This is a genomic window from Dysgonomonas sp. 37-18 (assembly GCF_001899125.1).
Taxonomy (GTDB): Bacteria; Bacteroidota; Bacteroidia; order Bacteroidales; family Dysgonomonadaceae; genus Dysgonomonas.
This window is the reverse complement of the sequence record NZ_MKVC01000003.1, coordinates 1-115,343: the sequence shown is the minus strand read 5'-3', so window position 1 is coordinate 115,343 and position 115,343 is coordinate 1. Positions and strand designations below refer to the sequence as shown.

87 protein-coding genes, 1 tRNA gene and 1 pseudogene (1 of these 89 running past the window's edge) are annotated in these 115,343 nt (G+C 37.4%); 43 read left to right on the top strand and 46 right to left on the bottom strand.

Annotated features, from left to right (window positions below):
* Positions 1–229 carry the 3' portion of a glycine--tRNA ligase gene (locus tag BGO84_RS00605; RefSeq protein WP_291026677.1) on the top strand. The gene continues 1,310 nt to the left of window position 1, outside the view, so the window shows 229 of its 1,539 coding nt (coding positions 1,311–1,539); the start codon falls outside the window, past its left edge; its stop codon occupies positions 227–229.
* A 28-nt stretch (positions 230–257) separates the two neighbouring features.
* Positions 258–836 (top strand): FKBP-type peptidyl-prolyl cis-trans isomerase, encoded by a 579-nt coding sequence (locus tag BGO84_RS00600; protein ID WP_291026675.1) that lies wholly within the window; start codon positions 258–260, stop codon positions 834–836.
* A gap of 50 nt (positions 837–886) precedes the next feature.
* Here BGO84_RS00600 and BGO84_RS00595 read toward each other — a convergent pair whose 3' ends face one another.
* The 9 genes and pseudogenes from BGO84_RS00595 to BGO84_RS00555 all read right to left on the bottom strand — a co-directional run bounded on the left by BGO84_RS00595 (position 887) and on the right by BGO84_RS00555 (position 12,436).
* Positions 887–2,098, bottom strand: coding sequence for a cofactor-independent phosphoglycerate mutase (locus BGO84_RS00595; RefSeq protein ID WP_291026673.1), 1,212 nt, complete (start codon positions 2,096–2,098; stop codon positions 887–889).
* Between the two features lie 82 nt (positions 2,099–2,180).
* Positions 2,181–4,622, bottom strand: a complete 2,442-nt coding sequence (gene thrA / locus BGO84_RS00590; RefSeq protein ID WP_291026671.1) for a bifunctional aspartate kinase/homoserine dehydrogenase I — start codon at positions 4,620–4,622, stop codon at positions 2,181–2,183.
* A gap of 22 nt (positions 4,623–4,644) precedes the next feature.
* Positions 4,645–6,162: a S41 family peptidase gene (locus tag BGO84_RS00585; protein ID WP_291026669.1), complete on the bottom strand. Its 1,518-nt coding sequence runs from the start codon at positions 6,160–6,162 to the stop codon at positions 4,645–4,647.
* Positions 6,163–6,171: 9 nt separating this feature from the next.
* Positions 6,172–7,689 carry a S41 family peptidase gene (locus BGO84_RS00580; protein ID WP_291026666.1) on the bottom strand — a complete coding sequence of 506 codons (1,518 nt, stop codon included), beginning with the start codon at positions 7,687–7,689 and terminating at the stop codon, positions 6,172–6,174.
* Positions 7,690–7,769: 80 nt separating this feature from the next.
* On the bottom strand, positions 7,770–8,378 hold the full coding sequence (locus tag BGO84_RS00575; RefSeq protein ID WP_135105388.1) for an L-threonylcarbamoyladenylate synthase: 609 nt from the start codon (positions 8,376–8,378) through the stop codon (positions 7,770–7,772).
* Positions 8,379–8,521: 143 nt separating this feature from the next.
* Positions 8,522–9,304, bottom strand: a pseudogene (locus BGO84_RS00570) (SDR family oxidoreductase); the annotation flags it as partial.
* Between the two features lie 138 nt (positions 9,305–9,442).
* On the bottom strand, positions 9,443–10,123 hold the full coding sequence (locus tag BGO84_RS00565; protein ID WP_291026663.1) for a porin family protein: 681 nt from the start codon (positions 10,121–10,123) through the stop codon (positions 9,443–9,445).
* Between the two features lie 52 nt (positions 10,124–10,175).
* Entirely contained in the window at positions 10,176–10,568 is a 393-nt protein-coding gene (locus tag BGO84_RS00560; protein WP_291026661.1) for a Dabb family protein, read from the bottom strand.
* Between the two features lie 56 nt (positions 10,569–10,624).
* Positions 10,625–12,436: a YgiQ family radical SAM protein gene (locus tag BGO84_RS00555; RefSeq protein ID WP_291026658.1), complete on the bottom strand. Its 1,812-nt coding sequence runs from the start codon at positions 12,434–12,436 to the stop codon at positions 10,625–10,627.
* Positions 12,437–12,687: 251 nt separating this feature from the next.
* Here BGO84_RS00555 and BGO84_RS00550 point away from each other — a divergent pair, with 251 nt between their 5' ends.
* On the top strand, positions 12,688–15,000 hold the full coding sequence (locus tag BGO84_RS00550; protein ID WP_291026655.1) for a BamA/TamA family outer membrane protein: 2,313 nt from the start codon (positions 12,688–12,690) through the stop codon (positions 14,998–15,000).
* Between the two features lie 69 nt (positions 15,001–15,069).
* On the opposite strand, the gene BGO84_RS00545 is transcribed toward BGO84_RS00550, so the two are convergent.
* The 9 genes from BGO84_RS00545 to BGO84_RS00505 all read right to left on the bottom strand — a co-directional run bounded on the left by BGO84_RS00545 (position 15,070) and on the right by BGO84_RS00505 (position 24,904).
* Positions 15,070–16,110 (bottom strand): linear amide C-N hydrolase, encoded by a 1,041-nt coding sequence (locus BGO84_RS00545; RefSeq protein WP_291026652.1) that lies wholly within the window; start codon positions 16,108–16,110, stop codon positions 15,070–15,072.
* 137 nt (positions 16,111–16,247) lie between these two features.
* Positions 16,248–17,585 carry a dihydroorotase gene (locus BGO84_RS00540; RefSeq protein ID WP_291026649.1) on the bottom strand — a complete coding sequence of 446 codons (1,338 nt, stop codon included), beginning with the start codon at positions 17,583–17,585 and terminating at the stop codon, positions 16,248–16,250.
* 336 nt (positions 17,586–17,921) lie between these two features.
* Entirely contained in the window at positions 17,922–19,745 is a 1,824-nt protein-coding gene (locus tag BGO84_RS00535) for an AAA family ATPase (RefSeq protein WP_291026646.1), read from the bottom strand.
* A gap of 231 nt (positions 19,746–19,976) precedes the next feature.
* A complete protein-coding gene (locus BGO84_RS00530; RefSeq protein WP_006800744.1) occupies positions 19,977–20,198 on the bottom strand; it encodes a DUF2795 domain-containing protein in 222 nt (73 codons plus the stop codon).
* Between the two features lie 66 nt (positions 20,199–20,264).
* On the bottom strand, positions 20,265–20,825 hold the full coding sequence (locus BGO84_RS00525) for a cob(I)yrinic acid a,c-diamide adenosyltransferase (protein WP_006841663.1): 561 nt from the start codon (positions 20,823–20,825) through the stop codon (positions 20,265–20,267).
* 11 nt (positions 20,826–20,836) lie between these two features.
* The gene (locus BGO84_RS00520; RefSeq protein ID WP_291026643.1) at positions 20,837–21,517 is read right to left on the bottom strand and encodes a class I SAM-dependent methyltransferase; all 681 of its coding nucleotides are present in this window, start codon (positions 21,515–21,517) and stop codon (positions 20,837–20,839) included.
* A gap of 1 nt (position 21,518) precedes the next feature.
* Positions 21,519–22,244 carry a porin family protein gene (locus tag BGO84_RS00515; RefSeq protein WP_283685524.1) on the bottom strand — a complete coding sequence of 242 codons (726 nt, stop codon included), beginning with the start codon at positions 22,242–22,244 and terminating at the stop codon, positions 21,519–21,521.
* A complete protein-coding gene (locus tag BGO84_RS00510; RefSeq protein WP_291026640.1) occupies positions 22,245–23,996 on the bottom strand; it encodes a LysM peptidoglycan-binding domain-containing protein in 1,752 nt (583 codons plus the stop codon). It lies immediately after the preceding gene.
* 176 nt (positions 23,997–24,172) lie between these two features.
* The gene (locus tag BGO84_RS00505) at positions 24,173–24,904 is read right to left on the bottom strand and encodes a lysophospholipid acyltransferase family protein (protein ID WP_291026638.1); all 732 of its coding nucleotides are present in this window, start codon (positions 24,902–24,904) and stop codon (positions 24,173–24,175) included.
* Between the two features lie 142 nt (positions 24,905–25,046).
* On the opposite strand from BGO84_RS00505, the gene uvrB reads away from it, so the two are divergent.
* From uvrB to BGO84_RS00490, 3 genes are all read left to right on the top strand, one after another.
* A complete protein-coding gene (gene uvrB, locus BGO84_RS00500; protein WP_291026635.1) occupies positions 25,047–27,068 on the top strand; it encodes an excinuclease ABC subunit UvrB in 2,022 nt (673 codons plus the stop codon).
* Between the two features lie 362 nt (positions 27,069–27,430).
* Positions 27,431–27,667, top strand: a complete 237-nt coding sequence (locus BGO84_RS00495; RefSeq protein ID WP_291026632.1) for a hypothetical protein — start codon at positions 27,431–27,433, stop codon at positions 27,665–27,667.
* 64 nt (positions 27,668–27,731) lie between these two features.
* Complete coding sequence (locus tag BGO84_RS00490; RefSeq protein ID WP_291026629.1) at positions 27,732–28,379, top strand: NAD(P)H-binding protein; 648 nt, start codon at positions 27,732–27,734, stop codon at positions 28,377–28,379.
* Positions 28,380–28,507: 128 nt separating this feature from the next.
* On the opposite strand, the gene BGO84_RS00485 is transcribed toward BGO84_RS00490, so the two are convergent.
* The 5 genes from BGO84_RS00485 to miaA all read right to left on the bottom strand — a co-directional run bounded on the left by BGO84_RS00485 (position 28,508) and on the right by miaA (position 35,789).
* Positions 28,508–29,497 carry a PhoH family protein gene (locus BGO84_RS00485; RefSeq protein ID WP_291026626.1) on the bottom strand — a complete coding sequence of 330 codons (990 nt, stop codon included), beginning with the start codon at positions 29,495–29,497 and terminating at the stop codon, positions 28,508–28,510.
* Positions 29,498–29,750: 253 nt separating this feature from the next.
* Positions 29,751–31,244 (bottom strand): glycoside hydrolase family 125 protein, encoded by a 1,494-nt coding sequence (locus BGO84_RS00480; protein WP_291026623.1) that lies wholly within the window; start codon positions 31,242–31,244, stop codon positions 29,751–29,753.
* A 38-nt stretch (positions 31,245–31,282) separates the two neighbouring features.
* Entirely contained in the window at positions 31,283–32,281 is a 999-nt protein-coding gene (locus BGO84_RS00475) for a glycosyltransferase (protein ID WP_291026620.1), read from the bottom strand.
* 3 nt (positions 32,282–32,284) lie between these two features.
* A complete protein-coding gene (locus BGO84_RS00470; RefSeq protein WP_291026617.1) occupies positions 32,285–34,597 on the bottom strand; it encodes a GH92 family glycosyl hydrolase in 2,313 nt (770 codons plus the stop codon).
* Positions 34,598–34,865: 268 nt separating this feature from the next.
* Positions 34,866–35,789, bottom strand: a complete 924-nt coding sequence (miaA, locus tag BGO84_RS00465) for a tRNA (adenosine(37)-N6)-dimethylallyltransferase MiaA (RefSeq protein ID WP_291026615.1) — start codon at positions 35,787–35,789, stop codon at positions 34,866–34,868.
* 314 nt (positions 35,790–36,103) lie between these two features.
* Between miaA and rsfS the strand changes: the two genes are divergently transcribed.
* The 4 genes from rsfS (at position 36,104) to BGO84_RS00445 (ending at position 40,236) form a co-directional block, all read left to right on the top strand.
* Positions 36,104–36,463, top strand: a complete 360-nt coding sequence (gene rsfS, locus BGO84_RS00460) for a ribosome silencing factor (RefSeq protein WP_135105411.1) — start codon at positions 36,104–36,106, stop codon at positions 36,461–36,463.
* 82 nt (positions 36,464–36,545) lie between these two features.
* Positions 36,546–38,567: an ATP-dependent zinc metalloprotease FtsH gene (gene ftsH / locus BGO84_RS00455; protein WP_135105412.1), complete on the top strand. Its 2,022-nt coding sequence runs from the start codon at positions 36,546–36,548 to the stop codon at positions 38,565–38,567.
* Between the two features lie 319 nt (positions 38,568–38,886).
* A complete protein-coding gene (locus BGO84_RS00450) occupies positions 38,887–39,729 on the top strand; it encodes a phosphatidate cytidylyltransferase (protein ID WP_291026612.1) in 843 nt (280 codons plus the stop codon).
* Between the two features lie 174 nt (positions 39,730–39,903).
* On the top strand, positions 39,904–40,236 hold the full coding sequence (locus BGO84_RS00445) for a DUF1801 domain-containing protein (RefSeq protein ID WP_291026827.1): 333 nt from the start codon (positions 39,904–39,906) through the stop codon (positions 40,234–40,236).
* A 4-nt stretch (positions 40,237–40,240) separates the two neighbouring features.
* Here the strand turns inward: BGO84_RS00445 and BGO84_RS00440 are convergent, their stop codons facing one another.
* The 3 genes from BGO84_RS00440 to BGO84_RS00430 are packed head-to-tail and all read right to left on the bottom strand — an operon-like array spanning position 40,241 to position 43,304.
* The gene (locus tag BGO84_RS00440; protein ID WP_291026610.1) at positions 40,241–41,704 is read right to left on the bottom strand and encodes a hypothetical protein; all 1,464 of its coding nucleotides are present in this window, start codon (positions 41,702–41,704) and stop codon (positions 40,241–40,243) included.
* 54 nt (positions 41,705–41,758) lie between these two features.
* The gene (locus tag BGO84_RS00435; RefSeq protein ID WP_291026608.1) at positions 41,759–42,226 is read right to left on the bottom strand and encodes a CYTH domain-containing protein; all 468 of its coding nucleotides are present in this window, start codon (positions 42,224–42,226) and stop codon (positions 41,759–41,761) included.
* A gap of 1 nt (position 42,227) precedes the next feature.
* Complete coding sequence (locus tag BGO84_RS00430; RefSeq protein WP_291026605.1) at positions 42,228–43,304, bottom strand: DUF4831 family protein; 1,077 nt, start codon at positions 43,302–43,304, stop codon at positions 42,228–42,230.
* Positions 43,305–43,748: 444 nt separating this feature from the next.
* On the opposite strand from BGO84_RS00430, the gene BGO84_RS00425 reads away from it, so the two are divergent.
* The 11 genes from BGO84_RS00425 (at position 43,749) to BGO84_RS00375 (ending at position 54,936) form a co-directional block, all read left to right on the top strand.
* Positions 43,749–44,279: a sigma-70 family RNA polymerase sigma factor gene (locus tag BGO84_RS00425; protein WP_006841683.1), complete on the top strand. Its 531-nt coding sequence runs from the start codon at positions 43,749–43,751 to the stop codon at positions 44,277–44,279.
* A 15-nt stretch (positions 44,280–44,294) separates the two neighbouring features.
* On the top strand, positions 44,295–44,840 hold the full coding sequence (locus BGO84_RS00420; protein ID WP_291026602.1) for a hypothetical protein: 546 nt from the start codon (positions 44,295–44,297) through the stop codon (positions 44,838–44,840).
* A gap of 12 nt (positions 44,841–44,852) precedes the next feature.
* A complete protein-coding gene (locus tag BGO84_RS00415) occupies positions 44,853–46,157 on the top strand; it encodes a DUF4097 family beta strand repeat-containing protein (RefSeq protein WP_291026600.1) in 1,305 nt (434 codons plus the stop codon).
* A gap of 13 nt (positions 46,158–46,170) precedes the next feature.
* Positions 46,171–46,863 (top strand): DUF2807 domain-containing protein, encoded by a 693-nt coding sequence (locus BGO84_RS00410; protein WP_291026598.1) that lies wholly within the window; start codon positions 46,171–46,173, stop codon positions 46,861–46,863.
* A gap of 147 nt (positions 46,864–47,010) precedes the next feature.
* On the top strand, positions 47,011–48,525 hold the full coding sequence (gene gltX, locus BGO84_RS00405) for a glutamate--tRNA ligase (RefSeq protein WP_291026596.1): 1,515 nt from the start codon (positions 47,011–47,013) through the stop codon (positions 48,523–48,525).
* A 7-nt stretch (positions 48,526–48,532) separates the two neighbouring features.
* On the top strand, positions 48,533–49,774 hold the full coding sequence (locus tag BGO84_RS00400; protein ID WP_291026594.1) for a glycosyltransferase N-terminal domain-containing protein: 1,242 nt from the start codon (positions 48,533–48,535) through the stop codon (positions 49,772–49,774).
* Between the two features lie 76 nt (positions 49,775–49,850).
* Positions 49,851–51,947 carry an HDIG domain-containing metalloprotein gene (locus BGO84_RS00395; protein WP_283685509.1) on the top strand — a complete coding sequence of 699 codons (2,097 nt, stop codon included), beginning with the start codon at positions 49,851–49,853 and terminating at the stop codon, positions 51,945–51,947.
* A gap of 41 nt (positions 51,948–51,988) precedes the next feature.
* Positions 51,989–53,176, top strand: a complete 1,188-nt coding sequence (locus tag BGO84_RS00390; protein WP_283685508.1) for a C1 family peptidase — start codon at positions 51,989–51,991, stop codon at positions 53,174–53,176.
* A gap of 420 nt (positions 53,177–53,596) precedes the next feature.
* A complete protein-coding gene (locus BGO84_RS00385; protein ID WP_228093879.1) occupies positions 53,597–53,968 on the top strand; it encodes a DUF6249 domain-containing protein in 372 nt (123 codons plus the stop codon).
* 2 nt (positions 53,969–53,970) lie between these two features.
* Complete coding sequence (locus tag BGO84_RS00380) at positions 53,971–54,528, top strand: sigma-70 family RNA polymerase sigma factor (RefSeq protein ID WP_135105427.1); 558 nt, start codon at positions 53,971–53,973, stop codon at positions 54,526–54,528.
* 12 nt (positions 54,529–54,540) lie between these two features.
* Positions 54,541–54,936, top strand: coding sequence for a hypothetical protein (locus BGO84_RS00375; RefSeq protein ID WP_291026592.1), 396 nt, complete (start codon positions 54,541–54,543; stop codon positions 54,934–54,936).
* Positions 54,937–55,035: 99 nt separating this feature from the next.
* Here BGO84_RS00375 and BGO84_RS00370 read toward each other — a convergent pair whose 3' ends face one another.
* From BGO84_RS00370 to BGO84_RS00355, 4 genes are read right to left on the bottom strand one after another with little or no spacing between them, the layout of a single operon-like run.
* Positions 55,036–56,211 carry a Xaa-Pro peptidase family protein gene (locus BGO84_RS00370; protein ID WP_291026589.1) on the bottom strand — a complete coding sequence of 392 codons (1,176 nt, stop codon included), beginning with the start codon at positions 56,209–56,211 and terminating at the stop codon, positions 55,036–55,038.
* Positions 56,201–56,794 carry a nicotinate (nicotinamide) nucleotide adenylyltransferase gene (nadD, locus tag BGO84_RS00365; RefSeq protein WP_291026586.1) on the bottom strand — a complete coding sequence of 198 codons (594 nt, stop codon included), beginning with the start codon at positions 56,792–56,794 and terminating at the stop codon, positions 56,201–56,203. Before nadD ends, BGO84_RS00370 begins: the two co-directional genes overlap by 11 nt.
* Positions 56,791–57,354 (bottom strand): guanylate kinase, encoded by a 564-nt coding sequence (gene gmk / locus BGO84_RS00360; protein ID WP_291026583.1) that lies wholly within the window; start codon positions 57,352–57,354, stop codon positions 56,791–56,793. Before gmk ends, nadD begins: the two co-directional genes overlap by 4 nt.
* A 15-nt stretch (positions 57,355–57,369) precedes the next feature.
* Complete coding sequence (locus BGO84_RS00355; RefSeq protein ID WP_135105432.1) at positions 57,370–58,242, bottom strand: YicC/YloC family endoribonuclease; 873 nt, start codon at positions 58,240–58,242, stop codon at positions 57,370–57,372.
* 134 nt (positions 58,243–58,376) lie between these two features.
* Here BGO84_RS00355 and BGO84_RS00350 point away from each other — a divergent pair, with 134 nt between their 5' ends.
* The 3 genes from BGO84_RS00350 to BGO84_RS00340 are packed head-to-tail and all read left to right on the top strand — an operon-like array spanning position 58,377 to position 63,788.
* Entirely contained in the window at positions 58,377–58,736 is a 360-nt protein-coding gene (locus tag BGO84_RS00350; protein ID WP_291026581.1) for an arsenate reductase family protein, read from the top strand.
* Positions 58,737–58,746: 10 nt separating this feature from the next.
* Positions 58,747–59,238 (top strand): GNAT family N-acetyltransferase, encoded by a 492-nt coding sequence (locus tag BGO84_RS00345; RefSeq protein ID WP_291026579.1) that lies wholly within the window; start codon positions 58,747–58,749, stop codon positions 59,236–59,238.
* Positions 59,239–59,249: 11 nt separating this feature from the next.
* Positions 59,250–63,788: a translocation/assembly module TamB domain-containing protein gene (locus tag BGO84_RS00340; RefSeq protein ID WP_291026577.1), complete on the top strand. Its 4,539-nt coding sequence runs from the start codon at positions 59,250–59,252 to the stop codon at positions 63,786–63,788.
* Positions 63,789–63,830: 42 nt separating this feature from the next.
* On the opposite strand, the gene uvrA is transcribed toward BGO84_RS00340, so the two are convergent.
* The 3 genes from uvrA to BGO84_RS00325 form a co-directional block, all read right to left on the bottom strand.
* Positions 63,831–66,623 (bottom strand): excinuclease ABC subunit UvrA, encoded by a 2,793-nt coding sequence (uvrA, locus tag BGO84_RS00335; protein ID WP_291026574.1) that lies wholly within the window; start codon positions 66,621–66,623, stop codon positions 63,831–63,833.
* 130 nt (positions 66,624–66,753) lie between these two features.
* A complete protein-coding gene (locus tag BGO84_RS00330; RefSeq protein WP_291026572.1) occupies positions 66,754–67,242 on the bottom strand; it encodes a hypothetical protein in 489 nt (162 codons plus the stop codon).
* Positions 67,243–67,446: 204 nt separating this feature from the next.
* A complete protein-coding gene (locus tag BGO84_RS00325) occupies positions 67,447–68,037 on the bottom strand; it encodes a bifunctional nuclease family protein (RefSeq protein ID WP_006841702.1) in 591 nt (196 codons plus the stop codon).
* A 220-nt stretch (positions 68,038–68,257) separates the two neighbouring features.
* Here BGO84_RS00325 and BGO84_RS00320 point away from each other — a divergent pair, with 220 nt between their 5' ends.
* On the top strand, positions 68,258–70,051 hold the full coding sequence (locus BGO84_RS00320) for a helix-turn-helix domain-containing protein (protein WP_291026570.1): 1,794 nt from the start codon (positions 68,258–68,260) through the stop codon (positions 70,049–70,051).
* A gap of 501 nt (positions 70,052–70,552) precedes the next feature.
* Here the strand turns inward: BGO84_RS00320 and BGO84_RS00315 are convergent.
* The 7 genes from BGO84_RS00315 to BGO84_RS00285 all read right to left on the bottom strand — a co-directional run bounded on the left by BGO84_RS00315 (position 70,553) and on the right by BGO84_RS00285 (position 83,792).
* Entirely contained in the window at positions 70,553–72,739 is a 2,187-nt protein-coding gene (locus BGO84_RS00315) for a glycoside hydrolase family 3 C-terminal domain-containing protein (RefSeq protein WP_291026824.1), read from the bottom strand.
* A 135-nt stretch (positions 72,740–72,874) separates the two neighbouring features.
* Entirely contained in the window at positions 72,875–74,329 is a 1,455-nt protein-coding gene (locus BGO84_RS00310) for a glycoside hydrolase family 30 beta sandwich domain-containing protein (protein ID WP_291026568.1), read from the bottom strand.
* Positions 74,330–74,403: 74 nt separating this feature from the next.
* Positions 74,404–75,852 (bottom strand): glycoside hydrolase family 30 beta sandwich domain-containing protein, encoded by a 1,449-nt coding sequence (locus tag BGO84_RS00305; protein WP_291026566.1) that lies wholly within the window; start codon positions 75,850–75,852, stop codon positions 74,404–74,406.
* Positions 75,853–75,923: 71 nt separating this feature from the next.
* Positions 75,924–77,291 carry a DUF5016 domain-containing protein gene (locus tag BGO84_RS00300; RefSeq protein ID WP_291026564.1) on the bottom strand — a complete coding sequence of 456 codons (1,368 nt, stop codon included), beginning with the start codon at positions 77,289–77,291 and terminating at the stop codon, positions 75,924–75,926.
* A 24-nt stretch (positions 77,292–77,315) separates the two neighbouring features.
* Positions 77,316–78,836 (bottom strand): RagB/SusD family nutrient uptake outer membrane protein, encoded by a 1,521-nt coding sequence (locus BGO84_RS00295; RefSeq protein WP_135105442.1) that lies wholly within the window; start codon positions 78,834–78,836, stop codon positions 77,316–77,318.
* A gap of 12 nt (positions 78,837–78,848) precedes the next feature.
* Positions 78,849–81,839, bottom strand: a complete 2,991-nt coding sequence (locus BGO84_RS00290; RefSeq protein WP_291026562.1) for a TonB-dependent receptor — start codon at positions 81,837–81,839, stop codon at positions 78,849–78,851.
* Between the two features lie 306 nt (positions 81,840–82,145).
* On the bottom strand, positions 82,146–83,792 hold the full coding sequence (locus BGO84_RS00285) for a DUF6377 domain-containing protein (RefSeq protein ID WP_291026560.1): 1,647 nt from the start codon (positions 83,790–83,792) through the stop codon (positions 82,146–82,148).
* Between the two features lie 323 nt (positions 83,793–84,115).
* Here BGO84_RS00285 and BGO84_RS00280 point away from each other — a divergent pair, with 323 nt between their 5' ends.
* Complete coding sequence (locus BGO84_RS00280; protein ID WP_291026558.1) at positions 84,116–87,334, top strand: VIT domain-containing protein; 3,219 nt, start codon at positions 84,116–84,118, stop codon at positions 87,332–87,334.
* A 293-nt stretch (positions 87,335–87,627) separates the two neighbouring features.
* The gene (locus BGO84_RS00275) at positions 87,628–88,905 is read left to right on the top strand and encodes an alpha-L-fucosidase (protein WP_291026556.1); all 1,278 of its coding nucleotides are present in this window, start codon (positions 87,628–87,630) and stop codon (positions 88,903–88,905) included.
* A 576-nt stretch (positions 88,906–89,481) separates the two neighbouring features.
* On the opposite strand, the gene BGO84_RS00270 is transcribed toward BGO84_RS00275, so the two are convergent.
* A complete protein-coding gene (locus tag BGO84_RS00270) occupies positions 89,482–93,060 on the bottom strand; it encodes a glycoside hydrolase family 2 TIM barrel-domain containing protein (protein WP_291026553.1) in 3,579 nt (1,192 codons plus the stop codon).
* Positions 93,061–93,341: 281 nt separating this feature from the next.
* Here BGO84_RS00270 and BGO84_RS00265 point away from each other — a divergent pair, with 281 nt between their 5' ends.
* The 3 genes from BGO84_RS00265 (at position 93,342) to BGO84_RS00255 (ending at position 96,680) form a co-directional block, all read left to right on the top strand.
* Positions 93,342–94,055: a hypothetical protein gene (locus BGO84_RS00265; RefSeq protein ID WP_291026551.1), complete on the top strand. Its 714-nt coding sequence runs from the start codon at positions 93,342–93,344 to the stop codon at positions 94,053–94,055.
* Positions 94,056–94,311: 256 nt separating this feature from the next.
* Positions 94,312–95,175: an AraC family transcriptional regulator gene (locus tag BGO84_RS00260; protein ID WP_135105449.1), complete on the top strand. Its 864-nt coding sequence runs from the start codon at positions 94,312–94,314 to the stop codon at positions 95,173–95,175.
* 197 nt (positions 95,176–95,372) lie between these two features.
* Positions 95,373–96,680: an alpha-L-fucosidase gene (locus tag BGO84_RS00255; protein ID WP_291026549.1), complete on the top strand. Its 1,308-nt coding sequence runs from the start codon at positions 95,373–95,375 to the stop codon at positions 96,678–96,680.
* A gap of 80 nt (positions 96,681–96,760) precedes the next feature.
* On the opposite strand, the gene BGO84_RS00250 is transcribed toward BGO84_RS00255, so the two are convergent.
* A complete protein-coding gene (locus tag BGO84_RS00250) occupies positions 96,761–97,822 on the bottom strand; it encodes a tyrosine-protein phosphatase (protein ID WP_135105451.1) in 1,062 nt (353 codons plus the stop codon).
* A 228-nt stretch (positions 97,823–98,050) separates the two neighbouring features.
* On the opposite strand from BGO84_RS00250, the gene BGO84_RS00245 reads away from it, so the two are divergent.
* From BGO84_RS00245 to BGO84_RS00225, 5 genes are all read left to right on the top strand, one after another.
* Positions 98,051–99,007 (top strand): tyrosine-protein phosphatase, encoded by a 957-nt coding sequence (locus BGO84_RS00245; protein WP_291026547.1) that lies wholly within the window; start codon positions 98,051–98,053, stop codon positions 99,005–99,007.
* Positions 99,008–99,297: 290 nt separating this feature from the next.
* Complete coding sequence (locus BGO84_RS00240; RefSeq protein ID WP_006841719.1) at positions 99,298–99,702, top strand: DUF5856 family protein; 405 nt, start codon at positions 99,298–99,300, stop codon at positions 99,700–99,702.
* A gap of 153 nt (positions 99,703–99,855) precedes the next feature.
* Positions 99,856–100,713 (top strand): N-acetylmuramoyl-L-alanine amidase-like domain-containing protein, encoded by an 858-nt coding sequence (locus BGO84_RS00235; RefSeq protein ID WP_291026546.1) that lies wholly within the window; start codon positions 99,856–99,858, stop codon positions 100,711–100,713.
* Between the two features lie 4 nt (positions 100,714–100,717).
* Positions 100,718–101,617, top strand: a complete 900-nt coding sequence (locus BGO84_RS00230; protein ID WP_291026543.1) for a CPBP family intramembrane glutamic endopeptidase — start codon at positions 100,718–100,720, stop codon at positions 101,615–101,617.
* 49 nt (positions 101,618–101,666) lie between these two features.
* Entirely contained in the window at positions 101,667–103,076 is a 1,410-nt protein-coding gene (locus BGO84_RS00225) for an undecaprenyl-phosphate glucose phosphotransferase (RefSeq protein WP_291026540.1), read from the top strand.
* Positions 103,077–103,083: 7 nt separating this feature from the next.
* On the opposite strand, the gene mltG is transcribed toward BGO84_RS00225, so the two are convergent.
* Complete coding sequence (gene mltG, locus BGO84_RS00220; protein WP_291026537.1) at positions 103,084–104,097, bottom strand: endolytic transglycosylase MltG; 1,014 nt, start codon at positions 104,095–104,097, stop codon at positions 103,084–103,086.
* 22 nt (positions 104,098–104,119) lie between these two features.
* Positions 104,120–105,343: an S-adenosylmethionine:tRNA ribosyltransferase-isomerase gene (locus BGO84_RS00215; RefSeq protein WP_291026536.1), complete on the bottom strand. Its 1,224-nt coding sequence runs from the start codon at positions 105,341–105,343 to the stop codon at positions 104,120–104,122.
* An 87-nt stretch (positions 105,344–105,430) separates the two neighbouring features.
* Here BGO84_RS00215 and BGO84_RS00210 point away from each other — a divergent pair, with 87 nt between their 5' ends.
* From BGO84_RS00210 to BGO84_RS00200, 3 genes are read left to right on the top strand one after another with little or no spacing between them, the layout of a single operon-like run.
* The gene (locus BGO84_RS00210) at positions 105,431–106,477 is read left to right on the top strand and encodes a DUF2027 domain-containing protein (protein ID WP_291026534.1); all 1,047 of its coding nucleotides are present in this window, start codon (positions 105,431–105,433) and stop codon (positions 106,475–106,477) included.
* A gap of 33 nt (positions 106,478–106,510) precedes the next feature.
* Complete coding sequence (locus tag BGO84_RS00205; protein ID WP_006841726.1) at positions 106,511–107,095, top strand: LEA type 2 family protein; 585 nt, start codon at positions 106,511–106,513, stop codon at positions 107,093–107,095.
* Positions 107,096–107,141: 46 nt separating this feature from the next.
* Positions 107,142–107,417, top strand: a complete 276-nt coding sequence (locus BGO84_RS00200) for a GNAT family N-acetyltransferase (protein ID WP_006841727.1) — start codon at positions 107,142–107,144, stop codon at positions 107,415–107,417.
* A 79-nt stretch (positions 107,418–107,496) separates the two neighbouring features.
* Here the strand turns inward: BGO84_RS00200 and galE are convergent, their stop codons facing one another.
* Both galE and BGO84_RS00190 read right to left on the bottom strand, forming a co-directional pair.
* Positions 107,497–108,531, bottom strand: a complete 1,035-nt coding sequence (galE, locus tag BGO84_RS00195; RefSeq protein ID WP_291026531.1) for a UDP-glucose 4-epimerase GalE — start codon at positions 108,529–108,531, stop codon at positions 107,497–107,499.
* A gap of 108 nt (positions 108,532–108,639) precedes the next feature.
* On the bottom strand, positions 108,640–109,701 hold the full coding sequence (locus tag BGO84_RS00190; RefSeq protein ID WP_291026529.1) for an LD-carboxypeptidase: 1,062 nt from the start codon (positions 109,699–109,701) through the stop codon (positions 108,640–108,642).
* A gap of 276 nt (positions 109,702–109,977) precedes the next feature.
* Between BGO84_RS00190 and BGO84_RS00185 the strand changes: the two genes are divergently transcribed.
* From BGO84_RS00185 to BGO84_RS00165, 5 genes are all read left to right on the top strand, one after another.
* Positions 109,978–110,232 carry a hypothetical protein gene (locus BGO84_RS00185; protein ID WP_291026527.1) on the top strand — a complete coding sequence of 85 codons (255 nt, stop codon included), beginning with the start codon at positions 109,978–109,980 and terminating at the stop codon, positions 110,230–110,232.
* A gap of 29 nt (positions 110,233–110,261) precedes the next feature.
* A complete protein-coding gene (locus BGO84_RS00180) occupies positions 110,262–111,956 on the top strand; it encodes a glutamine--tRNA ligase/YqeY domain fusion protein (protein ID WP_291026524.1) in 1,695 nt (564 codons plus the stop codon).
* 156 nt (positions 111,957–112,112) lie between these two features.
* Positions 112,113–113,291 carry a hypothetical protein gene (locus BGO84_RS00175; RefSeq protein ID WP_291026522.1) on the top strand — a complete coding sequence of 393 codons (1,179 nt, stop codon included), beginning with the start codon at positions 112,113–112,115 and terminating at the stop codon, positions 113,289–113,291.
* A 70-nt stretch (positions 113,292–113,361) separates the two neighbouring features.
* Positions 113,362–114,780, top strand: a complete 1,419-nt coding sequence (locus tag BGO84_RS00170) for a tetratricopeptide repeat protein (RefSeq protein WP_283685480.1) — start codon at positions 113,362–113,364, stop codon at positions 114,778–114,780.
* Positions 114,781–114,947: 167 nt separating this feature from the next.
* Positions 114,948–115,020: transfer RNA gene (locus tag BGO84_RS00165), tRNA-Lys, on the top strand.
* Positions 115,021–115,343: the final 323 nt, after the last annotated feature.

Genomic DNA, 115,343 nt, shown 5'->3' with positions numbered 1-115,343 from the left:
CTTTAAATGTCAATACGATGAGAAGGACAGTATCGGCAAGCGTTACCGCCGTCAGGATGCGATAGGAACTCCTTACTGTGTTACTGTAGATCACCAGTCATTGCAGGATAATACTGTAACAATCCGCTATCGTGATACAATGCAGCAGGAGCGTGTGGCTATAGACAAATTATCGGATATTATTGCTGATAAAGTAAGTATGAAGAATTTATTGAAAACAATTGGCTAAACCCGATTGTAACCCATATAATGAATATATGAATAGAAGAATTTTAATATTAGCTGTTTTATTTGGTGTTCTCATCTCTTTCGGCTCATGCGTGAATGATGACGATGACAGCACTGTAAGTCAAGAATGGAAAACATATAATGAACAGCAGGTAAGAAATGCCTCTTCTTCAGGATATACAGCCCGCCCTTCGCAAAGTGGTAATGGGAGTGTATATTGGAAATCGATAACTGATTTCGTTTCCGGGGATGAGCCTTCAATAGATCGATTTCCGATCTTTACCGATAGTGTTTCTGTAAGATATGAAGGTTGGTTTTTCCGCTTGGATGATACTAAATATACATTTGATAGTACCGAAGGTGACAAAAATGGTATGGTGCTTAGGACTAGAGTGAATGGTGGATTAATTGATGGATTTGCTACCATGCTTCAGAATATGAAAATAGATGAACAAGCCGAGGTTTGCATTCCTTACCTACTTGGTTATGGAACTGTGGGATCGTATAGTAGTGGAGTACAAATAATACCCGGATATACAACACTTTGGTTCAAGATTAAGCTTCTGAATATCTATGATGAGAAGAAAAAAGAATGGGTGAAGAAATAAGGCTATAGAGAAAATAATAAAAAAGGAGAAGGTTCAACCTTCTCCTTTTTTCATTTATTGCTAAATAATGTTTCCATAAATTCTTTCCCTCGTATCAATCCGTACGCTCCCTTCGGAGATTCGAACTCATCGTAAACTTGTACACTATCCGCTTCTCCGTTCGAGCGGTATATAACGAACGGTATAGGCTTGTTTGTATGAGTTTTTATAGCACATGGGGTAGGGTGGTCAGGTAGAATAGCAATTGTTAAAGGTTCGTCCCAGTCTTTTGTCGCTTCATATATTGTTTTTACAACACGATTGTCAAGATATTCGATTGTTTTGGTTTTCAGCTCGTAGTCGCCTTCATGTCCTGCTTCGTCACTAGCTTCTATGTGTAGATATACGAAATCGTCTTTTTTAAGGGCTTCTATCGCAGCTTGAGCCTTTCCTTCATAGTTGGTGTCGTACAACCCCGTTGCTCCTTCTACGTGTATTAATTTAAGCCCTGCGTATACACCAATGCCCATGATTAAGTCTACAGCAGAAATTACCGAGCCACTTTTGATTCCGAATAGTTCTTGTAATGTTTGCATCTGCGGGCGGTAACCCGGAGACCATGGCCAAATACTATTTGCAGGATCTTTACCCTCTGCAATGCGTTTCTTGTTCACAGGATGGTCTTTGAGCAGTTCCTGAGATTTTATAATGAGCTGATTCAGATAATCGGCTGTTTCTTGTGCTTCCGCTGTTTCCCCTTTTATTAAAACCTCCTTGTATGGTGTTCCTGTAACATCGTGGGGAGCAGTACAATCGAGATTCTTATTTCCGCCTTTTAGTTTTAAAAGGTGGCGGTATGAAACTCCCGGATAGAAGCTTACTTTCCCATCGTTTAGTTCTTTATCTAAGAAAAGAATCAATTCTTTGGCTTCTTCACTTGAAATATGTCCCGCTGAATGATTCTTTATTTTACCATCTTCTATACAGATCAGATTGCATCGCATAGCCATCTCTCCGGGAAGTATATCCACTCCCATACTTGCTGCCTCTAGCGAACCTCTTCCTTCAAATACTTTGGGAACATCATATCCCAGTACCGATAAGTTTGCAATCTCGCTACCGGGTTTGAAGCCCGCAGGGATTGTATCCAGTTCTCCACTTTTCCCCTTAGCCGCGAGCATATCTATATATGGTTTTTTTGCAGCTTGTAATGGAGTTTTACCTCCGAGTTGGGCAATAGGCTCATCAGCAGCACCGTCTGCTAAAATTATAATTGTTTTCATTTAGGATCTCCTTTACTTCCCCTATTGTCGTAATGGGGGAGTTAGTTATGTTATAAGTTTAAATAAAATCTTGCTATTTGAGTTACCTCACATTTGCAATACTGATAATATCAGAGAATACGCCTGCTGCCGTGACACTCGCTCCTGCTCCATACCCTTTTATTATCATCGGATACTCGTTGTATCTTTCTGTCGTTATCTGAATTATGTTGTTGCTACCTTCCAAATCGTAGAATGGGTGGTTTTGACCAACTTCCTGGAGTCCGACTTCACAGTGTCCGTTCTCGTATTTGGCAACAAATCGTAAATGCTTGTGTTCGTTTTCGAGCTTTTTGCGCCTTTCTTCAAACTCGGCATCCTGATTTCTGATCGTACCCCAGAATTCTTCTATTGTACCATCAAAATACTCTTGGGGTATGAATAGGTTCTTCTTAACTTCTGTTTGTTCTACTCGATAACCTGCTTCTCGGGTTAGAATAACGAGTTTTCTTATAACATCCATACCGCTGAGATCGATACGAGGGTCTGGTTCGGAAAAACCACACTCCTTAGCCATATAGATCGCCTTGCTGAAAGGTATATCGGCACTGATCGTGTTGAATATATAATTGAGTGTTCCCGAAAGTACAGCTTCTATTTTCACTATTTTATCTCCTGAGTTTACAAGAGAGTTCATTGTATTGATTACAGGAAGCCCTGCACCGACATTTGTCTCAAATAAGAACTTAATGTTTCTTTCTCGCGCTGTATTCTTTAGCTTTATATAATTATCATAAGCCGAAGATGCAGCCACTTTGTTGGCTGTAACCACAGAAATACTATGTGAAAGAAGATCTCCGTATATCTGGGCAACGGTTTCGCTGGCAGTACAGTCTACAAATACTGCGTTGAATATATTCATGTTGAGGATTTCGTCTCTCAGAATTTCCGGAGAGCTTGGTATTCCTTTTTCGTCCAGTTCTTCTTTGTATCTGTTCAGGTTAATCCCTTCACGACAAAATAAAGCTTTCTTTCCTCGGGCGATACCTACAACGTTCAGCTTGAGGCTGTATTGCTCTATCAGCTTCGGTTGTTGTTGCCTGATTTGTTCAATCAAATTTCCTCCAACTGTACCAATGCCGACAATAAAGAGATTGAGTACCTTATAGTCGGACAAGAAAAACGAGTCGTGAATAGAGTTTAATGCCTTCCTAAGATATTTGTTTTTTATAACAAAAGATATATTTACCTCCGATGCACCCTGAGCACAAGCGATGACGCTAATACCGCTCTTGCCTAATGTTTCGAATAGTCGGCCGGCAATTCCCGGAGTATATTTCATGTTTTCGCCAACAATAGCTACTGTAGCAAGGTCTGTCTCCAGTTGTACACGGTTGATACTTCCCAATGCTATTTCTTTTGCAAACTCTTCTTCGAGAACATGTACTGCCAGTTCTGAGTCTGCAGTGCGTACCCCAATAGACGTGCTATTCTCGGATGATGCCTGAGATACTAAGAAAACACTGATGCCATTATTTGCCAAAGCCCTGAATATTCGGTAGTTTACACCGATAATACCTACCATTCCGAGTCCAAGAACTGTTATCAGGCATGTGTCGGATATGGATGATATACCTTTTATCATCGCCTTTCCTTTCTTTATATCCCCGTCGTGAGAGATATAAGTACCGGGAGCTTCGGGCTTAAAAGTATTTTTTATGCGAATAGGTATATTCTTGTGATAGACAGGGAAAATCGTTGGTGGATAGATTATTTTTGCTCCGAAATTACAAAGTTCTGTTGCTTCGGTAAATGTTAGGTTCTCTATGACATGAGCGCCATTGATTACCTTCGGGTCGGCAGACATAAAACCATCTACATCAGACCATATCTCTAATATATTGGCATCGAGTGCTGATGCAAATATGGCAGCTGTATAATCTGACCCTCCACGACCCAAATTGGTGATCTCTCCTGTTGTTTTGCATGTGGAAATGTATCCTGCAACAAGAATCCTTTTGGATGAGTTCTCGAAAGCATCTCTTATCAATTTGCTTGACAATTCGATATCGGGTATATGTTTTCCGAAAGAGGAATCTGTTTTTATTAACTGTGTGACATCCAGAAAATCAAGATCGGAGAATGCAACGCTTATTATCAGCGACGACAAGCGTTCGCCATAGCTTACTATCTTATCCGATGTTTTTGCCGAAAGGTCGTTTATAAGAAATACTCCTTTGAATATATTACTCAACTCTTCCAATAGTTTATTCACATCCCCTTGTAACGATGGGCGAGCCTCTTCCGGAATATCCAGCTTACTGACTACTGTAATATGGTGCTCGATAATTTCGCGAAACTCCCGTTCGTAAGAATAATCGCCGGCTGCAGCCAGATTGGATATGAGCAACAATTTATCTGTGATTCCTTTAAAAGCAGAGACAACCACAACTATCGGTTCTTCTATTGTCCCTATTATCTTTTTTACATTCGCTATATTAGTAGCGGAACCTACGGATGTTCCGCCAAACTTCATTACTTTCATTCGCTATGATATATTCTTTAATTTATTGTTCTAATGACTTTAGCTTTTTAATGTCTTCTTTTTCAAGATACATGTGACCTCCTTTGTTTTTACGGTCGAGCGATGATTTTCCCATAGGAACAAATTCTTGCAATAAAGCACTCTTCGTTTTTAGGAATACTGATCCTGTTAATTTACTTATTGCTGTATTTAATAAAGTTTCATCTTTGTCGCCCAAGTCCTTTAATCCGGTTATTATCATGCCAAAGTCATCCGCTTCAAGTTCTGGATCAGGAGTGAAGCCATTTTCATAATTTGAGGATTCACTCTCGTTGGTGAAGTAAAGCTTATTGTGTGACTGGAAAGTAATAGGCCATAAAACATATGTATTTCTACTGTCATTGTTTTTGTACATAGCCCACATCCCTACATTTTTGCCTCTAGTCGTTTCACCAATGATATATACATTCTTTGAAGCCTCTTTCATATATGGATTTAAAGAATTTATAGTGAGCTCACTTGCCGATGCAGTATACCTTGTAACCAGAAAACAGATATTATCTAATTGATCTCCCAATTTAGGAATAGTATAAAGTTTATTATCATCATTGTTAATAATATTATCTTCAAAATATTCGTACATCCAACTTTGCTTTATCGGACTATTATTTGGCAATTTATTTAATGCTTTTTGTAGATCGTTATTGTATGTCTTTACTTCAAAGATATTATCTGTATTTCTGTTGGGAACTAATGCACTTGTAAGAAATTGAGCACTTCTCACAAGTCCGCCTCCATTATACCGTAAGTCTACGATAAGGTCGCGTATACCTTCTTGTTTGAATCTGGTGAGTTTTTTTGCCAATTCAACATCATAAGGCAGAGTCGCTAATGGCCCGCTGTCGTAAGAGGTGTAAACGATGTAGCCTATTTTACGGTCTCCTACTGTGTATATGCTATCTAAAAAGATTGGTGAATCGTTATAGTCAGTTGTCACATCTATGGTATTCTCAACTAATTTATCTTCAAAAAAAGCGGTGCTATTTATAGCATACTTCAATTTGTAGCTACTTTTATTTTGTTGTAAAATCGAAAACCAGTTATCTTCGTTTATAGATTTTCCATCTACTGACGTTATAATATATCCTCTTTTCAATTTTTGTAACTCTGCATTTGTTCCTTTTTTTACATAAGTAACAATATTTACAATACCCTTATCTGAGTTAACAGGTACATATTCAAAGCCAATATAGCCCGAAGCACTTGTGGATTTTGGAATATTTACATGTGTACCTTCCATGTATGAGAATCTATCGCTAATATAAAGTAACTCATCAAAGAAATCGTAAGGGTCTATTGTGAAATTTAACTTGTCTTTTGCAGGAAGTTTATCGTTCCACAGATAAAATGAATCCATCTGTGTATACATCCATTTATTTACATACTCTTGATCTGTCTCTTCTGTTGGGTTAGGACTTATAGGGTCATCATTTTTATCTTCGCAAGCAATAAAAATAGATGTTGCAGCAATTGCTGTAAATAAGTAATATTTTTTTTTCATGATCTTTATTTAATAAGCTAAAGCTCGCTTTATCATCAATTTTTTTATTAAAAAGTTTTTCTGAACCATCCTGTAATCACTTTCAGGTCTGAGTAATTTTCCTAAACTTGGAGGTGTTTGTAACCTCTTTGTAAAAGTAGATTTAGATTTTCCTGTGGCATCAGAAATGGCATAGGCGAGGAGAGGCTCGTCTTTATCTCCTAATGGCTTCAATCCATCGGCAAGGATATTTGAAAATTCATATATTTTAGTTCCTTGTATTTGATCTCCCGGAGTAAAGCCTGCTGCGTAGTCTGATTGTTTATCCTCGTTAAAAGACTTGAAAACAATTGGTTGCATTCCCCATTTATTATTCTTATTATTTTCATCAGTTAAGGTAAATGAGCCTACATTCTTTCCTGACGTTGTTTCTCCTATCAGAAATATCTTATCTTTCATAAATGGACGTAGACCGTTAATAACAAGTTCGCTAGAAGATGCAGTATTTTCTCCTACCAGTACATATAGTTTAGTTATTTTATTTCCATAATTAGGAATTGATCCCATATTGGTAACCTTCCCTTTATCATCTGTTTTTTTAATATTGTCTTCGAAGTATTCATTAATGAACAAATCATACTCTTGGTCACTGAATTCTTTTTTTACATAATCATTTAATACATTATTAAACTCTTTATAGTTGAATTTTTTTTGAGTATCTCTATTGGGAATGAGAGCACTGGCAAGATTTGTCGCGCAAGATGTGTATCCTCCCAGATTGTAACGTAAATCTAAAACCAAATATGTTACATTTTCAGCATTATACTTTGTGAAAATGTCAGCAAGCTGTTTATCGTAAATATATGAATCGTCGCCATTGTCCATTATAAACTGGTTATAGATAACATAGCCTATTTTTTTACTGCCTTCTGTAAATACTTTTTCTAGATATATAGGATTTTCATTATATTTTGCCGTTGGTTCTATTGTTATCGAACCTGAAAAGTTTAATCCTTCCAGCTTGTAAGAAGATTTATTCTTATACAATAGTTCAGACCAATTTTTAGTATTGAGTACTATACCATCTACTTTATTGATTACATCTCCACGCTTCAGCCCTGAGCTTTCAGCTTTAGTCCCTTTTTTTATATATGTTACTATAAAGATGACATTAGAGCCTTCTTGTGTAAGTAATTTAGGTATATAGTCGAATCCGATTTCGTTCGATGACACTCCGCTTAAGGCATTCATCAGGTCTACATAACTTGATTGTATCCACGAAAAGCGGTCTCCATCGTATGTTGTACTATTAAATGGATATAAAAGATTATCAAAAAAGTCGTATGGGTTGACCGTGAAATCTACAAATCTTTTGGCAGGCATTTTATCTCGCCAATAATAGTAAAGGTTCATATCTTCATATATCCACTCATTTACAGTTGAATTCTTTATTTCTGTAGCTTTTCTGCCATTGTCGTCATCATCGCACGCTATAAAAAATGGAGTAAAGAAAACTATTGCTAATAAAAATATGCTTTTTGCTTTCATAAATGACAAAATAGTTAGCCTTGGGTGGATTTTTGTCCTCGAAAGGCAGAATTTTACAAATGTATGTATTTAATGGTTTCTTACAAAATTAATTCACCTTTCCCCTGACGAATTATTTCCGGCTCATCACCTGTACAATCTACAACTGTAGAGCCTTCTATACCCCCAAATCCGCCATCGATAACGATATCTATCTTGTCTTGATATTTCTCGTAGATGAGTTCGGGGTCGGTCGTATATTCAACCACTTCATCTTCGTCTTTCACCGAAGTGGTAAGTATCGGGTTTCCTAGGTTACGGACAAGCTCTCTTATTATGTTATTATCAGGAATACGTATCCCCACCGTTTTTTTGTTTTTATATATCTTCGGCAGAGATGATGTTGTATTAAGTATAAACGTAAAAGGTCCCGGTAAATTTTTCTTCATCAGTTTAAAAATAGCATTATCTACTTTTGCATATTCGCTGATGTTGCTCAAATCATAGCAAATGATGGAAAGATTACTCTTTGCCGGATTTATATCCTTCATCTTGCATATCTCTTCCACCGCGCGTACATTGAGCGCATCACAGCCGATAGCATAAACTGTGTCTGTAGGGTAAATAATTAGTCCGCCATCTTGCAAAACAGATACAACCCTGTCAATTTCTTTCTGATTGGGGTTTTGTTCGTATAATTTTATAAGCATGTCATCCTTTATATTTTTTATTAAAATCAAAAGTAATGATTAATATGAAAAAACGGCCCATAAATAATTATTTATGGGCCGCTCGTCTATTTTATTGTTTTATCTGCTTATTTCTTCTCGATATAATCTTCAACAATTGCCTGAGTTAGACCCATATTAGAAAATCCTCCGTCGTGGAACAAGTTTTGCATCGTTACCATACGCGTCAAATCAGAGAACATCACAATACAGTAGTCGGCACAAGATTCTGCACTGGCATTTCCGAGAGGAGACATTTTTTCTGCAAAGTCGAAAAATGCATCCATTCCGCCAATACCTTGTCCGGCAGTAGTTAAAGTAGGCGATTGTGAAATTGTATTCACACGTACCTTCTTATCACGACCATATATATAACCAAAGCTGCGACCGAATGACTCAAGCAATGCTTTTGCGTCTGCCATATCGTTGTATCCGGTAAATGTACGTTGTGCAGCAATGTGAGTAAGAGCTACAACGGAACCACCTTCTGCAATTGCATCCAGTTTTTTCGCTACCTGCATCATTTTGTGGAAAGAGATAGCTGAAATATCCAATGTTTTATCTAAAAATCCATAATCAAGGTCATCGTACTGTCTTCCTTTACGGAGGTTGAGCGACATACCAATTGAGTGAAGTACAAAATCAATTTTTCCGCCAAGGGCTTCCATAGACTGAACAAAGACTTGCTCAAGATCTTCTACGCTAGTTGCATCAGCAGCAATAACCTTAGCATTCAGCTTTTCGCTCAAAGCCTTGGTCTCACCCATTCTTACAGCTATAGGAGTGTTTGACAATGTTATGATTGCACCTTGTTCTACAGCTTTCTCAGCTACTTTCCAAGCAATAGACTTCTCGTTTAATGCGCCGAAGACAATTCCTCTTTTGCCTTTTAATAAATTGTTACTCATGTTTATATCTATTTATTGATTATTAGCTACTTATAAAAATACGACGATAGCTTATAATAGTTTATCGCACAAAAATAGTAAAAATGTGCAATAATGAAATGCTATTTCATTTATTTTGTTTGATTATTTATCGTATCATCAGAATTTATAGCCTAATGTAAGGGTTGCATTACGATTGCGATACTTCATTCCATCATAGGCTGCAACGTTAAGCAATCCGTGCTCATATCCTAAACCTACGACGATTTTTCCAAATTCAGCACTTATATTCAATCCCAATCCCAAATCAAACCTTTTCAGCTGTTCGATAGCGTCTTTGGCATTTCCAAAGGTATCAAATTCTCGTTCGGTACTACCATCACCAAATACAGCTTTGTGTAATTTCTTTTTCGTTTTTCCACCTATTCCATATGCCATATAAGGTCCTGCTCCTATAACAACACCAAAGTTTTCGGAAACATTTACTTTATATGCAGCATATAAAGGCATTTGTATATATAGCTCATTGAAAGTATGAGTTGTTCCTCTACCATCACCTCCAATCGTTCTTCCTGCATCGAAATCTTCTATTTTAGACCCTTTGGCTGTGAAAGACAAGCCTGACTGGATCAACCACTCTTGGGTAAGAGCATAATCTACTGTTGCTCCCACTTGGTATCCTATCTTTAATTTGGGATCAGCGTCTTTATTATCAATAGTAGCGTTAGACATATTAACCCCGGCCTTTATTCCGAATGTAAAAGGAGTTGTTTGTGCCAAGACATTTAAACCTGATAATAGAACCAATGTAAAGAAAAATAGTCTGTAATGTACTTTCATAATCTGATGTTAGTTAAGTGAAATATTTAATTTAAAATGTTTTGCATTCGATTCAATAATTCTCCAGATCGATTTCCATAAAGTCTGAAACCTCTGTTTCCCACCTTTCTTTTACAAATTTTACATGCTCAGGATTATCGTTATATGTTTTATATGCAGTAGAGTCGGCAAATTCCATATAAAAACAGAAGTTGAAATTCGTCTTTTTACTGACCTGACGGAATACCTGGAAATTTTTTACTTCGGGTATAGCTGTTAATATCTCTTTGCCTTCTTCCAGAAATTGAGCAGTTTTAGGATCATCCAACTCGTGTTTAAGATTAAAAACAACTACGTGTCTGATATTCGTATTCGTGCTTTCAGCTTCTTTCTTTTCTTGTTTACTCTTATCGGAGCAAGCATACAGAGGAAGGAATAGTAAAATGAGCAGAATTAAGTTTTTCATAAGCGAAGTGTTTAATAATTTAAGATATTACTAAAGTAAATAATTCTATGTAGGTCTTAATACAACCTTTTTAAAAGATCTTCTCTTTTCAATCTCTTTAATTCTTTTATGATTTGCGGACGGTAACCTTTATCATACCAAAAGAAGAATTGACGTTGTGCCAATTTTTGTTCTTTTGTCCGTGCTGTATATACTTTTTCCAGCGTATATGGATGATAGCCTGTATAGTATATCTCTGTAGCCACAGTCATAGGAGATGGGGTGAAATCTTGTATCTGTTCCAGTTTGAACCCCAAAGGCTTCGTTGCAACAGCCAGCTCAGCCATATCTATCTCTGTACACCCGGGGTGTGAAGATATAAAATAAGGAATGAGTTGTTGCTTGAGTCCCGACTCTTTATTTATTTTCTCAAATATTTTCTGAAAAGTATAAAATTGCTCGAAGCTCGGCTTGCGCATATAGCTGAGCACTTTGTCGGATGTATGTTCCGGAGCAACTTTAAGACGTCCTGATACGTGATTTACAATTAGTTCTTTGGTGTACTCTTCAGATATCTTATTCAGCCTATCATCTTCATTCCGGTGCAGAAGCATATCGTAACGTACCCCGCTACCAATAAATGATTTCTTTATCTTAGGTATTTTATCTACAGCCTTGTATATTTCCAAGAGGTGAGAATGGTCTACATTCAAATTCTTACATATTTTGGGATGAATACATGAGGGGCGTTTACATTTTGCACAAATATTTTCATCTTTCCCTTTCATCTTATACATATTGGCAGAAGGGCCTCCAAGGTCACTTAGGTAGCCTTTGAAATCGGGCATGTCTGTTATTTCCTTTACCTCTTTCAGTATAGATTCTTTAGATCGTGAAGCGATAAATTTACCCTGATGCGCTGATATGGTGCAAAATGCACAGCCTCCAAAACATCCACGGTGCATATTGACCGAAAATTTTATCATCTCGAAAGCCGGAATTGTCTTTCCTTTGTATTTGGGATGGGGCAGACGTGTATATGGAAGATCAAACGATGCGTCCACCTCTTTTTCCGACATCGGAGGGTAGGGTGGGTTGATAATGACAGACTGCTCACCACATTTTTGAATGATGCGGGAAGCATTTATCATATTTGATTGTTCTTCTACAATTTTGAAGTTTTTTGCTTGATTCAGCTTTTCTGACAAGCATTCTTCGTGCGAAAAAAGATAAATATCCTTTTCCTTTCCATCCGGCGTTTTGTCCGACAGATAAGCGGTTTGAGGAATATCTTTGAGATCTTTTATCGATTTGCCGCTCTTTAGTTCCCCAATTATAGCTCTCAGAGGTAGTTCTCCCATTCCATATACCAACAGGTCGGCTTTGGAATCTACTAATATTGACTTATGAAGTTTATCGTCCCAATAGTCATAATGTGTTACCCGGCGTAGTGATGCTTCTATCCCTCCTAGAAGGACAGGGATATCGGGGAAAATCTCTTTTAGAATATTGGTGTATACAATCGAAGGTCTATCTGGTCGCATGTCAGCTCTGCCATCAGGTGTATAAGCATCATCAGACCGTAGCCGTTTGTTTGCAGTATAATGATTGATCATCGAATCCATTGCTCCGGCCGTTACTCCGAAGAAAAGGCGAGGCTTACCCAATTTTTTAAAATCACGCAAATCGTCCCGCCAGTTAGGTTGGGGTACGATTGCCACTTTTAGCCCCTCAGCTTCTAGAATGCGACCGATCACAGCAGCTCCAAAAGAGGGGTGATCTATATATGCATCTCCCGAGAAAAGGATAACGTCAAGTTCATCCCATCCTCTGAGGTCAATCTCTTTTTTTGTTGTAGGTAACCAGTCAGTAAGACGATATTCTTTCATAATCAGATGCAAAGGTATTGTTTTTTTGTAGTTGAGGTATTTTTAGGAATGATTCTTAACATTTTATTTATTCATCGTTATATCCAAAACCGCTCCATTTTCTTTTTCTTGAAGAAAGGAAAATTGTCATCAAAAGAACACGATTCTTTCAGCTTTTATTATACATAACATGGTCACAATAAATGAAACTTAGTATTTTAATGTTATCTATTTATTAAACATTATATCTTTGTTGTATGTTAATATTTGTAATGAAAAAAGTTTTATCCATATCATTTATCCTTGTTTTGATTCTTACGGCATGTTCTACTACCAAAAACATTCCGGACGGAAGTTATTTGTTGGATGATTTTACCATAAAGCATGATACAAAAAATGCAACCTCAGACTTGGAAGATTTTGTTCGCCAACAACCAAACACAACATTACCCCTTCTGGGAAAGGTGACCCTAAAAATCTACAATATAGCCGGAAGTGATTCTTCATGGATAAATAGGAATATCCGTAAACTAGGAGCACCTCCTGTAATATATAGCTCGGGACAAACCTGGCAATCGAGAAACCAACTTCTTAAACAGTTGAATAACCAAGGGTATTTGAATGCCGAGGCAGATACTATATTGAAGATAAAAGGGAAGAAAATATCTGTAACGTACGACCTTAAAGGAGGTAAACCCTATACTGTGCGTGACTATAAATATACGCTTAGCGATACCACTATGACTCGCATTTTGACACGTATCCCAATGAAACCTTACATAACGTCTGGGGATATGTTTGATATGGAGCTCCTTGAGGAAGAAAGGCAAAGAGTGAATAGTATAATGCGAAATGTGGGTTACTATAACTTTTCGAAAGAATATCTCTATTTCAAAGTGGATTCTACACTCAACTCACATCAGGTAGATTTATTTCTGGATGTATATCCTGCAAAAGATAGTTTGCCTTACCCCCGTTATAAAATAAACAATGTAACGATAATATCCGGCTTGAATTCAACTGCTGATGCAAGAGGGCAAAATGATGGGTTGGTGAGTGCAAACAGGTGGTTCTTTAGGAATGCAGATACTGTGGACTATAAAGGAATAAAAATTATCAGGGGACGAAATAATTTTTTACGAAGTTCTACCATTGTTCGAAATAATTATCTGCGTAAAGGAAGCTATTTCTCAGATATGGCTCTTAATGGTACATACGAGGCATATACCAAAATGGGAGCGATAAAGCAGGCAAATATATCTGTAGCCCCATCGGCTGAAGATAGCACTCATTTGCTGGATGCAACGATAGTCTTGCTGCCGGCTAATGCCCATTGGTTTAAGGCTGGACTTGATGGTACTAATTCGGCAGGAGATATTGGTATTGCTCCAAGTATAACATATCAGCATCAGAATCTTTTTAATGGAGGAGAGCAATTCAATATAAAGCTGAAAGGGGCCTATGAATTTATTGCCGGAAAGGAGAAGAATGACTTGTTGAATCAAAACTTCTATGAGTATGGGATAGAAACCGGACTTACCTTTCCGATGTTCTTATTCCCTTGGCTGAAAAAAAGTTGGAGAGAACAACCTTCCGCTTCTACCAGAGTCTCTGTTGGTCTTACCAATCAGCATCGTAAGGAATATACACGTCAGTTCTTCAATACTTCATTGAATTACGGTTGGTCTACATACAATAATAGATTGCGTCACACGCTTGATCTCTTTGATATTAACTTCATGCGGATGCCAAGTATGTCTGACGATTTTAAAAAATACCTTGATGATGACAAGAATGCCTTGCTACGAGAGAGCTATCGAGATCAGCTCGTTTCGCGCATGGCATATAGCATTACGCTGGTGAATGCACGACGATTGAATGCACTTTATCCGACATATGCTATCCGAAGTTCTATTGAATTTGCGGGAGGGTTGCCTCGACTTGTTACCACTCTGAATGGAGCAAAAGTTGATCAGGAAACAGGGCAGAAAAAGATATTGGGTGTTGCCTATGCCGAATATATAAAAGGTAGTGTAGAATATTCCCGAACTTTTTATTTCTCAAAAATACATTCATTGGCTTATCGTGTCGGGCTCGGTTTAGCTCACCCTTATGGTAATTCGGATGTTTTGCCTTTCGAAAGGAGATTTTTTGCCGGAGGAGCAAACAGTATCAGGGGGTGGAGTACCCGATCTCTTGGTCCGGGATCTTATAGACGTGCCGAAAAAACAGAAAGTGATTTTGTAAACCAGACAGGCGATATGAAGCTGGAATTTAGTATAGAGAATCGGTATAAGCTGACACCTCTTTTCGAATTTGCTCAGTTTATTGATGCCGGCAATGTTTGGACTTTAAAGAATTATGAAACTCAACCCGGAGGACAATTTCAGTTCAAGAACTTTTATAAAGAAATTGGCGTTTCGTACGGATTGGGTATTCGCTTAGATTTGAGTTTTCTGTTATTGCGCTTCGATGCAGGTATGAAAGCTTATGATCCGGGGCTTCTACAATCTGAACGATTTGTATTGTTCAAGCCGCGATTAAACCGTATGGCATGGCATTTTGGTATAGGATATCCATTCTAAGTAATATGTATAAAACAACAAAGCCAATCATAACGGATTGGCTTTGTTGTTTATATCCAGTCTTATCGGTTAATTGTCTATACCTTGAAATTTGAAAGGCTTGGCATCTATAAAGTCTTTGATTGTGTTTCCTGAATAGGAATTTCCGTTTACCAAATCCAGCATCTTTACCGGAGCTTTTTCCGAAAAATTTATGTCTTTGAAATCAACCCAAACGACATTCGGGTATAGAGTAGATTCGAAATAATACACTTTGTTCTTCTGATCCGAAACTGTTCTCCACCTTGTAGAAGAAATATTCGGCTCATTCGGTGTTGTTATACCATAGGGAACAGAAGCGTTGCGAATAACACTAAACACACTGGCTACAGCGATGCGGGTATCGTCTGTTTGAGGAATGGTGTTGATATAATAAGATGCTCTTACAAAACGGTCTGCTGCACGGTTTGTGCCGGGAAGGAATGTTAGTCCTCCAATATTTTTCCAATAATCGTTTAATGCCAATTGCTGATCGAAAACAGGCGAATTGGTCATTACCTGATATGATCTGTCGTGGTGTATTTTCAATTCTCCGTTGATATACTCAAATATAGCATTATCGCCTGTGGCATCCGATATAGATAAGTGTAAAGTAGCCATACGGGAACCATCATGCATCATGTCGGATATGACTTCGAAATCTCTCTTCTCCATTGCTGTAACGGCTTCGCTTACTGTCTCAAAGTTGTCGAGCATATATTGTACCCAAGCGGCGATTGACAATGCAGGCTTCTTGCCGTCCCAATTCGGATACGAAGATTCAGCTAACCAAAGAAGATTGGCTACCAATCCTTTCTCATTCATCCCATCGGTACTACAGATATCATAGGCAGAGGCTATAACACTGCCATACTTTGAAGTCCATTTCATAGGGTTTTTGCCCACTTCGCCACTACGTTCCATTCCTCTTGGGAATATCCAAAGGTTGCTACGGCTGTCCTCTTTCCAGTCCATAGACCGGGCTGTGAGGATCGTGTTGTTTGGGCCTTGATAAACAACTCGTGTACAAGCATCTATTCTGCCAAACTGAAGCGCAAGAATGAAGCTAAGAACAATACCAAACTTTTTCATAATTAGATTGAAGTTTATGAGTGAATTACTCTCTATTTAACAATTTAACTTAAATGAAAGTTTCGCATTATCCCTATTTTATCCTAGTGATCTTATGCTTTCTCTTTTTTGAACGATTTTTTTTGAGTGAATAGAGGTTATCGATCAAACTTCAACATTTCGCCTCTTACTTCGTTTACGACTCCGTTTTCGAATGCAATTTTTCCGTTCAAGAATGTTTTTTCTATCGTGGTAGACATTGTTTCACCCTCTAGTGGAGCCCATTTGCATTTATACAGAATATTATCTTTAGTAATCGTATATGGTTTATTGGGGTTTACGAGTACAAGGTCTGCAAAGTATCCTTTGCGGATGTATCCTCGTTTATGTATTTGGAACATTACAGCAGGAGCGTGGCACATCTTATTTACAACCTGCTCTTTTGATATTTTGCCTTTTTTAGATAGTTCCAGCATCATCTGCAATGAGTGTTGAACCAATGGTCCTCCCGATGCTGCTTTCGAAGCTCCTCCTACTTTTTCTTCTATCAAATGCGGAGCGTGATCTGTTGCTATCACATCAAGCTTTCCTTTTATCAGGCCTTGCATAAGAGCTCCTCTGTCTTGCCGTGTCTTTACCGAAGGGTTCCACTTTATGCGCGTGCCGTATTTTGAATAGTCTTCGTCCGAAAACCAAAGGTGATGTACACACACTTCTCCGGTTATTTTTTTCTCTGTAAGCGGTTTAATGTCAAACAAGCTGATTTCTTTCTCGGTGGAAAGGTGAAGGATGTGCAGGCGGGTCTGATACTTATCGGCTAGTTCGACAGCTTCGGCAGAAGAGCGGTAGCATGCCTCTGCGCTACGTATAAGCGGGTGGTACTGAATTGGTATATCTCCACCGAATTCTGCTTTATATTTTGCCAGATTTTCTCTGATGATCTCTTCTTTTTCGCAGTGTGTAGCAATGAGCATGTCTATTTCGGCAAAAATAGCTTGCAATACTTTTTTGTCATCTACAAGCATGTTGCCGGTTGACGATCCCATAAAGACTTTTACACCACATACTTCTTTTTGATTTACCTTCTTTAGCTCGGCGAGGTTGTCGTTTGTAGCACCCATATAGAAGGAGTAGTTTGCGTAGGATTTTTGTGCGCCTATCTCAAACTTTTGTTCCAGTAATTCTATGGTTGTCGTTTGCGGATTTGTGTTAGGCATTTCCATAAATGACGTTACTCCACCTGCTATCGCAGCACGGCTTTCGCTCGCAATATCTCCCTTGTGAGTTAGTCCCGGCTCACGAAAGTGTACCTGATCGTCTATTACTCCCGGAAGCAACCATAAATCTTTGGCATCTATTACTGTTGCTTTGTTGAGAATTGTTTCAGGAACTTCTTCCGATCTATATATTTCAGATATAATGTCTTTTTCTATCAATACGGAGCCTACAAATGAAGTTCCTTCGTTGATAATGGTGGCTTTATGTATTAGTATCATATTGGAGATATTTCTTGCAAAGATAAGAAAAAGGAATATTATTGAAAGGAAGTTGCAAATTACTATCAGTGAAATCAATCGTAATAGAATTTAGGTTATGTGATAGTGGTAATGGGTGTGTGTATTTTATTAGCTATTGTGGTTTTTCATAGTTTGGAATATAGTATTTTGTAACTTGCGGAGCTTAATATTTATCTTCGTTAAAAAATTTATTAATATTATTTTATAATTTGCTGTTTATAAGTAATATCGGTGCTTAATGTTAAACTTTAGAGTTGTTTTTAGTGATACTTATAACATTTTGAAAAATTTGATAAACACCTGGTATTTTAATGATTAATTAGATATAAGGTCTATTTTATTACAAACTGCATTATATATTTCCAAAAATTCATCATTGCCATTACTGCTCATTGAAATTAGTAATTCATCATATGACAGTTTCGTAAAATGAGATATTGCATTCTTTCGTCCGCCTGCATCACTATATTTTTTCTTAATGTCTTCATAATCATAATTATCAAAAGTAAACGATATCCCTATATTCGTAAAGTAATTATACGGAATATAGTTTTCAATCTCTCTTTTTCTCAATACTTGAAAATCTATATTTTCTTTTAATTTATAATCCTGAATTAAGCGTATTGCATTTCGTGAATTTATCTCTTCAACATTCATTCTATCACTATCTATTACAACATAGAATGGACGCCCTAACTTGTTGAAAATATCTAAATTTACCCAATGTTTGATACTATCTTTCCCCCCTAAGGGTAACAAGTGGATATCCAATTCATAGAATGTTTTACTTATTTTCTCATTAGCTTTATAAAGTTTTGCCAAGTGCTCAAAGGCTTCAATATCATCAGGTCCTTCGACTAAAAAGAATAATTTAATATTATTATATATTCTTATAATTTCATCATCAGCTTTTATGCCCAAATCTTCAATAATTTCTCTAATATTAATTTCATTACTTTGCAAAACCATATACTCATTATCATTTTTTTTAATGTAGATGATAGAATTTATCTCTGTTTCTGAAACAATAATAGGAGAGTGAGTTGTTGAAAATATCTGATAACCAACTTCTACCATATTTTTTAACTTTTCAAATAATTGTTTTTGAACTTGCGGATGTAAAAATGTTTCAGGTTCTTCAAAACCAAATATTATATTTTTATCTCCTTTTGTTTCTTCTGCTAACATTTCAAAATATGACATCATTGTGATTCTACGGAAGCCATCACCTCTTGAAGACAAGGGAATATTTATATTTTCTTTTTCACTTTTAAATGTTGTTGATATGAGTTTGGACCAATCAAAGTCAACATTTGCTGTTATATGTTCTTCATCAGGAACTATAGAATTAATCAATGTTGTGATTTTAGACAACGATTCTTCTATTTTGTTTCTTATAGATTCTTCCAAATCGTTTGTGTTAATTTCTACTTTTAATAGATTTAAGGCTTTCTCTCTAAAATATTTTTGTATTGAACTATCACTCTCAGATAATGATGTATCTGCCTTAAAGTATTCAAATGATGGTAATAAGTATTTTATAACATCTAAAACGATCTTTTGGCGTGTTGTTCCTGTTGTTGCCAATGGGGTATATTCATAATTATATTTTAGATAATTTGCCTGATAAAATTCTCTTAGTTTTCTTCTTTTTTCAACATTATTATATTCTTGATTGTTTCCTTTGATTGTTTCAATTCCTAGAGTTTTGCACAATTTTATTAAATAAGTCTCTGTCAAAAACAAGAAATCATTGTCAGCATATGACTTTCTTTTAATAAACCATTCTGCTCTCGGTCTATCGTTAGCAACATTCCAAACTTTCTTAATTACTAATTGACCTCTCTCATTTAAAAGTTCTTCCTCTATAAAAGTTGTTGGTATTGCTTCATCTATTTTTATTGAGAGAAAGGGATTAATCTCAAAAGTTAATTCTATCATAATACTTGTTGAATCTACATACACATTCTTATCTTCATTTGACGGACTTTTGTCATTTAAGAAAATATCTAATGCCTTTAAGACTGTAGATTTTCCAACATCATTTTTACCAACAATACAATTAAAATCATTTGTTGTAATTTCAACCTTATCTTTTATGCCTTTAAAATTCTCAATAGAAATTTGTACTATTTTCATTCTAGTGTTATTAATAAAACAAAAATAGATAAATTATTTAATTATAAGATAATGACCTTTAGTTATTTATATGTACTCTATTTTTAGTATTTGGAGCTGGCAAGGTTATAGGTTTTTGATATCTCTCCGTAGGAGCTAACTTGAACGATACAAAAAAAGAGATTAAAGTAATTACAAATTACCCTAATCTCTTTCTTATTTGTTTTTATAGCCTTTTACAACGTGTGGAGCTTAATACTCATCCTCGTTAAAAAAGAAATCTTCTTTGCTTGGATAATCAGGCCAGATGTCTTCGATGGTATCAAAGATTTCATCTTCATCCTCAATTTCCTGTAGATTTTCTATTACTTCAAGAGGTGCACCCGAACGTTGGGCATAGTCAATCAACTCCTCTTTTGTTGCAGGCCATGGTGCATCTTCTAGTTTAGATGCCAATTCTAGTGTCCAGTACATAATATTTTTATTTATTTATTTTTTGCCAGTTTGCTTATATTTTCCGCAAAAATATAACAATATTTCTTATATCAAAGCCTGATTCCAAAATATTTCATTTCCTTTCTTATTGCTCTCTTTTCTAGCGAGTAAGAAAAAGTAGTCGGAGAGCCTGTTTATGAACATTAAGACCAGATCGTCTACCGGATATTCTTCTTTCACTTTGTATACGCAACGCTCAGCACGTCGGCAAACGGTACGGCAGATATGTGCCCGCGCAGCCGATTCGCTTCCTCCCGGTAAGACAAATTGCCTCAATTGAGGTAGCTCGCTATCCATCCTGTCCATTTCATTCTCGAGGGTGGCTATATCTTTGTCTGTAATGATGCTGGCTGCTTTGGGTGGCATGGCCTCTGTCTCCGTTGCCAGATAAGAACCTACAGTAAACAACTTATGCTGAATAAAAGATAATATTTTTAGGTCGTGCTCATCTTCTATCTTTTCTGTAAGAAACCCGACAAACGAATTGAGCTCATCTGTTGTACCATACGCATCAAGCCTCACATGAGCTTTTATCACACGTTTGCCTCCTACAAGGGAAGTTGTTCCTTTGTCTCCGGTTTTGGTATATATGCCACTTTTCTTCATTTTCGTTTAGTTTAAAAACTGATTTTATATTCCCATCGGTAAAGAGTCTTGTCAAAAAATACAATACCAATGTTGAATAAGTCCAGTATTACTGTTCTGCTATCCATGCTTGCGATGCATTTCCATAACGTTTGGTTGCGTCTATTTGTTCTTATGCCTCTTACAATTATAAATGTTTTTTCGTGACAAATATTATCCAAGTATTTGCAAACATCTGATGATAAGAGACTATAGTTATTTAAATCGATAAGGATACAGTCTTGCTTTTCTTGTAGTTCGGGTAGCTCTGGATCAGTCAATAACTCTATATTTCTGTTCCATTCACTGTATAAACGTCCGGCAATACTATATTTTCTCTCGCTTGTTTCTATACTTATACACTTTGTATTGCTCGATGCTGCTGTCATACAAATTGTATTCACTCCATATCCTGCACCTATTTCGAGTATTCTCTCCGCATTGAAATAATTAACCAATCGAAATAAAAGTAAGTTGTACTTCTTCAAGTGCAAAAAAACATAAGGATCTATAATGGTTCTTATATCATCATAGATATGATAAGGTGTTTTTTCTTCAATTACTTTATTTATCAGATTAAATACAAAGGGAGAATGTATGCCATGACCTCTATGATGGCGTATCTTATAAAGTATTTTTAATCCTGTTTTCGAGAGCTTGTATATGCGTGGCATATCAGAATAGCTTGACGTAATAGGTTAACTTACCGTAAATAACTCTGTTTGCCGATCTCGAAAAGTAGTCGGCTTTACTGCTTTTATAAATATCTCCTAACCCGAAAGAGTATCTTCCTTCTAAAGCAAAATTGCCGATACCCGTACGAAATTCTAGTCCAAGACCTGCCATTAAGGCATAATCGATTTTATTCTCAGCCATACGATAATATTGGTTGGTTTCGAATGAAGGAGACACTCCGCTAGCCAAATAGTTTTCGAGTTTGTCGTTTATTTTTTCACTGTCACTTATCAGAAATCCAATTTTAGGTCCCAAATTGAAAAAGAAGCGTACTTTGTTTCCGAAGTAGATATGCGTGAGTACGGGTAATTCAAAATAGTTTAATTGGTGAGAATGTTCAAAACCTAAATTTGCAAATACGTCATTCTTGCTGAAATTTTGTTTCCACCCTTCTTGGCTATAGTTCAGCTCGGCAATGATACCGATGTTTTTTTCAGAGATGTACCGTATAGCTATACCTCCGTGATACTGCATCTGGTTTTTTGTCGAGATGCGCATCTTATTGGCATTTTCAGAGTTTGGGACGGATTGGAAATCCACAGATGAAAATGTGGGTCCGAATCCTACACCTATGTTCCACTCAGGTTTGAAGTCTTTATTTTGTCCATACATGAATGAACCAAAAATAAAAGGTAGAAGCAATAATAATAAATATCTATTTACCATTTAATCAGTGATATCTATTTTTTCGAGACTGGAATTATCTTTATAGTGGATAAAGTATATACCGTTGTTTACATACCCTCCATTTTTTTCATTTGCTTTTTCGAAGTAAATGCAAGACTGTAATGTGGGTACATTTATTTTGGATATATTATCTTCGAAAGAACTTCCATACTGTTTTAGTGCAGTTAAGAAGTAAAGACCTGTATCATATCCAAGATATCCCCATTTAGGGAACGAGTTAATCAGATTCTTATTGTACCACTGTTTGTAGTCATCCGCAAAGTTTTGCACAGCATTTTGCTGTTCGTTGAGGAAGAATATGCTGTAAATGTAAGCATCGTATTTATGGAGATTTTCTACCTGGCTGTTATATACCTGCCATTCCGGATAACCAAATAGGCTGAATGAGGTATCATTCGAAACATTCAGCACTGCTGTTATTCTTCTTAGTGTTGCTTCGGAAGACGATGTAGGTACGATTATATTGTTTGTAGCATTTGCTGCAGCTTTGAGGTCTTCGCCCAAATTGCTCGATTTTGTGATTGTCTTCGATTGAATTCCCGCCTTGCTGAGGCTTTTCTTTAGATCGTTTACAAAATCTATTTTATCATTATTTGAGCCATCTTCCGATACGAATATTATATTGTAATTTCTGAATCTTTTTACAAAAGCAGAAGTCACTTCAGGATACAATGATGAATGCGATGACGTCATTTGGAATAGCAGAGGTGTGCCTGTTATCTCACTGGAAGAGCCAAAAGGTATCACATACTTTATGCCTGTTTTCTTAGAAAATTTCACTAAGGCATCTATCTGTTGTTTCGATACTCCTCCTATAATGAGGTGCATGTTTTTCATCTCATTTGTTTCCAAAAGGCTTTCAAGTCTTTTGGTGTTTTTTTCAGAGCCTGTATCGAATGTATATATCTCAGCATTCAGTCCCTTGCTTTTCAGGTCTTTCACTGCCAGTAAGAACCCTTCGTAGTACTCGGCAAGCTTGTCTTTTGATATACTTCCGCTGTTGTCTGTGAATGGCAACAGGATACCTACTCTTACGGTTTCGCCTTTCGTCGCACGAGGAGCTTCGCTTTTTCGGGTGTTGTTTGTTTGCGATAAGTTGTTTTTAGATGTGGCTTCACCGGCAGGTATGATTATTGTCATACCGTTTCTCAATCCCTCTGTTCTGAGTGATGGATTGGCATCCAATAAAGCTTCAACGCTTACATTGTTTGCTTTTCCAATGCTATATAGTGTTTCTTTCTTTTGTACTTTATATTCTTTGTTTGACCTGCTTGCAGCTTGTCCGGCATAGTTTGAAGTAGAAGAGCTTCCTCCAAACATCGGAATTCGGATGGTCTTACCTATACTGAAAGTACTTTCAGTAAGTCCGGGATTTGCATTTTTCAGGTCATCTACCGATATTTTATAGACGCGTGAAACCGAAAACAGCGTCTCTTTTGCTTCTATCAGGTGGTTGCTGTAACTTGCTACGGTTTTCGCTTTGGATAGTAGAAGTTTGTCACCGGCCTTAATACCTTGCTCGGCTTTTGGGTTCAACTTATATATTTGCTGTACGGAAGTGTTATGTGCAGCAGCAATAGAATATACAGTTTCTCCTTTGGCTACAGTATAGGTGGTAATTTCATCCTTCGGTGTTTGAGTAACGGAAATTGATGTATTATATGCATACGAAAGGCTTGAATGACAAGCTATCAGTATGAATGATAAAAATAATATATGCTTCAATTTCATTTCTAAATTTTGTTATATGGTTAATCGCAAAAGTACAAAAAAATGAATGTTATCTTGTTATTTACTGTTGTGATGTTTATTATGAATTAATTTTCTAACATTTATTAGGGTTCAGGTTCGTCTGTATAAGCTTATCTAAAACCGTTCTGTCTTTTGTATAGTTCTTTAAAGTTTAATTATTTATATTTTTCCCAAAGTCCCGAATATACAATTTCCCGACAGTTATCTATAAATTCAGACATGTTGTCTTCATTCAAATCTTTTGTAGAGATCGGCTCGTGTATTATCAGCTCCAGTTTACATGGGTTCAAGAAATATGTATTTATTTTCATCAGGTCGTAAGGCCCGTTTACGGTTACAGGAACAATCTCCAGATTCATTTCTTTGGCAATAATGAAAGCCCCCCTTTTAAATCGTCCCATCTTGCCTGTTTTTGTGCGTGCACCTTCGGGAAAGATCACCATCGATGATCCTTCTTTCAATTCAGCTTCCGCCTTTACTATCGTATCTTTCATCGATTTGAGGTTGGACTGATCTACAAATACATGCCCTGCAATCTCGGATGCTTTTCCTACAAAAGGAAGTTTACGCAGTTCTTGTTTTTGAACCCACTTTATATTTTGATTCAGATACCCGTAAATCAGGAATATATCGAAAGCTCCTTGGTGGTTTGGTACGAATATATATGATTTGTTTGTATCTAGTTTCCCGTTTCTGACAACATTAATTTTGCACAGAGCAAGCCTGCATGCAAGTTTAGACCAATATTTGGGAGGGTAGTATCCCCAGAAAGTCCTGTTGCCGACCAGACATCCGATCATGACGGTTACGGCCGTGACAATAGTAGCTAAGATGAAGATAGGAGCAAAAATAAATAGCTCATAGAGGAATAGAACAATTTTTTTCATACTCAAAATATTCCGTTTGTAATACAAAAATACATTATTTAATTTGAATACATTTTTCATGATGAGTAGTTAATCCTATTTATTTAAGAATATAAATGCAAAATTCTTGTTATCTTTGATTTAGGAAAGAGGAAAATAACAGATGGATTTTAAATTAACTTCAAATTATAGCCCAACAGGAGACCAGCCGGCTGCGATAGCTGCTTTATCCGAAGGGGTTTTACAAGATATTCCGTTTCAGACATTGTTGGGAGTCACTGGTTCAGGAAAAACATTTACGGTGGCTAATGTTATTCAAAATGTAGACAAGCCCACATTGGTGTTAAGCCATAATAAGACACTTGCCGCCCAGTTGTATAGTGAGTTTAAGACATTTTTCCCCGATAATGCGGTCGAATACTTTGTTTCATATTATGACTATTATCAGCCGGAAGCATATATTCCGTCTACGAATACCTACATCGAGAAAGATTTATCTATCAACGATGAGATAGAAAAGTTGCGACTAGCGACTACAACGTCTCTCTTATCGGGTCGTCGTGATATAATTGTTGTATCTTCTGTGTCTTGCCTCTATGGCATGGGGAATCCCGAAGACTTTGAAAGCTCTACAATTAGTTTAAAGGTGGGGCAGAAAATTGTACGTGATGTTTTTCTAAGATCATTGGTTAGTGCTCTGTATTCACGTAACGAAGTTGATCCCAAAGCCGGCAATTTTCGTGTAAAGGGCGATACAGTGGATGTTTTCCTTGCTTATGGAGATCCTATTGTGAGAGTTGTTTTTTGGGGAGATGAGATAGAGAGTATAGAATGTCTCGATCCACTCACCGGAATAAAAATTGATAGCTATAATGATTTTAGGATTTACCCTGCAAATCTATTCGTAACCACCAAAGACCGTATGGATAGGGCAATTGGGGAAATTGAGATAGATCTGGGACGTCAAGTAGATTTCTTTCAATCGATAGGAAAACCGTTGGAAGCTAAACGGCTTTATGAACGAGTAACTTACGATCTGGAAATGATCCGTGAAGTAGGGCACTGCTCCGGTATAGAGAACTATTCTCGCTATTTTGATAATCGCAAACCCGGTACACGTCCATTCTGCCTCTTGGATTTCTTCCCCGACGATTTTCTTTTAGTCGTTGACGAAAGTCACGTGACGATTCCCCAAATACGGGCTATGTATGGAGGAGACCACTCCCGAAAGGAGAATCTCGTGGAATATGGTTTTCGTCTTCCTGCAGCTTTAGATAACAGGCCATTGAAGTTTGAAGAGTTTGAATCTCTTGTACCACAAACCATTTATGTGAGCGCAACGCCTGCCGATTACGAGCTGTTAAAATCAGAAGGGGTAATTGTGGAACAATTGATTCGTCCCACTGGTCTTTTAGACCCTCCGATTGATGTGCGTCCGAGTTTAAATCAGATTGATGATCTGATGGAAGAAATACAAACGCGTGTTGAGCAGAACGAGCGTACACTTGTAACAACTCTTACAAAACGTATGGCTGAAGAGCTGACAAATTATTTGTCAAACAACGGAATAAGTTGTAGCTACATACATTCCGATGTGGATACTCTCGATCGTATTCAGATTATGGATAGCTTGCGTACGGGAGAATTTGATGTACTTGTAGGTGTCAACCTTCTGCGTGAAGGGCTTGACTTACCCGAAGTTTCGCTTGTTGCAATCTTGGATGCTGATAAAGAAGGTTTTTTACGTTCACATAGGTCTCTCACTCAGACAGTAGGTCGTGCAGCCCGTAATGTAAATGGTAAGGTTATTTTCTATGCGGATAAGATTACGGATAGTATGGCAAAGACTATCAATGAAACCAACCGTCGACGAGAGAAGCAGATGGCGTATAATGAGGAGCATGGTATTGTACCTAAACAAATACAGAAAGCCCGTACGTCCGTGTTCACGCAGCGTAAAGGAGAAGATTCTGCTACTCCTCAGCCATACAATCAAGATAGCATACTTTCTATCGCTTCGGAAGACCAGATGCAGTATATGAGCGCAGAGGAACTGAAGAAAGCTATAGCAAAAGCAAAAAAGCAAATGTCTGCGGCTGCTAAAAAGCTCGAATTTCTTGAAGCTGCCCAATACCGTGATCAGGTGATTAAATTAGAAGATGAATTAAAGAGCAAAGGGAAGTGATCAGCTTCCTTTTTTCTTTTGTATTTCCGCCGCTTAATTATTTCTTTATTCCTCCCGATTTTATCTCATATAACCTCTGAAAAAAATAGAATTTTGTTAAGTTTTTTATTTTCATTAACTTAGCATATGGGGGTGTTGGTAAAGTATAAGATTTGTTATTTATCATGCTTTTGCCTTGTTATTTGTAAAGTTTCTATAAAATATTTGGAAATCTGCACTTTAAATGTTATGTTTATCTATCTCACATAAATATGACAGTTTATCAAAACTACATGTGATGTGATTTTTGGTGAAGTAGAAGAATATTCTGCTTCTTTAAAAATTTGCATTAATCGCACAATTAAATTAAAAAATCAAATAAAATGAGTGTACAACAAACAACTCCTAAAGCAGGGAGAAGAACTGCTATGAAAAGGACTGAAAGACAGACTCCGGAAGATACGTTAAAAAGAATAATAGAAGAACACAAAAAAGATATGGGAGAGACAGTATGGCTGAAAATTGATGACAGAACCCATATCGAAGTGGCTGCCAGTCTGACCGAAGATGAGCGAAACAAAAGAGTAGAAAATTATCTCGAAAATATAGGTCGCAGATAGTAAGAGCGATAAAATATAAAAGATAATTATTTTTCAATAACATTATAAATCAATTGTATATATTATGAAAGTAGCATTAATTGGGGCAACAGGGTTTGTGGGTTCTCAACTATTAGAAGAATTGTTGTCGAGGGATCATGAAGTGACAGCGATTGCACGAAATGCTGATAAAATCACAGTGAAGAATGATAAGCTAACCGCTGTGAGTGTTGATATCAAAGATACAGATGCCCTTACAGAGGTGTTAAGAAACAATCAGATGGTAATATCTGCATATAATGCCGGTTGGGACAATACGAATCTTTATAACGATTATATTGATGGTTATGAATCGATACAAAAAGCGGTTCGTGCAGCAAATATCAGACGCTATTTTGTAGTAGGCAATGCCGGAACTCTATATATAGGAGGAACTCAATTAGTAGATACTGATGATTTCCCCGCTAAAATGAAAGAAGGCGCAAAAGCGTCACGAGATCATTTTGATAAGCTGAGACGGGAAACATATCTGGATTGGGTATACCTTTCTCCACCTACAGAAATGAATGAAAATATAACTACAGGACGAACAGGACGATTCAGAATGGGAAAAGACGAGCCTGTAATGAGAGATGGTACGGCCTCTATTTCTGTTCAGGATTTGGCCATCGTTGTTGCTGATGAGGTTGAAAATAGAAAACACTCTCGCCAGCATTACACTGTAGGATATTAATTATTTCGCATACACAACTATACTATAAATGCAAAACGGGTACAATGTAACATTGACATTGTACCCGTTTTTATTCTATATGACGTTATTTATCTTCTATAAAAGCTTTTAAGAGAGGTCAAGAGAGGTCATGCCTCTTTCTTATCATATTCTTTCTTTTCTTTTTTCTCTAAGGTTTTTTCTCGTTTATCCTCTTTCTCGTATGCTTCAACAATTCGTTGTACCAGTTTATGGCGGACAATATCTCCTTTTTCAAATTCAATATGACCAATGCCTTTCACGTCTTTGAGTACACGTAAAGCATGTTTAAGCCCTGACTGTTGAGAGGGTGGGAGGTCTATTTGAGTAACATCTCCTGTTATGATCATCTTTGCATTCATACCAAGGCGTGTCAGAAACATTTTTATCTGAAGTACAGTTGTGTTCTGCGCTTCGTCAAGAATGATTACTGCATCGCTAAGAGTTCGCCCACGCATAAAGGCTAAAGGTGCAATCTGTATTGTTTTATTTTCAATATAGTCTTTTAGTTTTGCCGGAGCAATCATATCTTCTAGTGCATCATACAAAGGTTGTAGATACGGATCTATTTTTTCTTTCATATCTCCCGGCAGAAATCCAAGCTTTTCTCCGGCTTCAACAGCAGGACGACTCAAGATGATTTTTTTTACCTCTTTGTTTTTCAATGCTTTTACAGCCAAGGCGATTGCCGTATATGTCTTACCCGAGCCCGCAGGACCGATGCCAAATACCATATCATTTTTATAAAAGCTATTTACAAAATTCTGTTGGTTTGGTGTGCGTGCAGAGATAGGCTTGCCGTTTACTCCGTATATAATCAGATTCTCTTGCTTGACAACATTGGGAGAGTTGCCTTTAACGATATCTATAATGTCTTCTTGAGTTAGCTTATTTCGGTCGACAGAGAATTTCTCCAACTCTCTGATCTTTTCTTCGAATAAAGGAACATCTTCTGCATTTCCTGTTACTTTGATAGCGTTTCCCCGTGCAACGATATGTAATTTAGAAAAGAGCGTTTTTATTAATTGTAAATTGGAATTATTTATGCCGAAAAAGACTACAGGGTCTACGTGTTCTAAAATAATTATTTGTTCTATCATTCAGTTTAATTATCAACAAAGTACCATAATGATTTTAACTTGGTTAGTCGGGTTCTATATAATGTAATGGTTCACAAATATAATTATAATCTTCAATATTTTAGGTTTTTCTTAATTTAAACAAAAATGTATTTTAGAAAGCGAATCATTCTTGTTTCAAAGAAAGGTTGAAGCAAAATATTATTGCTGTTATAGAAAACAAAAAATCGTGCAAGTTTTACTTGCACGATTCCTTCATATTTTAATCTTAGTCTTATTTTATATCATTCAATAAGCCAACTTTACCTTCGTTTACCAGTTTGAGGATTAACTCTCCAAACAAAGTGTTTTGCCAAGCAAACCATTCACGAGTAAATTTGTTCGGATCATTTACATTAAATGATTCATGCATAAATCCTGTATTTGCATCGGTATCTATCAGCATTTTTATGCACCATTTTATTTCCTGATCATCCTTGCTTGTAAAGGCTTTCATCATAAGACTCATAGGCCATGCCATGTCGTAACCGATATGCGGTCCTCCGATACCTTCTCCCGCTTTTCCACGGAAGAAATAAGGATTGTCTTCGCTCCACACATATTTGCGTGTGTTTTGGTAGATAGGGTCATTTGCATCTACATCTCCCAAGTATGGCATAGCCAAAAGGCTTGGAACATTTGCATCGTCCATCAATAGGTGATTACCAAAGCCATCAACTTCGAATGCATAGATTTTACCATACTTCGGATGGTTGTAAACGGCATGTTCTTTTAATGCTGTTTCTACTTCCTGAGCAAGATCGCTACACTCCTTAGCCTGAGCATATTTTTTGTTTACCTCGATCAATATTTCAGCTGCTTTTCTGAGAGAAGATACAGCAAAGAAGTTAGATGGTACAAGGAATTGCAGTGTGGTTGCATCATCCGACGGACGGAATGAAGAAACAATCAATCCTACCGGTTTCACCGGAGCACCCAATCCTCCATTGTTTAATGTATCCAATGCTCTGTCTGTTACACGAAGGAAAGAATAAGGACCTACACTGTCTTTGCGTTGTTGTTCTTTAAATGTTTGTAAAACCAGCGTGATTGCTTGTAGCCATTCTTCATCGAAGATGCTTGTATCACCTGTAGTTTTCCAATAGTGATATGCTAAGCGGATAGGATAGCATAGCGAGTCGATTTCCCATTTGCGTTCGTGCAATTCCGGCTTCATCGCTGTACCGTCCGACATCCACTGATGATCGGGGTTCGGATCATACGGATCAAGAAATGCATTTGCATACGGGTCGATGATGATGCACTTAAACTGACGGCGGATAACTCCCGCCAACATCGCTTTTAATTCAGGATCGCTATTTGCTAACTGTACATAAGGCCAAACCTGAGCTCCTGAATCACGTAGCCACATAGCATGGATATCACCTGTATATACGACAGTGTCATCTTTTCCGTTGCTCTTTCTGTGTCTTACAGTTGTGTCAAGTGTATTCGGAAAACAGTTTTCAAACATCCATGCCAGTTTTTGATTTTTCAGCATTTTCTTGATGCGTACTATTTCGCTTTCTACAGCTTTGGATTGGAATAGACGTTTGTCTACCGCAGGACGGTTGCTTTTGTAAGGATCATCCTTTTTGATAGCAGTGTTATCCTGAGATAAAACTGTATTATTTTCTAATTTGATCAAGGAGCTAGCTTCGGCCGACATTGCTGTCATACTGGCTAGGCATAGTCCTATGATTCCTTTTTTTATGTAGTTACTTTTCATAATTAGTACATGTTTCTAAAAAACATTTAATCAATAATCTATTTTCGGGTACCAAATTTAATCAAAAATGAGAAGATAATAATAGTCGGTTTCATCTCTAATAAGGTAGATAGATTTTCTTTTTTGTATAGAAATCTAAACTGACTCATTATCAGATTGTTTTTTCTTAATGCATTTATCTCTCCAAATGCTTTTCTGAGAGGAAATAGCAAGATAGCTTGACGAGAGGCACTATAAAATGAACGAACTACATTTTTGAATAGGAAAGCATTGCATTTGCTTTCACTAATCCCTTTACTTTTCAGAAACTTATGCAATTCTTCAAAAAATGAAATTCTATTTTTGATAGATCGATAAGCGTATACTTTCCCTGTATTGTTAGAATGAAAGACATGATAATATAAAAAGTCGGGAACAAGCCCGATCTTATCTATTTTATCGTATACATTTATGAAAAAAATGCTGTCTTCGGAACAGATATTTCTTGAATCTAAGAAAGATAGTGCATTTTGTTTCAGAAAATCAGCTTTATACAGATGGTTCCATATAACGCACGAAATTTTATCGCTGCATACATTTTCATAAAACCATTCTTTATCCGTTACATTGGTAGAATTATCAGGATATTTATATCCTTCTTCTACATATTCGGATTTCACTTTATAAACACACAGAAAGTTACACCTTACAACATCTAAACGTTCCTCTTCTGCTTTTTGATATAACAACTCATACATATCAGGCTCGCAATAATCGTCGTGATCGAAGAAGCCGATGTATTTTCCTTTGGCTGCTTCTATTCCTTTATTCCTGCTGATTCCTGTATGCAGATTTTCGCTGTTATAAATCAGTACTATTCTTTTATCTTTTGCAGCAAAACCTTCAGCAATATTATTGCTCCCGTCGGTAGGGCAGTCGAGAACCAAAATGATCTCAATCTCTTTCAATGTTTGGCTAACAATCGAAGTCAAACATTTTTCAAGATATTTACCCGCATTATGAACAGGAACAATAATACTGACTTTAGGTTGCTCCATTTCTTATTTTTTCTTTTTTGTATTAACTACTTTATATTCTTTCGAGAATGAATATGGCAAGTCGCTGTCGCTTGTACCTCTGTTTTGGTTGGCAGTAGGAGACATTTTATAGCTGATGTTTGCCCCGCCAAGAAGATCTCCGTGTGTCACGTAGTTCTTTGTATATGGCTGTCCATTTACTGTCATGCTCTCCACATAGCGGTTTGCTTTGCTGTTGTTATCTGCCTTTATCGTTACTTTCTTTCCGTTCTCTAGGTTTAGAGTTACAGATTTGAATAGTGGTGATCCTAAGATATATTCATCCGATCCAGGACATACAGGGTAGAATCCTAATGCAGAGAATACATACCAGGCAGATGTCTGACCGTTATCTTCGTCTCCACAATATCCGTCAGGATTAGGTGTATACAATTTATCCATTACCTCACGTACCCAGTATTGGGCTTTCCATGGTTCGGCTGAATAGTTGTACATATATATCATGTGTTGGATCGGCTGGTTACCATGTGCATAGTTACCCATGTTCATAATCTGCATTTCGCGGATCTCATGAATTACACCTCCGTAATAACTGTCATCAAATAATGGCGGTACATTAAATACCGAGTCCATCATGCGGTTGAAGCCAGCTTTACCGCCCATCAGATCGATCAATCCTTGAGGATCGTGGAATACCGACCATGTGTAGTGCCAGCTGTTACCTTCGGTGAAAGCATCACCCCATTTCAATGGATTGAAAGGAGATTGGAACTTACCGTCTGCATTCTTTCCTCTCATCAACTTATGTTCAGGATCGAAAAGGTTTTTATAGTTCATCGCACGCTTAGCGTAGATTTCGATTTCTTTTTCAGGTTTACCCAGCTTCTTACCGAACTGATAGATACACCAATCGTCGTATGCATATTCGAGTGTACGTGCTGCACTCTCATTGATCTTCACATCGTAAGGTACGTAACCCAGTTTGTTGTAGTGTTCCCAGCCTAAACGTCCGGTAGAACTTACAGTAGGGTGTACAGCGTTTGCTCCGTGAACGACTGCTTGCCACAGCGTTTCAGCATCGTATCCACGAAGTCCTTTCAGGTAAGCATCAGCTACTACAGAAGCTGAATTGTTACCCACCATGCAACCACGGTGACCGGGACTTGCCCATTCCGGTAAGAATCCGCTTTCTTTGTAGGTGTTCACTAATCCTTCTTGCATTTTGGTGTTCATTTCCGGATACATCAAGTTTAGGAATGGGAACAAGCAACGGAAGGTATCCCAGAAGCCTGTGTCTGTAAACATATAGCCCGGAAGAACTTCTCCGTTGTAAGGGCTGTAGTGCACCACCTCGTTCTTTGCATTTATCTCATAGAAAGAACGTGGAAATAATACTGAGCGGTATAAACAAGAATAGAATGTACGAAGATTATCGATGTTATTGTCTTCTACCTGGATACGTCCCAATGTTTTGTCCCATTCTGCACGTCCTTGCGCAGTTACCTGGTCGAATGATTTTCCGTCCAATTCTTTCAGATTTTGTTCTGCTTGTTCAGGGCTGATGAATGAAGAAGCAATGCGGGCATGTACTTTTTCTCCTCTCTTGGTAGAGAAACCGATAATACCACCTGCGTGGCTGTCTTTAACTTCCAGGCTTTTGGTAGAAAGAACCCCTCCGGCAACAGAAGCTGTATATGTAAATGGTTTGTCGAAAACGATTACAAAGTAATTTTTGAAGTTTTCAGGTACACCACCACTGTTACGTGTTGTGTAACCTATAATCTTGTTTTCGGCAGGAATAATTTTTACGTAAGACCCACGGTCGAAAGCATCAACTACAACGTATGAGTTTTGCTCTTCGGGGAATGTAAAACGAAACATAACCGCACGAGATGTAGGAGCCATTTCGGTAACTACATCGTGATCGGCAAGATAAACCGAATAATAGTACGGTTTAGCTATCTCCGCCTTGTGTGAAAACCAACTGGCACGTCTTTCCTGATCAAATACAGGTTTGCCTGTTACCGGCATGATAGAAAATTGACCATAATCGTTGATCCATGGACTTGGCTGGTGTGTTTGTTTGAAGCCGCGAATTTTGTCGGCATCGTAGGTATATGCCCAGCCGTCGCCCATCTTGCCTGTCTGAGGCATCCAGAAATTCATTCCCCAAGGCATCGCGATAGCCGGATAGGTGTTACCCGTAGATAACGAATACTTCGATTGGGTGCCGACTAAAGGACTAACATAGTCGACCGGCTCATAATTCTGAGATTGAATAGTCCCCAGAAAGCCAATTAATGCTAGGAATAGAATTCCTATTTTCTTTTTTTTCATTGTTGATTGAGGTTTTTAAGTTGCTTTTATGATTTTGTGATATTTAGATGTTTTGTTTTGAAACTTGAACTGCATTGTTTAGATAATAACATTTATACTCACTTAGAGAAGCGAGAGAAACTCATGCTAAAAAGGTTGTTGAAGTATATTAAAAATAAACTTGCAGTTAAAATTTCTATTCTCATCGGGCATTGAAAAATAATCATTTCAAAAATACATTAACAAAGGGAATTAGTACTTAGCTTTAAATTAATATTAACAAAAAAGACTATTCGTTCATGTTAATTAACAACTTCGTTTTATCTATCTTTTCTTTCATCGGTAATTCTGCGTTTATCCAATGGATATGTATTCCTCTTTTCTCCATTCCTCTAAACCATGTCATTTGTCTTTTTGCAAACTGGTGGATGGCAATTTCCAATTGCGAATACATATCTTCGTAGCTCAACTGCCCGAGGACATATAGAGTAACATATTTATATTCCAATCCGTAATAAATTAGGTCGTCAGGTTTTACTCCTTGAGAGAGAATATCTTTTATTTCTTCTATCATTCCATCCTCAAGCCGGGCTTTAAGACGTTTTGATATTTTTTTTCGACGTAATTCACGGTCGATATCTACTCCAATTACTAAACTATTGAGGGGAGGAAATTCATTCTGCTCCAACGGGTGAGCCTTTTTGTACTCTTCTATTTCTATTGCTCTTATTGCCCTTTGAGCTGTATCGACATCAGTTTTGTTATGTAACGTTTTATAGCTCTCTAGTATTTCTGTGAGTGCCTGTAAACTATAGTCTGCATATTTTGACCTGAGTTCCTTGTTTTCGGGAACGTTTACCAATGAATATCCTCTAAGTACCGATTCTACATAGAGCCCCGATCCTCCACATAGGATAGGGAGTTTATCCCTATTTTTTATGTCTGTATATACATTATAAAAATCGTGCTGATACTCGAAGATATTATATTTATCGCCGGCTTCACGAATATCAATCAGATGATAAGGTATATTTTTTCCGTTTATTACATAATCTGATAGATCTTTTCCTGTTCCAATATCCATCGAGCGATATACCTGCCGCGAGTCTCCGCTTATGATCTCAGTGTGGAGCGCATGTGCCAGATGGCAGGCAAATGCTGTTTTGCCTGATGCCGTTGGCCCTATAATGGTGATTAGATCATAATTCTTCATAAGTACAAAGTTAGAATGAAATTTATATTTTCACTTATAATAGGATATCTGATTCCTTCTTGTGTCTCAAAAAATGACAAAACTGACAGGTATTTATATTCTGTTTCTCATATAAAAGCTATTTCTATGTAAATAAAAGATAAAAATCCTTATTAAAGTAGGTATTAAGGTTTCTAAACCCGAAAGAAATTTAAGAACTTAGTTATCTTTACACAATTAATTATTTGTACTTCTATAAGATATGAGTGGTAAGTTAAAAAAATCACTTTATATTTGTAGGCTAAAACAAAAAAAGAGACTTTATAAATTAACGAATGAAAGAAGGAAAAAGCTTAGTAAACAATATTGTGGCTGCATGCCAAGAGAAGAAAGCTAAAAATATCGTCATTGTCGATATGACAGAATTACCGGGTACTATTTGTCAATATTTTGTGATTTGCGAAGGAAACACTCCTATACAAGTATCTGCTATATCAGAAGAAATTGTTGATTACCTCAAGAAAAAGAAAAAAGAACGCCCTTTACTGATCGACGGATTACGTGAAAGCCGTTGGGTTGGTATAGATTATGGTACGGTTATTGTTCATGTATTTGTGCCCGAATTGCGTGAGTTTTATAATATCGAACATTTGTGGGCGGATGCAAAACTAGAATCAATCCCTGATATTGATTGAGATAAAGCATATTTAAACAAATCTTATTTACGCTTGTTATAGTTTTGAAAACAAACTAAATCACACATTGTGAGGAAAAAATATGGATAATTATAATAAAGGAGAGAATAGCCCCAAAAAACCAAATCTGAAAGGACCTAAAATTCCATTCAATCTCTATTGGGTATACCTCATTGTATTTGCTGCCATTATAGGTATGTATTTCTTTTCGGATAACACCGTAACGAAAGAAGTTCCCTGGTCTGACTTTCAGGGGTATGTAAAAAATAATAGTGTCAACAAAATAATAGTAGACAGGAAGAACAGTACCTTAAAAGCTTTTGTAAGACCTGACTCTGTAAAGAGCGTGTTTAAAGGCGAAGCCGATAGGGCAGGTACTAATCCGGCTATTATTGTGCGTATTCCTTCGGCAGACAAGTTTGCAGACTTCTATGAAACAGTGAGAGCCGAATATAAATATGATATTGATGTCAGCTACGAAGATAGTACCAACCCTTTAGAAATCCTTGTCGGGTTTTTGCCTGTGATTCTTATCTTCGGTTTGTTTATCTATATGATGCGTCGTATGTCGGGCGGTGGTTCCGGCGGAGGCGGAGGCGTATTCAGTGTTGGAAAATCGAAAGCTCAATTATATGATAAAGGTTCAGACCTTCGTGTTACGTTCAAAGATGTTGCCGGATTGTCTGAAGCTAAAGAAGAAATAGAGGAAATCGTTGAATTCCTAAAAAATCCTTCCCGCTATACCGAAATTGGTGGTAAAATACCAAAAGGAGCGTTACTTGTTGGCCCTCCCGGAACAGGTAAAACATTGCTTGCAAAAGCTGTTGCCGGCGAGGCAGATGTTCCGTTCTTCTCATTGTCAGGTTCTGATTTTGTGGAAATGTTTGTCGGAGTTGGAGCTTCTCGTGTAAGAGACTTATTTAAGCAGGCAAAAGAAAAATCACCTTGTATTATATTTATCGATGAAATAGATGCGATTGGACGTGCTCGTGGTCGTAACCTGAATATGGGTTCGAATGATGAGCGTGAGAATACATTGAATCAGTTGTTGACTGAAATGGATGGTTTTGGTACAAACAGCGGCGTTATTATTCTTGCAGCAACAAACCGTGCTGACATTCTGGATAAAGCCTTACTGCGTGCCGGACGTTTCGACCGTCAGATAACAGTTGACTTACCCGATTTGAACGATCGTAAGGAAATATTTAAAGTACATCTTCGCCCTGTTAAGATTGACGACACGGTTGATGTAGAATTCTTGTCAAGACAGACTCCGGGATTTTCCGGTGCTGATATAGCTAACGTTTGTAACGAAGCTGCACTGATTGCTGCCCGTAAAGGGAAGAAGGTTGTGCAGAAGGAAGATTTCACGAATGCTGTAGACCGTATTATTGGTGGGTTGGAGAAAAAGAATAAGGTAACAACCTTAGATGAACGTAAGACAATCGCAATCCATGAGGCCGGACATGCCACGCTAAGCTGGTTCTTGCAATATGCAAATCCATTGGTAAAGGTTACTATTGTTCCTCGAGGCAAAGCCTTGGGTGCTGCATGGTATCTGCCGGAGGAAAGACAAATTACTACCAAAGAGCAAATGTTGGACGAAATGTGTGCTTTGCTTGGAGGTCGTGCTGCCGAAGAGGTGTTTATTGGTCATATATCGTCGGGTGCTGCTAACGACTTGGAGCGTGTAACGAAGCAGGCTTATGCGATGATTTCATATCTTGGTATGAGCGAAAAGATGCCTAATTTAAGTTATTATGACTCGTCGGGTGAGGCTTACGGCTTTACAAAACCATATAGTGAAGAAACTGCTCTGTTGATAGATACAGAAGTTAGGAATATGATCAGTGAGCAATACGAGCGTGCGAAGAAACTGCTCCTTCAACATGCTGACGGACATGGAAAATTAGCAAACTTATTGATTACAGAAGAAGTTATTTTTGCTGATGATCTGAAGAAAGTATTTGGTGAACGTCAATGGGTTTCTCGTTCGGAAGAATTATACAAAGAAGCCGAAGAGTTGCCTGATAATATAGAAATAGAGATAAAGAAGAACGAAGATGTCCCCGGAATTATTTCGGAAGAGGATCAGTCTGAATAATTCATTGTCTTAATTTATAAATGTTTACAAGTATATCAATTTAAAAATATACTTTAGTCAAAAAAAGGATGTTGGATTTAACAACATCCTTTTTTTTATATTTAGGCCTTAAGGGCATAACTTACACAACTACAAAAACTGACACGATGCATGCAAAATGGACAACACTTGTTATTGCGAGTGTATTTGCAATAATAAGCCGACCATTACTGATTTATTTACCTGAGAATGACGAATTAGCTGAATATCCTCAGTAATAGGGAAACATGATATTCTTATTTTTACTACTTTTGCCTCAAACTAATAAAACTTTATTATTTTGAGATTACCTAACATTGCCGTTCGTATTATTGCCGGAGCCGTATTTGTAGGGCTGTTACTAGGTGGTATCCTTATAAATGAATATACTTTTTGTATTATATTCTCTCTCATAACTGTATTGTCGTTATATGAGTTTTATGGATTGATCGAAAAAGGAGCAAAAGTTCCCCTTACTCGGGTATGGAATGTGCTTGGAGGTTTTTCCCTTTTTATCGGTAGTTTTTATTATTATACAGTCGATGCTTCTGTTGTAACTTTTGTACCTTATTGTATCTACATATTAGTTTTATTTGTTGGTGAATTGTATCTTAAGCGTCCCGACCCTATACGCTCTATAGCATATTCTTTGTTGGGGCAATTTTATATAGCCGTGCCTTTTGCACTCACTAATTATTTGGTTTTTGCCTACACTCCGGGAAGCTATCACTATGTATATGTATTAGCTTTATTGGTGTTTATTTGGGTAAATGATTCATTTGCTTATCTAACAGGGATGGCTTTTGGTAAACATCGTTTATTTGAACGTATATCTCCTAAAAAATCGTGGGAAGGTTTTATCGGAGGAGCTGTAGTTTCTATCGGCTCTTCATTCATTTTTGCTCATTATTATCAAAATCTGTCTACTTTGGGCTGGATAGGATTTGCAGCTATAACAATAATATTCGGAACATGGGGCGACCTTTTCGAATCGCTTATTAAACGCACCTTAGGTATAAAGGATTCGGGTGGAATGATACCCGGACATGGCGGTATCCTCGATCGATTCGATAGCACAATATTGGCTATACCGGCTGTTTTCTTATACCTGATTTTGATTAACTATTCTAAAAGTTGCTTCTAAAAAATATTGATTTCAGATTTTTTGTTGCTAACTTTACTATGCTTTAACTAGTCCTTAAATAAAATGTAATAATATGACAAAGAAAGTATTAGCCATAACTCTAGTTGCTGCGGTCTCAAGTGTTGCGGTATATGCCTATATTCAGAAAAAGAAAAAAGACAGACGTAAAAACCTATCAGTCAACTTTATTTAAAAAGCTGCTTGCTGGCATTGCGAAGTATCATACTAATCCAAGACGAGTGTATTTCTGCAACACAGAAGTGGGGAATGCCTTGCTTCTGTTATAAGACGAAAATTCTGTGTTATCTTTGGGTTGACAAAAAGACAGATGAACCATATATCCTCTTCGTTGAAGGAAAATACCTGAACCATCCCCAACTGGAAGCGGGTAGCAGATCTCGGATGAAAACATTCAGAGTTGATCCAAATCAAGATTTACCTCTTGAGGTAATAAAAGAGCTTTTGAATGACGCTTTGGTGCTTTATACAAGTGGTAAGATAAAGTGAAGGATCAATTGAGTTCGCTTACATCATTTATTCCATTGCGGTCAAATAATACCCTGTATTTTTTATAATATTCATCCTCGTCGGATTTACATTGTATAATAAAGTACAATGAATATACCTTATTCCCTTCTATCGTTTCATATCCTTTCTCTGCATCTGATAAGTAGAGTGGGATAAGTGGATTATCCATTTTATGAGTGAAATTTATCAAGTGGAAACGCGTAATATCATTAATTCCCGATAGACGGTATTCTTTGTATTTTTCTATCTCATCCTTCGATAGGTTTACCCATTTTCGGTATAAGATTATTTTTTCATCATACACCTGGTTCTCAGCTTCTACCAGAGGCGTTCTTGCCCTGATATTTCGTACTTCATCCGGCAACTTATTTTCTTCTATAAAATCGAATGCCTCCTTTATCCAGCCAATCTCTTGCTTACGTATACTCAGCTTTAGTTTAGAATCAAAGTATTTTTTACCCAGCTTAGACGAAAAATAGTAGCGCATCATATCTTTGATCCTGTCTTTGAACATATAACTAAAGACAAGGATTACGAAAAGGTCGGTAGTGAAATTTCCAAAACGCAGTGTGGCGAAGAAAGATACCATCGTAGCAAATATCATAGCGATTCCGGCTGCAACACTGTAGTATAGCTGTTGGGCAAAAAGTCCGTCTTTTTTTCTGATAATCTGTAAGAATAAGTCACTTTCAACGAATTTTTTCAGAATATTCCGTTGCGTGATTACCAAACTATTGTGTTTTTCTTGTCCTTTCTCAAGTAGCATAAACCCTCTTTTCTTTTTATGGGCTTTTTCCCTTTCAATTAAGGTGTATAGCTTTTCTTTGATTGTTTCGAATATCGGTTTGCCTTTTAGTATTTTCATAATCTGAAAGGCATATTGCTCTATGATATTACCCAGAAAGTCATCTCCGAATAGAAACAACTCCCGCTGTTGCTTTGTCATCTCGGGATTAGAAAGTTCTTCCCACTTTTCTCTGTATTGTAATGCTATTTCTTTCACGTTGGCAATATAAGCCTCTACATGAGAAACTATTTTTTCGTCTGTTGCTGTACTTCCGATAATCTGTACATGCCGCCTTAATGCACTCTTTACGATGCAGACGAACATTTTTATTTGGTAAGAAAAACTTTCTGTAAGATCTTCATTGTTTGGGTCTACAGCCAGATCATCCAATGCTTTCTGTAAGCGGGGAAGAGGGCCACGTCCTGCTTTTAGTATTTCTTCGAGAGAATAAACGGGGGTAATCAGGCGAAGGTTATTTTTCACATCTCTGTAAAAGTCATCTTTCTTATATGTAGACCGATTTATGTCGAGGCTGTTAGGGAGGAATATCCACGTATTGATCCTGAACTCATTTATATCCTTTTGATGTTGGTCTGTTATAAAACCAATTTTGAATTCTAAGGCGAAATTATCGTGAACTTTTACTTCTGTATCTATCATATTTTCTCCTCCTGTTACTAAATATAATCCGAATTTAAGAAGAAAAGTTTACAACTACCATTTAGAATAAGGAAGTTTTGTCAGAGAAGAATTATAATAGCGGAGATCGCCTGTCACTTCTTCTCCGAGCCAGTCGGGCTTTTCAAACTGTTCGTTTTCTGAAGAGAGCTCAATCTCGGCCATAACAAGACCTTGGTTTTCACCGTTGAATTTGTCTACTTCGAAGGTATGCTTGTCGCTCTTTATATAATACCGGATTTTATCTATAATTCCCGGTTCGCACAATTTTAGTAATTCCCGGGCATCATTTATCGAAATTTCTTTTTCCCACTCAAAGCGGGAAATGCCTGATTCGTTGCTTATCCCTTTGATTGTGATGTATGCTTTTTCTCCTTTTATCCGCACCCTTACCGTGCGCTCCTTCACCGAAGAAAGATATCCTTGCACGATTTCTTCATGCGCATAGGCATATTCTTTGTAGTTTCCTTTAACCAGAAACTTACGTTCAATCTCCCAAGCCATATTACTGGATAATTTGTTTTACAGCTCCCAGCTCAGGATAGAAAATCACTTTTATTGATAATTTATTGTTATCAAACATTTTCGGTGTCAGCACATCCTGAATTCCATATTGAACGATGTCGCATTCTTTTTTTACATAATCCTTGCTGTTGTATGTTATTTGCAAGCTAGCCTTGTTAGGGATATTGTATATGATTCCGGCAGAGAATTTTTTCTCCAATTCTTTTTGTTCTTTAGGTGTCAGTATTTGTTCTTCTCTCGGGTCTTTGTTTTTGAGAGACAAATATACAGGTGCTCCTGCCAAATCGTTGGCATCCACGACTCCCAGCTTAGATGAAAACCTGAAAATGATTCGATTCTCTATGTTTTTCGTATCGGGGATTATCGTAAATTCTTTTGTGCCTGTTTCTTTTGATTCGGTTCCTGCAAACATCGCGGTGAGTGCCTTTTCTTGTTCATCAAGTTGAGTCATTACCAGTTTGTAAGCATTGCCATCAGGAGGCATATTGTCTGCTTCGCCTGTAATTATATTTGTGCGGCTTTCACGCAATCGGTAGATTTGTTTTGCGATCAGTTCGGCTTGTTTTGCTGTAGAACCTGCACGTAGAATCTCTTCGGACAGGAAGCTGCGTGGGTTTAATGTCGTTTCACTCACTTTAGCCGGAGCTTGTATTGCTTCTTCTTTGGGGAAAGTGTAGTCGTCGTTGATCGCACATATCACGCCATCCTTTGTCAGTGTGACAAAAGGTGCAGTTGTATTCGATCGAAATTCTACCAGATAAGACTTGTCTTTATCTACTATTCCTTTTGTTGTAGCATCTATATTGTCGATAGTATAGGTTACGCTATTTTCGGTTATGGGATTGGTTATGCTCAGGTATCGCTCGGCATATTGATAGAATTCACCGGCTTTTTTCGTGGTCTTTGTATAGTTTACGGTGACTATAACAGAGGTTTTCGGTAATGAGTACGCCACACCATAATCATTTCCTTTCACTGCACTCATTTTAACTGTATTCTGTGCAGGTAATGTGAGAGCTCCTATTGCAAGCAAAAGAAATAAGCTTAGAGACTTCATTCGTTCTTTATTTTATAATATTAGTCTCACAAAGCTAATTATTTTTTATGGATTTCCGACCTACAACTATCTAAACCTTAAAGCTTCTATTGGAGAGTAATGATTAAAGGTAAGCAGGTGGGCGTTACAAGCAGTCTGTTTTTATCTGAAATTTATTTATCTCTTTTCTAATTAAGTAACTGGTAAAAAATAGAGAGATGCTTTTTTTATTGCGAAAAAACTCTGTGTAACTCTTTTTACTCTGTGGTTTAAAAAAATGAATAAGAGCAATGCTGCAACAATTCCTTTTTAATTATGAAAAAAAATAAAAGTACGGAGGTATTTGAATTATTATTGAATGCTTAATTCTTAAATTTATCATTTTCTTGAAAAATAATTCTTTTTTTTGTAACACTTCTATTTTCGATCCGTAGATGTTATTAGAAGGGTAACCTAAAACATTAAATGATAAGCTTCGATTCTAATATTATAGATCAGTGTAGAAAGGGTCAACATTTGGCTCAGATGCAGATTTACTCTACTTTTTATAAGAGAGTTTATAATGCATGCTATAGGGTTCTGTATGATAGTCTCGAGGCAGAGGATGCAATGCAAGAGAGCTTTCTGAAAGCGTTCTCGAGTTTGGACAACTATAAAAATTCAGTTCCTTTCGAGGCATGGCTTGTAAGGATAGGCATTAATACATCTATTGACAAGCTGAGGAAAAGAAACTTGGAAACTGTCGATTTCAACGAGAATATCAACTATGATATAGTAGACTCGGATGATAGCGAAGAGTGGGAGCAGATATTGGATCGTGTAGAGCAGGTGAAAACTGCAATAACGAAGCTGCCGGAGTCGAGCCGGTTGATTGTAAATCTTTACCTTATAGAGGGGTATGATCACGAAGAGATTAGTGAGATTCTGAATATAGCACCCGGAACGGTGCGTATACAATATATGAGGGCAAAACAAAAATTATTGGAACTCGTCTAAAAAAGGAGGGAAGGTATGAATGACATAAGAAAAAAAATAGACAGAAACAGAGATTTGTTTGACGATCAGGAACCATCATTCGGACACATGGAGCGATTCGAAGCGCTATTGAAAAGTAAGAATGAAGAAAGCTTGAAGAACGAAAAACGAGTGAAACGGGTACGGTTTATAAGTGCCATATCTGTGGCGGCATCCATTGCCATACTAATAGCCGTTGTTGTTAGATTCTCTACACCAGACAATACTGGAGGCAATATTCCTGCACCGGAGGTCATTGGAGCAACAGATGAATTTAAAACAACAAATGATTATTATAATCAGAAAATGGAAGCAAAGATTGCTGATATAATGTGTAAACTCGCATATACAGATACCGAAAATCAGGCGCGACTGACCAAGGATATACAGAAAATAATAGATGGTAATAATAATTTTATCAACGAAATCTCTAAAAATGAAGATAAGGAGATGGCTATTCATTTTTTGGTGAAACATTATAGAACGAATATCCATGTACTCGAGAATATAGATCAAAAATTAGGAAAATATACCAAATGCTAATATAATTAAGGGATGAAAAAGTATATATTGTTTATCGGTTTGTGCAGCCTTGCTCTAATTCAATTAGGAGCATCGGAAAAGATAAAGGGTGATCTGCCTCAAGACTCTATTAATGGTAAAGGAAGATTTAATATAGAAATTCCGAACATAGAGATTCCGGATATGGATTTGGACTTCGATGCCCTTAATTTTGATTATAAGTTTGACTTCAATTTTGATACTGCCCAGTGGTTGGCATGGAAGGAAGATTTTGAAAAATCCGGAGTCAAAAACCTCAAGGAATTGGAGAGAAACTTGAAAGTGAATAAAGAAAGATTGTCGGAATTGGGTAAAAATCTGAAGTCCAGATCCAATAATGATAACTTGAAAGTCTTTTCAAATAATCAGAAAGGAAAAACTCCAGATCGAGTTGAGACTAAAACGTACTCCAATATTTCAGAAATCGATATCTCTCATAAATATGGGAATATATTTGTAAGGGAATCCCGATCGAAGAATGTAGAGTTGGAAATTCAATATTTTAACAAACTTAATCAGAGAAATCCTGTTAGAATTTCAGAGGATAAAGGAGTGTTGGCTATAGCTAGTCTTGGTTCCAGTGTAAATCAAATCGACTTAGTGATAAGTATTCCACGCAATGTTAAACTTAATGTAGATCTAAAATATGGCAGATTAAAAATGAATGAGTTTAATGCACCTTTTTCAGCCAATTTGTCTTATAGCACCTTCGATGCAGAAAGCTTTTCGGGAGCCAGACCAACCATTAAGGATAAGTATGGAAAAGTAACGATAAGCAAATTGCAGGATGCCGTTTTGTCGACTTCTTATTCGAAAGTAAAGATAGATAAGGCGAATAGATTAGACTTGTCGGGAGCTTATAGTGACTTTGTATTGAATGATGTGCAAGCTATTTCGGCTCAGTTGTCTTCTACCTCGGGCGATTTTAAAATAGGCTCGTTGGGAGAGATGGATGGTAAGTTTAATTATGCCGACATATCGATTGATAATCTCCGCTCCAGAATGAATGTAATTTGCAACTATTCTGATGTAAAGGTTAATTCAATATCTCCAAATACAAATATCAATGTAAAAGGTAATTACTCTGATGTGGTATTAAGTGTTCCCGATAATGTAGGAGCTTCATTTAATGTTGTACTGGTGCAAGGAGATTTGACTGTGTCGAAAAAATATACGGTGAAATACACAGAGCAAACCGAAACCTCGACTACAGTTATTAAAAAAGGGCAGATAGGAACTAAAAGACCAACAGCTACCATTACCGTATCGAGCAATTATGCAGATGTAAAAATAAAATAAAACTAAACTAGAAATGAATATTATGAAATTTATCGGTATCTCTATATTAAGTATCATCTTATTGTTTGTCTCGTGCGGATCGTCTAAAACCTCACATGTTGAAAAAATAAATCTGAGTTCTTATAGTGGTATTGAGGTCAGGTCTGGTATTGAGGTTTATTTCTCTTATGGAAAAAGCCATACTGCGCAAATAGATAGCCCCGAGCCCATAGATGTATATGTAGAAAAAGGTATTTTGAAAGTAGATAGAAAAGGTAAAAGCAATAAGAGAGTGAAAGTATATCTTACGGCAAACAATATAGAATCTATAGCACTTTCGGGAGGATCAAAGTTTTCTACCGACGAACTCAAAAATAATAGGGGAATATCTATAGCAGCATCAGGTGGCTCTAGTTTCGATATAAAGAAACTTGAATCGAGAGAATCTAGTATTGCTGTTTCGGGTGGCTCTCGTTATAATATAGATGAAGTGAGGTCAGAAACGTTAAATATTGCCTCCTCCGGTGGAAGTACTTCCTCTTTGGATATAAAGAGTGCGAGGGCTGTAAGTGTGGCGGTAAGCGGAGGCTCTAATGTTGTCTTGACAGGATCGGTTGAAAGTCTTTCGGTTGTCAGCTCGGGAAATGCTAATGTGGATATTGTAAATCTTAATTATAAAGATATTCAAACAAACACTTCAGGCAGAGGACGTATTCAAAAAAGATAATCGTAATTTAGTGAATATATAGCGCCGGAAATTAGATTTCCGGCTTTTTTATTTTCATCTCTGGCATTGTTTTTATTTCTTCTGCCACTATTCTTACTATATTGCAATATTTTGTATAATTTTGTAGCCTCTTTAAAAAAATAAAGTATGTCTCAAAAAGTTAGGGTGCGTTTTGCACCGAGCCCGACCGGACCACTTCACATTGGCGGGGTACGTACGGCATTATATAATTATCTCTTTGCAAAAAAAAATAACGGCGATTTTATCCTTCGTATAGAAGATACCGATTCGCAACGTTTTGTGCCGGGTGCAGAAGAATATATCATCGAAGCTCTCACATGGTTGGGCTTAAAGTTTGATGAAGGTACACATATTGGAGGTACTCATGCTCCATATAGGCAATCGGAGAGAAAAGAGATTTATAAGAAATATGTAGATATACTTATCCAAAAAGGAGCAGCTTATATTGCTTTTGATACTCCCGAAGAACTGACGGCTAAGCGTGAAACTGTGAGTAACTTTCAGTACGATGCTTCTACACGGGGAGAGATGCGAAACTCATTGACCCTCTCTCAAGAAGAAGTACAGTCACTCATAGATGCCGGCAATCAGTACGTAGTCCGATTCAAGATTGAAGCAGGGCAAGAAGTGTTGGTCAATGACGTTATTCGTGGCGAAGTAAAATATAACTCATCGGTACTCGATGATAAAGTTCTTTATAAATCGGCCGATCATTTGCCTACATATCATTTGGCAAATATCGTAGACGATCACTTGATGGAGATAACACACGTTATCCGTGGCGAAGAATGGTTGCCTTCAGCTCCTTTGCATGTATTATTGTATAAGGCTTTTGGCTGGGAAGATTCTATGCCGCAATTTGCACACCTTCCGCTTTTGCTGAAGCCCGAAGGAAATGGAAAATTGAGTAAGCGTGATGGCGACCGTCTAGGCTTTCCTGTGTTTCCATTAGAATGGAAAGACCCGCAGAGTGGTGAGATTTCGTCAGGCTACCGTGAAAGTGGGTACTTGCCCGAAGCTGTAATCAATTTCCTTGCTCTTCTGGGATGGAATCCGGGTAATGATCAGGAAATAATGTCGATGGAAGAACTTATTCAACTTTTTGCATTGGAGAAATGTAGTAAGAGCGGAGCCAAATTCGATTACGAAAAAGGAAAATGGTTCAACCACCAATATATCCAATTAAGACCAAATAGCGAGATAGCCACAATTTTTTACCCTATATTGCAAGATAAAGGGATCGAATGCCCGTTACAATATATAGAAACAGTTGTCGGTCTGGTAAAAGAACGAGTAAGTTTCGTAAAAGAATTGTGGGATCAGGCTTCTTTCTTCTTTGTGGCTCCAACCGCTTATGATGAGAAGGTTGTGAAAAAACGTTGGAAAGAAGAGTCGCCGTCTCAATTGAGCGAGCTGGCAGAAGTTCTGAAAGGAATTGAAGACTTCTCTTCTCACAATCAGGAAGAAATAGTGAAAGGCTGGATTGAATCGAAAGGCTATCATCTCGGCAATATAATGAATGCATTCCGTCTGGCTGTTGTAGGGGAGTCGAAAGGCCCTCATATGTTTGATATTACGGCAACTATTGGAAAAGAAGAAACAATAGCCCGACTTGAAAAGGCAATCTTAAATATTAAATAACAAGAAGATGCTGTTTTTTTACAATTTTGCTATATATCTATATGCGTTGATTGTCCGTCTTATTTCTCCTTTCCACAAGAAAGCCAGAAAGATGATTGTAGGGCACAAGCAAACTTATCGGATATTGAGGCAGAACATAGATGCAAATGCTGAATATATTTGGTTTCATGCAGCTTCTTTAGGCGAGTTTGAACAAGGTCGTCCGATTATGGAAGAGCTGAAAAGAACACATCCTGAATATAAGATATTGCTTACATTTTTTTCTCCTTCGGGCTACGAAGTAAGGAAAGATTATCCGCTGGCAGATGTGGTTTGCTATTTGCCTTTTGATAAGAAACGGAATGTAAAGCGTTTCTTGAAGATTGTTCAGCCAAAGATGGCGATATTTATAAAATATGAATTCTGGTACAATTTTGTAAATCAGCTTTATAAAAGGAATATTCCGGTGTACATGGTTTCAGCGATCTTTCGTCCCAATCAGATATTTTTCCGTTGGTATGGAAGCGATATGCGCAAGTTGCTGAAAAAATATACATGTATATGCGTGCAGGATGAAAACTCCCGGAAATTGTTATCAAATATAGGTATCACAAATGTTGAAGTTTGTGGCGATACCCGTTTCGATAGAGTATTGGATATTCAAAAACAAGCCAAGCAGCTTCCTATAGCCGAGGCTTTCGAGAAGAAAGCCAAGTCTGAGAATGAGAAGATATTTGTTGCCGGAAGTACCTGGCCAAAGGATGAGGATATACTGATCCCATACTTTAATATGACTACAGACCTTAAATTGATAATAGCTCCGCACGAGATTGATGAAGCTCACTTGAAGTACATCGAAAGCAACCTGCAACGTCCTCATATCCGCTATTCGAAGGCAACGCCCGGAATGATGGCAGACTATGACTGTTTGATTATTGACAATTTCGGACTTCTTTCGTCTATATATAGCTACGGACAAGTAGCATACGTAGGAGGAGGGTTTGGTGTTGGTATACATAACATATTAGAAGCTGCGGTTTACGATTTACCTGTGATATTTGGCCCGAATTTTAAAAAGTTTCGTGAAGCTCAGCAAATGATAGAATGTGGAGGAGGTTACTCGATTTCTGATTATCAGGCATTCCGTGGTTTGATGGATGAGTTTCTTCAGTATGAGGGAACACTGAATGCTGCCGGGTTACATGCCGGTAATTATGTACGCTCCAATGCCGGGGTTGTGAAACGTGTAATGGCGGTAATCAATCTTTAGAGGCTTCGATTTTGGCCTGTATCTTTTCTTAGAATAAAAATAATCTTGTAGATTTGTAATTTAAACCATAGTTTTTATGGCAAAAATCGACTATTATATCAGCAAGATAAAGATACCTACATCTGTCTTGTTCATCGCTGCAATCATTATTATTGTATATTTTTTACCGCGCGAGGGTAAATATAAATACAGTTATGAAGATAATCGGCCATGGCAATACGGCTTGCTTACAGCACCCTTTAAGTTTCATATACATAAGTCTGATGCACAGATACAAGAAGAGAAAGATAGCATCATGCAGACTTATCAGCCCTATTATCTGGCAGATGCGACAATCGAGAAAAAAGCAATATCTCAGGTTGTTCAGGATGCTAGGGCAAGAAGTATTCCGGAGGATTATATAACTTATATAAACAGGAAGTTTACAGAAATATACAAAGCCGGAGTGATCTCTGCCGAAGATTATGAGCGTATTCAGCAACTGAATAAAAAACAATTAATACTTCGCAGCGAAACAGCAAACAAAATTGCTGCAACCAGGCATATTGCATCGTTTTATACACCACGCCAAGCTTACGAAAAGATCATTGATGACGCTCCTGCCCATATTGATATAGGACGTCTCAAAACTTTTAATCTCAACAATTATCTGATAGCTAATATTATATACGATGAGAGAATGTCGTTGGGTATCAAGAATGATATGCTGCAACAGGTTTCTTTGTATGACGGAGAAGTACAATATGGCGAAAAGATTATAGATAGAGGTGAGATCGTAGATGCACGCCTCAAAAATATTCTGGATTCTTATATTAAAGAAGCAGAAGGGAAGGTAGGAACAAAGTCAAAACCAGGATGGCTTATCATGGGAGAATTGGTTATGATCACCCTCTTTGTAATGGCTCTGATGATTTATCTTCGTTTCTATCGTATTGAGGAGTACAGAAATAAAAAGAATGTCATCTTTATGTTGCTTATGGTTGTTATTTTCCCCGTCATAACGGGAATAATGGGCGACTCGAAGATGTTTACTCTGATGTATGTCATTCCTTTTGCTATACCTACCATTCTCATACGTACATTTATAGACTCGCGTACAGCTATTACCACGCATACTATTACAATACTGATATGTGCCATTATGTTTCCTCTGGCTCAGATGGCTCAGTTTATCACAGTTCAGATGTTGGTGGGATATATGTGTATCTTTAGCTTGCGGAATCTTTCTGAACGTTCCCAGCTGGTTGTATGCGCCCTTCTGATACTCGTTACATATATTGTGTCGTTTACGGGCTGGATTTTATGTACTGAAGGAGATATTGCATTGATAAAAGAAAATTCGAGGGTGTATATTTATTTCTGTATCAACTTTGTGTTTGTCACCTTCGCTTATCTGCTGGTTTATGTTTGCGAAAGAGTCTTTGGCTTTATGTCGGAGGTGAGTATGATAGAACTCTCAAATACAAACAGACCTCTTCTACAGCAACTTTCGGAGGTTGCTCCGGGTACATTCCAACATTCTATGCAGGTATCTACATTGGTTGTTGCCGCTGCGCATCGTATCGGGGCTAATGCTACGCTGGTGCGTACAGGAGCTTTGTATCATGATATAGGTAAAATGGTAAATCCGATTTTCTTTACCGAGAATCAGGTTGAAGGGATCGATCCACATGCCGGACTGACAGAAAAAGAGAGTGCCCGCATTATAATAGATCATGTGGCTGAAGGGGTAAGAATAGCTAAAAAGAATAACTTGCCGCAACAGATAATAGATTTCATAGAAACTCACCACGGTAAAGGGAAAGCAAAATACTTCTATAATTCGTATGTAAATAATCATCCAGACGAAATCGTTGATGAGGAAGATTTTACTTATCCGGGACCAAATCCGTTTACACGCGAAACCGCTATTCTTATGATGGCTGATACGGTGGAAGCCGCATCGAGAAGTCTTAAGGAGAATACGAAAGAAGCTATTACCGAATTGGTAAACCGTCTTATAGATTCTCAGCTGAGCGATGGTTTGTTCAAGAATGCCCCGATTACCTTTAAGGATATAGAACAGGTAAAAGAAGTGTTTTGCGACAAGCTGGTCAGCATGCGTCACTTACGTGTTGCTTATCCCGAGCTGAAAAGAGGAGAGAATAAAGTACCTCGAGAAATAGAACAATAATGTGCTCAATTTTAAATAAATTTTTAATCCATTCACTTGTTATGAGAAAATTACTTATTTTGCCTTTATTCCTGCTTATCAATCTGATTGTTTTTGCTCAGGAAGAAAACACAGCGTATCAGTTCACTGTGGTGAAACAAAACCCGATAACATCGATCAAAAATCAAGGGAATAGCGGAACTTGCTGGAGTTTTTCGGGAGTAGCTTTTCTTGAATCTGAGCTTCTTAAAATGAACAAAGGAGATCACGATCTTTCTGAGATGTATATTGTTCGTCGTAATTATGCCGATAAAGCGGATAAGTATGTAAGAGTAGGAGGTAATCTAAACTTTGCACAAGGTGGTGCATTTGCCGATGTTGTAGAAACTTTAGATGAATACGGCGTAGTTCCTAATGAAGTGTATGCCGGTCTTAACTATGGTGAGACTATTCATAATCATGGTGAATTGGAAGCTGCATTGAGTGGCTATGTAAAAGGAATTGCCGACAAGAAATCAAGTCGGATTTCTCCGGTATGGGGTGTTGGTTTCAACAGTGTTTTGGATGCTTATCTGGGTGCTGTGCCAAAAGAATTCCAATACAAAGGCAAAACATATACTCCGCAGTCTTTAGCTCAATCTTTAGGGCTTACAAGCAAGAATTATGTATCTATCACTTCATTCACACATCATCCGTTCTATGCTCCGTTTGCTATAGAAATACCTGACAACTGGCGCTGGGCTCTGTCGTATAATGTACCTATGGATGAAATGATACAAGTAATAGACAATGCAATAAATAACGGTTACACTGTGGCATGGGCTTCGGATGTAAGTGAAATTGGATTTACCCGCAATGGTATCGCTGTTATCCCCGATGATGAGGCTCCTGAAAACATTGGTTCAGATCAGGCTCATTGGTTAGGATTGTCAAAAAGCGAAAAAACTACCCGTTTGAAAGCAAAAGTAGATCAAGGTCCGGTAAAAGAAAAGGTGGTTACACAAGAAATGCGTCAGGCTGCATTTGATAGCCAAGAAACGACCGACGATCATGGTATGCAAATATTCGGGATTGTAAAAGATCAGAATGGTACAAAATATTATCTTGTGAAAAACTCATGGGGTGAAGCAGGTAAATATAAAGGGATATGGTATGCTTCAGAAACATTTGTGAAGTACAAAACAACAAATATAATGGTTAACAAGGCTGCTGTTCCAGCTCCACTTGCGAAAAAATTGAATCTGAACTAATAGATTTTTATTATATAGTATATAGCCGTGGGAGGTTTTCTCCTGCGGCTATTTATTTTTAGGTGGAGTAATTCTAAATTTCTTTTAGTATTTGCTTAATAGCTACAAAGAGAATAATATAAAATTGTCTTATATTGTATTCTCTTTTTTAGTGTGTAGAAAGTGACAGGTACAAAACATATCAAAAAGTGTCACTTTTGTCACCTTTTTATTGTTTATGTGGCGTTATGTATTTTGTTATCAGATGTTTGTATACGTTTTTGTGATTTATTTTATTGTCACCTTTTGGGTAGGAAAATATAGAGATAAAGGTTAAAATAACGATTTCAGAAAAATATTACATAAAATCTGTAACCACATGAGACTATGTGTAGTCATATATTCGAAAACAGATTATTAACAACAAAAAATAGAAATATCATGGGTGAATTAGTACCAATAATTGCAATTTTATGTGCAGTAGGATTGCCGGTCGTTTTAGGTGGAATGGTTCTTTTAAAACTTTTATCATCAGATAAGAAAGTTCGTATGGAATTGGCGAAACAAGGGATTATACCTCCACCGGAAGTAAAAACAGCTCCGAACAAATACAGATCTCTTCGCAATGGTTTTCTGTGTGTCGGAATCGCTATCGGGTTGGCTTTAGGGGTTTTCATCGCACCAAGCTTTGCTCTTTCTTTAGATTTTCAATATCTTGTAATAAGCAGTAGCGTGCTGTTGTTCCTTGGTCTTGCTTACGTTGTGTTTTACTTGGTGGTGAAAGACAAAAAAGAATTTGAAGACGCTGAATAAAGATGGATGAAAAGCAACTTATACACAAAGTCCTGAAGGGAGATACGTCTGCCTTCGGGTATTTTGTAGACACATATCAGGATATGGCTATAACTATAGCCTATCGTGTGTGTGGTAACAGGCAGGATGCAGAAGATATTGTGCAGAATGCTTTTGTTAAGGCTTTTCATAATTTGCATACATTTAGAGCTGACAGTAAGTTTTCGACTTGGTTCTACAGAATTGTTTATAATACGGCAATTACAGAAACCCGTAATACGGTTTACAATACAGAGTTTGTTGATTATAAACAGATTGATTTGGATAATTCTTTCTCGGATTGGGATACAATGTCTCAGGTAGAGGATAACGAGAGGAAGGCTATTGTAAATGAGGCTATGGATAAGATGCCTAGAGATGAAGGGCTTTTGCTCACATTATACTATTTGGAAGATAACTCGGTGAAAGAAATAGCACAAATAACCGGGCTGACAGATGTAAATGTGAAAGTGAAGATGCATAGGGCACGAAAGCGTTTCGCAGATATTCTGGAACAGATGATGCGGTACGAAACCTCTTAGAGATATTAAAATATGGAATTGAATAATAATAATAAATATAAATACAACAATATGAATGTGCAGGATGATAAAATAAGAGAGCTTCTTTCGGGTACCAGAATGAAAGCAAGCGATAATCTTAAATACAGGATCATGCATCAGATAGAAGCTGAAAGAGCATTAATGCATGAGAAGGCTAAAGTGCAAAGCTCAAGCCCTTTTATCGGGAATATGTTTGCCATTTTTGGTGTGATGTATGCCCTGATTGCGATAGTTGCTTTAGTAGTCTATTTTGCAGCAGGGAAAGATGCTTTGCAGTCTGCCATGTTTTTTGCTCCTATATTGCTAATCGCTTCTGCTTGCGGCATGTTCGGATTTATTTCGGTATATGACGATCGACGCAGGAGTAAGCATAAAGCTGTGAGCTGATAGTCGTGAAGGTGTGAGATATAAAAATGGGCTTAAAGCATTTGCTCTAAGCCCTATATATATTTTAATGGAGGAAGAAGTCGGCGTAACTAATCGTGATTAAAGCTCTATAATTTCTTCTTCCAATATTGTCAACTTCTCAAGGCCATCTTGAGTTACCAAATATGTGTTTTCAATACCTACAGCTCCTACTTCAGGGATCACAAATTTAGGTTCGAGGGCAAAAACAATGTTTGGCTCCAGTAACTCTTTAGAACGAGGGGTTAGTACGGGAGGCTCATTGATCTCTAATCCTACACCGTGACCAACAAATTTAGCTTGTTGCTTTGTTCCCATAAAGTAAGGTTCCAGATTGTTCTTAACCACTGCTTCCATCGCAATATTGTATAACTCGGCACAGCTTACACCGGACTTTGCGATGTCCATTACCTTATTGCTGATTTCTATAGAGACCTGATGTGCACGATAAGCCAGATCAAGAGTCTTACCTACAGAGAACACACGGGTCATGTCTGTCATCCATGGGGTATAGTTTCCGGCCATATCTACCATAATGGTATTCCCTTTCTTTATCTTTTGACCCGACGCACCTAAAGGTAAAATGGGGCTTGTTCCGGCTCCGCCAAGAGCAAAGTCGAAAGGGGATGGGGCTTCTGCATTTTCTCCTGTAAGAAGGCTGCCCATGTAGATATCCATGTTTTCGCCGTAGCTGCGGAAAAGTCCTAATGATCCATGCAGACGCATCAGACGTTCTATTTCTATCTGAAACTCTATGTCCGTCATGCCGTCTTTATAAACGGAAGGGATCATCTTGTAAACGGCTTCATGCTTGCGGGCGCAAAGTCTTACTTGCTCCAGCTCGAATTCGGTTTTTACACTGCGTACTTTACGCATCAGGGCAGATGCATTGGCAGCTTCCTTTAGACCGAATGTATTCAATAAACGGCTGCATTCACCGAAGGAAATCACATCTGTTTCAATCAAGACGGATTGAGGAATAGAGCGTCCGAGATTCTTTAGCTCATCAGTTATCTGTTCGGGTTTGCGGATATAGATCGTATTATCGAAACTGACATCTTCGGGGCGCTTTACGAAATGTACCGGTTGTCCTTCTATCGGTAAATAGTAGTAACCATTATATACCATTCCGGTCATGTAGAATACATTTACGGCAGTAGTCAATATACAGCCTTCAATATTCATCGACTGCATGGCACTTTGCAAGCGTTGTTGACGAATCAGTAAGTCTTTCGATAAATCTTCCTTATAGCTCATTTTTATAGTGTTTATATAGTCCTTTTTCTATAATATAGTCATATACGTTTTCGGTAAGAAAAGGACGCATGTTCTTACCCACTTCTATACCCTCACGTATGAAGGTCGATGATATTTCTATGATTGGCGAGTCTAAGGCTTCTACCTTTTGCTTTAGCCTATCGGGTATTTTTATCCGAAAGCCTAAGCGAGGATATATCTTAAGCTTATAATTCTCCAGAATCTTATCCGTTTCATGCCAGCTTTCGAAAATAGCCCAATTGTCGGCTCCAATAACGAGCGTGAAATCATGCTCCGGATACTTTCCTTTCAAAGCATCCAGCGTATTGATCGTATATGATGGTTTGGGCAGATCGAACTCGAAGTCGCTCGCCTTTATTTTGGGATATCCTTCCAAAGCCAACTTCGTCATTTCTAAGCGTACATATTTATCCGAGAGGTCATCCTCCGATTTTAGAGGGTTGAGAGGACTTACCAATAGCCAGACTTCTTCTATATCGGTATATTCTACAATGTAGTTTGCCAGAATAAGATGCCCTACGTGAATAGGGTTGAATGAGCCGGAGAATATGCCTATCTTCATGTTGCAAGAAATTCTTTTACCACTTGTAATGCTTTTGTCTTTGCCTCTTCCAGATTGTCATTCTTGATAATGACATCAAAGTGAGAAGCGAAGGTCATTTCATATTCTGCTTTTGCTACCCGTGCTTCTATTATCTCGGGAGAATCGGTTCCTCTGCTTATCAGTCGGTTGCGTAATTCACTGATGGATGGCGGTTCTACAAATATAGAGAGCGCCTTATCTCCGTAGTATTTTTTTATGTTACATCCTCCTACCACATCGACATCGAAGATTACATTGCCGCCATTATCAAAGATTCTTTGTACTTCGGTTTTTAGCGTTCCATAGAATTTATCTTTGTATACTTCTTCGTATTCAAGGAATTCGTTATTCTCAATTTTCTGACGAAACTCTTCGGGTGTATGAAAGTAATATTCTACTCCATGTTTTTCTTCTCCACGAGGCAAACGGCTTGTGGCCGAGATGGAAAACCGGAGGTTTAGATTTTGCGAAAGCAAGTAGTTTACAATCGTTGATTTGCCTGCGCCCGAAGGAGCCGAAAAGATGATTAATTTGCCCATTCTATCGCTTATTCCTTACAATACGTTCAACACCTGCTCTTTTATTTGTTCGAGCTCATCTTTCATTTTCACAACAACCTGCTGCATTTCGGCATGGTTCGATTTTGAGCCCATCGTGTTTACTTCACGTCCTATTTCCTGAGCGATAAAACCAAGCTTTTTACCTTGTCCTGATCCTGATGTCATTGTTTCCAGAAAATATTTAAGGTGGTTGTTCAAACGATTCTTTTCTTCGTTTATATCAAGCTTTTCGATATAATAAATCATCTCCTGTTCGAAGCGATTTTTATCATAATCGAAATCCTCTATCTTTTGTAGGGCTTCTGAGATACGACCTTTTATTTTGTCTACACGTTCTGCTTCGAACGGTTCTATATCGGTCAGAAGGGTTTTTATGTTAGATATTTTTTCTTCGAATAGCTTCTGAAGCATTGCGCCTTCCTGCTTACGGAATGCATGCAACTGATCAATTGCTTCGCTGATAACATTCGATACCATAAGCCATTCTTCTTCATCTACTTCCTGTGCTTCATACTTCAACACGTCAGGTAAACGTAGCAAGACTTGGAACCAATCTTGAGGAACAGCAACCCCTAACTTTTCGCAAGATTCTTTGATCTGATTGTAATATCCTTCTATGATACTTTGATTGATCTGTGTAGCAGTTTCGCTGCCTATGTTTTCTATATATATCAGAAAATCTACCTTTCCTCGTTCTAATTGGCGAGATAGCAGATTGCGGATTTCCATTTCGTGCTCCTTATACAGATTTGGTAAACGTACCGATAAATCGAGTTGTTTACTATTTAAGGATTTTACTTCAACAGTAATTTTCCTTTTATGAAGTTCAGCAGTTGATTTGCCAAAACCAGTCATTGATTGTATCATGCTGTAATTTTTAATTTTAGGTACAAAAATACACAAATTATTACGTGAGAAGTCAACTTTAGCTAATTAAACTACGTTATTCATCCGTAAACTTTTATTTTTGTATATTGTTCAAATATAAAATGACATATACAATGACAACAACACTCTTTTTACAATACCCTAAATGCAGTACTTGCCAAAAAGCCGCTAAATGGCTTAAAGAAAATAATGTAGAAGTAAACAGCAGAGACATTACCAAAGAAAATCCGTCGAAGGCAGAATTGTCTGAATGGATAAAGAAAAGCGGACTTCCTATTTCCAGATTTTTCAATACTTCGGGGAGAATCTATAAAGAGAATAATCTCAAAGATAAGGTGAAATCAGCATCGCAAGAAGAATTACTAGATATACTATCTTCTGACGGAATGGTAGTAAAACGTCCGATTGTAGTAGGAAAAGATTTTGTTTTGGTCGGATTTAATGAGGAAGAATGGATTCAGAAGCTGAAATAATATTTTTTTTGTGATAGAGCTATTGGATCATAAACATATAAATGAAATTATGTGGCTGATACAAAATGTAGTAACAGCCATGAGACAGAATGGGCTCGATCAGTGGGACGAGATATACCCTTCTATAAATGAGATAGAAGAGGATCTTGAATCCGGATGCGCTTTTGGCTTTTTTGATAATGACAATTTAACTGCATATTTTGCATTAAATGATAAATATTCTCCTGAATATAATTTTGTTGACTGGAAAACTACAGGGAAAAATTTAATAGTACACAGGTTGTCGGTAGATCCGCAGCAACAAGGTAAAGGTATTGCAAAAAAGTGTATGCTATTTGCCGAACAATATGCAAGAGAAAATGATTATAATTCTATCCGGTTGGATGCTTTTTCTGAAAATAAGATTGCATTAAGATTATATGAAAGCTTAGGATATGAGAAAATTGGAATAGTATATTTCCGCAAAGGAAAATTTTATTGCTATAAAAAAGAAATAGGATAACAAGTTTATCTATGGAAGTAGAAAAAGAAAATACACAAGAAGAATTGCAGCCAAAGAAGAAAAGCTTGATGAAGAAGTTTTTCAAAGTTCTGATGTATATAGTTCTATCGCTGATAGGTCTTAATATTCTTCTTTATGTACTTCTTTCTATTCCTTTTGTTCAACAGAAAGTTGCTAACTATGCGGTAGATATTCTAAAAAATACACTGAAAACAGAAGTTTCCATCGATGAAGTTCGTCTTAGCCTTTTCAATCATGCAACCCTAAATGGCATATATATAGAAGATCAAGCAAAAGACACATTGCTCTATGCCAAACACGTGGATGTAAAGCTAAGTCCGTGGCAATTAATCAAGAGCAATACATTAGCCATTACAAGTATAAGCCTTGATGATTTTCTTATCAACGTTAATAAAAAAGATAGTGTTAGCGATTTCAATTTTCAGTTTATTATAGATGCTTTTTCGAGAGATACGGTTAAAACGGATACAACAAAAAGTACACTGAAGATTGTCATCACGGATGTTGATATAAAAAATGGCAGGCTGAATTATGATGTTCTTTCCGACTCGGTAACGCCCCACCTATTCAATGCTTCTCATATCTCATTATACGATCTGAATATTAATCTTGATCTGAATTCTATTGACCCTGATAGATTGGATATTGCATTAAATAATCTTTCGGCGAAAGAAATGACCGGTCTTGAAATTAAAACGCTGGAGGGACAGCTCTATTCGGATAAATCGCAACTTTGGGTAGATAATTTATCTTTAAACCTACCTAATTCGCATCTCAGAACCGATAAAGTGAGGTATAACTTATCCACGTCCGAATTTGAAGTTCAAACGGAGAGTGCTGAGATATCTCCGATTGACTTATTGTCTTTTCTTCCTCAGTTGAAGTTTCTAAAGAATAACATTATTCTCTCTACGACTATTAAAGGAACATTACCTGCCGTAAATGTTGAAAATATAAATATTGCTTATGGCAATGATGCATTATTAGAAGCAAAGGCTTCAATCTCAAATTATGAGAGATATGGAAGTGCCGATATTTTCCTTTCGATCGATAAATTCAAGGCTTCTTCCTCGGCTGTCACTTCTTTTGCGAGAGTTGGAGATTCTACTTTTATAGCTCCTGACATATTCAGAGAGCTTGGAGATCTTTACCTGAAAGGAAATGTAAAGGGACAATTGAGCAAGTTTAAGCTGGATGCTGAGGCTTGGTGCCGTCAGGGAGCTATCACGGCGAAGGCAAGCGGAGGGGCAGATAGCATATTTTCACGCTTCAATGTTGCTGCAACATTAAATACCCAGAACTTCAATCTAGGCAAATTGCTGGGAGATACTTTGGGGTTGAAGCGTTTATCAGCTAAGATAGACGTGAGAGCAAGACAGTCCGAAAAAGGACCACTGATAGCACAACTGCAAGGTGAAATTGCATCTATACAGTATGGAAAAGATACCTATCGAAACATTCCTTTCGATGCTTATTATAATGCGGCAGAAATGGGAGCATCGGCAAATCTAAATTCTCCCGTAGGGAAAGTATATGCAAAGGCAAGTATGACCCAGGCACGAGTGCCCGACATTAATCTGAGACTGAAAGTAGACACCCTGCATATCGATCGCTTCTATAAAGATGAAAACTGGGTTAATCCACGTTTATCCCTTGTGCTGGAAGGAAGTATGAAAGGGTTGGATATAGATCAGATGGAAGGAAAGGCTGTAATTGACAGTCTTAATCTGTACGATACTAATTTTAACTTCAAGCCCGGAAAGTTTACATTAGAAATGGGTAAAAGGACAGAGAATGATAAATTTATAAAACTGACATCTTCTCTTCTTACCGCTAATATTGATGGGCAATATAAATTCACATCTCTTTCGGACGAGTTTTCTGAATTGATGAATAAGTACCTTCCGGCAGTTTTCCCGAAAGTAAAAAGGGTAAAAAAAGATCAGAATAATTTCACTTTCAATCTAACGGCAAATAACACCGAAGAGCTAGGTCGGATATTATCACTGCCTGTTGATGTTATTGAACCTGCAAGTATAAGCGGGAGGATAAATACAATAGATAATGTAATAACCGCTAAAGGAAATATTCCATATGTCAAATTTGGAGAATATGATATAAAAAGTACGACCATTGATGTAATTAATCTCGACTCTGCTTTTAATATTTCCGCCGGAAGTGACATTCTTATGCAAAAAGGTATGTATTCATTGGCCTTAAATGTCAGGGGTGCAAATAATGTAATGCGTTCTGTAGTCAATGTAATGAGTGATAAAACGAATATAGATATTGGCGGAAAAGTAGATGTATTAGCACAGTTTAGCAGAGATGAGAAGAATGAATTACTCTCTTATCTGAAGGTCAGCCCGTCTGATATAATGATAGATAAGCTGGCTCTAAATCTACTTCCCGCAGAAGTCTGGAATAAAGGCGAGCGTACCGAAGTTCACAATTTGGGAATAGGTGTCAACAAGAAAAAATATATCGGATTGAACGGAGTTATTTCCAAAGAAGTAGGGGATAGCTTGAATATTGATTTCAACCATGCTGAGATAGGGGAATTGTTAGAAGCATTTGACATAAAAAATATCAGAGGATGTATACATGGAAATGTACTGATGACAAAAATGCTTGATCAACCCGAACTCTATACACGTAATCTGGAAATAGGAGATATTGTAATATTCGCAGATACCTTGGGAACAATGACTGTAGATAGTCATTGGAGTGATAGCTACGGAGGGGTAAGGTTAGATGCTATATTGGCAAAAGGAGATAAAACTTTTGCCGAGGTAGACGGTACGGTATATACCAATCAGGATTCTCTCGATTTGCAGGTCAGAATGCAGCAAATGCCACTCAGATGGATGCAGCCATTTGTTGCCGATATGCTAAACAAGATAGATGGAAGTATCAGCACCAATCTGATGATAGAAGGATCGACTAAAGCTCCTAAAGTTCGGGGATTTCTCGGGTTTAACGATACTCAGATAGGAGTGGATTATACGAATGTAGTTTATACCATATCCGATACTATACGTGTTAGTCCCGATAAGATAGGGTTTGATAATCTTACCTTAAAAGATAGTAGGGGAAATACGGCCAATGTAAATGCTACGTTGACTCACAAGAATTTTGGAGATATGAAGTATCAGCTTGATATGCGAATGGATAAGCTGATGGTACTAGATACGGAACATCGCACAGACAGTTTATTTTATGGCCGGGTATTTGCATCCGGGCAGGTGAAAATAACAGGTGATGACAAGAATATAAATTTGGATATGCAGATAAAGAATGATAAAAATTCAACTCTGAATATTCTATTGCCTCAGCGATCAGAAGCTTCTGATTACAAGAGTATTGTTTACATAAATGTTCCCGAAGAAAAATTGAAAAACACGATTGGTAATATCGTGAAAGATGCCCCTCTGCCTATTAAGTTGAGAGTCAGGCTTGATGTGACGCCGGATATTAATCTGGGAATAGTTATTGATCCGCTTACAGGAGATCAAATGCATGCCAAAGGAGCAGGACGAATAGATTTTACATATGATATGCAGAGTGAAAATATGTTTGCATATGGAGACTATACACTGAGTGACGGCTCTGTTCGGCTAAATCTGCAAGGAATAAAAAAGCTTGACTTTAAGATACAGGATGGTAGTAAGCTCAACTTTACAGGAGATCCTTTGAAGACGAAGTTTAATATAACGGCTTATCGGAGAGTAAGAGCCAACTTGAATACATTAGACAATAGTTTTGCTCTTAATGGAACTACAACGAAAGTAGATGTTGATTGTATTCTTAAAATAACGGGCAATATAGATAAGATGGATGTGTCTTATAATATTAGTCTTCCGGGTGCTGATGACGACACAAGACAGAGGATAAACAGCTTGATTAGTACCGATGAGCAAAGGGTGCGACAGTTTGCGTCCTTAGTTGCCACAGGGTCATTCTATTCAAGTATGGGAAATAGTGGTGTTAACTTCACAAATAGCTTGTGGTCGTCACTTGCTTCCAGTACCCTTTCGGCAGGATTGACGGCATTGGTGGGTAACATGCTAGGCGATAAGTGGCAAATAGGGGCCAATGTAGAATCTGATGACGGCTCATTATCGAATATGGACATGAGTGTGAATCTTTCTCGTAAATTCTTGGACGATAGATTGACATTTAATACGAACTTGGGAATGCGTACAGATCATGCAACATCTGCTGACAATTCTTTTATTGGCGACTTTGATTTAGAATATCAATTAAGCTCTTTGTGGACTCTCAAGGCGTATAGCCATATGAATAATCAGTTTTATCGTCAAGCACCTACTACGCAAGGGGTAGGGATAGAGTACAGTAAAGAGGCTGCAACATTGAAGCGATTGTTCCAATCTTTCAAGCCGAGAAGGCGTAGGGTACAGCAGCAACAGACAGAAAATGGAGCCGCACAAACACCATTGCCCAGCGATTCGACACAGGTAAAAGTAGAACGGCAACCTATTATAAATGAACAAAAAAAGAAACAGTAAATAAGCTATTTACTGTTTCTTTTTTATGATATATATGTTTTATTATTGGTTCAATTTTTCTTTCAAGAAGCGACCTGTATAAGATTCTTTGCATTCAACGACTTGCTCGGGTGTGCCTTCGCAAACAATGTTCCCACCGTCTTTTCCTCCTTCAGGACCAATGTCAATGATATGATCGGCATATTTGATTACATCCATGTTGTGTTCTATAATAACTATTGTATGCCCTCTTTTAATCATAGAATCGAAGGCTTTCAGTAATGTTTTTATATCATGGAAGTGAAGACCTGTGGTTGGCTCGTCAAAAATAAAGAAAGTCGGTTCCGGCTTCTCATCGGCTAAATGGAAAGCAAGCTTTACCCGCTGATTTTCTCCTCCCGACAGAGAGGAAGAAGACTGACCTAGTTTGACATAACCCAGACCCACGTCTTGTAGTGGTTTCAGGCGTTTTACTATTTTCTTTTCGGTATTGCCTTTTCCTCCTTCAAAGAATTCGATCGCCTGATCGATTGTCATTTCCAATACCTCATAGATATTTACGCCTCTGTATTGTACATCCAGTATATCCTGTTTAAATCTTCGTCCTTTACATACTTCGCATTCGAGCATCACATCTGCCATGAATTGCATCTCTACCAGAATCTTACCTTCACCGGCACACTCTTCACATCTTCCCCCTTCTACATTGAAAGAGAAATAAGCGGGAGTAAAATGCATCTGTTTGGCAAGCGGTTGCTCGGCAAAGAGTTTTCGTATTTCATCGTAAGCCTTGATATATGTAACCGGATTTGAACGAGACGAACGGCCAATCGGGTTTTGATCGACCATTTCGATTTCTTTTATCAAGTTGAGATCACCTTCCAGTCCATTGTATTGTACGATTTGGTCTCCTTTTCCTTTATAATGACGCTCCAATGCGGTATAGAGCACATCTGTAACCAGCGATGATTTTCCGGAGCCACTCACCCCTGTTATTACGGTCATTACATTCAAAGGAAACTTTACATTGATATTTTTAAGGTTGTTTTGTCGTGCCCCTTTCACTTCAATGTAATTGTTCCATTTACGGCGAATTTTCGGAACTTCTATTTTCTCTTCTGCATTCAGGTAGCGTACCGTATAGCTGCCGGTATGCTTGCGAAGTCCATCTACATCTCCTTGATATACGACTTCTCCTCCCAGGCGTCCCGCCTTAGGGCCTATGTCTATTATATAGTCTGCTGCACGTATTATTTCTTCATCATGCTCCACTACTACCACTGTATTGCCAATGGCTTTTAGTTCTTGCAGGACGTTAATCAATAGGTCTGTATCTCTGGAATGCAAGCCGATACTTGGCTCATCTAATATATATAACGAGCCCACAAGGCTACTGCCGAGAGACGTTGCTAAATTAATACGTTGGCTCTCTCCGCCTGACAATGAATTCGAAAGACGGTTTAAGGTAAGATACCCCAGTCCTACATTAACGAGGTACTGAACTCGTACATTTATATCAGTCAATAGGCGTTTGGCGATTGCAGCGTCTGTTTCGTCCAATTCTAAGTTTTGGAAAAACTCTTGTAATTCTGTAATAGGCATCAGAACCAAATCAGCGATGGTCTTTCCTGCCACTTTTACATACAGAGCTTGAGGTTTTAGCCGTGCTCCTTTACACGAAGGGCATGTAGTTTTTCCACGATAGCGAGCCAGCATAACACGATATTGAATCTTGTACTGGTTTTCTTCAACCATCTGAAAAAATGCGTCAATCCCATGTAGCCCTATAGTACCGTGCCACAATAGATCTTTTTCTTTATCCGATAGTTCAAAGTAAGGTCTGTGTATAGGAAAATCATAGCGGGCTGCAGATTGGATGAACTCCTTTTTCCATTCGCTCATTTTTTCACCTTTCCAGCATACGACAGCATCTTCATAAACAGACAAGCCTTTGTTGGGGATAACCAGATCTTCGTCAATACCCATTACTTTTCCAAATCCTTCGCATACAGGACAAGCACCTACAGGACTGTTGAAGCTAAACATCAGATCGCTGGGTTCTTCAAATTGAATTCCATCAGCTTCGAAATGTTTAGAAAAATTGAACATTTGGATTTTATCACCCGTATAAAAGCGGACGATACAATCTCCTTCACCTTCGTAAAAAGCTGTTTCTATGGATTCCGAAAAACGACTGATATTCGCAGAATCTTTATCACATGTAAGGCGGTCGATCAGAAGAAGCAGATCATCCGGGTTTAAGTCTTTCTTTGACGCTATTAAATCTTCTATTCGCTCAAATTGACCTGAGATTTCAACTCTGGAGAATCCTTCTTTGAGTAATATCTCCAACTGTTCGGTCAGTGTTCTGTCATTCCGAAGGATTATCTTAGTCAATATGGCTAAACGGGTATCTTCGGGGAAGGAGAGCATCTTTTCTACAATGTCGCTTACCTGATGCTTTTTCACCACCTCACCTGATACCGGAGATACCGTCTTTCCGATGCGGGCAAATAGTAATCGCAGGTATTCGTATATTTCTGTAGATGTCCCTACTGTTGATCGGGGGTTGCGTGCACTTACTCGTTGTTCGATGGCTATCGCAGGTGGAATCCCTTTAATATAGTCACTTTCGGGTTTGTTCATCCTGCCAAGAAACTGACGGGCGTATGAGGATAGGCTCTCTACATAACGGCGTTGTCCCTCCGCATAGAGCGTATCAAATGCCAAAGAAGATTTTCCTGAACCCGAAACACCTGTGATAACAATAAATTTATTTCGAGGGATTTCGACATCTATATTTTTAAGGTTGTTAACCCTTGCTCCTTTTATGAAAATATTTTTTTCTGCTGCCATAGTTCTAAAAAATGGATACAAAAATACGAAAAATTAAGCGCATATTTATACTCATTACAAACTTTGACATAAAAGGAAAAAGCCATCCTTTTTTAGAGAATGGCTTTTTACAATATTGACAAACAGCTTTTTATTTTGTTATCTTGCTGAATGTATCAACTCGTATGGCTTTCTTGATATCGGCTTTGTCTATTTCCAGTTTTTCCGCAACCTTTTCTTTTACATCTTCCGAAGCAATAATATCAGTATTTTTATAAGATAATGCTTGTAAACTTTGCTCATGCTTCAGTGTTAGGATATTATCTTTCAATGTGTATTTACCTTCTATTTCTACCATTTCCTTGTTGACAGCTATCTTGGCTTTGAATGTGCTGTCGAGTTTGAATGTATATACGTTATTTGCAGCATCATTCATTTCTTTAATCGCAGCTACTACTTTTTCTTTTATCTCCGGCTTAGTAACCTCTACTTCGGCATCCGTTTTTGTATGTTTCCATGTGCCGGAAATCACAGATACATCATTACCGTTGTCTTTATTGTCGTCATCGCTACACGACATAGCACCAAAACTAAAAATAGAAGCACACAAAGCTAATCCTAGAATCTTTCTAAGTTTCATAATTTATTTCTTTATAATTAACAAATAATTTTTTACTCAAAGAGTGATATCAACCTCTAAAAAGAAACCTCCGGATTTGTTTCTTTTAAAAAGATGATCGGGACACGCTTTTCGTTGCATAAGCGAATCCTTATAAAGCTTAAAAAAGGTTTAGGTTATGGAAATAATGGGTGTAGCGTATTTATTATAAGCTAATTGCGAAAATTACTTGGGATCATCTTTTTTCTTAAGTAATTCGTCTCGGAGCAAGGATGCCAGTTCGTAGTCTTCTCCGTCAATAGCATCTTTAAGAAGGCTCTCCAATTCTTCTTCGTTTAATAAGGAGTAATCCAGTGCCAAATTATCTTTTTCGTTTTCCGACGCATTATCTTCCGACGTGTTGTCATCAAATACAACCGCCTGTTCTTGCATAATAATTTCGGAGGTATATACCGGTGATTTGGTTCTTAAGGCAATGGCTATTGCGTCCGATGTTCGTGATTCTATTTCTATTATTTCTGTTCCCTGGCGTAGTATCATTTTAGAGAAAAATACACCATCTTCATATTTGTAAATATTCACCTCGAGCAGTAGAATACCAAGCTGTGCCAATAAAGTCTGAAAGAGATCATGTGTTAATGGACGAGGAGGGATTGACCCCTGTAGTTTGAAAGCGATAGATTGGGCTTCAGGTGTGCCTATAACGATCATTAAGCGGCGTAACCCATCTTCTTCAGCCAATACTAGTCCATACGTTCCGGATTGAGACTGGTTGAAAGAAAAGCCAAGCACAGATAGTTTTATTTTGTTTTCCATTTATATTTCAAAATTATATATTTATTTCATTACTTTGATACAAAGCCCCGTTGTTTTAAAACATTTTACTTTCAGAATATCTCTAGATTCTATTTTTTTGAGATTTTCTTATGTTAATAGCAAAATTTATTTTATTTTGCATTGATTTTGGTATATAACAAAATAATAAGACAATAACACAAATTAAGGGGTGCCCTATAAACTTATAAACTACACAAGGATGAGAAGACTATTTCTGATTCTTTTCTTCTTATTAGCAGTATCTACCGTCAATGCTTTTAGCATAGACAGTATATACGTGAAACAATACAACAGAGTACACTACTTCTGCTCTGATTCTGTTTTCTATAAATTAGCTCATCATGGATTTATTAAAAGCGTGGATGACTTGTCGGATTATTACGAGGATATATTTAATTATCTTCCTTTAGACAAACAGCTTAAGGAAATATCAAGGGTAAGGCAAGATGCAAAGAAGTATAATTCATCAGAGTTGGATATAGAAGCAGACTATATGTATGCTTTAGTTCTACCCGTGCGTGAGAATAATGATATCTCTTACAAAATAGCCAAAATGGAGGAGGTTGTTAAAAAGGCAGAGAGACAAAACAATATAGTAATGAAAATTAGGGCGATGGAAGCCATATTTAATATATATTGGAAGTCTTCTTTATATGCTAAAGCCTTTGCTCAAACTTACGTTATAGACGAACAACTAAAAAATATCACCGGTGAAGAATATCCCGGAAGAGGGTATGCTTATTATCAAATAGGGAGGGCATATTACTTTTTTCGTAACTATGATAAAGCTATCCCATATCTGCGGCAAGCTTTAAAGCCTCCAAAATATTATTTCGATCGTTCCAATTTGTTGGCACGAAATGCAATTGGCTCGTATTATAATTTGATTGGGAATATAGATTCGGCAGAGTATTATTTCAGATCGGCATATTTTAGTGTAGATAATGTAAAGCTGAAGCCGGTTATCGATGCGGTATCGCTTAGTAATATAGGAAAATGTTTGATTAGTAGAGGTAAGCCGGATGATGCAATCCCATATCTTCGTGCCGGACTAAACCGGATGCTCATGGATAATGATTATGAGCTGGCTTCTGATGTTAGTTTAGAATTAGCCAAAAGCTATCTTTTGAAGAATGATTTTAAAAAAACGAAGACCTTAATAGATTCTACTCAGCTATTTATACGAAGAACCGAAAACACAGATCTTTATCAATCATTGTATCCTCTGATGTGTTGTTATTATTCCAAAGTGGGAAATAAAGAGCTGGCACTTGCTTTTTTTGATTCCACGCTGATGATTAATAAATATTTTCAGGATAAGTATAGTAGCCTGATACTTCTAAAGGCTGAACAAGACTTATATGAGACCAAGGCTCGGGTAATGAATGAGGATATGAAAGCCAAGGAGGATGCTTTTAAATACAAAATATTCTATGGAAGCATAATTATACTGATTATTTCGGTTGGGCTTATCTTTTCTATCGTATTGTATCATAGAAATAGGATGGCATATAGGGCTCTGGTATATAAAAATCAAGAGTGGGCAAGCGAGATGTTGCCTTATGCTCCTTATGAGTCTGCGGATGTATTACAGGAAGATGACAAATCAGAAGAAAAAGCGATAGAAGAGGAGCAACCTACACAAGAAGATGTTGCTTTGATGAAAGAAGTACATGAACTAGTTTCGAAAGAAAAGATTTTTAAAAATGCTGATTTGACTTTAGATTTAATGGCTAAACAAATGAGTATAAATAGAAATTATTTGTCGAAAGCAATTAACCAAACTACAGGGAAGAATTTTAATACCTATATCAACGAATACAGAGTAAAAGAAGCTATAAAGATTTTATCAAATGAAAAGTCTGATGTCATTTCTATTGATGCTATAGCCTTTGATGTCGGGTTTAATAACCGCACATCTTTTTATCAATCCTTTAAGAAAATAACGGGACTTTCTCCGTCTGACTTCAGAAGTAATAAACCAACTGTATAAACTTCTAAAGGTCTGTCGAATAATCTTATTTTTTTATTGTAAGTTGTTGTTTGTTATGTGTTTATATATCTTGTGGTAAGGAATTATAAATATTAACCAATGTGTTGAATTTATCACTTACCTTTGATATTATTAAATTCCATAACAGAGGTCCCAACCTTAGTTAATTGAATTATTATTCTCAATTACACAACACACTTTACAAAACAAATTCAGTATGAGGGGCAAATCGAAAAAGATTTTGCCCTTTCATTTTTTTAAGAGGTAATATGATGCGTTTGTATACATGTGCTTAAGCTTTTTATGTAAATTCCCGACATACTTTGATAATTAGGATTATATGGTAAAATGTGAGGACAATCTGTAAATATTTATAAATACTTATATTTATTATGCTTATTACTAGTGTTTTATTCTATGGTAGGCTTCTGCGTGCTTTTATACAAAAAGAAAAAAGCACAGATCATTTGACCTGTGCTTTTCTGTTGTTATGGAAGAATTTTATTTTAGTTTAAATCCTACCTTCGATTTTATATCTGTTGAAGATGCACCGATGATTGCTTCAAAGTCACCATTTTCGGCAACCCAGTCATGTTTATCCGCATCAAAGAAGCTTAGGGCTGACTTGTCAATCGTGAAAGTCACCGTTTTTTCTTCTCCTGCTTTCAGGTTTATTTTTTCAAAACCTTTCAGCTCTTTTACAGGGCGGGGAAGAGATGATTTCAGATCGCTTATATACAACTGAACTATTTCTGCACCGTCTCTGCTTCCTGTATTTTTTACATTTACAGAGAATGTGATTTTTCCATCTGCTGTCATTTCTTTCTTATCAGTAGATACTTTTCCGTACTCAAAAGTAGTATAGCTAAGTCCGTGTCCGAAAGGAAATAAAGGTTTGATTTTTTCTTTATCGATCCAACGGTATCCCACGAAGATACTTTCTTTATAAGTAGCTTCTTTGTTTACACCCGGATAGTCGCCTAGCTTATGAGCTCCGTTGTCTTCGAGCTTCACTGGGAATGTGAAAGGCAGTTTTCCCGAAGGGTTTGCATCACCTGTAAGAATTGAAGCCAAAGCCGTACCTGATTCAGTACCGTTATACCATGTTTGAACAATAGCCGGAACTTCGTTTATCCAAGGCATTGCTACAGCATTACCCGAAATATTTACAACAACAAAGTTTTTGTTTGCCTTTGCCAGTTCTGAGATTACTTTATCCTGACCATAAGAGAGGCTCAATGATTCGCGGTCATTGCCTTCACTATCCTGTCTGTCACTTTTGTTTAATCCTCCGATAAATATAACCAGATCAACGTTCTTGGCAAGGCTTGTTGCTTCTGCTATCAGTTCGCTTGCTGAGCGTGAGTCGTGAAGGTCTCTCTTTAGTTTTACGCCGTTGTATTCGCTTGTAGGGTCACCTACATAGCCACGTGCATATATAACTTCCACTTGTGTTCCCACACGATTGATTATTCCGTCCAGCGGAGAAATTTCATATTTAGCTTTTAATGAAGAGCTGCCTCCTCCTACTGTCATTGGCTTAATTGCGTTTTCTCCAACTACGAGTATTTTTTTCGTTTTATTCAGATCGATTGGTAATACACCGTTGTTGTTCTTCAACAATACAATTCCTTCTTCTGCTATTTTGCGTCCTGCCGCTGCATGCTCCGGTGTTCCAAAAGAGCCCCAAGGACGTTTCGTGTTCATTGTAGTACGGAATGCAAGACGAAGAATATTACGAACTTTTTTGTCTACTTCTTCTACCTTTACTTCTCCCGATTGTAATAGTTTCAAGAATGGTTTTGCCAGGTAATAATTGTCATAGGCATTGCTTGCCCCTTCGCTCAGTCCATCAGTCCACGAACCGAATTCCATATCCAGACCATGATAAATAGCTTCCTTTGTGCTGTTTACTCCACCCCAGTCGGATACAACCACTCCATCAAAGCCCCACTCTCCTCGTAAAATGTCATTCAGTAAATATTGGTTGTGGCAAGCCCATTGTCCTTTATATCTGTTATATGCACCCATTATAGCCCAAGCTTTTCCTTCTTGCACAGCTGCTTTGAAAGCCGGAAGGTATATCTCGTATAGTGCACGATCATCTACATTTACATTTACTGTATGACGATCTATCTCCTGATTGTTGAGAGCATAATGTTTTACACATGCTGCTACTCCATTGGCCTGTACTCCCTGTATATAAGGTACTACCATATGTGAAGCCAGATAAGGATCTTCTCCCATATACTCGAAGTTTCTTCCATTGAGTGGCGTACGGTAGATATTTACTCCCGGACCAAGTAGTATATTCTTGTTACGATATCGAGCTTCTTCTCCGATGCTTTTTCCGTACAGTGCAGACATATCTTTACTCCATGTTGCAGCCAGGCATGTAAGAGCCGGAAAAGCGATACACGAATCGTTAGTCCATCCGGCCTGATCCCACTCATCCCACAAAACTTCGGGGCGAATACCGTGAGGACCATCTGTTGCCCAATTCTCAGGAATGCCTAAACGGGGAACTCCTGCCGAACTGAATTTAGATTGTGCATGGCACATGGCGACTTTTTCTTCCAGAGTCATTCTGGAGAGCGCATCTTCAACTCGTTGTTCAATAGGTTTTGTTTCATCTAAATAGATAGGTGTTTTGTTTTGCCCTATCATATTTAAGCTTATAGCACCCATGATTAGGATACCTAACAGCGTTATTCCTCTTTTCAGCATAAGTATGTAATTAATAATTTAGTATTTTCTTCTTTTTGCAAAAATTGGTCGCAAATATAATCTTTTTATTATTCAGCTTTTAATATTTCAACCGATTCATTTCCAAATGCACGAAATTACAGAACTCGCCGGTACGTTGTAGCTGAATGATTTGTTTCCAAGTTGTACTGTAACAGTGTGCTGTGCAGGGGTGTCATTTAGCAATACGATAGAATAGGTTTTGTCGGGATTCTCAAATGCCGAATAATAGATCCCTTCTACTGTTTGTCCTTCCGACTTAATGCGATGGCTACCCGGTTTTATAACTTTTGACAGATGAGCCATTGTATAGTAATGACTATTTTTGTCTGTTGTTTTATAATCGTTAGAGTCTATCGTGATGCAACCCAAACAAATATCACATCCGCCCGGACGGTCGGGGCCATGCTTGTCGTCAAGCATATAGTTCCACATGATAACTGCTTTGTTATAGTTGTTGATCGTACCGATACAAACCTCACGCATGTTCCACATCAAGTCTTTTGCAAATGAATATCCTTCACCCCAAAGCCCGATTGACATTTCTGTGAAATATAAATTCTTGTCAGGACGGCCGTTGTGAATCTTCAGCAACTCCTCTTTATCACCACCATAAGCATGAAAAGCAGCACCATCGATATATTTTGCAGCATCCGCGTCTTCATATATTTTCAGTGGATATTGTTTCTGATCGAAGTTTTCGGCTTTATCTTCATCGTAGTTGTAATTATGATCATACACCAATATTTTAGTTTTTATGCCTGCTTTTTCAAATGCCGGGCCTAATGCAGATTTTACAAAATCTCGTTGTTCCTGCCAAGTCATATATAGAGACATGGAATTACCTCTATTCAACGGCTCATTTTGTATTGTTACAGCATCTATCTTGAAGCCTTCTGCTTCCATTACCTGAATATATTTTACAAAGTAGGCAGCATAATCTTGATAATATTTAGGATTTAACTGTCCGCTTGTCCAAGAGTCGAAAGGTTTTAGTTCTTGCAGGTTGTTTACCTTCATCCATTTAGGGCAAGACCAAGGAGAGGCCATAATTTTCACATCCGGATTAATCGCCTTTATTTCTTTCAGAATCGGAAACAGATCGCGTTTGTCATATTCATGCATAGCGAAATTTTCTATTCCCGGTTTGTCACAATATGTGTATTCGTCTAACGAAAAGTCCGAAGCCCCCAGTGATATGCGGATATAGCTGTATCCGTACCCATTCACCGGATCGAATGTTTCTTTCAGTAGTGTAGTTCTGTCCTCGGCTGTCATCTTTAAAAGATTATAACAACTTGACCCGGTTATGGCTGCACCAAAACCGTCCATTTCCTGATATTTCTCTTCAGGATATAGTGTTATTATATTGTCAGTAGCTTTTGTGTCTGATTTAGCAGAAAACGCTACCGAGTCTTTTTGCATTGTCTTTTCTTTATCTGCCGTAGTAGTGTATATTTCTACATACTCCTTCTTCTCGGTACAAGAGAATAAGATAGAACAGAAAAGCGCTGCGTAAACAATTTTTTTCATGAGCATTTAAATTATTCAAATTTCAAAAAGGAGTCTGCATAGAATGAATTCTATACAGACTCCACCAAACAATCTTATTTCAATATAAATGACGCAATAGCCAAATTCGGAACGTTGTACACGAACCGTTTGCTTGTTGCTTGATCTTTTACTGTAAGATTAATACTATTGCCGGATTTGTTGACAATCACAAGGCCTTTGCTGCCATCAGGATTTAAGAAAGCAGTAGCTGTAACTCCATCAGGAAGTGTCCCAAGAAATGAAGTACTAATCATTTTTGCTCCGCTTCGGCATACCTTACCAAAGTGCCCTAATAGATAATATTCGAGCTCTTTCTTATATACATCTCCATCTATAGTTACAATTCCTCTGCAATCTTCGCAAAATACTCCTCCCGGAGTAACGGGGCCATGTTGCGAATTAAGCGCAACGTTGAACATCATATAGTTGCTAGATCCGTTTTGTATACATGGTACAAGAAAGTCTGTAAGATAATAGAATAGGGTTTCCATTTCTGTACCTGTATTCCATCCTCCTCCTGATAATTCTGTTTCGTATATACTTTTATCAGGAAATTCTGCTTTAACAGGATTGATAGCCGATGGATTCCCTGCATAACCATGAAATGCTGTTCCGGCGATATATTGATTTGCGGTAGCATCTCGTAATACGTTGATTGCGTAGTTGTAAATATCGAAGTTGTGGTCTAGTATTAATATTTTAGTTGTAATACCCGCCGTTTTGAATTTAGGGCCAAGATATTTTCCTATTATTTCTGCTTGTTCCTGCCATGACATTTTCATAGAAGGGTGCACGCCTGATTCGAAATCGGCTTCGTTTTGCAATGTAATAGCATCAATTGTAATTCCTTCAGCTTTCATTGCCTCTACATATTTTACAAAATAGGTGGCATAAGCATCATATACTTCAGGTCCTTTAAGTTTGCCTTTATTTAATTGTCCACTACTCTTCATCCATGCCGGAGGTGACCATGGGCTCGCTATCAGCTTAATTTTAGGATTAATGGCTAGTATCTCTTTCAATACAGGTAATAAATCACGCTTGTCTATTTCAGGAATTGCAAAATTTTCTATTCCCTCCTTATCACAATATGTATATAATGCCATCGAAAAATCGGAAGCTCCAATACATAGCCTTAAGCTTTCTAATCCTGCACCTTCTTTCGGATCGAACAGCTCTTTGAGGACCTTTGCCCGAGCTTCGGCACTCATTTGTTGGAGGAGATATGCCGATGAGCCTGTAAGACCACCACCAAATCCATCTATTGTTTGATATTTCACAGTGGGATCGAGGCGTAATACAACGTCTGTAATGTCATTCGAATACTTGATCGGAAGCTCTTTCATCATATAAACTTTCGATTGAGTAGTCAGCCACATTCTTACGTCATTATTCTCCGTAGGCCCATTCTGATCATCATCTGTTGATCCCGGATCGGTATTGTGATCGGTGCATGCTATAGCCAGAAGCAGAGATAATACAGGTATTAAATATTTTTTCATGTTTTTTTATCTTTTATTATTGGCCTGTACTTTTTTCGTACAGGCCAATAAGGATCTAAGTTGTGCTTAATTTAAGGAAGAGTCACACTCTCTGCTGTAACTACCTTAGTTGCCAGATTGATCGTTATTTTATAGTTCCCTGATACCGCTCCTTCTGCAGCATACCAGTTACCATCAGTCTTCCCTAAATCTGTATCTTTGGCCAAGATAGAAGGCATCGTGAAGTTTGTTGATTTCTTCTCATTAGCCCATGATCTGTTTTCAAATGGTTTGAAGTTCGCTTTAGATGCATCGAAGTAGACTACAGCCTGATATGTGTCTGCTGCAACTTTACGGAAAACAATAGCTTGCAATGGGGCGTTGAAATCCCATGTTGTATGTGCTCCGGGTTTCACTTTCGACGGATAACCAAGACCTTCTCCGGCGGCAAGCAATACGTTTGGATATTCTCTTACCGAAGGATCTATTATGGCTACTTTGCGAGTTTCGCTATAATACAGATCATAGCTTCCTGTGTCGCCAATAAATTTGATCTTATCGTCAGCTGTACGTACAAAGTAATTGAGATCATATACAATATCTGTAGAAGCAAGATCGGCGAATAGGTTTATTTCCTGATCTTTCTCAAATGTGCGTGATAGTTTCTTAAAAGCTTCACCACTCGCTGTTACATCCCCAAAGTTATCTATTACAAGGTCGTTAGGATTGTATTTATCTCCGGCTAAGCTTGTTGTAAACTTATAGTTGTCAAATACAATATTTGTAATATAGTCAATACTTGTGTTTGCAGTAGTAATATAGTCACCGGTTTCATCTACCAATTGAACGGCTCCTGATTTACTTCCCCATACATGTCCTGAGAAATCGATCTGATTATCTGTAGTAATTTTCTCCGCAATTCTGTAACGGATACTATTTGCCTTGAGCTTAAGTTCAGATGATTTGTACTTATCAGATTTCAAAGCTTCAGGAGTTAAGGTAATTACCTGTCCATTATCCAGTACAAGATATAATTTGCTATAATAAGTCCTTTTTCCTTTCACTCCTGTGATAGTACCTGTCGTTTGATCTCCTTCAACATTTGTTAGGGTTAAAAGAACTTCAACGCTTGCATCTTCCGGCAGTTCGCTTGTATAGGCAACCTTAAATTTAGAAGATACTTCGGTGCTATTACCAGCAGTGCGTATTGATTGCTGTGCAACAAGCACGTCGTTCACTATCATTTTCATTTCCAATGTCGAAAGAGGAGTCGTAGGATCAGAAACTTTCGCCGTGATAGTAACAGAATCCCCATAAGAAAATGTAGATGGATTGATTGCCGCCGACTCAATTACCGGGGTTGAATGCGGAAATACTTTTCTTGTATCTTCTTCCTCACATGAGGCGAGGAGAATACATGAGCACAATCCGCACATAATTGCTTTATATATAGATTTCATATTTTTCTGCATTTAATTTATAGATTAATAGCCAGGGTTTTGAACAAGATTAACATTCAGGTCTAGTTCGCTTTGAGGAATTGGCCACACAAGTTTATTTTCATTTAGACGAGATGCATATGCGTTCTGATGGTCGGAAGCGGATCTCATTACCTGAATAAAACGACCTCTGCGTTTAAGATCCATCCAGCGTTTTCCTTCGAAAGCAAACTCAAAACGATTCTCGTTTTCTATCGCTAAGCGCATAACATCTTTCGTATTAGCCGGAGTGTCAGCCAAGTCTACACGTTTTCTTATTTTATTTACCAGATTTTTTGCTTCACCTATATTCCCTAATTCATTTTCTGCTTCGGCTAATAATAATATTGCTTCCGGAAGACGGAATATAACGATATTACCGGCCTCTTGAGATCTGAGTTTATAGCAATAAGGATATTTGTTAGAAGGCCAATACTTGTCTGTCCATTTACCTGTAACATCTCCAAACATGATAGATGCATCTCTACGTACTACATCTCCCGCAGAAGTGAATGCTTTGTACAAATCCTGACTTGGCGTATTGAATTTTTTCCAGTCGATGCCGTAGAACATCTGTGCTCCCCAGTTTCCTAAAGTAGACCAGCTATTGTAATCTACCTCGAAGATGGATTCCTTGCAATGTTCATTTACCAGATTTACACTAGGAAGGACTCCGTTAGAAGGTGTTTCGGCAACGGCAAACAAGTCATCGTAGTTATCCATTAATCCATAACGAGTATCGTCTACAACCGCTTTGGCGTACTGTTTTACTTTGTTCCAGTCTGTATTTTCAAAGCCGTCTTTGGTAGCATATACTTGTGCTTGTATAAGATGTACAAGCGCTTTGGTAATTTTAAACTTGTTTGCTGAATAATCCATCACGTTTGCTTCGGCATATTCCAAGTCATTTACAATCTGGGTATAGATATTTTCTACAGTTTCTTGTTTAGGATACAACAATGGGTATATAGTATCAATATTGCTAATGCTTATTTCAGGTACATACTGTGTAATTAAAGGCACACTTCCATATATGCGAACAAGATTAAAATAACACAATGCTCTCATAAAATGAGCGTCACCTGCTATTTGGCCTCTACGTTGCTCTGTTAGAGCTGTATCTTTAATTTTAGGAATCCATTCTATAATTGTATTTGCCTTCGATATTTGAGAATATAGATATCCCCAGTCGCGCTTTACACCACCATTAGAAGCTGAAACTCTAAGCTCATCAAATTGCATGGTCATCTCTTTCGGTTCACCGGCATAAGCGTTATCCGATTGGGCATCATTCATTATATACCAGTCTAGTTGCCAAAATTCGTTAGCATAATCATTATATGCACCTGTTAGCAACTGTTCCATTTGAGTGGCTGTGGTATATTCGGTAGAATGGTCTTTACCTCCCGATCCCCAGTTTTCATTTGTTAGTTCCGAATCAGGTGACTCATCAAGGAAACTATTACATGAAGCAAGGGCCATACATGTAACTGTTCCTAATATTATATTTTTTATATTGTATTTCATTGTATTCAATTTTTAGAATGTTAAATTAAGTCCAAAAATAAATGTACGAGATTGAGGATAAGTTCCATAGTCTATACCTAACTGTGCTGCATTACCACTGTTTGTCCAGCTTAATTCAGGATCGTATCCTCTGTATTTTGTTAATGTAAACAAATTGTTTACTGTTCCATATACACTCAGTTTAGATAGACCCAATGGTCTTAACGTTTTTTGATTGAATGCATAAGATAGAGTCAGGGATTTCAATCGAATAAATGAACCGTCTTCAACAAAGCGTGAAGAGTTTAATGAATTGGTAAGAGCCCCTGCTCTTGGTACGTCTGTAATCATACCCGGACGAACCCATCTATTTAATACAGTTGTAGTTTGATTTTTGGAGTCGAACATTCCTTCCGAATCAATTCTTGAGGCGTTGAAAATGTCATTGCCATAAGATCCATTGAAGAATGCACTCAGAGTGAAATTCTTCCATGAGAAATTATGTGTAAATCCGAATGTGAAATCAGGTTGTGCATTACCGATAATTGTTCTATCTCCTGAATCAATCACTCCGTCTTTGTCTACGCCTGCAACTCCATTATTATTCAGGTCTTTATAGATAATATTTCCTGTGTCCGGGTTAACTCCTTCTGCAACGTATCCGTAGAATGCACCCAAAGGTAATCCTTCTTTAATCATGATTACATCATCGCCATTACTCTCTATATTAGCTACAGTAAACTGAGGAGTTAAACCTAGTTTAGTAAGCTCGTTTTTATTAAACGACATATTAAGAGATGCATCCCATTTAAATTCACCTGTTAGTATCTGTCCATTCAGGTTAAATTCGAACCCTTTATTTACCATCTCTCCGTCATTACGCATCGGTAATGATGCTCCTACTGTAGAAGGTAATGTAATATATAATAAAAGGTCTGTAGTCTTTTTATAATATGTTTCAAATTCTGCTGTTAGTCTCGAATTGAACAATGATAAATCTAGCCCTGCATTATATTGAGTTGTAATTTCCCATTTCAAGTCACGATTTCCAAGTCTTCCCGGAGTTATGGCAGGTCCTTGTCCTGTGGTTTCTTGTTTGCTAATATTATATTTATCATACAGGTCATAGTTTCCGATACCTCCTTGGTTACCATTACGTCCCCATCCGATTCTTAATTTAGCATCGTCAACGACTGAGGTTAGAGGTGCAAAGAATTTCTCACTAGAGAAACGCCATCCTGCAGATAGTGAAGGGAAATAGGCCCATTTATGATAAAGTTTTGAAGATCCATCTGCACGGAAATTTGCAGTGAATAAATAACGGCTTTCATAATCATATTGTACTCTGGCCAAATAAGACATCAATGAGTTACCATCTTTAGATGTATAAGCATTATTTATTTTGTTGGCCATATTCAGAGTCATTGTTTTGAATGTTGTATTTTTTACAAAATCCTCAACAGACATGTAAGAGTTGTTGTGTCTGTAGCGTTGCATAGTAATACCTCCCAAAGCAGAAAAATTATGCTTATCGTCAAATTTCTTACTATAAGACAACACGTTTTCACTTTGCCATGTCAAATAACCATCATCAACGTGTTCTCCACGTCCATTCGCTTGACGTCCATATTGAGTTTTAATCGGATCGATGAATTTATCCCAAGTATGTGAAGTATAGTCTACTGAGAATCTAGGTTTGAAATGTAGTCCTTCTAGCAGGGTAAAATCTAATTCCAGGTTACCCATAAAACGATATTCTTGGTTCTTGTCATAAGTGTTTGCTTGCGCATAAGGATTTTCCCATGACGACTGGAATGGATTTGTCGAATATTGGTCTGGTTTTTCAGGATCCCATATAGGCATAAATGGAGGCGTGTTGAGTATAGACATAATAACACCGCCACGACCAGAGTTTGCATTGTCTGTTGCATCCATGCGTGAATTACGAGCAAAACTTAGGTTTGATGCAATCTTGAACCAAGGCTTAACTTCGGTAGAAAGATTACTTCTGAAAGAATATCTGTCATAGTCGGCAGGAGAAATAATACCTTCTTCTTTTTGGTAGCCTCCCGACACATAATAATTGGTTTTATCTGTGCTGCCCGAAATAGAAACCTGATAGTTTTGTTGAACACCTGTTCCATACATTTCTTTGGCCCAGTCTGTATAATTCTGATTTGTGCGGTCTACACTTATGCCGATTTCACTCATCAAATCATAGTACTGATTTGTATTAAGTGTTTTTATTTTTTTTGTAACATTTGAGAACCCTGCATACATATTCACGTCTACCTGAGTTCTTCCTTTTGCTCCTCTTTTGGTTGTAATAAGAACAACACCGTTTGCTGCACGGCTACCGTAGATAGCAGCAGATGAAGCGTCTTTCAATATCTGCATGCTCTCAATATCAGTTGGAGAAATGTTGGTAATGTCATTCGTAATGATACCATCTACAACGTAGATCGGGTCATTGCCTGCATTAAGTGAAGAAGCGCCACGCACGCGAACCTGAATCCCTACTCCGGGTTTTCCTGATGGTTGTATTACTTGTACACCAGCTGCTTTCCCTTGAAGAGCTTGTTGTGCCGATATAATCGGTCTGTCTGCCCATTCGTCGGCAGATACGCTGGCTACAGATGTGGTGAGGTCGGCTTTACGCTGAGTTCCGTAACCGATAACAACAACTTCGTCCAGATTTTGTAATGCTTCTTCTAAAGTGACATTGATAGTTGTTTTGCCCGCTACTGCAATTTCTTTAGTCTTCATTCCCACATAAGAGAATACAAGTGTAGCGTTGTTTGGTGCAGAAATAGAATATTTTCCGTCAACATCAGCCATTGTTCCGGTAGTAGTGCCCTTCACAGCTACACTAGCTCCGATAATAGGTTCTCCGGTTTGGTCGGTAACAATACCCGAGATGCTTACTACATCTTGAGCCATTACTGTACCGGAAACCAACAAAGCAAAAATTAGACAAATCTTATACAAGAATTGTTTACTTGTTCGTTTTTTATTACATTTCATGATTTCTTTAGGTTTAAATGTGATTTTGGATTTTTGGTTACATAATAGTGTATACTAATACTACTGTAAAATGTACAGATTAGAGGTTATAACTGAGAGTCATGCCATGGTATTATAAAAATTTAGATTATTGATTAGGAAATATTTATTTTCCGGTATTAATTATCTCAAAATTATGGGTATAAATGCCTATAACTTTTTTTTGAACCAAAAAAGTAGTGTTTCGATATGCTTATGTTTCTGTATTACAGTATATTGATGTTTGTGCTGTGGGCTTAAAAAGTAGTGATCTTAAGGTGTTTTAACTTATCTGTTTTTCTGTATTATGCCAATTCTCATCACTAAGTTTTCAAACTCGTCACGCGATACAGCCGCTTTATTGCGGGCTTTGGTGCGGTAGTTATAGATGGTGCTCAATGAATAGCGAAGGAAGCTTGCAATCTTTACACTATCTGTTATTCCTAAACGGATCAGGGCAAATATCCGCAATTCGGTATTGAGTAATTCTCCGGGCTTAAGAACTATCTGCTCTTCGCTTATAAGAAGGGTATTGAAGTCTTCTACAAATGTGGGATAAAGACTTAAGAATATATTATCAAAATTTTTATATAATTCTTCCAGCTCATTGTCAACAAAGGCTGTTGACTTTAGTGTTTTGAACAAATCATCCAGTTGGTTATTCGCAGCCTTCTTGTTTAGAGACTTGCGATAATCTTCCAATTTGGTGATGTATGTTGAGCACAAATCGAAGAAGTGCGCAATATATTCCTCTTTTATATGATTTGATTCAGATAGTTGAATATTTACCTCTTTGAGCTGTTTGTTGGTATCCGTAATTCCCTGATTCAAGTCGATCAGCTTTACATTCGCTCGATACAATTCTTTCCTTATTCGTGAAACTCTCTTCATTTGTTTGTATACGTATATCACAGCAACGATAAGGAATACGGTGAGGATACTAATAAGTATAAGGTATAATTGCAGTTTACTTTTTTGTTTTGCTTCTTTTGCCTGATAGGCTGTATTGATAATTGAGTAAAACTCTGAAATGCCTATTGTCCTGAATCTTACATTGCAAAAAACAGCATCGTCGATAGACGACTTTGTAAATTTATAAGCCTGATCTATGTCTCCCTCTTCATAGTAAACCAACGCCAGACTTTGCAAGGAGGCGTTATCTTTTATTGAGTTTTTAATATCCGATAGGGCTGAAAGAGCAAAATATTTTTTTTGCAGGTCCTGCTTCTTTTTATTCTCATATACTTTACCCAATAGATATGCCACAAAAGCATAATCCGGGTCATCTTCCGGTATTTCATCCATGAGTTTTAGCAGGCGGTTTTCGGCAATTTCTATTTGTCCCTGATAGAATATTTTCTCGGCATATGTTATTCGATACCTCACAGAACTAGAGTCTAAAGCTGTGAGCAATGAGTCTCTATAAGCTTCATTTATCTGAAAATAAGCGTGCCTGTCATTGCTTTGCGCATAATGTCCGTAAAACTGACTATTGGATTCAAAATAAAGTGGAACTAATTTTTCGGATAATGATTTTCTGTCAATATGATTTAATATATCCTTTGCTTCCAGGTACATGCCTGTTGCAGAGTATAATAGCGACAAGTTTAGATTGGTTTCGTTGATAACGTCCATGCTATTTAACTTCTTCGCTATATCGTGATTCTTTTCCATATAGTAAACCGCCGAATCCATTCTGTATTTCCTGTATTCTTTCGACAGTTTGAAATTTATATCATATTCTTGTGCAAGAGAGAGATCTGATATGTGTAAGAGCTGTTTAAGGCTATTTATCTTTTGCTCTTTCTTTTCATCATAGTATTTTTTGTTATTTATTGCTTTATTCAGTTCATTAATATAACTGTTCCCTATATCGTTTGCAGATACGATAGTAGCAAGAGAATATAAAAATAGGATGATTGGGAGTTTTCTCATATCATAAAGAGCTTATGAAACAGGATCAGACTTTTTTACTTAATAGTGCGAAGTTAATCAAAAAAATGTATCAATATATTTTATTTAATTTTTTCATTTATTCAAAAAAGATAAAAATTATGAGCTATAAGTACAAATAAGAATTTGTTTGCATCTTTTTTATCCCGAATAAGTAAGCATGACAGGATATTATAGTATTATATCGACTATAGATTGACTTTGTTTGCGAATTATTATGTAATATTATAGGGGCATTTAGTTTAAGATTTGTCTATTGATAAAACGATATTCTGACTATGAAAACAAATAAATATCTGAACACTATGAAAAAGTATCTCTTGTTAATCACTTTTATATGGATAGGCATCTATTGTTTAGCCCAACAGGTAAATCCCGGTAGTCCTACAATACAAGTGAAGGATCTGCAAGCAACCGAATTGCCGATTCGTATATCGAACGTAAACATAGATATAAAAGTAGTAGGTCCACTTGCTGTTACTACAGTTGAAATGACTCTCTATAATCCCAATAAACGTGTATTGGAAGGCGAATTACAATTTCCCCTGGCAGAAGGACAAAATATTTCGCGGTTTGCTCTCGATATAAATGGAAAGCTCAGAGAAGGAGTCGTTGTAGAGAAAGCTAAAGGGCAGGAAGTGTTTGAATCGATAGTCAGACGAGGGGTAGACCCCGGATTGTTGGAAAAAACACAGGGAAATAATTTTAAAACAAGGGTATATCCTTTGTTTGCCCGAGGGACAAGAAAGGTTGTGGTTGCTTATGAACAAGAATTGCCGAAAACAGGTGATAATTATCGTTTCTTTCTTCCCGTAGAATACGGAAATAACGAGCTTGATAAATTTAATCTTCATATTACAGTATTTGGAAAAGAAACCCAACCAAAAATAGATAAAACACCTTGGGGAGGCTTTACTTTTAGTAATGAAGGAGATGTTTATCAGGCATCTTATTCTGCTCAAAAGTATAAAGGAAAAGGGCAACTCGTGTTTTCTGTTCCTGTAAAAAACGATGCTCTTACTTTTCTTGAAAAAGGTATTATTAGCGGTGAAACTATTTTTTATTCTCAGGTTTTCCCCCCGCTGAAAGAACAATCTCGAGAGGTGCCAAAGCGTATTGCCTTGTATTGGGATGCATCATCGTCGATGGATAGACGGAACTTTGATTTGGAGGCTAATATGTTATCCGGCTATTTTAAAGAAATAGGAAATGTTACTGTAGATCTCCACACTTTTAACTGTTTTCTGGGTAAGGCTCAGACTTTCAATATTCGGAATGGAAATTGGAACGCCCTTAGAGAAACATTAGAGAAGGTTTCTTATGATGGAGCTACTCGGTTAGGAGCTTTGGATTTTGCAGATGTGAATGCGGATGAGATATTTTTATTCTCTGACGGGTTAAGCAACTTTGGAGAACAGATACAACAGATAGGTGGTACACCAATCTCTGTCGTTTGTTCTTCTTTAAGTGCAGACCATAGTCTGTTGACGTACTTGGCAACTGCCAGTGGAGGAAAATATATAAATCTTTTACAACAGGCTCCGTCTGATGCCGTAAAGTTACTGTTGAATCAAAACTTCAGACTGATATCCGCTCTCTATAATAAAAAAGAAATTAGTGACTTTACAGCGTCAACTCTTATTCTAAATTCCGAATCGGGGTTTTCGGTAACAGGAAAATTGAAAGCCGCAAAAGCTTCTATTAATCTTAATTTTGGAATAGGTGATAAAATTACATATACAAAAACTCTAACTATAGATTCCCGAGATGTGGCTAATTATGGAAATATAGTAGAGCGAGTGTGGGCTGAAAAGAAAATAACTCAGCTGGATATGTTATTTGATAGAAATAAGGAAGAAATCGAAGAACTTGGAAAGAGATATAATATTGTTACTCGTAATACATCATTGATTGTTCTCGAAAATCTTTCTGATTATATACAATACAGGATTGTGCCTCCAGCCGAATTGCTTGAAGAGTATAATAAGAGTGTAATGCAGATAGAAAACGATGAAAAAGCAGCCAGAGAAAGACAAATAAACGGAGTAATCTCCCTTTTTAACGGTAGGAAAACATGGTTCGAAAAAGATTTTACTCAACAACCTGAAAAAGTAGTATCTAAGCCGCGCTCAATAGCCTCCCCTTTTCTAAATGTTCAAAGTGGCTCGGTGAGAGGTGTTGTTGTAGATTCTTCCGGTGTGCCTATTATAGGTGCTACGGTAATAGTACAAGGAACAGATACCGGATCAATAACCGATCTAGATGGAAAATATTCTATTAATGCACGGAATGGGGATATATTGGTATTTAAATTTATTGGGTATGAGCCGAAGGCCGTAAAAATAGAGAACAATGTTGCAAATGCTATTCTTGAAGATAGCCAGATGATGCTCGAAGAGGTAGTAGTAGGTTATGGTATAGAAAGAAGAGTAGATGTGACAGGCTCTGTAAGTACTGTCTCTGCAGATGAGCTACAGTCACTCTCTAACGCTTTGCAAGGCAGGATGCAAGGTGTTCAAATAACAGAGGACACAGGAGCAGGCAATGAAATAGGGATAGAGAATACTGAAAACGGAATTTCCAACCAAGGATATCAAAGTGAAGATGCGAAAGCTGCAATAGAACTAAAAACGTGGAAATCGAATGCTCCATATATAGCCAAATTAAAATCGAAATCGGATGAAGATTTATATCCGGCCTATCTGGCTATTAAGGAGGAATATAAAACAACGCCTTCTTTCTTCTTAGAAGTAGCTTCGTTGTTTGAAGAAAGAGAGTTGAAAGAAAAAGCCTTAATAATTCTATCAAATCTGGCAGAGTTGGAAGCAGAAAATTATAGACTATTACGAGTCTTGGGTTATCGCCTGAAACAGCTTGGCTATAATGAGTATGCCATAGAACAATTTAAGACAGTATTAAGGCTACGCCCTGAGGAACCTCAATCTTATCGAGATTTAGGTTTGGCTTATGCTCAGAATAATCAATATCAAGAGGCTGTAGATATGTTGTACAAAATAGTAGAAGGAAGTTGGGATGATAGATTTCCTGAAATAGAGGTGATTGCCGTTGAAGAAATGAATCAGGTGATTGCTGAAGCAAATCGTAAAAAAGTGACGTTGAATTTATTGAATGTAGATGAAAGATTGATATATAGCATGCCTATGGATATACGCGTAGTTCTCAATTGGGATACAGATGATAGCGATATGGATTTGTGGGTAACAGACCCTTATGGTGAAAAGTGCTATTATAAATATAGGTTTACTAAAACAGGAGGTCTTATGTCATGTGATTTTACCGGAGGATATGGGCCAGAAGAGTTTATGATAAGAAAAGCCGTCAAAGGAAAATACATGATTCAGGCAAATTATTATGGTTCACAAGAGCAAACCGTTATAGGACCAACTACAGTTTATTTGGATATCTACACATATTATGCAACGGGTGAGGAAAAGAAGAAGACAATTACTTTACGTTTGTCTCAGAATAAAGAGGTGATAAATGTAGGAGAAGTTGAGTTTTGAAGATACATGTTATAGTTTATAACATATATATTGTTTTGAAGGGGTGGAGATTATGATTCTAAGATGAGTCTTCCTCCCTTCATTAATGAAATAAATAATTACATATATTTTCTATATTATTTTCTATTTCATCCTTCTCCAAAATACTTATATTCGCATAAATTAAAACCCTTTATTTATTATGAAAAAATGCCCATTATTAATTCTTAGCCTGTTTTTTTATTTTGTCCGGCTATTCTCAAGTAAAATCATTACCCGATCTCCAGCAAGAGTTTATAAACCTGCGTTTTGGAATGTTTATCCATTTCAATATCCCTACCTTTATGAGTGATGATTGGGCCGATCCTGATGCTTCACCCTCAATTTTTAATCCTCGAAAGTTAGATTGTAATCAATGGGCCAAAACAGCAAAAGAAGCCAACATGACTTATGGATGCCTTACCACCAAACATCATAGTGGCTTTTGCATTTGGGATACCAAGACTACAGACTATAACGTGATGAATAGCCCATTGAAGCGCGATGTTGTAAAGGAATACGTAGATGCTTTCAGAAAAGAAGGTCTGGGGGTAATGTTGTATTACTCCATCCTGGATACACATCATAAATTACGTCCGGGCTTTATTAGCCCTAAGCATATAGATATGATAAAAGCTCAGTTGACAGAACTCCTTACCAACTATGGCGAAATAAAAGCCCTGATAATCGACGGGTGGGATGCTCCTTGGTCACGCATTTCTTACGACGAAATACCTTTCGAAGATATATACTATCTCATCAAGTCTTTGCAACCCAATTGCCTTGTGATGGATCTGAATGCAGCAAAGTATCCTACTCAGGCGTTATTTTATACAGATATAAAATCGTATGAACAAGGTGCTGGTCAGCATATTTCTAAAGACAGCAATTCTCTGCCGGCTCTGTCTTGTCTGCCAATAAATTCGGCTTGGTTTTGGAAAGAAGATTTTCCTAAAACGCCAGTAAAAGATCCGGTGAAATTGGTTAATGACAATATAATCCCATTCAATAAGGTTTATTGCAACTTTATTCTTAACGCAGCTCCGAACAGGGATGGATTGATCGACGATAATGCTGTTACCGCTTTTCGCCGGATAGGTAAATTGTGGAAAAATGAAGGAGCATTAAATAACTTGCCCAAAAATGAAGCTCCGATTATCTCTTCGAATATAGCAAAGTTTAAGCCGGCAAATTCGAGTTGGAGCTGGGATATGCAGCTCATGGATTTTGCGAATGATGATAATTTCAAAACAGGATGGGAGTCAAATCCTTTGGTAAGCAAACCATGGCTGGAAATAGAGCTAGGCAATAATGAGCAGCCATTCAATATGATTACAATAACTGAGAAAAATAACAATAACGATATACAATCTTATAAATTGGAGTACCTCCATAATGGAAAATGGCAGACTATTTTTTCAGGCACAAAATCAGATGTCATTAAAATACATAGGTTTGATAAGGTATGGGGAAATAAGGTTCGCATATCAATAGAGGAATCTAAGGGCTCTCCAACTATAGCAGAATTTGGAGTTTATAACGAACGAAGATAAATTGAAAAAGAGGAGATTTCTTAAAAATCTCCTCTTTTGTTTATTTCTAGATTTTCGATAAAGTAGGTGTGTCTATTCTATCATTCCTCAGATTTGTTTTCCTCAACTGGCTCTGTTTTTTATCAAAAAAAGCCTCTCTTTCTTTATATATCAGAATTTCAGTTGTTATCATTGTTATACAATAAACGACAAACGGGATAATTATAAAGTACGGAATATATTCTACATTCCCGTTAAAGCTGAAATTACTTAAAGCCAGAATTAGCAAATAAAGGAAAAACACGATGTATGAAGCTTTCTGTATTGTTCTATATTTCTTATACCTTTCCATAATCAGTGGCATTTAATATGTTACAAACTATAAGAAATTGTATTTTCTTAATGATCAAACGAGAAGTATATTCATACGCAATCCTTTCTTTAGAATCGTTTTTAATTTAGGTTAAGAGTAAATATAAGATTTAAAATGCAGATTTACAAATATTTTATAGAGTATTCACAATGTGTCATACCCCCAAACAAAAAGGCTTGTAATGAATTTTCACTACAAGCCTTTGCTATTCTGTTAATGTTTGCTTATTCCACTCCTTGTATTCTGAACGAATAACCTAGGTTCTGATTAGCCGGAATCATGTATTGCGGCAGTGGCAGAGGTCCGCAACTTGCGTTACCTAGACCTTGTTGAATGCAATCCAGACTTAAATAAACTTCGGGTTTACGGATCTCATTCAATTTGAAATCATGTACGGCTTCCCACAACGCCTGATCGGTGAAATGCAGAGCACTAAATCCTAGCCTGTCTTTCGATTGGATTTTAATTCCTTTCTTATTTTGGTCTGTGATGGTAATCCATCTTACATCTTCCCTATTACCCATGCTTTGCGCTCTCACATAATGCTCTTGCTCCATTCCTTTTGCGGTGGTCTGATATTGCCCTATGTATGCAGAAACCTTTCTGTCCCAATAGTTTTCGTGAGGGCCACGTCCATAATAACGGACATTTTCCATTCCCTCCGGCAATACGACTTGCAAGCCTAAGCGGTGAACAAATGATCCCGCAGAAGGAGACGTGAAATTCGCATCTACATCAATTGTTCCATCTGCGTAGATCGTATACTTTACAGTATATGGGATTCTTATTTCCTTCGGGCTTTTTATTGTAGCTGTAGTGGCAGACAGAATAGTTACAGATTTTTTGTCCGGCGACAGTTGATAACTGAACATCGGTTTGTCATTCTCTGTCGTATAATAGTTCTGATCGGTGTATTTGTCGTTATTCACACTACGGTACCAATTGAGGTTAAATCCGCTTTGGTTGTGTATCATTTCCTTTCCTCCATACTGAAGAGAAGTCATTATACCTGTTTGTGTGTTGAATGCAGTCTTGAAATTACGTCCGCCTATTACAAGGTTATCACCTTGTGTGCTCACTTGTACGTCACTCATAGATGACGTATCAACCGAAGATAAAGGCTGTCTGCCGTTCAGTGCAAACTGTGCTGACGCCATTTCGTAGCCTGCTTTTTCCCAATTCGTATCGTTCTTTAGCGTGAAATATATATTCAATAGATACTCGCTTCCTGCATCCAGATTTTTATTATATGGGACAGTGATTGTCGTTTTTTGGTTCGGTGCTAAGTCTATCGAAGGCATTGTTCCCGATTCGGATTTAACACCATCTTTAAGAACTTCCCATTTTATATTAAACTCATTCAGATTGGTAAAGTCATACTTATTTTCAATCTCAATTTTGCCTGTATTCAACGATAGTTCACGGAATTTGATGTATTGATATATTTTCTTTATCTCCAGCAGCTTTGCTGTAACCCTACGATCGGGAGTTGTTAATCCGTTACATACAAAGTCGAAGTCATTTGGTTTGTCACCAAAGTCACCTCCTAGGTAATATTGATTGTCTGGTTTTCCGTACATGTTCAATCCCTGATCTACCCAGTCCCAAACGCATCCGCCTATCATACGTTGCGATTTGTTTTCTATATAATCCCAATATTCGGCAATGTTGCCCGGTGCATTCCCCATCGAGTGAACATATTCGCACAAGAAATAAGGTTTGTCGGTATCTCTTTGGTCAAAGGCAGCCATACGTGCCAAATCGGGATACATGTGAGAGTCTATATCGGCTACTTCATTCTTGCCTTCATAGTGAACGGGGCGTGATGGATCGAGCAGCTTAGCAACTTTATACATCTCATCAAAGTTGTCGCCATTTCCACCTTCATTGCCTAAAGACCAGAAGATAACGGACGGATGGTTCTTGTCTCGTTGTATCACTCTTTCTATTCGGTCTTTGAATGCAGGAATCCAGCTCGGCATACCACTTATCGAATTATTGCCATGATTTTCGAGGTCGGCCTCATCCATTACATACAATCCGTAATAATCGTATAAGGCATACATCCTTGGGTCGTTAGGATAGTGGCTTGTGCGTATTGTATTCAGATTATGTTGCTTCATCATCACGATGTCCTGTATCATCGATTCTACAGGGACAGCTTTTCCAAATTTAGGATGGATGTCATGTCTGTTTGTTCCTTTAAAGAAAACCTGTTCATTGTTGATATAAACACGTTTATTCTTGATCTCTATTTTTCTGAATCCAAACTTCGAGGACATTGCTTCCAATACATTTCCATTATTGTCTTTCAGGGTAATGATTGCAGTATAAAGGTTCGGATTTTCGGCAGACCATAGCGACGGGTTCGTAACACTTGCCTGTATATCATATTCCTGTTCTTGGTTTGCTTTTAATGCTCCAACAGGTTGTGTGATATTTGCCACCTCCTTGCCGTTGGTATCTAAAAGTGATACACCTAGAGTTGTCGCTTGAGAAGCTTTTTTATCATAATTCTTTATCGAAGCTTTCACTTTGAAAAGGGCAGAGCTGTAATCATCACCTTTAAAATCTGACTGTAAGAAGTAGTCACGTACATGTACTTTAGGTGTTGCGTATAAGTACACCGGACGATGAATTCCACTCAGGCGGAACATATCCTGATCTTCTATATAGCTAGCATCCGTCCAGCGATAAACTTCGGCAGCAATGGTGTTTGTCCCTGCTTTAACGTAATTTGTAATGTTAAATTCGGCAACATTGTTCGCACCTTGGCTATAACCTACTTTTTTACCGTTTATCCATACATATATTCCACTATATACACCATCGAAGTGTAAGATGATTTCTTTGCCATCCCAATCTGCCGGAATAGAAAAATCACGGCGATACGATCCTACGGGATTTACTTCTATCTCGTTGGTGTATCCTTTTTGCGGTTGTATAAATGGAGGATTATTCTTGAATGGATAGGTTATATTCGTATAGATGGGTGTTCCGTATCCGTGCATTTCCCAGTTGGAAGGCACAGGTATTTCTTTCCAAGACGAAACATCATAGTTTGTCTTATAGAAATCTTTAGGACGTTCCGAAGGTTTTTTTACCCAATGAAATTTCCAATCACCATTCAGAGATAAATACAAGGATGATGATGGTTCTTCCCACGGTTTATCGAAGCTTTTATCTTTTTTAAGGCTTTCTACAGAAGGGAAGGGAATATAGGTTACGTGTCCGGCTTCCTTGTTTATTGCAAAGATTGTTTCATTCTCCCAGTCGTTTTTACTTGGTTTTAACTTTTCCTCTTTAGGCGGTTTGATATTCGAAGGAACCAGCCTCCATGTTTGAGAAGAGTTTGGAAGTTGGGACAACTGCACGCCGATAGCATCTTCGCCGGTGAAAGCCAGTGCCATTTGGCTCGCTTTATGAATGATGGCAAAAGCACCTGTACCTGTTACATTCAATAGCCATTGCTGGTTTATGTTTGACTTGTTGCTGTCCCACTGAATGATTGGATTCCCATTCCCTGTTGTCGTATTGTTGTTGTCAATACTTTTGTAAATAAAGGGGTTGGAGATCATGTAAGAACCGTTTGTCAACTTTTCTATTTTCCACACTTGCCCTTGGCTGCTCTTTTCATTTTTGGATAAATAAAGAGATGCTGCATTGTCGTGCACGTCTCTGTTATCTACTACAAAACCTGAGGGGCTAACAATCTTGTATAAGATGTTTGGGTTTATTTCCTGAGAGAAGAGTTTTGGGCATATTAACATACTCAGGAAAAAACAAAAATAAATAATTCGCATTCGCTTTAATTTTTAATAAATTCTGTTTTCTGATAGTTTAAGGGTGTTTTTTCGAATGTTAAAGATAATATTTATATTCATAATAATACTAACCGCTGCCCCACATTCCCGATATATTGTATATTCTGTTATCAATTAATTTTTCTGGCAACTGTAGGGGCGATCCCTTGTGATCGCCCGAATATAAACGGGCAGAGACAAGCCACTGCTCCTACCTCTTTCGTGCTTATTCATCACTTTTTTAAATAATTATCTATTATAAACAACTAATTATAACAGATATGGCAAAGTATACAGAAAGACTGGCAGAAAAGATTGTCTCGCTAATAGAAGAAGACACATACTCTATCACAGAGATTTGCAAACACCTGAAAATAACCCGCAAATCATTCTATGAATGGCGAGACAAGAAACCCGAATTTAGAAGAGCAATAGAAGCGGCAATTGAAAGCAGAGATGAGACGCTGGCAATCACTGCCCGCCGATCGTTAAAGAAAAAGCTGGAAGGTTATACCCTCACCGAGATACGAACGACCTATGTGCCTGACAAAGAGAATCCCGACAAACTAGTACTGAAAACCCGGGTAGTCAGACAAAAAGAATATGCACCCGACACACACGCTATCAGGCTGGTATTGTCTCACAACGAAACAAAGGAAGAAGAGAACAAAGAGCACAAGCCTTTAACGATAATAGTACAAGACCCCAAAACGAGGGATAGTTTGAATGAGCTGCGGGAGAAACTGATGAATAATAATGTACCGGTCGAAAAGAAAATAGAAAAGGAAGAGCTTATTTCTGAACCGATCGAACAGATATCGCATTCTGATAATTTGCAGGATGTACAGATTGAAGAGGAGAAGGAACCAATAACCCAAAAGAAGGAAGAATCGGAATATGTCTTCATCAGAGATTATTGCCTCCCTCCACCCCATCTGTACCGAAAAGTAAAAAGGAGTGAAGTGAAAGAAGGTGACATAATACGACCGGACTGAAAAGTGTCACTTTTGTCACCTTTTTCTCAAACCACAGTGTAAAAAGAGCAATATAGCGTTTCTTGCAATGCAACAAATACGTGATTCTTTTTTTAATTAGTTAATTGACACATTGTAGCATGCTGAGGTAATCCGAAAAAGACGATTATAAATCCTTTTTAGTACTTATTAAAAGTTTACATCCGCTTATACTGAAAATTTCTCCTAATAAATGAATATCTTTGCATAAAATCGGGAAATAAAAACGACAACCTGTATGTCTAAAACCGCAGAAAGACCTAAATTTATATTGCTGAATGTCGGTTATTCGGAACTAAATGCAAACTGGAACTGGAAGTCAGTGTATAGTCCTTTTGCCCGTATATATTATGTAACCGGCGGCAAAGCGATCACATACATCAACGGAGAGCCATTTTCTCTGAAACCGGATCATCTATATCTTGTTCCTCCGTTTACAATGCACGACAATGAGTGCGATAGCTTCTTTTCGCTTTACTATATTCACTTTTATGAAGAAACGGTGAGAAAGGAATCGATATTCGATCAATACGATTTTCCGATAGAAGTTAAATCCGACTCATTAGGCTTAATGCTCAACAAGCGATTGCTTGAAATCAATCCGGGAAGGCATTTGAGGCATTATGATCCCAAACTGTATGATAACCCTCGTACATTTGATCAGTATGTGGCAGATAACAGCAAGATGTCGATACACTCGAGATATGAAACGCAAGGAATTTTGTATCAGCTTATATCCAGATTTTTCACATTAGCTAAAACTAAATCGGATAATAAAGATGTGCGCATAAGCAATACACTCAGGTATATACATGAAAATACAGGGAAGGACATTACATTGGCCGAGCTTGCAAATGTAGCTTGTGTTTCCGAAGATCATTTGATTCGGGTATTTAAGAAAGAAATGAACTGCACACCCCTCAGATATGTGAACATGAAAAAGATAGAAAAGGCTCAACTACTTCTGCTTACTACCGATATGCCAATAAGGGATGTGGCAATGGAGCTGTCTTTGGATAATATCTCTTATTTCAACAGGGTTTTTAAACATCATATAGGAAAGACTCCCAGCGAATACAGAGAGACATATAACAATTTATAATCAAACGCTTGCCGATCGTTTTTATACTATGTTGAGAAATATAGGTGATAGATAATATCGAATTTGTACTATTGGTTTATCGGAAAAGTAGAAGTGGGTGACACTCTAATTGTTTATTTTTGTATCTACCTCAGGTATATAAAAAGCTCATATTAATTAAATTGAGAATTGACCTTAATGTCTAAAATAAAAACAAAATGAAGAAGTATTTTTTATTGTTTGCTTTAATATTCGTTATGGCAAATTTGTCGGCACAATCGAAAGCCGTAAAACCCGATGTTAAGTGGTTTGAAGATGCCCGCTTTGGTATGTTCGTCCATTTTGGACCTTATAGCGTGCTGGGTGATGGCGAATGGGTGATGAACAACCGCCCGATAAAAACGAATGAATATAAGCGACTCCAAGATTTCTTTAATCCGCAGGAATTTAGTGCGGCAGAGTGGGTTCGGATAGCTAAAAGCGCAGGGATGAAATATATTGCGTTTACCTCGCGTCATCATGATAGTTTCAGTAATTGGGATACTAAGCAATCGGATTGGAATATAATGAATACCCCTTATGGCAAGGATATTGTTAGGCAGCTAGCTGATGAATGTCATAAACAAGACATGAAACTTGTATTGTATTATTCGATTCTGGATTGGATGCGTTCCGACTATCAGTATGAAACAGGACGTACAGGAAAAGGATCGGGACGTACAGAAAAAAGTGATTGGAACAGCTATATTAATTTTATGAAAGCGCAGTTGACTGAGTTGTTAACCAATTATGGACCAATAGCCGGTATCTGGTTTGATGGTCATTGGGATCAGACAGAACATGAGAATAGAACAGATCAGTCTACTTATGTTGATTGGCACTATCCTGAAATATATGAACTGATCCATCGCCTACAACCTGAATGTTTGATAGCAAACAATCATCACTTACCTCCTTTTGAAGGTGAGAGCTATCAGATATTTGAACGTGATGTGCCGGGCGAAAATAAAGGAGGGCTGAGTGGACAAGAGGTGTCTAAACTTCCGTTGGAAACATGTCAGACCATAAATGGATCTTGGGGATTTGATATTACTGATGATAAATATAAATCGACAAAAGAACTTTTGCATTTGCTTATCCGTACAGCCGGGACAGGCGCAAACCTTTTGTTGAATGTAGGCCCAATGCCGAATGGAAAGATTCAGACGGAATGTGTAGAAAGGCTTCAGCAAATGGGAGAATGGATGGATAAGTATGGATATACTATATATGGTACAAAGCAAGGCTTTACTCTTCCTCAATCGTGGGGAGCAATAACCAATAAGGGCAAGACCTATTATATTCACATCCTGGAGAAAGATACTCCGTCCGTTACATTAAACATTGCTAACATAAAGTCGGCGAAATGGCTGAATGTAGACTCCGAGCTTGTTTGGAATAGAGATAAAAAGACCGGAGATGTGACATTTACAATCGATGGAAAGCTGGATGATATAAGTTCGATTATAGAAGTAGAGGTAAAATAACACGCTATAGCAAATACAAAAACGAGACTTGGATTTGTCGTTGCATCCAAGTCTCGTTTTATATAAGTCTATTGTTTCGTTTAGTGCAGTAATATCGCTTTCAGCTTTTTCCTCTTTTCGGGAGTCAGCTTCAATTCATGGAGCATGTAGTCTTCTACCGATCCCCGTTTCTCTCTGATGCAGGAGATACCATATTTCAGATATGCTAAATCTGTTCGTGAAAGCATTGTGAAAGCTTCTTGCCGCGACTCTGAAAGGCTATCAGCATTCCTTACCAGCTTTGTGCGGTCGATCACCATATCTGAAGCCATATAGTCGTCTTCTATTATATCCATAGGTACATCGAGTGCTCTGAGCAGGAAGAATGTAGCCAGCCCCGACTGGTCTTTGCCTAAGTAGCAATGAAAAGCGATCGGGTAATTGTTTTCGTCGCACAAGTAGTCGAAGAATTCTGCATACTGACTGGCAAAATTATTGATCATATCCTTGTATGTATCCTGTGTATATATAATAGCATCACCACGAAGGAATCGGCCATCCATCACTTTTTGTGATATAGAGTTGTATCCATTATAAGCAATAGGAATACGGATGTTTTTGAAGGCTGTATATCTTTCTATATTTTTCTTCATTATATCCTCCGACCTGAGGTCGATGACCGTTTTTATTCCTAGGCTACTCATTTCTAAACTGTCATGAGTTGTCATGCGGAAAAAGTTTCCCGAACGGAATATCTTACCCCATCGCACACGTTTGTTGTCGTTTGTGATGTATCCGCCAATGTCTCTGAAGTTTTGGATACTATCCATTTCAAAGAATCGGTTTGTAACAACCTCAGAAAGTACGCCTGCGACCTTTATGCGGAAATATTTTCGTTTTTCAACAGTGTCCGATTCATTCTTTATAACGGCAATGTAGTCATTCGAGTTGGTTATCAGTTTTGCATTTGAAGGAAAAGAACTGTCATTATCCGAAACGAATATTTCAACAGGTGTGTTGTCTACTTCGGGATACAATTCCCATTTCAGGATGTAATTTCCTTTACGATCCTGTTCACACATTACTGTCACCGTAGTTGGGTTAGGGGAGCAGTTGTATAAAAATAGTATGCTTATTAACGAACTTATTAGCTTAATCTTCATGAAAATAACTATTTATCACACTGTTGTATTTCAACAAAGATACATTAGTTGTAAATCCTTATCAATACTTTGTGTCTTTTTTGTAAACATTTATCTTTTTTTACATATTCTCTGTTTTAATGGGCCAGTTAGCAATATTTCAACTAATTCTGTATATTTGTCATGGTTTTATAAAAATCCTCTTTAGCATTTGCTATCATTATCAAGAAATGAAACTTTAAGGAATCAATGGATACGGCTATATTAAAGGCGCAAATAATACGTGATAAGTATACTAAAGCCGCAAGTTTCAAACTCGAAACTGAAGGTAATTGGTCCTTATACGCCGGCGATTCATTCGATAGTATAAACCATAAAGAGCCAATACTTATCGGTAATGGTAGTGGGATATATCCTTTGAATGTGAGCGCATCCATTCGTATCTATTTTGAGCTGCATAACAATGGCGAAATTCTAAATATGTCTGAACGCCATCTCCCAATGGAAGGGTGCTATAATTTTCGCGACTTAGGTGGCTTCAAGACCAAAGACGGTAGATATACTAAATGGGGTAAATTGTTTCGAGCAGATGAGTTGTCCAGCCTGACTGAGGGCGATGTCGCTTATTTGGCAAGTATTCCTATAATATCCGTTGTAGACTTTAGGGCACAAGCTGAAACCAAACGTTATCGAGATAATTTACCTTCGACAGTACAATTTACGTATCCCATTGCCATTACTCCGGGTAACCTCAGTAGTGAGGGAATACAAGCGAATCTTCTGAAAACGAATATAGATAGCCACATGAAACACATGAACCGTCTGCTAGTAAGCGACCCGGCATGTGTGCGAGCTTATCGCATCTTCTTTGCCATTATACAAAATAATCTGAGTGCTCCATTAGTCTTTCATTGTTCTGCAGGTAAGGATAGGGCAGGGATGGCAGCAGCTCTTGTTCTATACGCATTGGGAGTTGATGAAGAAACTATTATGCAAGATTACCTTTCTTCTAAAATATACCTGAGTGATAAATATGATGCATTCATTGCTAAGTATCCACGGGCAGAACCTATTTTTACTGCCAAGCGTATGTTTTTGCAAGCAGGTATTAACCAGATAAAACGAGATTATGGGACTATCATGAATTTCCTTACTAAGGAGTTGAAGGTAGATCTCATAAAGATGAGACGACTTTACCTAGACTAACATTCTTCAACATTTGATATAAAATCACATCCACTCTAGGGGTAATATATCAATATCTTCCTGAATTATGTTTTTTTAAACATTCAGCACCATAATAGGCTTAATAGAATAAACAAAGAGTTGCATTATATCGTTTTATAATATGCAATGCATTACTTGTATTGAGAGGACGATCATAGGTAGCGTCTATGTCAGTATCTAGATATTCAATTGTATATATTTGGAATTCTCTCTTTTTATCATTATATTTGTCTATATAAAAACAATATTAATAAATAAATTTTATCATCATGAGTACTTCAACATTAAAAGAAAAAAAGAATGTATCAGTAAATGCTGATATTGCAAAATTTGTTGGAAAGATGTTTTCTTTCAACAATAGTTTAAAACTTTATCATTGGCACGTTACAGGCAAGGGCAGCTATGCGCAACACATTGCATTAGACCAAGCCTTGGAAGACCTTCTTGACGTTACAGATCGTCTTGTAGAAACATCTTATGCAGTAAAGGGCGATTTGGATATTGTAATTCCTGAAACAGCTAATCCTGCAGACATAGTAAAACATGCCGAGGAGTTCTTCAAATATACTGAATCTCAGAGAGAGTTGTTTGCAGAAGCTTTTACACAAGCAATTATAGATGACTATCAAGAAGCTATACAGCAATTGCTTTATCGTCTAAAACGCCTCCAATAATTGATCAATAGTTTCCGCAATGATAATAATATTGAAAACGGGAGTCTAGAATAATAGACTTCCGTTTTTTCATTTAAAAGAGAAAACGAACATCTTTAATTTCATATATTTGCAAATAGGTAAAAACTATACCTAAGTATTAAATGATAGGTTATGAAATTCTATAGATTTTTTGCTTTGTGTCTTTTAATCATACTTCCTTTTCAAATGAAGGGAGAAAATGGTGTAATATATCAGAAAGAAGACTCTTTGACTTTTGTTCGCTACATTGAGCAATTTAAACCACAGAAAGACCTTCCCTTTAATCAGTTATTGGTAAAAACTGCTAAGTTTTTTCTTGGCAAGCCTTATGTTGCATCTACTCTGGAGGCTTCAGGCAATGAAACTCTCATTATAAATCTTAGAGAGCTGGATTGTACAACTTTTGTCGAAAATTGTATTGCTCTCACACGTGTCATAAAATCAGGAGATAGTTCTTTCGAAAACTACTGTTCTTGTTTAATCAATATGCGTTATCGTGGCGGAGAAATTAAGGGCTATACCTCTCGTCTTCATTATACAAGTGATTGGATATATGAAAATGAAAGAAACAATCTATTGAGAAATATCAGTACAGATATCGGAGGTAAAATTATAAATCATCCGCTGAGTTTTATGTCGGGACATCCTCAGTCGTATAAGCACCTGAAAGATAATGAGGCAAATGTCTCGAAAATGAAAGAAATAGAAAGAACAGTGAATAACAGGGATAATTATAGAATCATTCCTGTTGAATCTATATCTAAAAATAAAGAAAAAATAGAGAGTGGTGATATTGTTGTATTTGCGACCTCACTTCAAGGTCTTGACTATTCTCATATAGGTATTGCATATTGGCAAAACGGAGAACTTCACTTTATACATGCGTCGAGTAAGCAGAGGCAGGTTGTGATAGAGAAGAAGACTTTGGTTGAGTATTGTGTCGACTCAAAAAGCTGTTCAGGAATAAGTATACTCAGGATCAATAATTAATAAAATGGAGCAAAATAACAAAGGCTTATTATACGGAATGGGCGGTTGGGCCCAACTTTTCTTTTTTATTTTCTTAGCTTTCTCAGGGCTAATATTTACAACTTTAATAATTTCTCTTAGTGGACACTTGGGCGAATTGAACCAATCTGTAAAGATCACAAGGATGGCATTGACTGTCCAGGCTGCATTTTTCTTTATCATACCTTCGCTGGTATTTGCTTTTTTATCACAGAGCAATACTAAAGAATATCTGAAAATAGATGAATCTTACAATGTTACTTTTCTACTGTTTGGAATTTGTTTAATAGTCGTAATACAGCCTCTTATCAATTTTATTGGATACTATAATCAGCAGATCGTATTACCCGAATCGATGTTTGCTATTCAGGCTTGGATGAAAGAGAATGAGTTGGCCGCAGAAAAAACGACAGGTCTTTTATTCCTTGATAAATCAATGGTCGGGCTTATCCTAAATTTATTAATTATTGCAGTGGTTGCCGGGCTCGGTGAAGAGCTCTTTTTTAGAGGGTGTTTGCAGCAAATCATACAAAAAATAGTAAAGAATCAACATTTTGCCGTTTGGATAGCTGCCATCGTTTTTAGTGCAATGCATTTTCAGTTTTATGGATTTATACCTCGTGTATTACTCGGAGCTGTTCTAGGCTATATGTTTGTTTGGTCAGGGACAATCTGGGTTCCGGTTGTTGTACATACTGTAAATAATGTAATAGGAGTTGTACTCGCATTTGTATATTATGGAACACCTCAATACGAAGATTTGAGTATTTACTCTTTGGATAAAAATATGTGGATTACGATACTTAGCCTTATTTTTACTGTTATCCTTATAATATTTATGTACAAGAAGCGATATAAGACACCTGAAAATGCGGAATTACGTTAAGTTTTAGTGACAAATAGTTATATTTGCATCTTTATATTTGTATAGTGCTATGAATGTAACAGAAGGAAAAGACGGATATGGATTTATGATTGATTGGATAATTCGCATTGGCGATTTACTTCTTATCAACATATTTTTTTTAACAGCATTTTATATCTACCATGAGCCAATACATATGACGACTGTGTATTCCGAAGAGTTCATGATAGCTTTTTTGCTTATAAACCTATGCTATTTTTTTGTAGCTTCCTTTGTAAATGTTCAGATTGCAACCAATGTTATATATTTAGATAATATTGCGCAGAAATCTACTATATTTATTGCGCTATATGCATTTTTGGTTACTACCGGATTTTCTGTATTCAACGTAGTTGCTATCCCTGTTATTCCATGGATTATCGGCTTCTTTATCCTCGCTACATCGTTTATTATTTGGCATATTATTTTCAGAATAGCCCTAAAGTATTATCGTAGAAAAGGTTACAATTATAGGCAGGTTGTTATAATCGGAGGTGGTACGAATGGGATAAAAATACATGAATCACTATTGTTCAGTGACTTTGGATATAAAGTAATGGGTTTCTTTGACGATAACCCGGATAAGAAAGATGTATTGCCAAATTATTTAGGAAAGGTGTCTGAAGTTAGGGCATATGTTCAGCAGGTGAAGATTGATGAAATCTTCTGTACCTTACCTAATAACAAGGAAGAGACGATAGTGGATCTAATTACTTATTCTGAAAAGAATATGATTCGTTTCCATTTAGTTCCTGAGTTTCATAAATATATAAAGCGGCGTTTTGCTCTAACGTTCTTAGAGTCTACTCCAATTCTTAGTCTTAGAAACGAGCCTTTGCAGCATTTTTCTAATAGATTGGTAAAACGGTCTTTTGATCTTATTCTTTCTGTATTTGTTCTTCTTACAATATTTCCTATTGTCTATATCATATTTGGCACAATAATCAAGGCAACATCGAAGGGGCCGGTCTTTTTTAAGCAGAAAAGAACAGGAAAGGGAGGTAGAGTATTCAACTGTTATAAATTCAGGTCTATGCGCCCGAATAAGGAAGCTGACAAACTACAAGCTACTTCAGGAGATCCGCGCGTGACAAAAATAGGCGCTTTCATGCGGAAAACAAGTATAGATGAATTTCCTCAATTTATCAATGTCCTAAAAAATGATATGTCAGTTGTAGGGCCACGCCCACACATGCTTAAGCATACGGAGCTTTACTCTTCTATTATCGATAAATTTATGGTACGCCATTTGGTGAAGCCCGGTATTACAGGATGGGCACAAGTTACAGGATATAGAGGCGAAACCAGGACTGTTGAGGAAATGGAAGGTCGTGTGGTTAGAGATGTTTGGTATCTCGAAAATTGGACATTCTTCCTCGATCTGAAAATCATTTATCTGACCATTGCAAACGTCTTTAAAGGAGACCAGAATGCTTTCTGATCATTCATTATTTGATTCCTCTAGCATCTAAAGCCTTGATATATAAAGACCTGTTTCTTAAATGCTCCTGATAATTTGCCGCAAAATTATGATATCCTGAAAAGTCTTCTTTTGCACACATGTACAGATAATCATGTTTTGTATAGTTCAGTACAGCATCTATCCCTTTGATGGATGGAATACGAATAGGCCCCGGAGGCAATCCTTTTACTCTATAGGTATTATATGGAGAATCAATTTCGGTATGTATGTTTAAAATACGGCGTAGACTAAAATCGCCAACAGCAAACTTCACAGTAGGGTCTGCTTGCAATACTTGACCGATGTGTAAACGATTCATATATAAACCTGCAACTTTAGGGTATTCATCCGAATATGTACATTCTTCTTCCACAATAGAAGCAAGCGTAGAAACCTCAACAGGAGTCAGCCCTATTTCTTTTGCCTTTTCTAAGCGATCGTTAGTCCAAAATTTTTCATATTCTTTCTTCATTCGCTGTAGAAAATTATCGATGGTTACATCCCAGTAATATTCGTACGTGTTGGGTATAAACATGGCCACTACAGTTTGAGGATTAAATCCGAGTTCTTTGCATTTAGTAGAATCTTCTAGTGTGTTAAGTAAAGTCTCTTTATTTATCATTAGCTGCTCTGAGATGCGTTGAGCTAGATCTTCCTTTGTCCGTATATTATTAAACTTGAGTTTTACCGGAGCTTGATGCCCACTTCGTAAGTCTTTTATTAAATCATATACACTCATGTCCGGCGTTACAGCATAGCGTCCGCTTCTTATATTCGATTTGTAATCTAATAAAAGAGCGAGTATGTCAAAGCTCGAAATGCTTTTTATTTTTGCACTATCCTTTATCTCTTGGTGCAATGTATTATAATCTTTGTCATCATCGATATATAGATATACAGTTTTATCTATATTGAATCCGGTACTAAAAATCCGGTATCCATAAAAGAATAAACCTATAACAAGAATGGCCAGAATAATATATATACTTTTCTTTTTCATAAATTTTATTCTTTAGTTTATGTTAATCTTTTAATAATAAAGAACTGTCCCCATAACTTAGAAAACGATAATCAGAGGAGAGAGCATGTTCATATATATTTTTCCAATTATTGTTGCCTAAAAATGCTGATACTAACAACAGGAGTGTACTTTGAGGTTGATGGAAGTTCGTCACTATGCCATCTACTATTTTGAACTCATAGCCGGGTGCAATAATAATTTGTGTGTCTGCAATCAGCGTGCTTAGTGAATTCGCCTCTAAATATGCTAAGATATTTTTTAATGCATCCTTTTTTGATAGCCTGTTGTTCGAATCATTGTAAGGCATCCATTGTGATACGTGCAAATGTGACTGCTTTTGGTTTTCGAGTGATACTCCGATATAGTAGAGGCTTTCTAGTGTGCGAACGGATGTTGTGCCTACTGCGATTACTTTTCCTTCGAATCTTATTAGCTCTTCAATGAAACTCTTTTGTACGGATATAAATTCAGAGTGCATTACATGATTTCCTATTTCATCCGATTTTACCGGGCGAAAAGTTCCGGCTCCCACATGAAGAGTAACCTCCGCCAGTTTCATGCCCTGCTCTTTCAATGACTTCATGACTTCGGGGGTAAAATGAAGCCCTGCTGTAGGTGCGGCAACAGATCCGTCTATTTTAGAATATACGGTCTGATATGTTTGTTTGTCTTGTTCTTCCGTTGCCCTGTTTAAGTATGGTGGAATTGGTAATTCTCCGACGGCATCAAGCAGCTCCGAAAATGTCACATTTTGGTTATCCCACTCGAAGTCTATAACGTGAGTGTCACCATGAGATTTTGTACGGGTAGTCGTTAAATTTACAACTTTCTCATTTACATTTATTTGCCGGGTAAGGCTTCCCTCTTTCCACTTCTTGAGGTTACCGATCAAGCATACCCATGAGCATTTTACCGTTTGTTGAAAATTTAGCTGATAGTCGTTCGGTATACAAGGTTCGAGGCAGAATATCTCTATCTGAGCTCCCGTTGTTTTCTGAAAATGAAGCCTTGCTTGTATTACTTTGGTATTGTTGAATACCATAAGACAATTTTCGGGCAGAAAATTATTTATATTACTGAAAACAGTATCGGTTATTTTCTCGTTCTTATATACAAGAAGTTTTGAGTTATCCCGTTTAGTCAGGGGATATTTGGCAATACGGTCATCCGGAAGATTATAATTATAATCTTGAATATGTATTTTTTGAGGGCTGGATATTTCCACTTATTACTTTTTTTATCCGACAAAAATAAGGAACTTTGCGTGAATAAAAAAGCTGAATAATAGCTTAAAAAAGAATAATTAAGATTTATGAAGATCGGAGATAAAGTTCGTTTCCTCAATACTACAGGTGGTGGTGTTGTACGGGGATTTCAGGGAAAAGATATTGTGTTGGTAGAAGATGAGGAAGGGTTTGATATTCCCGTTCTTATCCGTGAGACAGTCTTGATAGAGCCTGCAAACGATATGCAGGTGAGACAATCGACCAAATCTTCTCAGCAAACGTCTGTGCAGCAAACATCAACGATAAAGCAAGAAGAGGAATATAAGCCCGAGGAGACAAAAGAAGGAGAGCTGTTGACTGTCAATCTTGCTTATCTGCCTGTGGATATAAAGAGTCTTAGTAGTACAAACTTTGAGTGCTATCTTATCAATGACAGCAACTATTATTTGTCGTACAACTATATGGGTAGGGCTGAAGCAGGATGGGTTAGTAGAGTTACAGGGGTTATTGAGCCGAATACGAAACTCTTTCTCGAAGAGTTTGAGAAAGCAGAGTTGAATGATATAGAGAAGGTCTGTTTACAGTTTTTTGCGTATAAAAAAGGGAAGCCCTATTCTTTAAAAAATGCATATTCTGTTGAACTTCGTATTGATACAGTTAAGTTTTACAAGCTTCATAGCTTCAAAGAAAATGACTATTTCGAAGATGATGCTATGCTGTATTCTATTGTTCGTCGCGATTTGGCAGAAAAAGAATTCATTATTTCTCCCGAAGAAATAGCTTCTGCTATGCATGAGAAAGAAGTCTCACAACGTCCTCGTATACAGCCAATCGTAAAGAAAGAAAAAAGTGCAATTATTGAGATTGATTTACATGCGGATGAATTAATCGATAATACCGAGGGGCTGTCTTCTTCTGATATTCTTGAATATCAAATCAACAAATTCAAAGAGGTCATGGATGAAAATAAGCGGAATAAAGGGCAGAAGATTGTATTCATACACGGTAAGGGTGATGGCATACTAAAGAACGCTATACTGAAAGAACTAAGCTCAAAATATAAATCGGCATATTATCAAGATGCTTCCTTCCGTGAATACGGCTATGGAGCAACGATGGTCACTATAAAGTAATTTCGAGAAAATGTAATAATTACAGACTAAAAAATGAAGAAGAAAATCTTATCACTACTTATCATCATGGCTATATTTATTAGTTGTGATAGTGTTCAAAAGAGTTTGTCGGGTACATATAACATGATAAACTGCGAGTATAACTATAAGTCAATCTCGGGTTTGACTGTTTCTGGTATTAATTTATCGAATGGCCTCTCTGTAACTTCTATACCAAAAGTAACCTCTATTTTGAGTGGAAATGCCTCGTCTATTCCTTTGAATTTTACATTAAACCTGGATGTGAAAAATCCGAATACGTCTGCTGCTATGATGAATGGGTTGCAGTACATAATAAGTGTTGACGATATTCAGCTTACTACCGGCTCTCTGAATCAAGCACTGAGTGTTGAAGCGGGACAAACCAAAACCTTGCCTATTGCAATAGGGGTAGATCTGGCAACTCTGATGAAGAATAACTCTAAAGATGCGGTTGTGAACATTGCTAAAAATTTCATCGGTATAGGAAATAAAGAATCTAAGGTCTTTGTTCAGCTCAAACCAACATTCCTTATTGGTAATGTTCCTATCACTTCTCCATCCTATATACCTTTGGTATTCAATTTTGGAGGGAACTAAACAGAAGGATAGATTGTTTATACTTTGTAACCAAACAAGTGGGAATATGGAATATAATATTAAGCATAATGAACTCAAAAATCGTTTTGAGACAGAAGTAGAAGGTAAGATCGCTCTTGTGGACTATAGAGTGAATGACGGAGTTTATGTGGTGACTCATACCGAAGTTCCAAAAGAGTTGGAGGGTAGGGGTATTGCAGCAGCCCTGACTAAATATCTGTTAGACTATGTTCGCGAAAACGGACTGAAAGTTCATCCTGTATGCCCTTATACAAAAGTATATATACAAAAACATCAAGAATATAATGATCTTTTGGCGTAGAGGAAATGTTTATGAAAAAGGATATTAATAAAAAAGCAGCTGATTAATCAGCTGCTTTTTGTATTGTATATTGAAGCGATTACATAATTCCTTTTTCCCTTAGCTTCAATTGCCAATTCCACGTAGACTTTATTGTGTCTTCTATGTTTTCTTTGGCAGTCCATCCCAGTACGGTATTTGCACGTTTTGGATCAGCCCATATCTTTTCTATATCACCTTCTCGGCGACCTACTATTTTATAGTTTAATTTTACACCCGATACCTGTTCAAATACTTTGATAAGTTGCAGAACCGAAACTCCGACGCCTGTGCCAAGATTGAATATTTCAACTTTTTCTAGTGATTTCTTTCCTGTCATACGATCTATTGCTATCACGTGCGCTTTTGCCAGATCTACAACATTGATAAAGTCGCGAATGCATGAACCGTCAGGAGTGTCGTAGTCGTCGCCAAATACACTTAACTGTTGACGTACTCCTATTGCAGTTTGAGTGATATAAGGCACAAGGTTTTGAGGGACTCCGTTTGGAAGCTCTCCTATTTCTGTCGATGGATGCGCACCTATTGGGTTGAAGTAGCGCAGTATTGTGCTTTTTATATCAGCACCTGAGCGTACTACATCTTTTATTATTTCTTCATTTATTTGTTTGGTATTACCATAAGGCGATTCCGCCGGCTTCACAGGGGCTGTTTCGTCTATCGGATTCTTGTCCGGCTCCCCGTATACGGTGCACGAAGATGAGAATACAATGTTTTTGATACCAAATTCAGGCATCAGATCGAGTAGATTGATCAACGAATTCAGGTTGTTTCTATAGTATAGTAGTGGCTTTTGAACCGATTCGCCCACTGCTTTACTGGCAGCAAAGTGTATAATACCATTGATATCCGAATGAGTAGTAAACAATTTTCTCAATCCGTCGATATCGTTGCAGTCCAGTTTTTCAAAAATAGGGCGTATGCCTGTTATGCGTTCAATGCCATCAATGGAATCTGCTGTCGAATTAGATAAGTCATCAATAATAACGACAGAATAGCCTGCGTTTTGTAACTCTACTACAGTATGAGAGCCAATATATCCGGCACCACCCGTAACAAGAATTTTTCCTTTCATTTTCAGTGTTTTTTAATTGAGCCTTAAAGATACAAAAAACATGTTGTTTGCAACTATATAGTTCTCTGATCTCAACGAAACTTTTATAAAAATAGAAGAACGAGTATATTAAATAACAGATCTTTCGAGTAGTTTTACTGTCATATTCGTTGCATCTAATTCTGCTTTTATTCCGATGGGAAAAGTAAAGTTATTATCGATGTGTCCAAATGATAATCCATGCACTGCCGGAATATTTAATGGTTTAATCCGATCCTCGATTACTTCCCTGAGCGTAAATGAATTTGGAGCGGTTGACTTTTCTGATTTGTCACAATCTTTGTTAACTCCGATTGCAATTCCGGCAGCTTTAGTTAATTCTCCTGTATCTATCAGTTGGGTCAGCATTCTATCAATTCTGTATGGTTCTTCTCCAACGTCTTCAATCATCACGATTTTGTTTTTTAAGTCTATTTGATAAGGAGTTCCTATCATAGAACAGATGAGAGTCAGATTGCCCCCTGTTAGTTCCCCTTTCGCCTTGCCGTGATTTATTGTATATCGTTCATATATCTTCTCTTCTTCAGCTTTCAGGAGGTCTTCCGGTGCACTTACTATTGTATATCTGTCGGTCGGATTGACAGCAATATCTTTGAATTGTTTTCTCGAATAATCGTTATCCAGTAGCTTAGCCACAGGACCATGAAATGTTATCAATCCTGTCTTTTTATATATCGAATTGATGAGGGCCGTATCGTCGCTAAATCCCATAATAAGCTTCGGGTTTTTCTTGATCAGGTTATAGTCTACCATATCAAGAATCCGGGCACAACCATATCCTCCGGCGGCAAAGATTATTCCTTTTATTTCAGGATTTTTAATCATATTGTTAAATTCCTCGGCTCTTTCTTTGTCCGTTCCACTAAAATAGCCATATTGGTCGAGGATCTTTTCTGAATATACCGGCTCAAAGCCAAGTTGCCTTATATTCTCTATGGATGATTGCAACCCACTTTCGCTTAACAGCCAAGCCGGAGCCATCAGCCCGATTTTATCGCCGAGGTTTAATCTCGCGGGTTTTATGACTTTATTCGTTGCTTTGTATGCTTCGTTTCTTGCTGCCAATTTGTTGGGAAGCAGCGAAACCAAAGACAAACCAATTCCTACATTCAAAAAGCTTCTTCTATTCATATCTCTTGTTTATGATTTTGCCGGAGCATTTATCTTCCGTAAGATCATGTTCGTTAATGTTCTGACAAATGACTAACTTAAGACAAAGATATAATATTGGCACTGTTTTCGTTTAAGGATTTCCATATTCTTCATTGATTAAAATTTAAACGATTACTCAATCCTCAAAAAATAATCTATGTGAAAGTGTAAAATGCATAACCTTCAACTTATAACTCACAACTTACAGCTCATAATCCAAAAAAACATATCTTTGTATCTTAATTTTTTTATGAAATGAAACATTTTGTGTCTTTTATTTTTATTTTATTTATGTTCGTCTCCTGTTCGTCATTGGATAGTGACGCAAAAAAAGCGGCCGAACTGAATAAAGAATCCTTGAAATATGTAAAAGAACTGGATTTAGAAAAAGCGGAAAAATTATATATGGAAGCTCAAGAAATTATATCTGAATACAAGGGCACGGATAAAAATGAGGAATTTCTGCAAGCATATTACAAGTACCTTACAGAAGAAACAAAAGCAAACTAATCTGGGAATAAATAAAATCCTATACTTATATGTCTGAAAATACGTTGAATACGGAAGAACCTAAGAAGAGTCTTAATTTTATAGAGGCTATTGTTGAGAATGACCTGAAAGAAGGTAAAAATGACAGCCGTGTACAGACTCGTTTTCCGCCCGAACCGAATGGATATTTACATATCGGGCACGCAAAAGCTATCTGCATAGACTTTGGTATAGCACAGCAGTATGGAGGAGTATGTAACCTTCGATTTGATGATACCAATCCTGTAAAAGAAGAAGTGGAATATGTAGATTCTATCATGGACGATATACACTGGCTGGGATATGACTGGGCGAATGTATATTATGCATCCGATTATTTCCCTCAGTTGTGGGATTTTGCAGTACAATTGATAAAAGAAGGAAAAGCTTATATAGACGAACAATCGGCCGAAGAAATAGCGAAGCAAAAAGGAACTCCTACCGAACCCGGAGTTGCCAGTCCATACCGTGACCGCCCTATTGAAGAAAGCCTTGATCTATTCCAAAAGATGAACGAAGGTGTTTTTGAAGAAGGAAGTATGGTGCTTCGTGCTAAGATAGATATGGCTGCTTCGAACATGCATTTCAGAGACCCTATCATATATCGTATTATCAATCGTCCGCATCATCGTACCGGAACTAAATGGAAGGCTTATCCAATGTACGATTTTACACATGGACAATGCGATTATTTCGAAGGTGTGACTCACTCGTTGTGTACGCTTGAGTTTGTTCCTCATCGTCCGCTTTACGATTGGTTTATAGATCAATTGGCAACAGACAGCTATCGCCCTCATCAATATGAATTCAATAAATTGCAATTTACATATACTTTGCTTAGTAAGCGCAATTTGCGAGCGATGGTAGAAGAAGGTATTCTTAGCGGATGGGATGACCCACGTATGCCTACTATTACGGGATTCCGCCGGAGAGGGTATACTCCTGAGTCTATCCGTATTTTAATGGATAAGATAGGTTATACGAAGTATGATGGTGTTAACGATATTGGCTTGTTTGAGTTTGCTATACGAGAAGACCTCAATAAAAAAACGACTCGTGTATCAGCTGTTCTCGACCCTGTTAAGCTTGTGATTACAAACTATCCTGAGGATAAGACAGAAGTGATGGTGGCTCAGAACAATCCTGAAGATGAAAACTCGGGAAGTCATGATATCTTGTTCTCTCGTGAACTGTATATAGAGCGTGACGATTTCATGGAAGATGCTCCTAAGAAATATTTCCGTCTTACGCCGGGTAATGAAGTGCGTTTGAAAAATGCTTATATCGTAAAATGTACAGGCTGTAAAAAGGATGAAGCAGGAAATGTGATAGAGGTATATGCTGAGTATGATGAGCTCACAAAAAGCGGTATGCCCGAAAGCGGACGCAAGGTGAAAGGAACTATACATTGGGTTTCTGTTCAAGATTCTTTCGATGCTGAGGTGCGCTTATACGACCGCTTATTTATGGTTGAAAATCCAGCTGATGATGGAAGAGATTTCAGGGAGCTTTTGAACCCTGATTCATTAAAAGTACTTAAAGGCTGCAAGATGGAGTCTTATCTCAAAAGTGCGGTGGAAGGGGATAAATTCCAGTTTCAACGTACAGGCTATTTCTGCGTAGATAAAGATTCTACTCCCGGGAATATGGTTTTTAATCGTACTGTGTCTCTTAAAGATTCTTGGGCAAAGGCAAAAGATAAATAATTAATTTTATCTATTATATAGTATTGCGTTCTTTACGTTGTGAAAATATTTCAGGCGTATGGAACGCAATTGTTTTTAGGTGACAGTTTGAAGTATCGTAAAAAGTGTCACTTTTTGCGTGATAAGTAGGGAGCTGATGTATTTCTGATTCTTGTTATGATTGGATTTTTTTTAGGCGTTGTAGATATGATTCGCAGAATGAATTTAAAGTATAAAATATTATTATTCCTGTTGTCCGGATTTATAGTTTGGATAATCACGATACAATTTCAAACCTATACTTATCCCGATAAAAAGGAGCTGAATCTTCGATTAAATTATCTCGAACGAGTAATCAAAGAACCTTTAGCCTCTAATTCTGAAGTTATGCTTTTAGGGAGGGAAAGTCGTGAGTTTATGTTATTTTCATATTCTTATTCTACTTATACCTTTGCTAATTTGGCTGTTAAAGATTCTACATACAAAGAACGAGTTCTACCTACGATAAAAGAAAGTATAATAAAGGTTCTGGATAATAAAATAACCTCTTTTTACAACGTACCAGAAAACTTTACCGAGCTGGATTCTGTTCCTGATTACTCGGTGTTATATTTAGGACATTTAAACTTGATGCTTGGCTGTTATCGATTGCTTTCTGATGATACCACATTTGATAATCTGAACGATAAAATATCCAAATCCCTTTACCTTCGCTATCGGAAGACACCATTTCTCAATCTTGAATCTTACCCGTCGGCAATATGGATACCCGATAATACGGTTGCTTTAGCTTCATTGGCTCTTTATGCTCATAATACTGGAAGTGAATATGATTCTGTGTGTAGAGATTGGGTGCAATATGCTAAAGCTCATTATATAGATAAAAAAACAAGGGTATTATGTTCTACTGTTAATCCTTTGACCGGAGAATTTGGTGAAGAGCCTCGAGGTTCGATGTTGGGGTGGAGTATCATGTTTATATATCAATTTGACCCTGTATTTGCTGTCGAGTTATACGATGCTTATAAGAATTCGTTCAGTAATGAATTCATGATTTTCAGACTCTTTAAAGAGCGATATCGGAGTAGTGAGATAAGCCTCGGAGATATTGATTCAGGTCCTGTGCTTTTAGGGTATAGTATTCCTGCAAACCAATTTGCTCTAGGTGGAGCAGTGATAGCGAAAGACTTTAAAACGGCTCGAAAATTGCAGCGATTGATCAATTTTGGTGCTTCTAGCTCGGATGAAAATGGAGAACTGAAATATAATGTACGTTTTGTAGATATGGACATTAGCCCGATGGCAGAAGCTTTGGTTTTAAATTCATTAACTATAACGAGGTGGATTAAAGATTGATATTGCAAGTTGCACTGAAACAATTTAAAAAAGAGTTACCTTTGTAGCCTTTTATGGATTAAATATAATAATGTCGAAAAAAGATATATCAATACTTGTAACAAAATATGAGCAGTCGGTAGAGTCGGGCAAGCCTATTTATCTTGATGCAGACGAATTTGACGAACTGGCAGAATATTATGATTCTCTCGAGAAAACAGATGTAGCAAGGAGGATTGTTGATGCCGGACTGACGATACATCCGGCTAATAGTTCTTTGCTGGTGAAGAAGGCTAAGTTTGCAGTCTACGACGGTAAATATGCGGAAGCTTTAGAGATCATAAATATGTCGTCATCTGAATATGACTTTGATCTCTATCTCCTTAAAATAGAATGTTACCTCCAACTCGAGCTTTATGTGGAAGCATATAAGCTGACCGAAGAAATGCTAGAGAAAGAAGAGGATGAAGATCCTGAAACGATCTTCGCCGAGCTAGGATTTCTTCATGTTGAGGCTGACTGTTTTAAAGAGGCTGTTTCTTACTTTGAGGAAAGTCTGAAGCATAATCCCGAAAATACAGATGTATTGTCTGACCTGGCCTATTCGTACGAAATGCTCGATAATTTTGATGCAGCAATAGAGACTACAAATAAAATTCTGGATATTGAGCCGTATACGTATGAGGCTTGGGTTAATCTGGGGAAGCTATATTCTCTCAGAGAGGAGTTTGAGAAGGCGATAGATGCATTTGACTTTGCTCTTACCATTAACGACTCGGATGACAATGTGCTCAAGTTAAAAGCTCATTGTTTGTCATTGGCCGGAAGAGCAGAAGAGGCTATTGAGATTTTTAATGAACTATTGCAAACGAGTTCAGGGGATATCTCTATATATTTCCTGTTGGCAGAATGTTATCAGTCTCTTGATATGTTTGACGAGGCCTTGTCGGCTCTGGAAGAATATGAAAAGTTGAATGGAGAGACTTCTGAATCTATTTCGAGAAAAGCATACGTTTTTCTACAGCAGAAAGAATATAATAAGGCTTCACAGATAGTGAAGAAGGCACTGGCTTCAAATCCTGACTTTTTTGACTTGAATATGATTGCAGGGGAGATTGAGTTTAAGCAGGAGCATTATGATAAGGCAAGAGAATACTACCTAAATATCTACACTGAGGATAACGAAAATTTTCATCTGACCGATAGGCTGGCTCTGGTTAGCATCAAGGAAGAAGATTATGAGAAAGCAGCTTATTATACAGAAAAGCTGTTAGACCTTGATCCTAATAATCTGGCGGTGAAAGAGCGATTGGCATTGCTCTATTTTGAGATGGATGACAATGAGCATTTCAATGAAATATTGGATCAGTTTACCGACAAGGAGCTTCTTTCGTTGTTTCAGCTTATCTATATTCCGCAAAATCCGAACTTATTTGATAGAGATACTTTGATAATTTATCTGAATAAAGCTCGTGAGGCAAGAACCCTATTCAAAAATTTGAAATATTAACATTTTCCGATCATTGTGTATAGTGTATTATTTTTCAGATTATTATCTGTTAAGTCTAATGATAAAGAATAGCGAATTGAGGGAATGTAGGGAATTTTTTATTCCATTTATTTGGTAAATAAATATTTTCAACTACCTTTGCACTCGCTTTGATAAAGCAACAGGGAGATTCCGTAGCTCAGCAGGTAGAGCACATCACTTTTAATGATGGGGTCCTGGGTTCGAGCCCCAGCGGGATCACTAGCAAATGATGCAAAAAGAAGTAAAACCTTGATTTTCAGTAGAAAGTCAAGGTTTTTTCTTTTGTCCAACTAGGCAAAAAAGGGCAATTTACGACAGTATATACATGCCTAAATCGTGGACAAGCAAGCGTGCGAAAAATGGTCCACGATTTTGAGTATTAGTCATTATTTGTCAGCAACTTACATCATGACTACTTGATGGTTTAAACGTAATTTTAACCACAAAAAAAGTAGTAAAATGAAACAAAAATCCTTTCATGTTTTATTCTTTCTCAAAAAGAATAAAATCAAAGCAAACGGAGAAGCCCCTATCGCCATGAG

Coding starts and splice junctions, on each gene's coding strand:
- BGO84_RS00255 (WP_291026549.1), top strand. CDS start 95,373: ATGAAGAAGTATTTTTTATTGTTTGCTTTAATATTCGTTATGGCAAAT.
- uvrA (WP_291026574.1), bottom strand. CDS start 66,623: ATGGCAGCAGAAAAAAATATTTTCATAAAAGGAGCAAGGGTTAACAAC.
- BGO84_RS00385 (WP_228093879.1), top strand. CDS start 53,597: ATGGGTGAATTAGTACCAATAATTGCAATTTTATGTGCAGTAGGATTG.
- BGO84_RS00295 (WP_135105442.1), bottom strand. CDS start 78,836: ATGAAATACAATATAAAAAATATAATATTAGGAACAGTTACATGTATG.
- BGO84_RS00415 (WP_291026600.1), top strand. CDS start 44,853: ATGAAAAAGTATATATTGTTTATCGGTTTGTGCAGCCTTGCTCTAATT.
- BGO84_RS00240 (WP_006841719.1), top strand. CDS start 99,298: ATGAGTACTTCAACATTAAAAGAAAAAAAGAATGTATCAGTAAATGCT.
- BGO84_RS00555 (WP_291026658.1), bottom strand. CDS start 12,436: ATGAAAGAATATCGTCTTACTGACTGGTTACCTACAACAAAAAAAGAG.
- BGO84_RS00410 (WP_291026598.1), top strand. CDS start 46,171: ATGAATATTATGAAATTTATCGGTATCTCTATATTAAGTATCATCTTA.
- thrA (WP_291026671.1), bottom strand. CDS start 4,622: ATGAAAGTAATGAAGTTTGGCGGAACATCCGTAGGTTCCGCTACTAAT.
- BGO84_RS00370 (WP_291026589.1), bottom strand. CDS start 56,211: ATGAGCTATAAGGAAGATTTATCGAAAGACTTACTGATTCGTCAACAA.
- BGO84_RS00180 (WP_291026524.1), top strand. CDS start 110,262: ATGTCTGAAAATACGTTGAATACGGAAGAACCTAAGAAGAGTCTTAAT.
- BGO84_RS00395 (WP_283685509.1), top strand. CDS start 49,851: ATGGCAAAAATCGACTATTATATCAGCAAGATAAAGATACCTACATCT.
- BGO84_RS00525 (WP_006841663.1), bottom strand. CDS start 20,825: ATGAAGAAAAGTGGCATATATACCAAAACCGGAGACAAAGGAACAACT.
- BGO84_RS00490 (WP_291026629.1), top strand. CDS start 27,732: ATGAAAGTAGCATTAATTGGGGCAACAGGGTTTGTGGGTTCTCAACTA.
- BGO84_RS00375 (WP_291026592.1), top strand. CDS start 54,541: ATGGAATTGAATAATAATAATAAATATAAATACAACAATATGAATGTG.
- BGO84_RS00290 (WP_291026562.1), bottom strand. CDS start 81,839: ATGAAATGTAATAAAAAACGAACAAGTAAACAATTCTTGTATAAGATT.
- BGO84_RS00270 (WP_291026553.1), bottom strand. CDS start 93,060: ATGCGAATTATTTATTTTTGTTTTTTCCTGAGTATGTTAATATGCCCA.
- BGO84_RS00475 (WP_291026620.1), bottom strand. CDS start 32,281: ATGGAGCAACCTAAAGTCAGTATTATTGTTCCTGTTCATAATGCGGGT.
- BGO84_RS00550 (WP_291026655.1), top strand. CDS start 12,688: ATGAAAAAAGTTTTATCCATATCATTTATCCTTGTTTTGATTCTTACG.
- BGO84_RS00545 (WP_291026652.1), bottom strand. CDS start 16,110: ATGAAAAAGTTTGGTATTGTTCTTAGCTTCATTCTTGCGCTTCAGTTT.
- BGO84_RS00340 (WP_291026577.1), top strand. CDS start 59,250: ATGGAAGTAGAAAAAGAAAATACACAAGAAGAATTGCAGCCAAAGAAG.
- BGO84_RS00275 (WP_291026556.1), top strand. CDS start 87,628: ATGTTTATCCATTTCAATATCCCTACCTTTATGAGTGATGATTGGGCC.
- BGO84_RS00390 (WP_283685508.1), top strand. CDS start 51,989: ATGAGAAAATTACTTATTTTGCCTTTATTCCTGCTTATCAATCTGATT.
- BGO84_RS00600 (WP_291026675.1), top strand. CDS start 258: ATGAATAGAAGAATTTTAATATTAGCTGTTTTATTTGGTGTTCTCATC.
- BGO84_RS00230 (WP_291026543.1), top strand. CDS start 100,718: ATGGAGCAAAATAACAAAGGCTTATTATACGGAATGGGCGGTTGGGCC.
- BGO84_RS00400 (WP_291026594.1), top strand. CDS start 48,533: ATGCTGTTTTTTTACAATTTTGCTATATATCTATATGCGTTGATTGTC.
- BGO84_RS00355 (WP_135105432.1), bottom strand. CDS start 58,242: ATGATACAATCAATGACTGGTTTTGGCAAATCAACTGCTGAACTTCAT.
- BGO84_RS00470 (WP_291026617.1), bottom strand. CDS start 34,597: ATGAAAAAAAAGAAAATAGGAATTCTATTCCTAGCATTAATTGGCTTT.
- uvrB (WP_291026635.1), top strand. CDS start 25,047: ATGGATTTTAAATTAACTTCAAATTATAGCCCAACAGGAGACCAGCCG.
- BGO84_RS00225 (WP_291026540.1), top strand. CDS start 101,667: ATGAATGTAACAGAAGGAAAAGACGGATATGGATTTATGATTGATTGG.
- BGO84_RS00325 (WP_006841702.1), bottom strand. CDS start 68,037: ATGGAAAACAAAATAAAACTATCTGTGCTTGGCTTTTCTTTCAACCAG.
- BGO84_RS00280 (WP_291026558.1), top strand. CDS start 84,116: ATGAAAAAGTATCTCTTGTTAATCACTTTTATATGGATAGGCATCTAT.
- BGO84_RS00430 (WP_291026605.1), bottom strand. CDS start 43,304: ATGAAGTCTCTAAGCTTATTTCTTTTGCTTGCAATAGGAGCTCTCACA.
- BGO84_RS00210 (WP_291026534.1), top strand. CDS start 105,431: ATGAAGATCGGAGATAAAGTTCGTTTCCTCAATACTACAGGTGGTGGT.
- gmk (WP_291026583.1), bottom strand. CDS start 57,354: ATGGGCAAATTAATCATCTTTTCGGCTCCTTCGGGCGCAGGCAAATCA.
- BGO84_RS00530 (WP_006800744.1), bottom strand. CDS start 20,198: ATGTACTGGACACTAGAATTGGCATCTAAACTAGAAGATGCACCATGG.
- gltX (WP_291026596.1), top strand. CDS start 47,011: ATGTCTCAAAAAGTTAGGGTGCGTTTTGCACCGAGCCCGACCGGACCA.
- BGO84_RS00185 (WP_291026527.1), top strand. CDS start 109,978: ATGAAACATTTTGTGTCTTTTATTTTTATTTTATTTATGTTCGTCTCC.
- BGO84_RS00265 (WP_291026551.1), top strand. CDS start 93,342: ATGGCAAAGTATACAGAAAGACTGGCAGAAAAGATTGTCTCGCTAATA.
- BGO84_RS00380 (WP_135105427.1), top strand. CDS start 53,971: ATGGATGAAAAGCAACTTATACACAAAGTCCTGAAGGGAGATACGTCT.
- BGO84_RS00595 (WP_291026673.1), bottom strand. CDS start 2,098: ATGAAAACAATTATAATTTTAGCAGACGGTGCTGCTGATGAGCCTATT.
- BGO84_RS00285 (WP_291026560.1), bottom strand. CDS start 83,792: ATGAGAAAACTCCCAATCATCCTATTTTTATATTCTCTTGCTACTATC.
- BGO84_RS00170 (WP_283685480.1), top strand. CDS start 113,362: ATGTCGAAAAAAGATATATCAATACTTGTAACAAAATATGAGCAGTCG.
- BGO84_RS00330 (WP_291026572.1), bottom strand. CDS start 67,242: ATGAAACTTAGAAAGATTCTAGGATTAGCTTTGTGTGCTTCTATTTTT.
- BGO84_RS00575 (WP_135105388.1), bottom strand. CDS start 8,378: ATGCTTATAAAATTATACGAACAAAACCCCAATCAGAAAGAAATTGAC.
- BGO84_RS00520 (WP_291026643.1), bottom strand. CDS start 21,517: ATGCCACGCATATACAAGCTCTCGAAAACAGGATTAAAAATACTTTAT.
- BGO84_RS00320 (WP_291026570.1), top strand. CDS start 68,258: ATGAGAAGACTATTTCTGATTCTTTTCTTCTTATTAGCAGTATCTACC.
- BGO84_RS00305 (WP_291026566.1), bottom strand. CDS start 75,852: ATGAAAAAATATTTAATACCTGTATTATCTCTGCTTCTGGCTATAGCA.
- BGO84_RS00515 (WP_283685524.1), bottom strand. CDS start 22,244: ATGGTAAATAGATATTTATTATTATTGCTTCTACCTTTTATTTTTGGT.
- BGO84_RS00580 (WP_291026666.1), bottom strand. CDS start 7,689: ATGAAAGCAAAAAGCATATTTTTATTAGCAATAGTTTTCTTTACTCCA.
- BGO84_RS00200 (WP_006841727.1), top strand. CDS start 107,142: ATGGAATATAATATTAAGCATAATGAACTCAAAAATCGTTTTGAGACA.
- miaA (WP_291026615.1), bottom strand. CDS start 35,789: ATGAAGAATTATGATCTAATCACCATTATAGGGCCAACGGCATCAGGC.
- BGO84_RS00310 (WP_291026568.1), bottom strand. CDS start 74,329: ATGAAAAAAATTGTTTACGCAGCGCTTTTCTGTTCTATCTTATTCTCT.
- BGO84_RS00315 (WP_291026824.1), bottom strand. CDS start 72,739: ATGGGTGCTATAAGCTTAAATATGATAGGGCAAAACAAAACACCTATC.
- BGO84_RS00565 (WP_291026663.1), bottom strand. CDS start 10,123: ATGAAAGTACATTACAGACTATTTTTCTTTACATTGGTTCTATTATCA.
- BGO84_RS00505 (WP_291026638.1), bottom strand. CDS start 24,904: ATGAAAAAAATTGTTCTATTCCTCTATGAGCTATTTATTTTTGCTCCT.
- BGO84_RS00485 (WP_291026626.1), bottom strand. CDS start 29,497: ATGATAGAACAAATAATTATTTTAGAACACGTAGACCCTGTAGTCTTT.
- BGO84_RS00235 (WP_291026546.1), top strand. CDS start 99,856: ATGAAATTCTATAGATTTTTTGCTTTGTGTCTTTTAATCATACTTCCT.
- BGO84_RS00205 (WP_006841726.1), top strand. CDS start 106,511: ATGAAGAAGAAAATCTTATCACTACTTATCATCATGGCTATATTTATT.
- BGO84_RS00245 (WP_291026547.1), top strand. CDS start 98,051: ATGGATACGGCTATATTAAAGGCGCAAATAATACGTGATAAGTATACT.
- BGO84_RS00440 (WP_291026610.1), bottom strand. CDS start 41,704: ATGATAGATACAGAAGTAAAAGTTCACGATAATTTCGCCTTAGAATTC.
- BGO84_RS00495 (WP_291026632.1), top strand. CDS start 27,431: ATGAGTGTACAACAAACAACTCCTAAAGCAGGGAGAAGAACTGCTATG.
- BGO84_RS00435 (WP_291026608.1), bottom strand. CDS start 42,226: ATGGCTTGGGAGATTGAACGTAAGTTTCTGGTTAAAGGAAACTACAAA.
- BGO84_RS00510 (WP_291026640.1), bottom strand. CDS start 23,996: ATGAAATTGAAGCATATATTATTTTTATCATTCATACTGATAGCTTGT.
- nadD (WP_291026586.1), bottom strand. CDS start 56,794: ATGAAGATAGGCATATTCTCCGGCTCATTCAACCCTATTCACGTAGGG.
- BGO84_RS00350 (WP_291026581.1), top strand. CDS start 58,377: ATGACAACAACACTCTTTTTACAATACCCTAAATGCAGTACTTGCCAA.
- ftsH (WP_135105412.1), top strand. CDS start 36,546: ATGGATAATTATAATAAAGGAGAGAATAGCCCCAAAAAACCAAATCTG.
- BGO84_RS00535 (WP_291026646.1), bottom strand. CDS start 19,745: ATGAAAATAGTACAAATTTCTATTGAGAATTTTAAAGGCATAAAAGAT.
- BGO84_RS00425 (WP_006841683.1), top strand. CDS start 43,749: ATGATAAGCTTCGATTCTAATATTATAGATCAGTGTAGAAAGGGTCAA.
- BGO84_RS00190 (WP_291026529.1), bottom strand. CDS start 109,701: ATGAATAGAAGAAGCTTTTTGAATGTAGGAATTGGTTTGTCTTTGGTT.
- rsfS (WP_135105411.1), top strand. CDS start 36,104: ATGAAAGAAGGAAAAAGCTTAGTAAACAATATTGTGGCTGCATGCCAA.
- galE (WP_291026531.1), bottom strand. CDS start 108,531: ATGAAAGGAAAAATTCTTGTTACGGGTGGTGCCGGATATATTGGCTCT.
- BGO84_RS00175 (WP_291026522.1), top strand. CDS start 112,113: ATGATTGGATTTTTTTTAGGCGTTGTAGATATGATTCGCAGAATGAAT.
- BGO84_RS00480 (WP_291026623.1), bottom strand. CDS start 31,244: ATGAAAAGTAACTACATAAAAAAAGGAATCATAGGACTATGCCTAGCC.
- BGO84_RS00300 (WP_291026564.1), bottom strand. CDS start 77,291: ATGAAATCTATATATAAAGCAATTATGTGCGGATTGTGCTCATGTATT.
- BGO84_RS00540 (WP_291026649.1), bottom strand. CDS start 17,585: ATGATACTAATACATAAAGCCACCATTATCAACGAAGGAACTTCATTT.
- BGO84_RS00560 (WP_291026661.1), bottom strand. CDS start 10,568: ATGAAAAACTTAATTCTGCTCATTTTACTATTCCTTCCTCTGTATGCT.
- BGO84_RS00420 (WP_291026602.1), top strand. CDS start 44,295: ATGAATGACATAAGAAAAAAAATAGACAGAAACAGAGATTTGTTTGAC.
- BGO84_RS00250 (WP_135105451.1), bottom strand. CDS start 97,822: ATGAAGATTAAGCTAATAAGTTCGTTAATAAGCATACTATTTTTATAC.
- BGO84_RS00260 (WP_135105449.1), top strand. CDS start 94,312: ATGTCTAAAACCGCAGAAAGACCTAAATTTATATTGCTGAATGTCGGT.
- mltG (WP_291026537.1), bottom strand. CDS start 104,097: ATGAAAAAGAAAAGTATATATATTATTCTGGCCATTCTTGTTATAGGT.
- BGO84_RS00585 (WP_291026669.1), bottom strand. CDS start 6,162: ATGAAAAAAAAATATTACTTATTTACAGCAATTGCTGCAACATCTATT.